General features: G+C 62.1%; 104 protein-coding genes and 1 rRNA gene (1 of these 105 running past the window's edge). 47 read left to right on the top strand and 58 right to left on the bottom strand.

What is annotated here, in order from left to right:
* The 3 genes from hemF to dprA form a co-directional block, all read right to left on the bottom strand.
* On the bottom strand, positions 1-810 hold the 5' portion of the coding sequence (gene hemF / locus KUV45_RS07470; RefSeq protein WP_222162588.1) for an oxygen-dependent coproporphyrinogen oxidase. It extends 132 nt beyond the left edge of the window; the window shows 810 of its 942 coding nt (coding positions 1-810); it begins with the start codon at positions 808-810; the stop codon falls past the left edge of the window.
* Positions 811-897: 87 nt separating this feature from the next.
* A complete protein-coding gene (locus tag KUV45_RS07465) occupies positions 898-1,458 on the bottom strand; it encodes an L-threonylcarbamoyladenylate synthase (RefSeq protein ID WP_222162587.1) in 561 nt (186 codons plus the stop codon).
* A 114-nt stretch (positions 1,459-1,572) separates the two neighbouring features.
* Positions 1,573-2,685 (bottom strand): DNA-processing protein DprA, encoded by a 1,113-nt coding sequence (gene dprA / locus KUV45_RS07460; RefSeq protein ID WP_222162586.1) that lies wholly within the window; start codon positions 2,683-2,685, stop codon positions 1,573-1,575.
* Between the two features lie 401 nt (positions 2,686-3,086).
* Between dprA and def the strand changes: the two genes are divergently transcribed.
* From def to KUV45_RS07430, 6 genes are all read left to right on the top strand, one after another.
* Entirely contained in the window at positions 3,087-3,599 is a 513-nt protein-coding gene (gene def, locus KUV45_RS07455; RefSeq protein WP_206941611.1) for a peptide deformylase, read from the top strand.
* A gap of 121 nt (positions 3,600-3,720) precedes the next feature.
* On the top strand, positions 3,721-4,698 hold the full coding sequence (gene fmt, locus KUV45_RS07450; RefSeq protein WP_206941613.1) for a methionyl-tRNA formyltransferase: 978 nt from the start codon (positions 3,721-3,723) through the stop codon (positions 4,696-4,698).
* Between the two features lie 92 nt (positions 4,699-4,790).
* On the top strand, positions 4,791-6,095 hold the full coding sequence (rsmB, locus tag KUV45_RS07445; protein WP_222162890.1) for a 16S rRNA (cytosine(967)-C(5))-methyltransferase RsmB: 1,305 nt from the start codon (positions 4,791-4,793) through the stop codon (positions 6,093-6,095).
* Positions 6,096-6,185: 90 nt separating this feature from the next.
* The gene (locus KUV45_RS07440) at positions 6,186-6,392 is read left to right on the top strand and encodes a dodecin (RefSeq protein ID WP_206941615.1); all 207 of its coding nucleotides are present in this window, start codon (positions 6,186-6,188) and stop codon (positions 6,390-6,392) included.
* Between the two features lie 175 nt (positions 6,393-6,567).
* The gene (gene trkA / locus KUV45_RS07435) at positions 6,568-7,941 is read left to right on the top strand and encodes a Trk system potassium transporter TrkA (protein ID WP_222162585.1); all 1,374 of its coding nucleotides are present in this window, start codon (positions 6,568-6,570) and stop codon (positions 7,939-7,941) included.
* Between the two features lie 143 nt (positions 7,942-8,084).
* Positions 8,085-9,533, top strand: coding sequence for a TrkH family potassium uptake protein (locus KUV45_RS07430; RefSeq protein WP_206941618.1), 1,449 nt, complete (start codon positions 8,085-8,087; stop codon positions 9,531-9,533).
* 26 nt (positions 9,534-9,559) lie between these two features.
* Here the strand turns inward: KUV45_RS07430 and KUV45_RS07425 are convergent, their stop codons facing one another.
* Positions 9,560-10,471: a LysR family transcriptional regulator gene (locus KUV45_RS07425; RefSeq protein WP_308126701.1), complete on the bottom strand. Its 912-nt coding sequence runs from the start codon at positions 10,469-10,471 to the stop codon at positions 9,560-9,562.
* A gap of 93 nt (positions 10,472-10,564) precedes the next feature.
* Here KUV45_RS07425 and KUV45_RS07420 point away from each other — a divergent pair, with 93 nt between their 5' ends.
* Together KUV45_RS07420 and KUV45_RS07415 are read left to right on the top strand one after the other, a co-directional pair.
* Positions 10,565-11,101, top strand: a complete 537-nt coding sequence (locus KUV45_RS07420; RefSeq protein ID WP_206941620.1) for a lactoylglutathione lyase family protein — start codon at positions 10,565-10,567, stop codon at positions 11,099-11,101.
* A 161-nt stretch (positions 11,102-11,262) separates the two neighbouring features.
* Positions 11,263-12,495, top strand: coding sequence for a TraB/GumN family protein (locus KUV45_RS07415; RefSeq protein ID WP_222162584.1), 1,233 nt, complete (start codon positions 11,263-11,265; stop codon positions 12,493-12,495).
* Between the two features lie 128 nt (positions 12,496-12,623).
* Here KUV45_RS07415 and KUV45_RS07410 read toward each other — a convergent pair whose 3' ends face one another.
* The 5 genes from KUV45_RS07410 to KUV45_RS07390 all read right to left on the bottom strand — a co-directional run bounded on the left by KUV45_RS07410 (position 12,624) and on the right by KUV45_RS07390 (position 19,502).
* The gene (locus KUV45_RS07410) at positions 12,624-14,207 is read right to left on the bottom strand and encodes a hypothetical protein (RefSeq protein WP_222162583.1); all 1,584 of its coding nucleotides are present in this window, start codon (positions 14,205-14,207) and stop codon (positions 12,624-12,626) included.
* 183 nt (positions 14,208-14,390) lie between these two features.
* A complete protein-coding gene (locus tag KUV45_RS07405) occupies positions 14,391-15,164 on the bottom strand; it encodes a tRNA-uridine aminocarboxypropyltransferase (RefSeq protein ID WP_222162888.1) in 774 nt (257 codons plus the stop codon).
* A gap of 172 nt (positions 15,165-15,336) precedes the next feature.
* Positions 15,337-16,065, bottom strand: a complete 729-nt coding sequence (locus KUV45_RS07400; protein WP_206941625.1) for an NAD-dependent deacylase — start codon at positions 16,063-16,065, stop codon at positions 15,337-15,339.
* 49 nt (positions 16,066-16,114) lie between these two features.
* Positions 16,115-17,857, bottom strand: coding sequence for a bifunctional isocitrate dehydrogenase kinase/phosphatase (gene aceK / locus KUV45_RS07395; RefSeq protein WP_222162582.1), 1,743 nt, complete (start codon positions 17,855-17,857; stop codon positions 16,115-16,117).
* A gap of 166 nt (positions 17,858-18,023) precedes the next feature.
* On the bottom strand, positions 18,024-19,502 hold the full coding sequence (locus KUV45_RS07390) for a TrkH family potassium uptake protein (RefSeq protein WP_222162581.1): 1,479 nt from the start codon (positions 19,500-19,502) through the stop codon (positions 18,024-18,026).
* Between the two features lie 161 nt (positions 19,503-19,663).
* Between KUV45_RS07390 and KUV45_RS07385 the strand changes: the two genes are divergently transcribed.
* From KUV45_RS07385 to KUV45_RS07375, 3 genes are all read left to right on the top strand, one after another.
* Positions 19,664-20,434: a pseudouridine synthase gene (locus KUV45_RS07385; protein WP_222162580.1), complete on the top strand. Its 771-nt coding sequence runs from the start codon at positions 19,664-19,666 to the stop codon at positions 20,432-20,434.
* A complete protein-coding gene (gene tcdA / locus KUV45_RS07380; protein ID WP_222162579.1) occupies positions 20,431-21,234 on the top strand; it encodes a tRNA cyclic N6-threonylcarbamoyladenosine(37) synthase TcdA in 804 nt (267 codons plus the stop codon). The genes KUV45_RS07385 and tcdA overlap by 4 nt, the downstream gene beginning before the upstream one ends.
* A gap of 113 nt (positions 21,235-21,347) precedes the next feature.
* Positions 21,348-21,578: a DUF1653 domain-containing protein gene (locus tag KUV45_RS07375; RefSeq protein ID WP_222162578.1), complete on the top strand. Its 231-nt coding sequence runs from the start codon at positions 21,348-21,350 to the stop codon at positions 21,576-21,578.
* A gap of 161 nt (positions 21,579-21,739) precedes the next feature.
* Here KUV45_RS07375 and KUV45_RS07370 read toward each other — a convergent pair whose 3' ends face one another.
* The 6 genes from KUV45_RS07370 to lptF form a co-directional block, all read right to left on the bottom strand.
* On the bottom strand, positions 21,740-22,489 hold the full coding sequence (locus tag KUV45_RS07370) for an SDR family NAD(P)-dependent oxidoreductase (RefSeq protein WP_206941636.1): 750 nt from the start codon (positions 22,487-22,489) through the stop codon (positions 21,740-21,742).
* Positions 22,490-23,139: 650 nt separating this feature from the next.
* Positions 23,140-23,625: a bacterioferritin gene (gene bfr / locus KUV45_RS07365; RefSeq protein WP_206941638.1), complete on the bottom strand. Its 486-nt coding sequence runs from the start codon at positions 23,623-23,625 to the stop codon at positions 23,140-23,142.
* A gap of 351 nt (positions 23,626-23,976) precedes the next feature.
* Positions 23,977-24,183 (bottom strand): bacterioferritin-associated ferredoxin, encoded by a 207-nt coding sequence (locus KUV45_RS07360; protein WP_206941640.1) that lies wholly within the window; start codon positions 24,181-24,183, stop codon positions 23,977-23,979.
* A 297-nt stretch (positions 24,184-24,480) separates the two neighbouring features.
* Positions 24,481-24,954 (bottom strand): RDD family protein, encoded by a 474-nt coding sequence (locus KUV45_RS07355; protein ID WP_222162577.1) that lies wholly within the window; start codon positions 24,952-24,954, stop codon positions 24,481-24,483.
* A 92-nt stretch (positions 24,955-25,046) separates the two neighbouring features.
* Entirely contained in the window at positions 25,047-26,111 is a 1,065-nt protein-coding gene (gene lptG / locus KUV45_RS07350; protein WP_222162576.1) for an LPS export ABC transporter permease LptG, read from the bottom strand.
* The gene (lptF, locus tag KUV45_RS07345) at positions 26,108-27,190 is read right to left on the bottom strand and encodes an LPS export ABC transporter permease LptF (protein WP_206941647.1); all 1,083 of its coding nucleotides are present in this window, start codon (positions 27,188-27,190) and stop codon (positions 26,108-26,110) included. The genes lptG and lptF overlap by 4 nt, the downstream gene beginning before the upstream one ends.
* A gap of 205 nt (positions 27,191-27,395) precedes the next feature.
* On the opposite strand from lptF, the gene KUV45_RS07340 reads away from it, so the two are divergent.
* From KUV45_RS07340 to KUV45_RS07315, 6 genes are all read left to right on the top strand, one after another.
* Entirely contained in the window at positions 27,396-28,910 is a 1,515-nt protein-coding gene (locus KUV45_RS07340) for a leucyl aminopeptidase (RefSeq protein ID WP_206941649.1), read from the top strand.
* A gap of 236 nt (positions 28,911-29,146) precedes the next feature.
* The gene (locus KUV45_RS07335) at positions 29,147-30,241 is read left to right on the top strand and encodes a branched-chain amino acid aminotransferase (RefSeq protein WP_206941651.1); all 1,095 of its coding nucleotides are present in this window, start codon (positions 29,147-29,149) and stop codon (positions 30,239-30,241) included.
* An 87-nt stretch (positions 30,242-30,328) separates the two neighbouring features.
* A complete protein-coding gene (locus tag KUV45_RS07330) occupies positions 30,329-30,790 on the top strand; it encodes a DNA polymerase III subunit chi (RefSeq protein ID WP_206941653.1) in 462 nt (153 codons plus the stop codon).
* Between the two features lie 219 nt (positions 30,791-31,009).
* Positions 31,010-31,300 (top strand): nucleotidyltransferase family protein, encoded by a 291-nt coding sequence (locus tag KUV45_RS07325; protein WP_222484440.1) that lies wholly within the window; start codon positions 31,010-31,012, stop codon positions 31,298-31,300.
* Positions 31,293-31,661: a DUF86 domain-containing protein gene (locus KUV45_RS07320; protein WP_222162574.1), complete on the top strand. Its 369-nt coding sequence runs from the start codon at positions 31,293-31,295 to the stop codon at positions 31,659-31,661. Before KUV45_RS07325 ends, KUV45_RS07320 begins: the two co-directional genes overlap by 8 nt.
* Before the next feature lie 238 nt (positions 31,662-31,899).
* The gene (locus KUV45_RS07315; RefSeq protein ID WP_222162573.1) at positions 31,900-34,746 is read left to right on the top strand and encodes a valine--tRNA ligase; all 2,847 of its coding nucleotides are present in this window, start codon (positions 31,900-31,902) and stop codon (positions 34,744-34,746) included.
* A 133-nt stretch (positions 34,747-34,879) separates the two neighbouring features.
* On the opposite strand, the gene KUV45_RS07310 is transcribed toward KUV45_RS07315, so the two are convergent.
* Both KUV45_RS07310 and KUV45_RS07305 read right to left on the bottom strand, forming a co-directional pair.
* Positions 34,880-35,134 (bottom strand): helix-hairpin-helix domain-containing protein, encoded by a 255-nt coding sequence (locus KUV45_RS07310; RefSeq protein WP_222162572.1) that lies wholly within the window; start codon positions 35,132-35,134, stop codon positions 34,880-34,882.
* Positions 35,135-35,253: 119 nt separating this feature from the next.
* Positions 35,254-35,730, bottom strand: coding sequence for an META domain-containing protein (locus KUV45_RS07305; protein ID WP_224851964.1), 477 nt, complete (start codon positions 35,728-35,730; stop codon positions 35,254-35,256).
* Between the two features lie 154 nt (positions 35,731-35,884).
* On the opposite strand from KUV45_RS07305, the gene KUV45_RS07300 reads away from it, so the two are divergent.
* The 4 genes from KUV45_RS07300 to KUV45_RS07285 all read left to right on the top strand — a co-directional run bounded on the left by KUV45_RS07300 (position 35,885) and on the right by KUV45_RS07285 (position 39,898).
* Positions 35,885-36,289, top strand: coding sequence for a DoxX family protein (locus KUV45_RS07300; protein ID WP_206941666.1), 405 nt, complete (start codon positions 35,885-35,887; stop codon positions 36,287-36,289).
* Between the two features lie 265 nt (positions 36,290-36,554).
* Positions 36,555-38,018 (top strand): DASS family sodium-coupled anion symporter, encoded by a 1,464-nt coding sequence (locus KUV45_RS07295; RefSeq protein WP_222162571.1) that lies wholly within the window; start codon positions 36,555-36,557, stop codon positions 38,016-38,018.
* Positions 38,019-38,169: 151 nt separating this feature from the next.
* On the top strand, positions 38,170-38,634 hold the full coding sequence (locus tag KUV45_RS07290) for an NfeD family protein (protein WP_206941670.1): 465 nt from the start codon (positions 38,170-38,172) through the stop codon (positions 38,632-38,634).
* A gap of 226 nt (positions 38,635-38,860) precedes the next feature.
* The gene (locus KUV45_RS07285) at positions 38,861-39,898 is read left to right on the top strand and encodes an SPFH domain-containing protein (RefSeq protein ID WP_374107022.1); all 1,038 of its coding nucleotides are present in this window, start codon (positions 38,861-38,863) and stop codon (positions 39,896-39,898) included.
* Between the two features lie 219 nt (positions 39,899-40,117).
* On the opposite strand, the gene KUV45_RS07280 is transcribed toward KUV45_RS07285, so the two are convergent.
* A complete protein-coding gene (locus tag KUV45_RS07280; RefSeq protein ID WP_206941671.1) occupies positions 40,118-40,558 on the bottom strand; it encodes a VOC family protein in 441 nt (146 codons plus the stop codon).
* A 57-nt stretch (positions 40,559-40,615) separates the two neighbouring features.
* Positions 40,616-41,068: a DUF411 domain-containing protein gene (locus tag KUV45_RS07275; RefSeq protein WP_222162570.1), complete on the bottom strand. Its 453-nt coding sequence runs from the start codon at positions 41,066-41,068 to the stop codon at positions 40,616-40,618.
* Between the two features lie 227 nt (positions 41,069-41,295).
* On the opposite strand from KUV45_RS07275, the gene KUV45_RS07270 reads away from it, so the two are divergent.
* Positions 41,296-41,856, top strand: a complete 561-nt coding sequence (locus tag KUV45_RS07270; RefSeq protein ID WP_222162569.1) for a DNA-3-methyladenine glycosylase I — start codon at positions 41,296-41,298, stop codon at positions 41,854-41,856.
* Positions 41,857-41,875: 19 nt separating this feature from the next.
* Positions 41,876-42,988 (top strand): metal-dependent hydrolase, encoded by a 1,113-nt coding sequence (locus KUV45_RS07265; protein WP_222162568.1) that lies wholly within the window; start codon positions 41,876-41,878, stop codon positions 42,986-42,988.
* Between the two features lie 148 nt (positions 42,989-43,136).
* Here the strand turns inward: KUV45_RS07265 and KUV45_RS07260 are convergent, their stop codons facing one another.
* Both KUV45_RS07260 and KUV45_RS07255 read right to left on the bottom strand, forming a co-directional pair.
* Positions 43,137-43,742: an FMN-dependent NADH-azoreductase gene (locus KUV45_RS07260; RefSeq protein WP_222162567.1), complete on the bottom strand. Its 606-nt coding sequence runs from the start codon at positions 43,740-43,742 to the stop codon at positions 43,137-43,139.
* Between the two features lie 178 nt (positions 43,743-43,920).
* Positions 43,921-44,676 carry a C-type lysozyme, inhibitor gene (locus KUV45_RS07255; protein WP_222162566.1) on the bottom strand — a complete coding sequence of 252 codons (756 nt, stop codon included), beginning with the start codon at positions 44,674-44,676 and terminating at the stop codon, positions 43,921-43,923.
* A gap of 374 nt (positions 44,677-45,050) precedes the next feature.
* On the opposite strand from KUV45_RS07255, the gene KUV45_RS07250 reads away from it, so the two are divergent.
* Positions 45,051-45,965, top strand: a complete 915-nt coding sequence (locus KUV45_RS07250; RefSeq protein WP_206941678.1) for a LysR family transcriptional regulator — start codon at positions 45,051-45,053, stop codon at positions 45,963-45,965.
* A gap of 20 nt (positions 45,966-45,985) precedes the next feature.
* Here the strand turns inward: KUV45_RS07250 and KUV45_RS07245 are convergent, their stop codons facing one another.
* Together KUV45_RS07245 and KUV45_RS07240 are read right to left on the bottom strand one after the other, a co-directional pair.
* Positions 45,986-47,590 carry an ATP-binding protein gene (locus KUV45_RS07245; RefSeq protein WP_206941679.1) on the bottom strand — a complete coding sequence of 535 codons (1,605 nt, stop codon included), beginning with the start codon at positions 47,588-47,590 and terminating at the stop codon, positions 45,986-45,988.
* A 4-nt stretch (positions 47,591-47,594) separates the two neighbouring features.
* Positions 47,595-48,308 (bottom strand): winged helix-turn-helix domain-containing protein, encoded by a 714-nt coding sequence (locus tag KUV45_RS07240; protein WP_206941680.1) that lies wholly within the window; start codon positions 48,306-48,308, stop codon positions 47,595-47,597.
* Between the two features lie 399 nt (positions 48,309-48,707).
* Here KUV45_RS07240 and KUV45_RS07235 point away from each other — a divergent pair, with 399 nt between their 5' ends.
* The 3 genes from KUV45_RS07235 to KUV45_RS07225 all read left to right on the top strand — a co-directional run bounded on the left by KUV45_RS07235 (position 48,708) and on the right by KUV45_RS07225 (position 53,439).
* Positions 48,708-51,611 (top strand): ribonucleoside-diphosphate reductase subunit alpha, encoded by a 2,904-nt coding sequence (locus KUV45_RS07235; protein ID WP_222162565.1) that lies wholly within the window; start codon positions 48,708-48,710, stop codon positions 51,609-51,611.
* Positions 51,612-51,727: 116 nt separating this feature from the next.
* Positions 51,728-53,002 carry a ribonucleotide-diphosphate reductase subunit beta gene (locus KUV45_RS07230; protein ID WP_222162564.1) on the top strand — a complete coding sequence of 425 codons (1,275 nt, stop codon included), beginning with the start codon at positions 51,728-51,730 and terminating at the stop codon, positions 53,000-53,002.
* A 122-nt stretch (positions 53,003-53,124) separates the two neighbouring features.
* Positions 53,125-53,439 (top strand): hypothetical protein, encoded by a 315-nt coding sequence (locus tag KUV45_RS07225; RefSeq protein ID WP_222162563.1) that lies wholly within the window; start codon positions 53,125-53,127, stop codon positions 53,437-53,439.
* Positions 53,440-53,531: 92 nt separating this feature from the next.
* Here the strand turns inward: KUV45_RS07225 and KUV45_RS07220 are convergent, their stop codons facing one another.
* The 4 genes from KUV45_RS07220 to KUV45_RS07205 all read right to left on the bottom strand — a co-directional run bounded on the left by KUV45_RS07220 (position 53,532) and on the right by KUV45_RS07205 (position 58,183).
* Positions 53,532-54,446: a DMT family transporter gene (locus KUV45_RS07220; RefSeq protein ID WP_222162562.1), complete on the bottom strand. Its 915-nt coding sequence runs from the start codon at positions 54,444-54,446 to the stop codon at positions 53,532-53,534.
* A 47-nt stretch (positions 54,447-54,493) separates the two neighbouring features.
* Positions 54,494-55,300, bottom strand: coding sequence for an AraC family transcriptional regulator (locus KUV45_RS07215; RefSeq protein WP_224851963.1), 807 nt, complete (start codon positions 55,298-55,300; stop codon positions 54,494-54,496).
* Positions 55,301-55,743: 443 nt separating this feature from the next.
* The gene (locus KUV45_RS07210; protein WP_222162561.1) at positions 55,744-55,998 is read right to left on the bottom strand and encodes a hypothetical protein; all 255 of its coding nucleotides are present in this window, start codon (positions 55,996-55,998) and stop codon (positions 55,744-55,746) included.
* Between the two features lie 103 nt (positions 55,999-56,101).
* Positions 56,102-58,183 carry a PQQ-binding-like beta-propeller repeat protein gene (locus tag KUV45_RS07205; RefSeq protein WP_222162560.1) on the bottom strand — a complete coding sequence of 694 codons (2,082 nt, stop codon included), beginning with the start codon at positions 58,181-58,183 and terminating at the stop codon, positions 56,102-56,104.
* A 201-nt stretch (positions 58,184-58,384) separates the two neighbouring features.
* Here KUV45_RS07205 and KUV45_RS07200 point away from each other — a divergent pair, with 201 nt between their 5' ends.
* Entirely contained in the window at positions 58,385-58,999 is a 615-nt protein-coding gene (locus KUV45_RS07200; protein ID WP_206941687.1) for a glutathione S-transferase family protein, read from the top strand.
* 109 nt (positions 59,000-59,108) lie between these two features.
* Positions 59,109-60,959, top strand: coding sequence for a monovalent cation:proton antiporter-2 (CPA2) family protein (locus tag KUV45_RS07195; protein WP_206941689.1), 1,851 nt, complete (start codon positions 59,109-59,111; stop codon positions 60,957-60,959).
* On the opposite strand, the gene KUV45_RS07190 is transcribed toward KUV45_RS07195, so the two are convergent.
* Complete coding sequence (locus KUV45_RS07190) at positions 60,956-63,238, bottom strand: ATP-dependent DNA helicase (protein ID WP_222162885.1); 2,283 nt, start codon at positions 63,236-63,238, stop codon at positions 60,956-60,958. The two genes, KUV45_RS07195 and KUV45_RS07190, sit on opposite strands and share 4 nt — an antisense overlap.
* Positions 63,239-63,326: 88 nt before the next feature.
* A complete protein-coding gene (locus KUV45_RS07185) occupies positions 63,327-65,117 on the bottom strand; it encodes a VRR-NUC domain-containing protein (RefSeq protein ID WP_222162559.1) in 1,791 nt (596 codons plus the stop codon).
* A 375-nt stretch (positions 65,118-65,492) separates the two neighbouring features.
* Between KUV45_RS07185 and KUV45_RS07180 the strand changes: the two genes are divergently transcribed.
* From KUV45_RS07180 to KUV45_RS07165, 4 genes are all read left to right on the top strand, one after another.
* The gene (locus KUV45_RS07180) at positions 65,493-66,272 is read left to right on the top strand and encodes a 3-hydroxybutyrate dehydrogenase (protein WP_222162558.1); all 780 of its coding nucleotides are present in this window, start codon (positions 65,493-65,495) and stop codon (positions 66,270-66,272) included.
* A gap of 162 nt (positions 66,273-66,434) precedes the next feature.
* Entirely contained in the window at positions 66,435-67,463 is a 1,029-nt protein-coding gene (locus KUV45_RS07175; protein ID WP_222162557.1) for a patatin-like phospholipase family protein, read from the top strand.
* Positions 67,464-67,861: 398 nt separating this feature from the next.
* Positions 67,862-68,242 (top strand): carboxymuconolactone decarboxylase family protein, encoded by a 381-nt coding sequence (locus KUV45_RS07170; protein ID WP_222162556.1) that lies wholly within the window; start codon positions 67,862-67,864, stop codon positions 68,240-68,242.
* A 55-nt stretch (positions 68,243-68,297) separates the two neighbouring features.
* On the top strand, positions 68,298-68,687 hold the full coding sequence (locus KUV45_RS07165; protein ID WP_206941700.1) for a cupin domain-containing protein: 390 nt from the start codon (positions 68,298-68,300) through the stop codon (positions 68,685-68,687).
* Positions 68,688-68,867: 180 nt separating this feature from the next.
* On the opposite strand, the gene KUV45_RS07160 is transcribed toward KUV45_RS07165, so the two are convergent.
* Together KUV45_RS07160 and KUV45_RS07155 are read right to left on the bottom strand one after the other, a co-directional pair.
* Positions 68,868-69,902, bottom strand: a complete 1,035-nt coding sequence (locus KUV45_RS07160; RefSeq protein ID WP_206941702.1) for a nitronate monooxygenase family protein — start codon at positions 69,900-69,902, stop codon at positions 68,868-68,870.
* Complete coding sequence (locus KUV45_RS07155) at positions 69,899-70,459, bottom strand: TIGR02281 family clan AA aspartic protease (RefSeq protein ID WP_224851962.1); 561 nt, start codon at positions 70,457-70,459, stop codon at positions 69,899-69,901. Before KUV45_RS07155 ends, KUV45_RS07160 begins: the two co-directional genes overlap by 4 nt.
* 186 nt (positions 70,460-70,645) lie before the next feature.
* Between KUV45_RS07155 and KUV45_RS07150 the strand changes: the two genes are divergently transcribed.
* Positions 70,646-71,929: a homoserine O-acetyltransferase gene (locus tag KUV45_RS07150; protein WP_224851961.1), complete on the top strand. Its 1,284-nt coding sequence runs from the start codon at positions 70,646-70,648 to the stop codon at positions 71,927-71,929.
* A 210-nt stretch (positions 71,930-72,139) separates the two neighbouring features.
* Positions 72,140-72,757 (top strand): flavin reductase family protein, encoded by a 618-nt coding sequence (locus tag KUV45_RS07145; protein ID WP_224851960.1) that lies wholly within the window; start codon positions 72,140-72,142, stop codon positions 72,755-72,757.
* 48 nt (positions 72,758-72,805) lie between these two features.
* Here the strand turns inward: KUV45_RS07145 and KUV45_RS07140 are convergent, their stop codons facing one another.
* A complete protein-coding gene (locus KUV45_RS07140; RefSeq protein WP_222162554.1) occupies positions 72,806-73,555 on the bottom strand; it encodes a sulfite exporter TauE/SafE family protein in 750 nt (249 codons plus the stop codon).
* Between the two features lie 7 nt (positions 73,556-73,562).
* A complete protein-coding gene (locus KUV45_RS07135) occupies positions 73,563-74,924 on the bottom strand; it encodes an MFS transporter (RefSeq protein ID WP_224851959.1) in 1,362 nt (453 codons plus the stop codon).
* A gap of 232 nt (positions 74,925-75,156) precedes the next feature.
* Between KUV45_RS07135 and KUV45_RS07130 the strand changes: the two genes are divergently transcribed.
* The 6 genes from KUV45_RS07130 (at position 75,157) to KUV45_RS07105 (ending at position 81,078) form a co-directional block, all read left to right on the top strand.
* The gene (locus tag KUV45_RS07130) at positions 75,157-75,981 is read left to right on the top strand and encodes a helix-turn-helix transcriptional regulator (protein ID WP_206941708.1); all 825 of its coding nucleotides are present in this window, start codon (positions 75,157-75,159) and stop codon (positions 75,979-75,981) included.
* Positions 75,982-76,151: 170 nt separating this feature from the next.
* Positions 76,152-77,573, top strand: coding sequence for an aminotransferase (locus KUV45_RS07125; protein WP_222162553.1), 1,422 nt, complete (start codon positions 76,152-76,154; stop codon positions 77,571-77,573).
* 149 nt (positions 77,574-77,722) lie between these two features.
* On the top strand, positions 77,723-79,072 hold the full coding sequence (locus tag KUV45_RS07120) for a Na+/H+ antiporter NhaC family protein (protein ID WP_206941716.1): 1,350 nt from the start codon (positions 77,723-77,725) through the stop codon (positions 79,070-79,072).
* An 8-nt stretch (positions 79,073-79,080) separates the two neighbouring features.
* Positions 79,081-80,199 (top strand): agmatine deiminase, encoded by a 1,119-nt coding sequence (aguA, locus tag KUV45_RS07115; protein ID WP_222162552.1) that lies wholly within the window; start codon positions 79,081-79,083, stop codon positions 80,197-80,199.
* Between the two features lie 122 nt (positions 80,200-80,321).
* On the top strand, positions 80,322-80,570 hold the full coding sequence (locus KUV45_RS07110; RefSeq protein WP_206941721.1) for a hypothetical protein: 249 nt from the start codon (positions 80,322-80,324) through the stop codon (positions 80,568-80,570).
* Positions 80,571-80,841: 271 nt separating this feature from the next.
* Entirely contained in the window at positions 80,842-81,078 is a 237-nt protein-coding gene (locus KUV45_RS07105; protein WP_206941722.1) for a hypothetical protein, read from the top strand.
* Positions 81,079-81,120: 42 nt separating this feature from the next.
* Here KUV45_RS07105 and KUV45_RS07100 read toward each other — a convergent pair whose 3' ends face one another.
* The 4 genes from KUV45_RS07100 to KUV45_RS07085 all read right to left on the bottom strand — a co-directional run bounded on the left by KUV45_RS07100 (position 81,121) and on the right by KUV45_RS07085 (position 85,729).
* Positions 81,121-81,795, bottom strand: a complete 675-nt coding sequence (locus tag KUV45_RS07100; RefSeq protein WP_222162551.1) for an extensin family protein — start codon at positions 81,793-81,795, stop codon at positions 81,121-81,123.
* 48 nt (positions 81,796-81,843) lie between these two features.
* A complete protein-coding gene (locus KUV45_RS07095) occupies positions 81,844-82,023 on the bottom strand; it encodes a hypothetical protein (RefSeq protein WP_222162918.1) in 180 nt (59 codons plus the stop codon).
* A 193-nt stretch (positions 82,024-82,216) separates the two neighbouring features.
* A complete protein-coding gene (locus KUV45_RS07090; RefSeq protein ID WP_222162550.1) occupies positions 82,217-83,866 on the bottom strand; it encodes a BCCT family transporter in 1,650 nt (549 codons plus the stop codon).
* A gap of 192 nt (positions 83,867-84,058) precedes the next feature.
* The gene (locus KUV45_RS07085; protein WP_222162549.1) at positions 84,059-85,729 is read right to left on the bottom strand and encodes a BCCT family transporter; all 1,671 of its coding nucleotides are present in this window, start codon (positions 85,727-85,729) and stop codon (positions 84,059-84,061) included.
* Positions 85,730-86,141: 412 nt separating this feature from the next.
* Between KUV45_RS07085 and KUV45_RS07080 the strand changes: the two genes are divergently transcribed.
* Entirely contained in the window at positions 86,142-87,140 is a 999-nt protein-coding gene (locus KUV45_RS07080) for an LLM class flavin-dependent oxidoreductase (RefSeq protein ID WP_222162548.1), read from the top strand.
* 24 nt (positions 87,141-87,164) lie between these two features.
* On the opposite strand, the gene KUV45_RS07075 is transcribed toward KUV45_RS07080, so the two are convergent.
* From KUV45_RS07075 to KUV45_RS07005, 15 genes are all read right to left on the bottom strand, one after another.
* A complete protein-coding gene (locus KUV45_RS07075; protein WP_222162547.1) occupies positions 87,165-88,643 on the bottom strand; it encodes an amidase in 1,479 nt (492 codons plus the stop codon).
* Positions 88,644-88,748: 105 nt separating this feature from the next.
* Entirely contained in the window at positions 88,749-90,149 is a 1,401-nt protein-coding gene (locus tag KUV45_RS07070) for a short-chain fatty acid transporter (RefSeq protein WP_222162546.1), read from the bottom strand.
* Between the two features lie 294 nt (positions 90,150-90,443).
* On the bottom strand, positions 90,444-91,922 hold the full coding sequence (gene xylB / locus KUV45_RS07065) for a xylulokinase (RefSeq protein WP_222162545.1): 1,479 nt from the start codon (positions 91,920-91,922) through the stop codon (positions 90,444-90,446).
* Between the two features lie 40 nt (positions 91,923-91,962).
* Positions 91,963-93,456: a mannitol dehydrogenase family protein gene (locus KUV45_RS07060; protein ID WP_206941738.1), complete on the bottom strand. Its 1,494-nt coding sequence runs from the start codon at positions 93,454-93,456 to the stop codon at positions 91,963-91,965.
* 121 nt (positions 93,457-93,577) lie between these two features.
* Positions 93,578-94,201, bottom strand: a complete 624-nt coding sequence (locus tag KUV45_RS07055; protein ID WP_222162544.1) for a nucleoside triphosphate hydrolase — start codon at positions 94,199-94,201, stop codon at positions 93,578-93,580.
* A gap of 25 nt (positions 94,202-94,226) precedes the next feature.
* Entirely contained in the window at positions 94,227-95,009 is a 783-nt protein-coding gene (locus KUV45_RS07050) for an L-iditol 2-dehydrogenase (RefSeq protein WP_308126700.1), read from the bottom strand.
* On the bottom strand, positions 95,006-95,683 hold the full coding sequence (locus KUV45_RS07045) for an HAD family phosphatase (protein ID WP_222162543.1): 678 nt from the start codon (positions 95,681-95,683) through the stop codon (positions 95,006-95,008). Before KUV45_RS07045 ends, KUV45_RS07050 begins: the two co-directional genes overlap by 4 nt.
* Positions 95,684-95,694: 11 nt before the next feature.
* Complete coding sequence (locus KUV45_RS07040) at positions 95,695-96,837, bottom strand: ABC transporter ATP-binding protein (RefSeq protein WP_222162542.1); 1,143 nt, start codon at positions 96,835-96,837, stop codon at positions 95,695-95,697.
* Positions 96,838-96,919: 82 nt separating this feature from the next.
* Positions 96,920-97,810, bottom strand: a complete 891-nt coding sequence (locus KUV45_RS07035) for a carbohydrate ABC transporter permease (protein ID WP_206941745.1) — start codon at positions 97,808-97,810, stop codon at positions 96,920-96,922.
* Positions 97,811-97,857: 47 nt separating this feature from the next.
* On the bottom strand, positions 97,858-98,748 hold the full coding sequence (locus KUV45_RS07030) for a carbohydrate ABC transporter permease (protein WP_206941746.1): 891 nt from the start codon (positions 98,746-98,748) through the stop codon (positions 97,858-97,860).
* An 85-nt stretch (positions 98,749-98,833) separates the two neighbouring features.
* Complete coding sequence (locus KUV45_RS07025) at positions 98,834-100,216, bottom strand: sugar ABC transporter substrate-binding protein (RefSeq protein ID WP_222162541.1); 1,383 nt, start codon at positions 100,214-100,216, stop codon at positions 98,834-98,836.
* 492 nt (positions 100,217-100,708) lie between these two features.
* A complete protein-coding gene (locus KUV45_RS07020; RefSeq protein ID WP_222162540.1) occupies positions 100,709-101,662 on the bottom strand; it encodes a sugar-binding transcriptional regulator in 954 nt (317 codons plus the stop codon).
* A gap of 68 nt (positions 101,663-101,730) precedes the next feature.
* Complete coding sequence (locus KUV45_RS07015; protein ID WP_222162539.1) at positions 101,731-103,080, bottom strand: sensor histidine kinase; 1,350 nt, start codon at positions 103,078-103,080, stop codon at positions 101,731-101,733.
* Positions 103,077-103,754 carry a response regulator transcription factor gene (locus KUV45_RS07010; RefSeq protein WP_206941750.1) on the bottom strand — a complete coding sequence of 226 codons (678 nt, stop codon included), beginning with the start codon at positions 103,752-103,754 and terminating at the stop codon, positions 103,077-103,079. Before KUV45_RS07010 ends, KUV45_RS07015 begins: the two co-directional genes overlap by 4 nt.
* Before the next feature lie 144 nt (positions 103,755-103,898).
* The gene (locus tag KUV45_RS07005) at positions 103,899-104,300 is read right to left on the bottom strand and encodes a PepSY domain-containing protein (RefSeq protein ID WP_224851958.1); all 402 of its coding nucleotides are present in this window, start codon (positions 104,298-104,300) and stop codon (positions 103,899-103,901) included.
* A 143-nt stretch (positions 104,301-104,443) separates the two neighbouring features.
* Between KUV45_RS07005 and KUV45_RS07000 the strand changes: the two genes are divergently transcribed.
* Together KUV45_RS07000 and KUV45_RS06995 are read left to right on the top strand one after the other, a co-directional pair.
* Positions 104,444-104,923: a hypothetical protein gene (locus KUV45_RS07000; RefSeq protein ID WP_206941751.1), complete on the top strand. Its 480-nt coding sequence runs from the start codon at positions 104,444-104,446 to the stop codon at positions 104,921-104,923.
* Positions 104,913-105,272 (top strand): hypothetical protein, encoded by a 360-nt coding sequence (locus KUV45_RS06995; protein WP_206941753.1) that lies wholly within the window; start codon positions 104,913-104,915, stop codon positions 105,270-105,272. The genes KUV45_RS07000 and KUV45_RS06995 overlap by 11 nt, the downstream gene beginning before the upstream one ends.
* 24 nt (positions 105,273-105,296) lie before the next feature.
* Here KUV45_RS06995 and KUV45_RS06990 read toward each other — a convergent pair whose 3' ends face one another.
* Both KUV45_RS06990 and pobA read right to left on the bottom strand, forming a co-directional pair.
* Entirely contained in the window at positions 105,297-106,088 is a 792-nt protein-coding gene (locus tag KUV45_RS06990; protein WP_206941755.1) for an ion transporter, read from the bottom strand.
* A 100-nt stretch (positions 106,089-106,188) separates the two neighbouring features.
* Positions 106,189-107,373: a 4-hydroxybenzoate 3-monooxygenase gene (gene pobA, locus KUV45_RS06985; protein WP_222162879.1), complete on the bottom strand. Its 1,185-nt coding sequence runs from the start codon at positions 107,371-107,373 to the stop codon at positions 106,189-106,191.
* Positions 107,374-107,615: 242 nt separating this feature from the next.
* Here pobA and KUV45_RS06980 point away from each other — a divergent pair, with 242 nt between their 5' ends.
* Positions 107,616-108,536: a helix-turn-helix domain-containing protein gene (locus KUV45_RS06980; protein WP_206941757.1), complete on the top strand. Its 921-nt coding sequence runs from the start codon at positions 107,616-107,618 to the stop codon at positions 108,534-108,536.
* A 64-nt stretch (positions 108,537-108,600) separates the two neighbouring features.
* On the opposite strand, the gene KUV45_RS06975 is transcribed toward KUV45_RS06980, so the two are convergent.
* The 3 genes from KUV45_RS06975 to KUV45_RS06965 are packed head-to-tail and all read right to left on the bottom strand — an operon-like array spanning position 108,601 to position 111,437.
* On the bottom strand, positions 108,601-109,890 hold the full coding sequence (locus tag KUV45_RS06975; RefSeq protein WP_222162538.1) for a TRAP transporter large permease: 1,290 nt from the start codon (positions 109,888-109,890) through the stop codon (positions 108,601-108,603).
* Complete coding sequence (locus KUV45_RS06970) at positions 109,880-110,407, bottom strand: TRAP transporter small permease (RefSeq protein WP_222162537.1); 528 nt, start codon at positions 110,405-110,407, stop codon at positions 109,880-109,882. The genes KUV45_RS06975 and KUV45_RS06970 overlap by 11 nt, the downstream gene beginning before the upstream one ends.
* 4 nt (positions 110,408-110,411) lie before the next feature.
* On the bottom strand, positions 110,412-111,437 hold the full coding sequence (locus tag KUV45_RS06965) for a TRAP transporter substrate-binding protein (RefSeq protein ID WP_206941763.1): 1,026 nt from the start codon (positions 111,435-111,437) through the stop codon (positions 110,412-110,414).
* Between the two features lie 454 nt (positions 111,438-111,891).
* Between KUV45_RS06965 and KUV45_RS06960 the strand changes: the two genes are divergently transcribed.
* Together KUV45_RS06960 and KUV45_RS06955 are read left to right on the top strand one after the other, a co-directional pair.
* Positions 111,892-113,991, top strand: coding sequence for a TonB-dependent receptor family protein (locus KUV45_RS06960; protein ID WP_374107021.1), 2,100 nt, complete (start codon positions 111,892-111,894; stop codon positions 113,989-113,991).
* A 167-nt stretch (positions 113,992-114,158) separates the two neighbouring features.
* Entirely contained in the window at positions 114,159-114,716 is a 558-nt protein-coding gene (locus KUV45_RS06955) for a HutD family protein (RefSeq protein WP_222162536.1), read from the top strand.
* Positions 114,717-115,229: 513 nt separating this feature from the next.
* Here the strand turns inward: KUV45_RS06955 and rrf are convergent.
* Positions 115,230-115,343 (bottom strand): 5S ribosomal RNA (gene rrf / locus KUV45_RS06950); the annotation flags it as partial.

Raw genomic sequence — 115,343 nt, 5'->3', positions numbered from 1 at the left:
CATCGACATCAGAATCGACTCGGTGCGACCTCCGCTTTGCAAGCCAAACAGCGTGCCCCGATCCCATACCAGATTGAACTCGACATAGCGTCCGCGCCGATACAGCTGAAAGTCTCGCTGTTGCTGGCCCCAGGGCGTGTCGCGACGGCGTCCGACGATCGGCAGATAGGCCTCGAGAAAGCCATCTCCCACGGCTTGTTGAAACGCAAAACAGCGATCAAAGCCACCTTCATTGAGGTCATCGAAAAACAGACCGCCCACCCCTCGCGTCTCATCCCGATGCTTGAGGAAGAAGTAGTCGTCACACCAGCGCTTGTAGCGCGGATAGACATCCTCACCGAAAGGCTCGCAAAGGTCTCTGGCAACCCGGTGCCAATGGCAGGCGTCTTCGTGTTGGGGGTAGAACGGGGTCAGATCGAAGCCACCACCGAACCACCACACCGGCGCTTCGCCCTCGGCGGTGGCAATGAAGAAGCGCACGTTACCGTGGCTGGTCGGCACATGGGGGTTATGCGGGTGCAACACCCAGGATACGCCGATGGCCTGAAAGCCCCTACCCGCAAGTTCCGGCCTGGCGGCGGTGGCTGAGGGAGGCAGGGTTGTGCCGTGCACATGGGAAAAGTTGACGCCGCCCTTCTCGAATAGCGCACCGTCTTCGATAACCCTCGAGCGACCGCCGCCGCCTGCCTCGCGAACCCAGTCGTCCTCACGAAAGTGCGCTTGCCCATCGGCATGCTCCAGCGCCTCGCACAGGCGATCCTGAAGCTCCAGCAGATAGCGTTTGACCACGTCGAGATTTGGCTGTGTCACATCGACTCCGTCGTTGCTTGTCGAATGGGCGTTGTCGCGTCACGCCCCACCCCGGTCTTGTGCAAATACAAGGCTGCCGCGCCATCGTCAGTGGCGCAGCACCTCACCACTGACCAGGTCGCGAATGATACTGGGGCGCGGATTTCCCCCCAGGTCACCGGGCACCACTGCGTCGAGTTCATCGCCGAAGATCCGATGGATATCGGCTTCGCTCATGGCCGGAGGCTCTCCAGCGCGATTGGCAGAGGTCGATACCAGCGGCCCCCCGAAGGCGCGACACAGAGCCTGAACCCCAGGATGATCGCTGACCCGTAGCGCCACCTTGTCATGGCTTCCGCGCACCAGCGCCGGGGTGCGCCCGTTGTCGGGCACGAGCCAGGTGTTGGGCCCTGGCCAGGTGTCCAGCAACAGGGCTCGCTGTTCTGCGGATACGGCGGTCAGCCAGGCATCGAACTGAGCAATATCTGCCGCTACCAGGATGACACCCTTGGCGGGGTCCCGCTGCTTGAGCGCGAGCAAACGCTTTAGCGCCTCCTCGTTGTCAGGATCGCAGCCCAGCCCCCACACGGCCTCGGTGGGGTAGGCAATCACACCACCACGGCGAAGCACGGCGGTGGCTGAGGTCAGAATGGAATCAGGGTCACTCATGGCATCGAAGTCCGAATCGGCACATCGTGATAAACGGGTTGGAGCCGCATACTAGCATGAGGCACCGGACGCGTCGCACTGCGCCCTGCTTCGCGAGCGGGCGATACTTGGCCTCTAGCTGCCTCCGCCCAGCCTGACCCACCCACCGGCCACCAAGCCAGCGTGTCCCTCTATCTCGAGCAAGGTCAACTCGCGCTGACAGGTGGCGACATCACATCCCGCCAGCCCCATCAGCACATCCACCGGCAATGGCCTGGCACTCAGCAGATCGAGCAGCGAGCGGGCAGCGGCGCCGGATGGCGCCTCACTCCCAGTCGAGGACACTGCCCCCTGACGCGGCCCCCAACTGGCCAGCTCCTCGAACAAGTCATCGGGGTGACGTATCAGGGCGGCTCCCTCACGAATCAGTCGCAGGCAGCCTCTTGCCTGAGGGGAGTGGATAGAGCCAGGTACCGCCAGCACTTCCCGCCCTTGCTCCCCGGCCAGGCGGGCACTGACCAGAGAGCCACTGTGCTCTGCGGCCTCGACCACCAGCACGCCACAGGACACCCCCGTCACAATCCGATTGCGCCGGGGAAAATCCCCGGAATGAGGCCTGCGTCCAGGGGCAGACTCGGCCAGCAACAGGCCACCGTCATCCCGCAGGCGCCGGTACAGTGAGCCATGTTGGCCGGGATAGACGACATCGACACCACCGGCCAGCACGGCAACGCTGCGCCCACCCACATCCAGAGCCGCGGCCTGAGCCGCGCCATCAATTCCCAGCGCCATACCACTGACCAGGCACCATCCCGCTTCCGCCAGGCTGATGGCGAAACTGCGTGCATTGACAAGCCCTTCCCGGGTAGGGCGCCGCGAGCCCACCAGGGCCAGCCGCGGTGAGGTCAGCGCATCCAGATCCCCCAGCGCCCAGAGCACCACAGGGGGATCGGCAATCTGATCGAGCAAGGCCGGCCAGCGTGGATGCCCCGGATGCAGTAAATGACGCTGTTGCCCATGTGCCGCCCCCTGGGCCTGCCATTCCAGGGCCTCTTCGACAGGCGCCGTCAGTGGGCTGCGGCGTGGGTGCTCCAGCCACAGTCGCAGTGCCGCAGCAGCCATGGGGGGCAAGCCGGGCAACCAGCCTTCCGGCCAGGCAGGATTCAGGGAGCGTAACCGTGCCAGGCGCTTCGGTCCTACCTGAGGAAGCGCTTGCAATACCATCCAACGCTCGAAGTCGGAGTCCATGTCTACCCTCCCTGGGAAACATCGACGCATAGTCAGTGACGCTGTCGCGCCGGTTATTGTTATCGCTGTCGTTCTTGTTGATGTGCTTGCTGATGTTCTTGCTTTGCCGTTGTCGCCCACGCCGCCACTTCCGTCATGGCCGAAGGTGTGGCTGTCAGCGTGGACGTCGCTGGCGCTAACGGCGCTACTTTCGTCGTTGCTTATGTTTAGCCAGTGTAGAAGGCCCGCCACGCCGCAAAGCGATGGGCTTCGCCGCAACGCCACGCGGTATCAGGCGATGACGTTTTGAGCATGGTATAGTGGTCGCCTATCAAGCCCATAGACGACAGCGGCTACTGCAACTTGCAGCGCCCCCCTAAAATGGGCATCACGAACTGTACGAACAACGGTGGAACCACAGCATGGCCAGACTCCCCATTCTCGAGTTTCCAGACGAGCGGCTGCGCACCAAGGCGGTTGTCGTGGAGCACGTCGATGACGAAGTCCGCCAGCTGGTCGATGACATGCTGGAAACCATGTACGCAGCCCCTGGTATTGGTCTTGCCGCCACGCAGGTGGATGTGCACCGCAGGGTCATCGTGATCGATGTCAGCGAAGACCAGTCAACGCCGGTCGTACTGATCAATCCCGAGGTCACGCCGCTGGGCGACGAGCGCGAGCCGATGCAGGAAGGTTGCCTGTCCATCCCTGAGTACTACGCTGAAGTCCCGCGCGCCCTGCGCGTGCACTTGAAGGCGCTGGACCGTGATGGCAATCCCTACGAGCTCGAAGCCGACGGACTGCTGGCCCACTGCATCCAGCACGAACTCGACCATCTCGAGGGCGTACTCTTCGTCGATTACCTGTCGCCGCTCAAGCGCGACCGCGTGATGAAGAAGATGCAGAAGCGCCACCGTCAAATGCAAGGCGCCTGACCCCTACCTCTCCATCGCCATCAAGATGCAAGGCCGATAGCACTCCAAGTGCTATCGGCCTTCGTCGTTGCTCGCGTCTCCGTTACTATTGACTCCGCATTCTTCGGCCAAGGCCCTGAACATGACCCAAGCGCTGCGCGTGATCTTCGCTGGCACGCCTGACTTCGCTGCCGAGAGCCTCTCGGCGGTACTCGACAGTCACCATCAGGTGATTGCCGTCTACACTCAACCAGATCGACCTGCAGGACGCGGTCGCAAACTGACACCTAGCCCGGTGAAGTCACTGGCGTTGTCTCATGACATACCGGTATACCAGCCGGAGCGGCTCAAGGATGCTGAGGAGCAGCAAGCGCTGGCAGCCTTGGAGGCAGATGTCATGGTGGTGGTGGCCTACGGCTTGATCCTGCCGCTTCCCGTGCTCGAAGCCCCCCGCCTTGGATGTCTCAACGTGCATGCCTCACTACTGCCACGTTGGCGCGGCGCTGCACCGATCCAGCGAGCCATTGAAGCCGGCGACAGCGAAAGCGGTGTGACCATCATGCAGATGGACGAAGGCCTGGATACCGGCGACATGCTGATGATCCGCCGCACCGAGATCAGCAATACCACGACGGGTGGCGAGCTTCACGACCGTCTGGCCAGCCTGGGGGGCAAAGCCATTGTCGATGCCCTTGATCAGCTTGCCGCAGGCGAGCTGACGTCGACGCCCCAGCCGGATAGCGGCGTGACCTACGCCGCCAAGCTGAGCAAGGCCGAGGCAGAACTGGACTTTCGCCAGGATGCACAAACGCTCGCCGCGCGAGTGCGGGCGTTCAATCCGTGGCCTGTCACCTGGTGTGCCCTGGGCGATGACCGCCTGCGCATTCATCTGGCAGACGCCGTGGACAGCGCTGACGCGGCTACACCAGGCACCATCGTCAAGGCGGAAGGAGAGCTGCTGGTCGCCTGTGGTCAAGATGGCCGCGAGCGCCTGCGCATCACCCATGCCCAGCTGCCCGGTGGCAAGGCGCTGCCGATCAATGAGCTGCTACGTGCCCGAGCAGAGCGTTTCGCCGTAGGCGCCTGCCTGGGCCAGCCGCAAACGGAGGCCAGCGAATGAGCGATTCCCGCCCACGCCAGCACGGCCAGCGCAACGCTCGCCAGCGCAAGCCCGATCAGCAAAGCCGTGCCCACACCAATGCGCGCAGAGACATGGGTGACTGTGTTCGAGCTGCAGCAGCGAAGGCGCTGGTTCCGGTCATTACCGGCAAGGGCTCGCTGTCTTCTCTGGATGATCATCAGGTCGTGGCTCGCGACAGGGCGTTGTTCAAGGCGATGTGCTTTGGTGTCTGCCGGACGCTGCCCAGACTGGAAGCACTGGCGGACCAATTACTGGAAAAGCCCTTCAAGACTCGCGACGCCGACATTCAGGCGCTGCTGCTGCTCGGCATCTTCCAACTGCTGTACCTGCGCATTCCCGCCCATGCGGCGGTAGGCGAGACCGCTGGGGCCGCTCGCCTGCAGGGCAAGGCCTGGGCAACCCGCGTTCTCAACGGCTGCCTGCGCCGTCTGCAGCGCGAATCCTCAACACTGGAAGCAGAAGTCGACCGTGACCCTGCAGTGGCCTTGCTGCATCCGCGCTGGTGGCTCAAGGCGCTGCGCCAGGCGTGGCCTGACGACTGGCGCGATATCTGTGAGGCCAATAACCAGCCAGGCCCAATGACCCTGCGCGTCAACCGTCGCCACAACGACCGAGAGCAGTATCTGGACATCCTCGACGGTGCCGGGATCAGCGCACGTCTGTGTTCACACGCGCCTGACGGCTTGATCCTGGATGCCCCTCGCGATGTGGACAGTCTGCCAGGCTTCGCCGAGGGCCATGTCAGCGTTCAGGATGAAGCCGCCCAGCTGGCCGCTGTGCTGCTGGGCCCTGTCATCGCCCCTCGCCCCGGCGCAAGAGTCCTGGATGCCTGCTGTGCACCTGGCGGCAAGACCGCTCACCTGCTTGAGCTGTTCGACATTGATCTGCATGCCATCGACTCCGACGCTGCACGTCTTGCCCGTGTGGAAGACACCCTGACTCGCCTCGGACTCTCGGCCACCCTGGCCCAGGGCGATGGTACCCAGCGGGACTGGTGGGATGGCACGCTGTTCGATGCCATCTTGCTTGACGCTCCCTGCTCGGGCAGCGGAGTCATCCGCCGTCATCCCGACATCAAGCGCTTGCGCCGTGCCAGCGACATCCGCCAGTTGGCCGAGTTGCAGCAGGCCTTGCTCGATAACCTGTGGCCGCTGCTCAAGCCCGGCGGCACCTTGTTGTACGCCACCTGCTCGGTCCTGCCGGAAGAGAATCGCGACCAGATTCGCGCCTTTCTTGAGCGCACTGAGGATGCCAGCGCCAACATGCCTTCCGACATTGCCTGGGGCCAGACATCAGGAGCCGGACGCCAACTGTTACCGAAGATCGACAGTCACGACGGTTTCTTCTATGCCAGACTGGTCAAGGCAACCCACTGAGCCACACGGAAGCAGGGTTGCTTGCCCGCCACCAGGCCGCTGTTGCCCAGGCGGGCGGTCCCACGACGTCTACCGCTACAGGGAGTATGTATGAGCCAACACGTGTACAAGCAGATCGAGTTGACCGGTTCGTCCGAGACAAGTATCGAAGACGCGGTCCAGCGCGCCATCACCAAGGCGTCTGAGACGGTGCATGACCTGCGCTGGTTCGAGGTGACCGAAACACGCGGGCACATCGAAAACGGCCGGGTCGCCCACTGGCAGGTGACGTTGAAGGTCGGCTTTACCCTGGACTGATCCAGCGATCAGCTCTCCCCCGGAGATGCCTGGGCTTGCATACTGACAGGCCTTCGGTGTTTCCTTTCGGCACAGGGCGGGAGACATCCCGCCCTGTTGGTCTGTTCAGGGCTCAGGTATGCTGGCCCTATGTTGCAGCGCACCATGCGCTCTCGACCTCTCTTCGGACACGACGATGAAGATCATCATTCTCGGCGCCGGCCAGGTTGGCGGCACCCTGGCGGAGCATCTGGCCCGCGAGGAGAACGACATCACGGTGGTAGACACCGACGGTGAGCGTCTGCGCGAGCTGCATACGCGGCTGGATATTCGCACGGTTTCCGGGGCGGCCTCCTACCCCATGGTGCTGCGTCAGGCAGGCTGTGAAGATGCCGACATGCTGATCGCCGTGACCAACTCCGATGAAGTCAACATGATCGCCTGTCAGGTGGCCCATACCCTGTTTCGCACACCGACCAAGATCGCCCGTGTGCGCGCCACGGCCTACCTCGCCCGCAAGGGCCTGTTTGCCCATGAGGCCGTCCCTATCGACGTGCTGATCAGTCCCGAGCAAGTCGTAACCGATCACATCCGGCGCCTGATCGAGCATCCTGGTGCCTTGCAGGTGCTGGAATTCGCCGGGGGTCTGGTCCAGCTGGTGGCGGTCAAGGCCTTCTACGGTGGCCCGCTGGTCGGCCAGGAGCTCGGCTTCCTGCGACGTCACATGCCCAGCGTCGACACACGCGTTGCCGCCATCTATCGCCGCAATCGCCCGATCATTCCCCGCGGCGACACGATCATCGAAGCCGACGACGAGGTCTTCTTTATCGCCGCACGCCGTGATATCCGCGCCGTGATGAGTGAGTTGCGACGGCTCGACCGGGATTTCCGCCGCGTCGTGATCGCCGGTGGCGGCAACATCGGCGAGCGCCTGGCCGAACATCTCGAGCACAGCCATCAGGTCAAGATGATTGAACACAGCCTGGACCGCTGCACCCAGCTGTCGGAACGCCTTGACCGCACCGTGGTGCTGCACGGCAGTGCCACCAGCAAGCGGCTGCTGGAAGAAGAGAACATCGAAGACTGCGATATCTTCTGTGCGCTGACCAACGACGACGAGGTCAACATCATGTCGTCGATGCTGGCCAAGCGGATGGGGGCCAAGAAGGTTCTCACCCTGATCAACAACGCGGCCTATGTCGACCTGGTCCAGGGTGGCGAAATCGATATCGCCATCTCGCCTCAGCAGGCGACGATTGGCAGCCTCCTCACCCACGTTCGCCGCGGCGACATCGTCAACGTGCACTCGCTGCGCCGGGGTGCCGCGGAGGCCATCGAGGCGATTGCCCATGGCGACAGCCAGTCATCGCGAGTGGTGGGACGCGCCATCGGCGACATCGATCTCCCCGGGGGCTCGACCATCGGCGCCATCGTGCGCGGCAAGGAGGTCTTGATCGCCCATGACGACGTGGTAGTGGAAAGCGGCGACCATGTCATCCTGTTCGTGGTCGATAAACGCAAGATTCGTGACGTCGAGCGCCTGTTCCAGGTCGGGCTGACGTTCTTCTGATGCGCATGGCGTTACCTCGAGAGACGACCATCGAGTTACCACAAGGAGAGCCGCCGCATGAGTCCGTTCCCGACCGGGCTTGAGACGACGACCCGTTCACTGACATCTTCCCCTTGCGCTACTTTGCACAGGAGCCGGATGGCATGAGCCTGAGAATGATTCTGCGTATTCTCGGGCTGCTGCTGATGATGTTCAGCCTGACCATGGTGCCGCCCATCGCTATTTCGCTGCTGTTCGGCGATGGCACCTGGGACGCCTTTCTGATCGCCATTGCCATCACCGTGTTCACCGGTGCTGCGATGTTTCTGCCGAATCGACATGCTCGGCGGGAGCTGCGGACCCGTGACGGCTTCCTGATCGCCGCCATGTTCTGGACGGTACTGGGGCTGTTCGGTTCCCTGCCACTGATGCTGACGGGAAGCACGGCGCTGTCTTTTACCGATGCCGTTTTCGAATCCTTCTCTGGGCTGACGACCACGGGTGCGACGGTCATTACCGGCATCGACTTCCTGCCGGAGGCCATCCTCTACTATCGTCAGCAGCTGCAGTGGCTAGGCGGCATGGGCATCGTGGTGCTGGCGGTCGCCATTCTGCCGACCCTCGGCGTCGGCGGCATGGCGCTGTATCGCACGGAGATTCCGGGACCGCTCAAGGACTCCAAGCTGACCCCTCGGATCACCGAGACCGCCAAGGCACTGTGGTACATCTATGCCACCCTGACGCTAGCCTGCATGCTCGCCTACATGGCGGCGGGCATGGATTGGTTCGATGCGCTGGGCCATAGTTTTTCCACGGTCGCCATCGGTGGCTTCTCGACCCATGACGCCAGCATTGGCTACTTCGACAGCGCCTTGATCGAAGCGATCTGTGTGGTATTCATGCTGATCTCGGCGCTCAGCTTCAGCCTGCACTTCCTGGCCTGGCGCGAGCGCCGCATCAGCCACTACTGGGAAGACTCCGAGGCACGGTTTTTGCTGCTGTACCTGACCGGCCTGGCGGCTATCACCGTCATCGTGCTGTGGCTGACCGGCACCGAGGAGACCACCGTCGGCCTGCGCCACGGCATCTTTGAGGTGGTCTCGGTCGCGACCACGGCCGGATTCTCGGTGGCCGACTTTTCTGCCTGGCCAGGCGCCTTGCCGCTACTCCTGTTCATCGCCGCCTTTGTCGGCGCAAGCTCAGGCTCTACCGGTGGCGGCATGAAGGTCATTCGCATCATCCTGATCATCAAGCAGGGAATGCGCGAGATCATGCGCTTGATTCACCCCAACGCCGTGATCGCCGTCAAGATTGGCAAGGTCAGCGTGCCTGACGGCATCGCACAGGCAGTCTGGGGGTTCTTCTCGGCCTACGTCCTGCTGTTCTTCCTGATGCTGGTCGGGGTCATGGCCACCGGCGTTGACCAGGTAACGGCCTGGTCCACTGTGGGCTCCGCGCTCAACAACCTGGGCCCGGCGCTGGGTGAAGCCAGCCTGCACTACGGCGATATGCCGGCGATGGCCAAATGGATCCTGGTCATGGCCATGCTGATGGGACGCCTGGAGATCTTTACCGTACTGGTACTGTTCACACCCGCTTTCTGGCGCAAATAGTGCAGACTCCTGGGCTGCGTTGACGCTCAAGCGTGTCCGCCTGCCGCCGACCTGCCCGCTTCAGCGTCGGCAGCCGTCCCCATCACCAGCAGGGCACGCTCGGCTCTGGACGATAGCGGCCATTCAGCCCGATGTATCAGGTAGAGGGTATCCGCCACCTCGGGCTGTCCCGTCACCACCCGAAGGGAGGCCTGCTGCTCAAACGCCTGACGGGCGAAGCGCGGCAGCACGGTAAAGCCCAGCCCCTCCGCTACCGGTGCCAGAATCAAGCCGATCTGATTGGTGAAGCCGCTGATTGGCCAGTGGGCATAGCCGGGGGAGCCCGGAAAGCGTCGGCTCAATAGTCGAGACGCCAGCGCCTTGCCATCCGGATGGTCGATGAACCCCAGCGACATCAGGTCATCCCAGCGCTCTACCTTAGCGGCGGCAGGCACGATCAGCTCCAGCGGTTCTGTCGCAAACTCGCTGACGGTCAGCCTCGGGTCATCGGGACACTCGATGACCAGCCCCATTTCTACCCGCGCCGCCAACACCGCGTCGATAATGTCCTGGGTCGGCCCGAAGCGATGGCGAATGCACAGGCCAGGCGAGCGCTTCTGCAGCTCCAGCAGCCGGGGATACAGCGCCAGGCCGATGCTGCCCGGCGTCATCAGACTTATCTCGCCATGATCATCGCGATCCCCGGCCAGACGCAGCTTAAGCCGCTGGTCCACCTCCGCACGCTCCCCCAGATAGTTGACCAGGGCGTGCCCCGCCGGGGTCAGTTCGAGCTGCCGCGGCCGTCGGATGAACAGCGCCCCTAGCTCGGCTTCAAGTTTCTGTACATGCTGACTGACGGCCGCCTGGGTGAGCTCCAGTTGATCGGCAGCCCTGGTGAAGCTTCCCTGTTCGACCAGGGCATGAAAAGAACGTAGCCAGAGCGGATTAAGCATAAGCATCTATTATCACTACCATAAGCGGCACACTATTTTCATTATAGCCATCACCGCCCAGACTGTGTGCATTCACTCCACAGCAAGAGGCAACGAGACATGAGCTCATCCCATCAGGACCGCCCCAACTATCCACGCAGCTTCTCCCATATCGGCATCTCGGTACCGGACGTCGAGGCGGCCGTGGCGTTCTACACCGAGGTCCTGGGCTGGTACCAGATCATGGCCCCCACCACCATCGAGGAAGACGACTCTGCCATTGGCGAGATGTGCACCGATGTCTTCGGGCCTGGCTGGGGCAGCTTCCGCATCGCGCACCTGTCCACGGGTGATCGCGTCGGTGTCGAACTCTTCGAGTTTGCCAACCATGAAGATCCCGAGAACAATTTCGAATACTGGAAAACCGGCGTCTTCCATTTCTGCGTGCAAGATCCGGACGTGGAAGGGCTGGCGGAGCGCATCGTCGCCGCCGGCGGCAAGAAGCGCATGCCCAAGGTCCGTGAATACTATCCCGGGGAAAAGCCCTACCGGATGATCTACATGGAAGACCCCTTCGGCAACATCCTCGAGATCTACTCCCACAGCTATGAATTGACCTACTCGGCCGGCGCCTATCAGGACGAGAGCAACGCGTGACATGGTGATCGACAGGCCTGGGATGGGCACCCTCAAGCCCCTCCTTGCGTCACGAATCATGACAATAGCGTGATTTGCCGACGGACAGGGCAGGCCATGTTTGGCCTGCCCTGCTGGTTCATGGATAATCGATCCTTCACATTCTTCAGGCCTCGAGGCCCATGAGCGAGATCGACGACACCGTACTGGCCGAGCGGCCGGAGACCCAAGGCGGCCCACGCCGCGATATCACCGTTGGCGAGACCACCTTCACCTTGCTCGGTACCGCCCACGTCAGCGCCGAAAGCGCCGACGAGGTTCGCTCGCTGATCGATTCAGGCGACTTCGATGCCGTGGCTATCGAACTCTGCGATGCCAGACACAGCAACCTGGCCAACCCTGACGCCCTGGCGGAACAGGATCTGTTCCAGATCTTTCGCCAGGGCAAGGCCGGGATGGTAGCGGCGAACCTGGCGCTCGGGGCATTCCAGCAACGTATCGCAGAACAGTCAGGCATCGAGCCGGGGGCCGAGATGCGTGCCGCCCTGGAGGCCAGCCAGCGCCACCAGCTCCCGCTGTTGCTGATCGATCGCGACGTGGGCCTGACGCTGAAAAGGATCTACCAGAATGTTCCCTGGTGGCAGCGTTTTAGCTTGATGTCCGGGCTACTGGGCAGCGTGCTGTCCCGCCAGGAAGTGTCGGCAGAGGAAGTGGAGCGCCTCAAGCAGGGTGACGTGCTGGAGTCGACCTTCAGTGAGTTTGCCGCTGAATCCGAAACCCTGTTCACCCCGCTGATCAGCGAGCGTGATCGTTACATGGTCATGCGCCTGGCCCAGCAATGCCCGCCAGGCAAGTTCCGGCGAGTGCTGGTGGTGATAGGCGCGGGCCACCTCAAGGGCATGGCGGAGCACCTCGAAGGCCCTCCCTCTCAGGCTCCAGACGAGGAAATCGCCGCGCTGGAGGCCACGCGTCCCGCCTCCAAGGTGTGGAAGATGGTGCCCTGGATCATCACCGCACTGGTCCTCACGGGCTTCGCCATCGGCTTCTCGCGCAACACCGAGCTTGGCTGGCAGCTGGTGGCAGAGTGGTTCATCATCAACGGTGCGCTGTCGGGCATCGCCACCCTGTTCGCCCTGGCGCATCCCGTCACGGTCGTCGCCACCGTCTTTGCCGCGCCGCTGACCTCGCTTAACCCGACCATCGGCGCAGGCTTCGTCGCTGCAGGCGTGGAGCTGGCCATGCGCAAGCCCAAGGTGCGTGATTTCTCCACGCTGCGCCACGATGTGACCGAGGTGAAGGGCTGGTGGAGGAACCGTGTGTCCCGCACGCTACTGGTCTTCCTGACCGCCACGCTCGGGTCCGCTGCGGGCACCTGGATCGCCGGTTTCCGGATCGCCGGCAGCCTGTTCGGCTAAGCGGACCATCGATCGCATCCACCTCGCCGTCGCTGACCCGGCGGGGTGGAAGGCGCCTGTCACCCGCTAAGCGTTCCTCTGGACCATCCTGCGTTCGCGCTCCCTCCACTGCCCCACCGCGGCAAACGTCAGCTCTGCTGCCGCCCGCTCACTCGTAATCTCATGTTTTCCTCCAGCGCCGATGTCTCGGTGCGGCTGCAGATCCAGTCATGCACCAAACGACCTCGATGGTAGGTTTCCTGCACCGCGCCACTCATGCCTTCTGCAGGAGCCGAGATCGCCTGGCGATAGGCTCTGACGACGCCTGCAGGCAAGCCAGCCGCCCATGCGCCAAGTACTGGCGACGACGCCTCCTGGCGATCCAGCAACTGATGAAACTCCTGCACAGGCAGACGCAATGCCGGCAGGGCAGCGTCCAGCAGGCCGCATATCGTCCGAAAGCCATCTAGCTCCTGGCGCTCTCTGTCGGGGTCAAGGTATTCCAGCCGAGTCGCCAGATCCTCGAGAGACTCCATCAAGATGCGACACCCGGGGTCCACGGCCAGCAAATTGACCCGGGGCGTCCCCTCTCTGACCTCCGCCAACCGCTGCAAGAACGCATCGGCGCCGTGGTTGACCAGGATCCTGCCCAGGGCCAGGCGCAGGTAGTGGAAGAACTGGCCCGGCCCCTCAGAGCGGTCCCGCTGATAGCGCGCCAGAGCCCAGTCCAGCATGCCGCCTAGACTCCAGCGTCGCACTACCCCATGGCGGCAGAAGCAGCGCTCGTTGAGCGCAGTGGGTCGCTGGCCTTGGCGCCGCTGAAAGGTATCTTTCAGTTGGGTCATCAAACCTGCGGGATCTATCAAACCTCGTTCCACGATGGCCTCGAGCCGGGCCAGGGTCTGCGCGATGGCATCGGCGGCATCGACCAGGTAGGCGGCCGGGTGACGGCTTCGACGGGTCAGTCGCAGCGCCCCACGCATGGCCGTTTCGATAGCGGCCTCACTACGGTAGCTGTTGCCCGTAAAAGGCCCAGACAGGGCCTGTTCGGGCCATGGTTCATGCCGTCCTAGCAATGTTGCGCTCTGCGCATGGGTCAGGCTGATGCCTTCCAGGGTCACAATGCTGCGCAAGGCCTGGGCACGTGCATCAAAGCGGCATAGCTCCGCCAGCACCGCGTGCCCCTCCTTCTTGTCGACGGACAGCCCCCCTGCCGTCATTCCCCCAAACTCCGGCAGGTGGCTGTCGAACCAGCCACACACGGCAAGCTCTCCCGCCTGACCGAAGGGAGGACGACCGACATCGCAAAGCAGGCAGCCAACGTCGACCAGACAGCCGAGCGCAGTGTCGAGTCCTGTCAGTTCGTGCCTGGCGGGCTCCTGCTCAGTCAGCTCTTTTTCTGCCAGTTCGTGTCTGGCCAGTTCGTGCTTAGCCAGGTTGCCGTGGAGCTTGCGATAAATCAGGTGGACGATACGGCGACCCACTTGCTGACGTTCAAGCGCCAGCGACAGCAACCGTCGATCGCTGTCCTGGGCCAGGATTCCCCCCTGCTGCGGGAGCAACTGCAGTCGACGAACGCTGGGGCTATGAATGACCCGAGAACGATCCTTGTCGAGACGACGCTCGAGCAAAGGAAGCGACAGGTCGACCTCCTGTGCATCATAGGGCCAGCCACCTAGCCGTTGATCCTCGGGCTGTGGCCGACAGGAAAGAAAACGCTGGTGTAGGTGCATGGGGCTCCCCGCGCGTCATCGCGCTCATTATCGTAGTTGTGTCAAAAAGAGAGCCTGTCGCAGAAAAAGTGCAGGCGAACTAAGACATTTACGACAATGAGTGCCCGATTTGCGGGAATAATGATGTAGCTGATCAGCGATTCATCTGCCTAAAACTTCGCATCAGCACATAACGACCGAGTGCTAGCGCCCCTCAGTTGATGAGGATGGTGCCTGCTGAGCTCTCCTCAGCGCTGCCAGCCTTGTCATCGAGGGGGTGGGCGTCTCGATCTTGGTGTAGTGGCGACTGGCCGCATAGCTGTCATTGAACACATCAAAGTAGTCGTCGAGCACCTGAGCCGCCGCCACTTCACCGCTTTGCCGCAGCAACTCGGCTGCCACTTCTGCCGTGCACAGGTGTGCCTGGGAGGCAGGCTTGCGCAGCTGATAGCGGGTCAGGCGATCGGTGCGAAGGGGTAACACGGGAAGGTGTTCCAGGTAGGGGCTCTTGCGAAAGATCCGACGTGCCTGGCGCCAGGTGCCGTCCAGTAGAATCAGTACGGGAATGCGTGCGTCTTCCACCTGGGTGACGGCCTCTACCTCTACCACGCGATCCGCGTAGTCAGGCTGGTCGTCAGGAAAGACCACGAAGGGCGCGTAGCGCGGATCAGCGAGCAGGGCCAGCAGGGTGTCATCTGGCGCCGTGCGATACCAGGTAAAGACGCGAGTCGTGGCCAGCACGTCTGCGATCAGCCGTCCGGTGTTGGTGGGCTTGTGATGTTCCAGCGGATGCGTCATCAACCACACCTGCACCCGGCTGTCGGCCTTGGCTTGATAGGGACAGAGGCAGTTGAGTTCCGGCAGATTGCAGCCTTCACAGCGGGTCACGAAGCTGCCGCGCGCCTTGAATTCCCGACGCGGAGGGCGGGGGTGGCCAGTGGCAGGATCGACCGCGGCAGACTCGGCGCCATCGCTCATGGGCGCAGCATCACGTTCGGCGTCGAGCGAGGCGGCAGGGAAAGCATCACAACGGGAATCACACATGGCAAGGAGGGTGCTGAGGCAAAGGGCGCCCAATCTACCACGCCAGACGGAACACGTCAGTCACGCTGCCAGCACCGCGTACCCGCCACGACCGTCGACGTCGCTATCAGGCGTTACCTGACGGCGGCACGAACAGGCGCCCCTCACGCTGCCAGTGGCGGGTAAGCGCAGGCACCCCTTCCCCGGCAGGCATCACCCAGCGGGTCACCCCGGCGGGCACCTGCAGTCCAGGGTCTGGGTCCACCAGCACGCACTGTGCGTCCAGCGGCAGCTCATGGATCAGGGCAGCGGCAGGCATCACCGCCAACGAGGTCCCTACCACCAGTAGCAGATCCGCGTCGGCCACTAGCTCGCAAGCCTCCTGATAGGCGGGAACCGCCTCACCAAACCAGACCACATCCGGTCGCAGCTGGCTGCCTCGATCGCAGACGTCCCCCATGGCGATGTTGCGCCGTCCAAGGGGGTAGCGCATGCGCTCATCGACGGAGGAACGTGCGACCATGATCTCACCGTGCAAGTGCAGCACCTGGCGCGAACCGGCCCGCTCATGCAGATCATCGATGTTCTGGGTCACGATGCTGACATCGAATCCCAGGGCCTCAAGATTGGCCAACGCACGATGGGCCGCGTTGGGGCGTGCATCCCGCACCTGCTCACGCCGAGCATCGTAGAAGCTGAGCACCCGCTGAGGATTTTTCGCCCATCCTTCAGGCGTCGCCACGTCCTCGATCGGATGATTGGCCCACAGGCCATCTGCTGCCCGAAAGGTCTCGATGCCGCTCTCGGCACTGATGCCAGCGCCGGTCAGCACTACCAGGTGAGGAGATTTGGCCATGCAGGCGCTCCGTGACAGATTGCAGTGATCTTCGCGCCGCCGTTCGCGATCAGTAGGTCAAGCCCCCGGGGTCCGAGGCGAAGCGCTGCTTGTTGCGATAGGGATAGACATCGATCACGTGTCCATCGGTGATCGCACGCTGCAGGCTTTTCCAATAATCGGCGTCGAACAACTCCGGGTGCAGCTCGTAGAACAGCTTGCGCAAGTGAACGTTGGCGAACAGGAAGGGCCCGAATTCCTCGGGGAAAATATCATTGGGGCCAACCGAGTACCAGGGTTCATCAGCCAGCTCCTGCTCAGGGTACAAGGGCTCCGGAATATGCCGGAAGTTGCACTCGGTGAGGTAGCTCACCTCATCGTAGTCATAGAAGATGACCCGACCATGCCGGGTGACGCCGAAGTTCTTGAGCAGCATATCGCCTGGAAAGATGTTGGCCGCCGCCATCTGCTTGATGGCATTGCCGTAATCTTTCAGTACCGCGCGGGTTTCCGCCTCATCACACTGCTCCAGATAGAGATTGAGCGGGGTCATCATGCGCTCGGTGTAACAGTGCTTGATGATGACCTTGTCATCCTTGAGATACACCGTGGAGGGTGCCACTTCCAGCAGGTGTTCCAGGCACTCCGGGTCAAAGTGATCCTTGCGCGACACCAGATAGGAAAATTCCTGGGTATCGGCCATGCGCCCTACCCGATCATGGCGTTTGACCAGCCCATACTTGTCGCGCACGTTGTCCCGACTCATCGCCTTGGACGGATCGAAGCGGTCCTTGATGATCTTGAACACGGTGCGATGGGACGGCAGCACGAACACCGCCATGACCATGCCACGCACCCCTGGCGCGATGATGAACTTGTCCTCGCGGCGAGCAATCTGCTGATTCAGCGCGCGGAAGAACTCCGTCTTGCCATGCTTGAAGAAGCCAATCGCAGCGTACAGTTCACTGATGGGCTTGTCCGGCATCAGCATGTGCAAATAGGCGACGAACTCTCTGGGTACCGTCGCATCGACCTGAAAATAGACGCGGGTGAAGGAAAAGATGATCGAGACCTCGTCCGGCTCGATCAACACCGTGTCCAGATGCAGCCCCTTGCCCTCTTCATGCAACACGGGCAACACCAGCGGCACCTGCTGATCTCCGCGATGCAGGCGTCCAACCAGATACGCTCCCTTGTTGCGGTAGAACACGCTCTTGAGCAGTTCGATCTCGACTCCGTGGCCGTCACGCAACCCCTCGGACAGGTGATCGACCAGGAAATCCCGAGCCAGATGCCCGCAATGATCGAGATCGATAAACGGAAGCCCCAGCTGCGCGCCCGCCAACGCCTGGTGGATGGCCTGCGCCCAGTTGCCGTCGACGGCGATGCGTCGACACAGATCGATGCCTGAGTGATGACTGGCGGCGTCCCGGGAGGAATTCACGAACATCCAGTCGTCGCGAATATGACGATGATGGAAGATCGAGCAGAACTGGGAATTGAAGTAGGTTTCCGCCAGCTCGTAATCGAGGCGCTGACTGATCAGCTCGATGTAGTGCCCCTTGGCTTCTCGCCAGCACTCGCAGTGGCTCAGGGTATCTTCATCAAAGGTCCGCCTCAGACGCTCCAGGGTCTCGTCGACCTTGGCCTGATACAGGTTGATCCGCTCGGCGGAGGCTTGCTGCGCCTCGCGCCAGGCAGCGTCGCAAAAGCGCCGATTGGCGTCCAGGGTGATCTGCTTGAAGCGCGAACGGTACTCATCGAAGCCATGCAGGATGGTGGCAGCGATGCGATAGGCAGGGGACAGTTTCATCTCGGCACTCCCGGCGGACGTCGACTCAGAATGACGGTCCCCGCCGGTCTCGGCGAGACGACCAATGTCGACTGTCATGTTGCCCCGCAACATGACCAGCGCCAACCCCACTGTCCTAACCAGCACATTGATGACGTCAACGCTTGGCGCGGGCGTCCCACATCGCCTATTTGCGCCAGAACATCGGGGTCAACAACACCAGCACCGTCAGAATTTCCAGGCGCCCCATCAGCATGCCCACACATAACAGCCACTTGGCCGCATCGGGCAGGGTCGAGAAATTTCCGGCAGGGCCAATGATGTCGCCAAGCCCCGGCCCCACATTGGTGACCGCCGTGGCTGCCCCGGTCAGCGCCGTCACCAGGTCCAGCCCCAAAAGGCCCAGCGCCAGTGCCAGGCCGGCAATGGTCAGGAAGAAGAAGAACGAGAAGGCGACGACGCCTCGACTGATCTCGTCCGATAGCGGGACGCCGTTATAGCGCGATACGAACACGCCATGGGTATGGATCAGAAAACGCAGCTGGCTCAGCAACATCTTGATAGCCACCTGAAAGCGGAAGATCTTCATGCCACCGCTGGTAGACCCACTGCAGCCGCCCACGAAGGTCAGATAGAAGAACGCCATCGCCGCAAAGGGGCCCCACTGACTGTAGTCATCGCTGGCATAGCCCGTGGTGGTCACCACTGACACCACATTGAAAGCGGTGTGCGTCAGCGCCATGAATCCCGGCTCGCCACGCCATACCCGGTAGAGGGTGAGCGCCACGATGACGACCACTAACAGCCACAGCAGACCGCGTACCTGCTCGTCACGCCACAGCGCCAACGGTGCGCCTCTCAGGCAGCGGATATACAGCACGAACGGCAAGGCGCCGAGCAGCATGAACAGCGTACCCAGCCACAATAGATGAGGCTGATCGGCATAGGCCCCGAAAGAGGCATCCGAGTTGGCAAAACCGCCGGTCGACGCTGAGGTCATGGCATGGACCACCGCGTCCAGTGGGGTCATGCCACCGATGGCATAGGCCAGCGTTGCCGCCAGGGTACCGAAGACGTAGATGCCAAGGGTGGCCTTGGCGATTCCGCCGGTACGCGGCATCACCTTGTCCGACCAGTCAGACGACTCCGTCTGGAACAGGCGCATCCCGCCGACCTTGAGGAAAGGAAGGATAGCGATACCCATGACGATGATGCCGATGCCCCCTAGCCACTGCATCAGGCCACGCCATAGCTTGAGGCCATCGGATAGCCCATCGATATCCGTGAGGATGGTCGAGCCGGTGGTCGTGATCGCGGACACCGACTCGAACACCGCATTGGTCAGCGTCAGGTGGGGCGCCCCCAGCACCAGTGGAAGACTGGCGAAGCCACTGATACTGAGCCAGCTCAGGGTGGTCAGCACGAACATCTGCCGGGTCTTGAGCTCCACCGGGATGCGCCAGGTCAACCACCAGCACACCAGCACCGTTGCCAGTACCGTCAACAGCGAGCGGGCGAAGGCAGGAGCATCACTGTCGCCCTCCCATAGCAGTACCCCCCATGGCAGCAGCATGAACAGCGCCAATACCAGCCACAGCACCGACAGCACCTTGAGCACAGGAGCCCAATCCAGCCACCAGCGCAGCATCCCAGTCCCTCGGGCCATAGTGGTTCTCTCACTGATTGTCGGCGCTCATCATAGACCAACGGCGCACCCGGAAAAGCCCCTTCTGCTCACACCCTGATGTGATCACGGATGACAGAACGGCACGACATGGCGACAATAGCGCGCCTTGAGTTCGCATTCACGCCATAGGTACCCCCACGATGTCTCTGCCCCTGCCCATTCTTTACCAGGACAACGACCTTGTGGCGGTGCACAAGCCTTCAGGGCTGCTGGTTCATCGCAGCCCCCTGGCCCGAGGAGAAACCGAGTTCCTGCTGCAACGGCTGCGCGATCAGCTGGGGCAACGGGTCTACCCGGTGCATCGACTCGACAGACCGACCTCAGGGGTGATGGTGTTTGCCCTGTCACCTGAGATGGCCGCGCCGTTGAGCCAAGCCTTCAGCGAGCGCCACGTCGACAAGCGTTATCTGGCAGTGGTGAGAGGCATCGGGCCCGATCATGAGCGCATTGATCGAGCGCTGCGGGAAGAAGATGGAACACGCCCAAAGGCCGACATGCCGGCCATGCCCGCCATCACCGAGGTACGACGGCTCGACAGCGTGGAGCTGCCGGTGCGTATCGATCGCTACCCCCAGGCCCGCTATTCATTGATGGAAGCCACACCAATGAGCGGCCGACGCCACCAGATCCGCCGACACCTCTCTGGCATCGGCTACCCCATCATTGGCGACGCCAAGCACGGCAAGGGCAACCATAACCGCTTCTTTCGTGACCAACTGGACTGCGATCGCCTGCTGCTGGCCGCCGTGAGCCTGGCATTCGAGCATCCCCGTGAACGCCACCGGCTTCAGCTCTGCTGCCCACTGGATGACACCATGACTCGTCTATTCGATCGCTTTGGCTGGCGCGCTCACCTTCCTCGGCCCGGCGCTGACTTGACGCCACCAACGACCCACCGAGATCGCTCATGAGTAACGATATATCCCACCAGGACAACGACTACGACTTGCGCTTCGGGGGCATTCGCCGCCTGTATGGAGCGACCGCCGCCCAACGCCTCGCCCGCGCCCACGTGGTGGTGGTCGGAGTGGGTGGCGTCGGCAGCTGGGCGGTGGAGGCGCTGGCGCGAAGTGGTATCGGCAAGTTGACCTTGATCGACCTCGATGACGTCTGCGTGTCCAACATCAATCGTCAACTGCACGCGCTGGACGGCACCATCGGTCGTCCCAAGGTGGAGGTACTGGCCGAGCGCTGCCGAGCCATTCACCCCGGTATCGAGGTAGTGACCGATGTGGCCTTCGCCACGCCCACCAATCTCGCCGAGCGCATTCCTGCCGATGCCGATCACCTGATCGACGCCATCGACAGCGTGGTGGCCAAGGCCGCGTTGATCGCATGGTGCAAGCGCCGCAAGCTGCCCCTGACGGTGACCGGCGCCGCCGGTGGCCAGACCGATCCTACGCGAATCAAAGTCGCCGACCTGACCCGCACGGAACACGACCCGCTGCTGGCCAAGGTTCGCTCACGCTTGCGCCGAGACCATGGGTTCTCGCGCAACCCCAAGCGACGCTTCAGCGTCGAGTGCGTCTACTCCGACGAACAGCTGGTCTATCCCGGACAGGATGGCGAGGTCTGTCACACCAAACCTGGTGCCGGTGAGGCCACTCGACTGGATTGTGAAGGCGGTTTCGGCGCCGCCACCTTTGTCACCGGCAGCTTCGGCTTTGTCGCCGCTTCACGTGCGCTGGCCAGACTCACCCGGATCAACTGAGCAAGCGCCTTGCCACACCGCTAGACACCTTACGGGCCAGACACGCCACGGGCCGCACGACAGAAGAGCCCAGCCCGAAGGAAGTCCGGCGTCCATCATGTCAGGAGACGAGCATGACATCCCTTTCCCATCCTCCGGTACCCGGCATCTATCGCCACTACAAGGGCGCGCTTTACGAGGTCTTCGGCGTCGCCCAGCACAGCGAGAACGAGGAGGCGCTGGTGGTCTACCGCGCGCTGTATGGCGACTACGGCCTGTGGGTACGTCCGCTGGCAATGTTCTGCGAAACCGTTCAGGTCGACGGGGAGAACCGACCGCGATTTGCGCTCGAAAAGGCATTTTGAACGACGACAAGGCGATTACTGGGCTTTGTCCGAAAAGTCGACAAGCGAAGGTGAGACAAGGCAAAAATCGGTGAGAAAGCGCAGTTTACGAGGTGTAAATGAGCATTTTAAGCCGATTTTTAACGCCGTATCACCAAGCGCAGGCACTTTTCGTACAAGCCCTAGGCGGTAAAGCCGCCATCGACGGTATATTGCGATCCCGTCACAAAGGCGGCCTCATCGGAAAGCAGGAACGCCACGACATTGGCCACTTCCTCCGACGTTCCGATACGCCCGATGGGATGCAGCGCAGCAAGCGAGTGATATTCTTCACGGCTCAACGCATCAAGCAGCGGCGTGTCGATGTAGCCGGGATGCACGGAGTTGATGCGAACGCCCTGGGCGGAATACTGAAGTGCTGCACTTTTGGTCAACCCCGATACCGCATGCTTTGCCGCGGCATACGGCACATAGTTAGGCGTACCCAAGAGGCCCAGGACGGACGCTGTATTCACGATAGCCCCACCACCACCCGCAACAATGGCGGGGATCTGGAATTTCAGGCCATAGAAAACCGCATCAAGGTTGATGTCGATGAGTTGCTTGTACGCCTCGATATCGACGTCGTGCAATGGCCCTTGCGGGCCGATAATGCCGGCATTGTTGAACGCTAGCTGCAAAGCTCCGAATTCTTCGACGGCAAACGCCACCGCGGCCTCATTCACGGCGGGTAACGTGAAGTCTCCGCCGAATGCGACCGCCTTGCCACCCGCTGCAGCAATCTCGTCCACTACCGCCAGAGCAGCTTGCTCGTGCAGATCTGCGACGATCACCGCCGCGCCTTCAGCGGCTAACTTGACGGCTGTCGCCTTCCCGATCCCGGAGGCCGCGCCAGTGAGCAGTGCTGTCTTTCCCTCGAACCGAATCGACATGAGTCTTCTCCCTTCTGCACGGGACATGCGTGCGTACGCAGCAGGCGTACATCGCACAGCGTCGTAGCCTCTCAGTGCTCGGGTTGCTGCGCATCAAGCAGATTAGCAGACGGCCAGCCGCGCGCTGGCCTCAAGGTATCGCTCCGGCAGGCCGATAACCGGCTTGATCATGGCCAAACTCGGGACGCGGCTCGCCGCATGGGCCCTCGCGCAGTGGCATCGCGCTTCACCGCCACCTTGACGGCCTCCCGATAGAGCACAGTTATCTCCATCAGGCGCACGTGTGCGGCAGTGCCTTCGAAGAGTAAGACTGAGAGTTCCCGCGTCCACTGGCTCACCAGAAAAGGCCGATCCCAGTGCGCGCCAAGCGCGACCTAGGTGCTACGCCCTGGGCCCTGGACTCACCGCTGTGTGGGTGACCTGTCCTACTCGTGATCAGGGATCTTCTGATCAGCCTGATCGAGGGCGAGCGACTGCTCCCATGTCCGGGTCGACGTCACAAGCAAAAGGGGAGGCCAGTGGCCTCCCCTTTTTTGACATTCTGCATTTAGACATTCTGCGCTTAGACATCCAATGCCTGGCCATCCAACGTTTGGCCATCCAACGCCTGGACATTCAGCACCGCATCAGGCGCTGGACAATGTCACAGGTTACTCTTCGCCGCCAGCTTCCTGCATTTGCTTGTGCAAGTAGTTCTGCAGGCCGACCTTGTCGATCAGGCCAAGCTCGGTCTCGATGATATCGATGTGCTCTTCCTCGTCGTCGAGGATCTTCTGGAACAGATCACGGCTGACGTAGTCCCTGACCTGCTCGCAGTAGGTGATGGCTTCGATCAGATCATTGCGACCCGTGTGCTCTGCCGCCAGGTCGGCCTCGAGCATTTCGCGAGTATCTTCGCCGATGTGCAGCTTGCCCAGGTCCTGCAGGTTGGGAATCCCTTCGAGGAACAAAATGCGCTCGATCAGGGTATCAGCGTGGCGCATTTCCTCGATGGACTCGTCGTACTCCCACTTCGCCAGGCGCGCCAGGCCCCAATCCTTGTACATCTTGGCATGGAGAAAGTACTGGTTGATGGCCACCAGCTCGTTGCCCAGCACGGTGTTCAAATGCTGAATGACCTTGGGATCGCCTTTCATGGGAAGCTCCTCATTGCTTGTCGGTGGTGACCGACCATGCGTTGCCAGTCGACTTGCTATCAATGAACGAGGCTCTGCTACCGCCCCGTTTGCGTATCGTTATTGGACTGCTATCCGCCGGGGGCATCGCCTCCCGCCTCAAGCATGACCAACACACTGGCACGACAAAAGTAGCCCTACCAGCTCCTGTTAAGAAGCAGTATAGGCTACGAATGAGAAAATTCAATCAAATCAATAACTTGATAAAAAGAACTACAACGATATTGATTGCCAATTCAGGCGAGAGAGGCCCTCGACAAGACTGCTGGCGGCCGCCGTAACCGTTTCAGGATCAACCGCTTACACCGCCGCTTACACCGCATAGGCGAGCGATTCCAGCTCGACGCTCGTCGCTTCCTGGATGGCATCACGGGTGATTTGTTTGCCTACACAGGCACACTTGCCGCACTGAGTGCCACAACCAGTCTCGCGTTGCACCTGGCGCCAGCTGCGCGCACCGTCGTCGACGCTCTGACGAATCTGGCGGTCACTGACCCCTTTGCACAGGCATACGTACATTGCCATCTCTCCTGAATCACTATAGGCAATGTAAATGATTCCCATAGCGGTACGCAACCTTTTCGAGAGTTATTCGTATTCGCTTTCGCTAAAGATATGAATTTCCATGATTCCGCTCAACTTCTGACGCCGCCGTTCAGGCAAGACGTCAGCGTGCGAGGCCCATAACGGACGTAAAAAGAAGAAAGGCCAGACAGGAGAAAGCAGGTGAAGGACTCACCAGGAAGAGGATGGGCGTGCACAAGGCAGGCCTAGACCACGAACGCTGCGACGCCCGCGCGAGCCATCACGCGTCCATCAAGACCGTTTAGGCAGCACCACGACTTGGGTACTGGAGGCCAGGTCCGCCCAGCTGCGTCGCTCGCCGTCAAACACTACCCAGAGGTGCCCAAGCCCCAAAGGCAGAAAGGACACCGCCCCTACCGCAAATCGCACCATGGTCTGACGCAAGCTGATAGGCGCCCCGTCAAGCGTCTGCACCCGCAAGCGCCACGCCTGCATGCCCAGAGTCATGCCTCCGCGGCGCCAGAAGAAAGCGAAGAAGGCAAACGCCGCGGCCACCAGCAGCAGCCTGAGACTGAACACTTGCCACACACCAGCGCCGACCTCTGCCGGTGCCAGCCCCAGTACCTTGCGCACCACCAGCACGTGCAGCGTGGTGATGGCGATCCAGATGGCGAGCAGCAGAAAACCGTCGTAAAGCATGGCACCGAGGCGGCGCCCGAGCCCCGCCGGCCAGACATCATCAAGATCGGTAAAGCGTCGATTCATGGCAATTGCTCGACCACATCAGCGCACGCCGGCAGAGTGCCCGCGCGCATAGCCTAACCACAGACACCGGCCATGCCGGTATCCCCCACGCATCAACCGGATCGTCTCAGCAGGTGCAGGCCCAGCAGGGCGCACACCAATGTAGGTGCAAGCACCGCCCAGGCAGGAGAGAAACCGAACACGGTAGACGCAGGCGCCAGCAGGTCCTGCAGGTACTTGAACACCAGTCCGGTAATCACGCCGTAGAACACCCGTGTGCCAGCGGCTACTGTCCGCAATGGACCAAACACAAAGGACGCTGCCACCAGGACCAGTGACGCCATGGTCAAGGGCATCAGCATCTTCTGCCAGAAGTACAAAAGCGGCTGGGTAGCATCCAGGCCCTGGTCATCCAGGTAACTGGCATACGCCCACAGCTCACTGGGCGCCTGGGTTTCCACATCCCGCAGCAGCCGCGAAAGCTGGGTCGGCGACAGACTGGTTTCCCAACGCTGGTCCGGCACCTTGATGACCTCGGTGCGATCATCAGTGAAGCGAGTGACTTCTACCTGTTGCAGCTGCCAGTGCTGCCCCTGCCAGACCGCTCGATGGGCCGTCGTCACCGACTCAAGGCGATGGCCATCAAACTCATAGCGAGTCAGATCCAGCACGGTATCGTCGGCGCGTATGGCACCAAATCGATAGAAATCGTCGCCTTCGCGCTGCCAGCCGCCACGCTCGGTGACCACGGCGCCCTCGCCTTGCATCTGCTGTACCTTCCAGGCGTGGGCAAACTGCTCCGTGCGTGGGCTGACGAACTCGGCCACCGTCAATACGATCACCACCACCAGAATGATGGGCTTCATGACGCCCCAGACGATCCGCGCCAACGAACGGCCCGCTGCGCGCATGACGGTCAGCTCGTTGTTGGAGGCCATGCTGCCAAGTCCGATCAACGCACCGATCAGTACGCCTACCGGCGCATATTGGTAGAAGCGCCAGGGCAGCCTCAAACACAGAAACAGGAACACCTCGAAGGCGCCATAGCCTCCCTCGATGTCTCCCAGATCGTCGATGTAGGTGATGATGAGGTCGAGACCCAGCAACACCACCTGTACCACCAGAATGGCACCCAGCACATTGCGGGCGATGTAGCCGTCCAGCCGATCGAGAATCATCCGCTCATTCCCTTGCGTTGGGCGTTGAATGCCAGGCCCAGGCCAAGCAACAGAAAGCCTGCGTGAATAGGCCACATGCCGATGATGGCCGGCAGCGTCCCACCACCGATGGCATCCATGGCGGCCAGCAGCATGCTGAGATAGGCCACATAGAGAAAGATCGCCGGCAACAGCTTGGCGAAGCGCCCCTGACGTGGATTGACCCGCGACAGGGGTTGGGCAAGTAACGTCAGCACAAACACCATCAACGGCGCCCCCAGGCGCCACTGCAGCTGCGCCTTGGCTTCCGGGGTGGGGTCCGCGAGCAGCGCTGGGGTAGTGGCAAACTCGGCCGAGTCCGTTTCTACGGCCTCGACCGCCCGGGCCAGGCGGACGGCATAGGTGCCGAACTCAAGCCGCTCGGCATCGGCACGCCCTGCTTCCGCGCTGTAGCGCTCACCATCTTCTAGCACCAGATAGCGGCTACCGGTATCCGGGTCCACCGTCTGGTATCCCTGGGTCGCCCGGGTCACCACGCTTTCGGGAGACCCGTCGCTGCGTTTCTGGCGCTCGCTGATAAACACCTCCTGCATGCGCTCGCCGTCTGCCGAGACGTCGCTGGCATAGGCAATGCGGCCACTGCCGAACTCCTGGAAGCGTCCGGGCGCCAGCGCCGAGAAATCAAGCTTGCTGCGCTGCTCTTCCAGTACCAGCTCGTTGTGCAGCGCACCGGCCGGCGTCAACCACAGACTGAACATCCCCACCAGCACCGCCACCAGAGTGGCCGGGACCAGGCTGACCGTCAGCAGCCGATTGGGACTGGTGCCGCAGGCCACCAGTACCGTGATTTCGCTGTTCAAGTAGAGCTGGCCATAGGCCAACAGGATGCCCAGGAAAAATGCCAGTGGAAGAATCAGCTCAAGAAAGCCGGGCATGTGGTAGAGCATCAGAGAGCCAAGAATGCTCGCGGGTATCTCGCCCTCAGCCGCATTGGCAAAGTAACGGATGAAACGGCTACCCATGATGACCAGCAACAGCACGCCAGCCACTGCCGACATGGTCAGCAGGATTTCACGGGTAAGATAACGAAAAATGATCAATGCACACTCCTGGCCATGGGCATTCCCAGCTGTCTTCCTTGCTCCAGTGTAACCCCGGGGCGAGTCGCCTTGCCTGAGGCGTTGCCTGATCCCGCCAACGCTAACGGCGGCCATGCAATCCACAGGGTGCTTGGGTACACTGGGTGGACTCGGCATCGTGCCGGCATTATCCAGAATCCCCCTACGCTTGTCTTGTGGAGTCAGCATGGAATTCCCTGTAAAGACGGCCAATCCGGTCAAGATCGAGACTGCCTGCCTGGTTATCCCGGTGTTCAAGGACGGCCAGCTCACCCCTGCCGCAGCCAAGCTCGATGACGCCAGCGAGCGCCTGATTGGACAGCTGATCGAGCGCGGCGACTTCAACGCCAAGCTGGGCAACGTTCAGCTGGTGCCCTTCGCACCGGGTCTGTCTGCCGACCGCCTGCTGCTGGTCGGCTTCGGCGATCGCGCAAAGTGTCAGGAAGGTGCCTTCTGCAAGGCCGTCGATGCCGCCTTCGCGGCGCTGTCCCAGCTCACCATCGATGAAGTCTCGGTCGCTCTCACCGATGTGCCTGTCGATGACCGCGACGTCGACTGGAAGGCCCACAAGATTGCCGAAAGCGCACTCCGTGCCAGCTACCGCTTCACCGACTTCAAGAAGGACGCCGGTCCTGCCCCGAGCCTCAAGAGCGTGTCGATTCTGCTCAGCGAGGGCGATGACCGCGCCTCTGCCGAGGAAGGCGCTCGTCAAGGCGCCGCTGTCGGCACCGGCATCAACCTGGCGCGTCAACTCGGCAATCTGCCCGGCAATGTGTGTACGCCGCGCTATCTGGCCAGCGAGGCCGAGCGCCTGGCGGCAGAGTCCGCGGGTGCCCTGTCCACCGAGATCCTCGATGAAGAGGCATTGGAAGCGCTTGGCGCTCACTCGCTGTTGTCGGTTGGCCATGGCAGCGATGAACCCTCGCGGTTGATCGTAATGCGTTACCAGGGGGCTGACGACGAGAACGAAGCCCCCCACGTCCTGGTCGGCAAGGGCATCACTTTCGACACTGGTGGTATCTCGTTGAAGCCTGGCGCGGGCATGGACGAGATGAAGTTCGACATGTGCGGTGCCGCAAGCGTGTTCGGCACCGTGGCCTCCGTGCTGGCCATCAAGCCCAGGATCAACCTGGTGGCCATCGTCGCAGCGGCAGAAAACATGCCCAGCGGACGCGCGACCAAGCCCGGCGATATCATCAAGACGCTGAAGGGCCTGTCGGTGGAGGTGCTCAACACCGACGCCGAAGGCCGCCTGGTCCTGTGCGACGCCCTGACCTATGCCGAGCGCTTTGAACCCGCCAGTGTCGTCGATATTGCCACCCTGACAGGCGCCGCCATCATCGCCCTGGGTCATCACGCCACCGGCCTGATGTCCAACGATGACGATCTGGCCCTGGACCTGCTCGATGCCGGCGAGACCGCCTGGGATCGCGCCTGGCACCTGCCGCTGTGGGACGAGTACCAGGAGCAGCTGGACTCCAACTTCGCCGACCTCGCCAACATTGGCGGGCGTCCGGCGGGGACCATCACCGCCGGCTGCTTCCTGTCACGCTTTGCCACCGACTTCCCCTGGGCACACCTGGATATCGCCGGCACCGCCTGGAACAGCGGCGCCGCCAAGGGTGCCACCGGTCGTCCGGTAGGCCTGTTGACCCGCTACCTGCTCGACCGCGAGTCAGAGGTCGTCGCCAGCGACGACTGAAACAGCGTCTGTCAGGCCAGGCGGTCTGCACTGACAACCCAGCAGCGCCAGCCCCACGACAGTGATGCTGCCTTGTGACCATGACCAGGCTTCCCCGACAGGGGGAGCCTGTGTCATTCTGGCTCTATCGGCAGGAGCGCATTCTGCCCGCCCCATCCTGGTCGAGCCCCTGACTCGACCCCGATCCGCTGTCGCCGCTTGCCATTGCGGCGCGATACGATTCTGGAGAACGACCCGTGTCCATCCAAGGCTTCTCGCTCGAGCCCAACGCCAACGCTACCGATGCGAGCATCCGCAACACTATTCTCGAGAACCCGGGCTTCGGTCGTCACTTTACCGACCACATGGCTCACATCCGTTGGACCGAAGACGCCGGCTTCCACGGTCATCAGGTACGCCCTTACGGCCCGCTATCGCTGGATCCGGCGGCATCCGTGCTGCATTACGCCCAGGAAATCTTCGAGGGCATGAAGGCCTACCGCCATGCCGATGGCAGCGTCTGGACCTTCCGCCCCGAGAAAAATGCCGCACGCTTCCGTGCCAGCGCTCGTCGCCTGGCCTTGCCGGAACTCTCCGACGAGGACTTTATCGGAGCCATCAAGGCGCTGGTTGCCCAGGACGTCGAGTGGGTGCCGACGCCGGCAAGCGAGGCTGAAGAGTCCAGCCTTTATCTGCGTCCCTTCATGATTGCCTCCGAGGCCTTCCTGGGTGTGCGTCCCTCCAAGGAAGTGGATTTCTACGTTATCGCTGCACCGGCCTCGGCCTACTTCAAGGGCGGCATCAAGCCGGTGTCCATCTGGCTGTCCTCCAACTACAACCGTGCGGCCCCCGGGGGCACCGGTTCTGCCAAGTGCGGCGGCAACTACGCGGCGTCACTGCTGGCTCAAAAAGAAGCCTTCGACCACGGCTGCGACCAGGTTGCCTTCCTCGACGCTGTCGAGAACACCTGGGTCGAGGAACTCGGTGGCATGAACCTGTTCTTTGTCACCCGTGACGGGCGCCTGGTCACGCCCCGCCTGACGGGCACCATTCTCGAGGGCGTCACCCGAGACTCCATGCTGCAGCTGGCCCGTGACGAAGGCCTGACCCCGGAAGAGCGTCCCATCAGCATTGATGAATGGCGCGACGGCGTCGCGTCCGGCGAGATCACCGAGGTGTTCGCCTGCGGTACCGCGGCGGTGATCACGTCCATTGGTCGACTGGTCAGTGAAGACGGCGTCATCGAGCACTCAGGCAGCAATGAAGTGGCCAGTCGTCTGCGCAAACGCCTGCTGGACATCCAGTATGGTCGTGTCGAGGACACCCACGGCTGGTTGACGCGACTGGTCTAGTACCCGCCGTTCCCCCAACCGCCTCAAGCCACTTCAGACAACAGGCCGCCTGCGGGCGGCCTTTGCCGAGTTTTCAGGTCAGATTGCATGACCAAGATCGACTTCTACATCCTTCCCGACACCACGCTGGAGGCGCGTATCGCCTTCGCCTGCCGGCTGACCGAAACCATCGCACGCAAGGGCTACCGTCTTTACCTTTACGCCGAGGACGAAGCCATGGCCCGCGAGCTGGATGAACGCCTGTGGGACTTCCGCCCAGACGCCTTCGTCCCGCACGTCCTTGAAGGCAGCGACGACGCCAGCATCGAAGCGGCCAAGCGTGTGGCTGTGACCATCGGCTGGGAAGGCCCGCCGGCAAGCCTGGACCCGCCTCCCCAGGCCATGCTCAACCTGTCGCCGGAGATTCCCGAGTGGTTCTCCCGCTTCGAGCGGGTGGCAGAAATCATCAACCAGCATCAGGACGTGCTGACGGCCAAGCGCGAGTGCTGGAAGACCTACAAGCAGCGCGGTTATCCCGTCACCCCGCACCAGCTCAAGGGTCAGGGTTAATCGATCAACGCTTGGCTGGCATCTCATCGTCATCCGCGCCGTCTGCGTGGATGACGCGGCAGCATATATCTTGTGAGACGACGAGGTTGGTGCTGCCTTGAACGGTGGTACCCCAAGCCGGATCTACTATGCTAGGGAAGAACGTCAGCGTCCCTCCCTTGTGTTAGCGACGTTTCACGGCAGCCCCCGTCTGACATGTTGGCGCACTGGAGTCATGTAGTGGACAAGCAATCACTGTTGACACTACTCCGAGAGCATCTACCCACCCTGACTGCCACATTTGGGGTCAAGCATCTTGCTGTGTTTGGCTCGGTAGCGAGGGGGCAAGAGACCTCAAGCAGTGACATAGACGTACTGGTCAGCTTTGACGGCCCTGCTACGTCTCAACGCTACTTTGGCCTTCTCTTCTATCTCGAGGACCTGACCGGAGCACCTGTGGACCTGGTCACCGATACGGCCCTGCGGGACGAGTTGCGCCCTTTCATCGAGAGCGAGGCTGTCCATGTCTAAGGGAGCGCGCCCTCGTGAATGGCGCTTCTACCTTGAGGATATGGCGGCTTTCACACGCAAGGTGCTGAAATATACCGCCGGTGTGAGCGAAGCGGAGTTCGTCAATGACGAACTTCTGTTTGACGCCACCCTCAGAAACCTGGAATTGATTGGCGAAGCCGCCACTCATGTCCCTCCAGATATCCGTCTGCGCTTTCCTGATATCCCATGGCGCATGGTCATTGCCACGCGCAATCGCCTGATTCATGCCTATCTAGGGATTGATACACACACCGTCTGGAGCATCATCTCCACCGACCTGCCAGCACTCTTGCGCGCTATTGAGGCCATGCAGCGCCACTTGGACGAAAAGAAGCCCTGAATGAACTCCATCTCAAGTGTGCTTACCACCGGTTGCCCCTGACGCCCTGCTTCAGTTCAGGGTATAATCGACGCCATTTTTCGCAGGCCTCGCTCTCGCCAGCGCTCCGTCGGGACGCGTCACGCACGCTCTTGTAAGGCGCGCTGACTCGAGCCGAAGGCCAGCCATCGAACGTCCCGCCCACCCTCGCCATGGCAAGGCCATGATGTCGTCAGGGCGCCGCCAGCAAGAGCATTCCATGGAAAAGACCTACCAACCCGAAAGCATCGAAACCCGCTGGTACCAACGCTGGGAAGAAGACGGCCGTTTTACCCCGTCGGGTGAGGGTGATCCCTTCGCCATCATGATTCCGCCGCCCAACGTGACCGGCAGCCTGCACATGGGCCACGCTTTCCAGGACACCATCATGGATACCCTGATCCGCTGGCGGCGGATGCAGGGCCGCAACACCCTGTGGCAGGTGGGTACCGACCATGCAGGCATCGCCACGCAGATGCTGGTAGAGCGCAAGATCGCCGCAGAGGAAGGCAAGACCCGCCATGACCTGGGCCGCGACGCCTTCATCGACAAGGTGTGGGAGTGGAAACACGAATCCGGCGGGCATATCACTCGTCAGCTCCGCCGCATGGGCGCCAGCCTCGACTGGAGCCGCGAGCGCTTCACCATGGACGACGGCTTCTACAAGGCCGTACAGGAAGTCTTCGTGCGCCTCTACGAAGAGGACCTGGTCTACCGTGGCAAGCGCCTGGTCAACTGGGACCCGACCCTGAACACCGCGATCTCGGACCTTGAGGTAGAGAACCGCGACCAGCAGGGCCAGTTCTGGCACTTCCGTTACCCTCTGGCCGATGGCGTCACCACCGATGCGGGCCTTGACCACCTGGTGGTCGCCACCACTCGTCCCGAGACGCTGCTCGGCGATAGCGCCGTCGCCGTCAATCCAAAGGATGAGCGCTACGCCTCGCTGGTCGGCAAGTTTGTCGAACTGCCGCTGGTCGGTCGCCGCATTCCCATCGTCGCCGATGAACATGCCGACATGGACAAGGGCTCTGGCTGCGTCAAGATCACCCCGGCCCACGACTTCAATGACTATGAGGTCGGCAAGCGTGCTGGCCTGCCGCTGATCAACGTCTTCTCCAAGACCGCCCATATTCTCGAGTCTGCCGAAGCCTTTGATATTCAGGGCCGCCCCCTTGGCGATATCGACACCGCGCTGCCCGCGGCCTACGCCGGACTCGACCGCTTCGCCGCACGCAAGGCGGTGGTGGCCGACATGGACGCCCAGGGCCTGCTGGAGAAGACCGAAACCGTCAACAATACCCTGCCCTACGGCGATCGTTCCGGTGACGTGATCGAACCGCTGTTGACCGACCAATGGTTCGTGGCGGTGGAGACCCTGGCCAAGCCCGCCATCGAGGCGGTCGAGAACGGCGACATCCAGTTCGTGCCCAAGAACTACGAGAACATGTACTTCTCGTGGATGCGCGACCTGCAGGACTGGTGCATCTCACGCCAGCTGTGGTGGGGCCACCGCATTCCCGCCTGGTACGACGACGAAGGCAACGTCTATGTAGCGCGCACCGAGGCCGAGGCCCGCGACAAGCATGGCATCGCAGCCGACGTCGCCCTGACCCAGGACGAGGACGTGCTCGACACCTGGTTCAGCTCCGGCTTGTGGACCTTCGGCACCCTCGGCTGGCCCGAACAGACCGACGAGCTCAAGACCTTCCACCCCAGCAGCGTGCTGGTGACCGGCTTCGACATCATCTTCTTCTGGGTCGCGCGGATGATCATGCTGACCCTCAAGTTCACTGACGAAGTGCCGTTCAAGACGGTCTATGTCCATGGTCTGGTGCGTGATGGCCAGGGCCAGAAGATGTCCAAGTCCAAGGGCAATGTGCTCGACCCGATCGACCTGATCGACGGCATCGATCTGGAAGCGCTGGTGGAAAAGCGCACCGGCAACATGATGCAACCGCAGAAGGCCAAGGCCATCGCCAAGGCGACCCGCTCGGAATTCCCCGATGGCATTGAAGCCCATGGCACCGATGCCTTGCGCTACACCTTCCTGTCCCAGGCCACCACCGGTCGTGATATCAAGTTCGACATGGGGCGTCTGGACGGTTATCGCAACTTCTGCAACAAGTTGTGGAACGCCTCACGCTACGTGTTGATGAATACCGAAGGCGAAGACTGTGGCCGCCATGGGGAAGACGTCGAACTGTCCCTGGCCGACCGCTGGATCGAGGCCCGCCTGACCCAGACCATCACCCAGGTGACCCGGGCGATGGAAGAGTTTCGCTTTGACCATGCGTCGCAGGCGCTCTACGACTTCGTCTGGAACGAGTACTGCGACTGGTACGTCGAGCTCTCCAAGCCGGTGCTGTGGGACGAAAGTGCCAGCGAAGCCGCCAAGCGCGGCACTCGCCGCACCCTGGTGCGGGTGCTGGAGTCCATCCTGCGTCTGGCGCATCCCATGATGCCGTACATCTCCGAGGAGATCTGGCAGCGCGTGGCGCCGTTGGCCGGTACTCTCGAGGGCGACAACGACTCGCTGATGGCCAAGGCCTGGCCGCTGGCCGACGACGCCCTGATCGACCAGGACGCCATTCGCGATATCGAATGGCTGAAGGGCGTGATCGTGGCGGTACGTAACATTCGCGCCGAGATGAACATCGCCCCAGGCAAACCGCTTGATGCGGTACTGACCAAGGGCAGCGAGGCCGATCGTACACGCTTGTCCGACAACCGTCTGTTCCTGTCGAAGCTGGCCAAGCTCGCGTCCATCGAATGGCTGGAGGACGCAAGCCAAGCCCCGCTGTCCGCCACTCAGCTGGTGGGTGAGATGGAAGTGCTGGTGCCGATGGCTGACCTGATCGACAAGGATGCCGAACTGGCACGTCTGGGCAAGGAGATCGACAAACAGGACAAGCTGATCATGGGCGTCGAGAAGAAACTTGCCAACGAAGGCTTCGTGGCCAAGGCGCCGGCGGCGGTCATCGACAAGGAGCGCGGCAAGCTCGAGGAGTATCAGGCCGCTCGTCGTGTGCTGGTCGAGCAGCGCGAGAAAATCGCCGCGCTTTAATAAGCGCCCGCCCCCGCGCTGTAATAGACGCCTTCATCAGCGCCCGCCCAAGCGCCGTAAGCAACACCCGCCCATCGGCCTGACATCGACCCCGCCCCTCGCACTGGCGGGGTCGATGTGTTGGGGCCAGCGCTCAGCCGGCAGCCTGGCTGGCCAGCGAGCGTCGTGCCAACTCCACGGCCGACGCCACCGCCGTCCTGGCCTGGGGGCTGTTCTTCCAACAGGTACTGCCAAGCATCGACGCCACCTGTTCAACGATGTCTTGCATCTCGTACTCGGCCAACGCCTCGAAAGAGTCGATGCCGATCTCCTCGAAACGCTGCACGACGCTCGGTCCTACCCCGCGTAGCTCAAGCAGCGCCGCCCGTTCCTGGTCAGTGAATGCCATGCTGTCTCTCCGTGTGTTGTCGGCTTCCCCGTCGACACCATCAGCATAGTCGTTGCGCACTAGTGGCCGGCTGCCACATGCCACTGACGCACAGGCGCGGCGTCTTGCCCCCTCATGCATCAGCTGGCGTCGCGGAACCCACCCAGCACCAGCGAGTTGGGGCCAAAGAACACCAGGCGGTCATGATCGATCAGATAGCGGTAGGCGTTGTCGAGCATATCGCGAACCTGCTGGGCCCCCTGGGGGTTGGCACAGGCCATGCGGGTAGCCGTCAGCTCGCTGAAGTCGATCCGCTGACTGTCGCCAAAGCGCACGCTACCGGTAAATCGATTGCAGCCGTCACTGCCACTGACGCTGCCGTCACGGGCGACTTCAAAATAGGGCTTGTTGGGCATGCTGAGCCGATCACTGGTACCGACCAGCAGCAGGTTCCAGCGCTTGCCGACCACCGGGCTGGATACGCTGCCTGGTGCTGCGGTGCCGCCGCCGTCGACAGTGGACGAAGGCTGACTGGAACAGGCTCCCAGGGCCAGGGCGCAAACGCTGAGAGCGGTGATACGACGAAGTCGTGGCAGAACCATTCGTAGCAGAACCATGCTATCTTCCTTGCAGCTTTATCATCAGGATGCCGCCTAATATGCCAGAAAACCGCGCCATCTCGCCCGGTTTTGTCCAAATCTCTTGGGCACTGCGCTATCGGCACGGTGTTCTGTCATGGCCACTCAAGCCCATCGTGAAAAGGACCTCACCATGCTCAAAGCCCTCGACAACGACGACCTGGGAAAGCTGATCCTGCGCCTGGCGCTGGGCATCATGATCCTGCTCCACGGCATCAACAAACTGATCAATCCCGGCAGCCTTTCCTGGATCGGCGACACTCTGGCCTCCCATGGATTACCGACGGTGCTGGCCTACGGCGTTCTGCTGGGCGAGGTCGTCGCTCCGTTGATGGCGATTCTGGGCTGGAACACCCGCATCGCGGGCCTTTTGATCGCAGGCAACATGGTCGTGGCCATCTACCTGGCTCATATGGGCGAATTGTTCAGTCTGGCCAGCAGCGGCGGCTGGGCCCTGGAGCTGCAGGGCATGTTCCTGTTTGGCGCCTTGGCCATGATGTTCCTCGGTAGCGGCCGCACCGCGCTCAAGCCCGACTGAGCGCTGCAGCGCCTTCTCGCTTTCAAGCGACGCCACATCCTCGCCAACCCGCGTTCCCCGACACCGCCCACCTCCCAGGCGGTGTCCTGTTGCCGTCGCCCGTCCAGCACCAGCACGTCCGGGCCGAGTTCAACTAACGTCGAACGTCTCCTTGATGAGTGTCATCTAGCCCTTGGCTTAACTGTGCGTAAATAAGCAGGACACGTTCAGGTTTGCTCTCTCGCGAGAGAAGACGTTTTGCCCTAGCCGACACACGGAGCCCATCATGCTCGCGTTCAAGCCCATCCCCGCCCTGGTCGCCATTGCCCTGGGCCTGGCGATCTGGTTTGCCGTCCCTATTCCAGACGGCGTCACCCCCGAAGCCTGGCACCTGCTGGCGATCTTTGTCGCCACCATCGCTGCCATCATTGGCAAGACCATGCGCATCGGCGCCCTGGCCATCATCGCCATCACCCTGGTGGCTCTGACCGGCGTCACCAATCCGGACAACTCCAAGGCCGCGGTAGCGGATGCCCTGTCGGGGTTTTCCAACCCGCTGATCTGGCTGATCGGCCTGGCCATCATGATCTCGCGGGGGCTGGCCAAGACAGGGCTTGGCAACCGCATTGGCTACGCCTTTATTGCCGCCTTCGGCAAGCGCACCCTGGGCATCGGCTACGCCCTTTCCCTGGCCGAGCTGACCATCGCGCCGATTACCCCCAGCAACACGGCACGGGGCGGGGGCATCATGCACCCGATCATGCGTTCCATTGCTGACAGCTTCGGCTCGTCACCTGACGCAGGTACCAGCAAGAAGATCGGTGAGTATCTGGCGCTGGTGAACTATCACGCCAACCCGATCACCTCGGCCATGTTCATCACCGCCACTGCCCCCAACCCCTTGATCGTCGACCTGATCGCCAAGGCCACGGGCTCCGCCCTCTCGATCACCTGGACCCAATGGGCACTGGCGGCACTCCTTCCTGGCCTGGTCGCCATCGCCCTGATGCCAGCGGTGCTCTACGTACTGTATCCCCCGGAGCTCAAGCGTACTCCCGACGCTACCTCCTTCGCCCGCAAGCAGCTGGATGACATGGGCGCCCTGACTCGCGCCGAGAAAATCATGATTGGTGTGTTCGGTCTGCTGCTGACGCTTTGGGCAGGCATCCCGGCCATGCTGTTTGGCCCCGAGTTCAAGGTCAACTCGACCACCGTGGCGCTGCTCGGTCTGTCCATCCTGCTGGTGACGGACGTGCTGACCTGGGATGACATCCTGGGCGAAAAATCCGCCTGGGACACCATCGTGTGGTTCGCCGCCCTGGTCATGATGGCAAGCTTTCTGGGCAAGCTGGGACTGATAGGATGGTTCTCTGGCGTCATCGAAGAAGGCATCGGTAGCCTCCAGATGGGCTGGTTCGGCATGGCGCTGGCGCTGACCGCTGTGTACTTCTATGCCCACTACTTCTTTGCCAGTACCACCGCCCATATCACCGCCATGTACGCCGCCTTCCTGGCTGCCGGCATGGCGCTCGGCATCCCTACCCTTTACATCGCCCTGCTGCTGGCCGGCGCATCATCCTTGATGATGTCGCTGACCCACTACGCCACCGGCACCGCGCCGATCATCTTCGGCTCAGGCTATGTGGAACTCGGCACCTGGTGGAAGGCCGGCTTCATCATGAGCATCGTCAACCTCACCATCTGGATCGGGGTCGGCAGCCTGTGGTGGAAGGTGCTTGGCTACTGGTAAGCCCATCTTGTGATCCGTGATCCGAGCTCGAGACGCCACCGCCTTGCGGTGGCGTTGTCGCCTGGCCTGTCGGTTGGCTTGCCTGACGTCCCTTCCCGGCGCAGAATCGACAGCGACAGGATGTCGTTTCTGTATCGTCTGGAGGTTGGCCATGGATTTCCTCTCCCCCGCGCTATGGTGGCTGCTCGCAGGGCTCGCGGCCCTGATCCTCGAGCTGCTCAGTGGCTCCTACGTATTGCTTGCCTTGGCAGCGGCATTGATCGTGGGATCCCTGGTCGCCTGGTCGGGTGGCGACATCATCATGCAGCTGATCGCCTTTGCGGTGGCCTGCGGTGTGCTCGTTCCCCTGGCCATCTGGCGCCTGCGCAAGCGTCGCTACGGCCCCCATCCAACGTTTGGCGTGGCCGGTGGCGGCACCCGCCAGGGTGAGCGCTTCGTGCTGGTCAGCCGGGATTTTGACGACGCTCCTTGCATCAAGCTGGACGGAGACCTGTTTCGTGCCTGTTTGGCACAAACCGATGCCGAGGCCCCTGCCCTGCGTCCAGGTGACGAGGTCATCCTGTTACGGTTTGAAGGAACTCAGGCCATCGTGCGCCCAGCCGGAGAAGGCTCCTGAGAGATCCGCTTGCCGTGACTCCTGTTCACGCATCCGGTCAGCGCTGTCGTCTCCTTCTATCGCATGCCCTGGCGCCAGCTCTAGCGCTTACCTATACGCTTCCCTATCCGTTTCCCTATCCCGTGCAACCAACGAGCACGGATTCCCACGGCGGCACATCGCCGCTCCCGACGGGCAGCCAGGCCGGCTTGACGGATGATGCCCTTGCTACCAAGGAGGTGTTTGCATGTTGTTGAATGTCGTTAGCCCAGGCCTGTTGCTGGCCATCGTGGTGGTCGTCATTGCTCTGATCATGCTGATCAAGGGACTGGTGATCGTGCAGGAGTCCGAAGTGATCGTTATCGAGCGCCTCGGGGCTTACAACCGCACGTTGCAGAAAGGGGTGAATTTCATCATTCCCTTCTTCGACAAGCCCAGGCCCATGAAGATGGTGCGCTACATTCGTCAGGGCCAGGAATTCACCCCGGTACTGAGTCAGGAAACCCGCATCGATCTGCGCGAATCGGTCATGGACTTTCCGTCCCAGCCGGTGGTGACAACCGATAACGTGACGGTACGTATCGATGGCGCCATCTATTTCCAGATCATCGATCCCGCCAATGCGGTCTACAAGATCGAGAACATGAGTCAGGCGGTCGAGGTGCTGGCCAAGACCACCTTGCGTTCCGTGGTGGGCCAGATGGAACTGGACAAGATCTTCGAGTCCCGTGCCGAGGTCAACGCCAAGATCAAGGAACAGATGGAAGAACCGGCCTCCAAGTGGGGGGTGGCGATCAACCGCATCGAGGTGCAGGACATCGAGATGCCAGCGGAAGTGAAGGAGGCCATGCATCTGCAGATGTCAGCCGAGCGTCGCCGCCGGGCCACCGTGACCGAGGCCGAAGGCGACAAGGCAGCGGCGATTGCCAAGGCTCAGGGCCAGAAGGAATCCGCCATCCTCAATGCCCAGGGCGACAAGGAGTCCGCCATTCTTCGCGCCCAGGGGGAAAGTCGCTCGATCGAGCTGGTACTGAATGCCATGGGCGAGGGCGAAAAAAGCTCCAAGGCCGTCATCGGCTATCTGCTGGGTCAGTCTTACATCGCCATGCTGCCAGAGATGGCCAAGCAGGGTGAGCGGGTCTTCGTTCCCTACGAAAGCTCGGCCCTGCTAGGCGCCATGGGGGCCTTCCGTGATCTCAACGCCACCGACGAGGCACTGGGCGACATCGCGCGCCGGGCAGCATCCGCCGGCGGACTGACTGGCGCGGCCAGCGCCCACGGCTGATGCCTTTCCCTCGCTGACAGCCCTTGCCGACAGCCCTTGCCGACAGCCCTTGCCGACAGCAACCGCTGAACAACGCCAACCCTACCGCCACGCGGCAGGGTTGGCGGCAGGGTTGGCGGCAAGGATGAGCGCTGCGCAGACAGCAGGGTCTGTCCATGGAAAGCACGCCCGAGAACGGACGGCAGCGCAGTTGGCACGCCCTGCCGCCACGCTTTGCCCCTACCAGCTCCCCGTGTTCTCCATGGATGCCCACGGCTCCTGGGGCGCAAGGGCATCGCCTTTTTGCAGCAGTTCCACCGAAATACCATCGGGGCTTCGCACAAAGGCCATATGACCGTCACGGGGAGGACGATTGATGGTCACACCGTTGTCCTGGAGCTTCTGGCAAAGCCCATAGATATCATCGACACGGTAGGCCAGGTGGCCAAAATTCCGTCCGCCCTGATACTCCTCCGGATCCCAGTTCCAGGTCAGCTCAAGCTCAGGTGCCTGCAGCTCGCTGGAGCGCGACTCATCTTCTGGCGCCGCCAGAAAGACCAGGGTAAAGCGCCCCTTGTCGTTCTCCTTGCGCCGGACCTCCTTGAGGCCCAGCAGGTCGCAGTAGAAATGCAGCGACGCGTCGAGGTCGCTGACACGCACCATGGTGTGTAGAAATTGCATGGCCTGTATCTCCAAGTCAGGGGCTCTTCCTCACCGGCAGCGCAGACACCACTGCCGTTACGGATAGCGGGCCACTACCTTGGCGCGATCCTCCCCCGCTGTAAAGCTCAGCACGGCATAGTCATCCACGCGTCCGGTTTCCATGCCTGGGGAACCATGGGGCATACCGGGAACCGCCAACCCATCGATGTCTGGCGACGCTTGCTGAAGCCAAGTGAGCTGTTCGGCAGGTACGTGCCCTTCGATCAGGTAGTGTTGACCGGCGTCCGTGGTCAGCACAGCGGTATGGCAGGATGCCAGTGCCCTGGGAACGCCAAGCTCGCGCTTCACTGCGCCCATGTCGGCTTCTTCGAGCACTGACACCTCAAACCCTGCCGCTCTGACATGGTCGGCCCAGGCGCTACAGCAGCCGCAGTGGGGATCCTTGTGCATGTCCAGTCCCGCCGCCATGACCAGTGGACTGACAAAGCCGAGCAACGCTGCGCCCAGGGCGCGCAAAGAGTGAGCCATCGCGTATGATCTCCTGAACAACGTAATGTCTGTGAGTCGACACAGCATCGCAGAAGGTCGTCAGAAGGGAAATGCCAGAACTCAACCATGAGGCACAGGCCCACCAACCTCCATCAAGACAATGCCGGCCAGAACGACAGGAGAAGACGGCATATACCGGGCCCCTTTACATCGCCTCCTTTAAGACGAACTCTTTGACGGTGGCCGCTTACCGAGGAATCCAGCGAATGAGTGAGTACTGCAACGTGGCACCGGGGCACCCCCTGCATGGGCCCTACCACGATACGGAATACGGGTTCCCCATCACCAGCGAGGCCGACTTGTTCGAACGACTGGTGCTGGAGATCAACCAGGCTGGGCTCTCCTGGCTGACGGTACTGAAGAAACGCGACGCCTTCCGCCATGCCTTCGACCACTTCGAGGTTGACCGGGTGGCCGCCTATGGCGATGAGGAGCGGGCGCGACTGCTCAATGATGCGGGCATCATCCGACATCGGCAGAAGATCGACGCGGTGATTCACAACGCCCAGGTGATCCAGCAACTACGCGTGTCTCACGGCGGTTTCGAGGCCTGGCTGAATGCCCATCACCCTCTTCCCCACGCACAGTGGGTCAAACTCTTCAGGCGACACTTCCGCTTCACCGGCCCCGAGATCGTCAAGGAATTTCTGATGAGTACCGGCTATCTCCCCGGGGCCCATCATGATCAGTGCCCGGTGCAGCAGCAGGTCTTGGCCGCCTCCCCGGCATGGACGCAAACCGCCTCCGACACCAACCCGCCCGGCTAAGCGGCGCCAGGAAGAGATAGTGGATTCACTGACACAAGCGGCACTGGGCGCAGCCCTCGGCGGCGCGACACTAGGACGTCAACTCGGGCGAAAATCGCTTTTGGCCGGTGCCGTGGTCGGCAGCCTGCCGGACCTGGATGTGCTGATCGACTATGGCGACGCGGTCGCCAACGTCACCTATCATCGCGGCTTCAGCCACTCGCTGTTTGTGCTTACCGCTGTGTCACTGGCGCTCGCTTTTGCCGCCACGCGGCTTGGCAAGCGATGGGCGGTCACCGCGACGATACCCGCGTTGCGCTGGTGGCTGTTCTTCTGGCTATGTCTCGTCACCCACCCCTTGCTGGATTCGCTGACGACCTATGGCACCCAGCTATGGTGGCCGCTTGAGGTGGTAGCACCCAGCGCCACGCCGCTAGTGTTCATCATTGATCCCGTGTACACCCTGGTACTGCTGGGTGCGCTCGGCGTGGCCCTGTGGCCGAGCACCACGCGCTCTGCACTCCAGCGTGCCGCCAGCGCGGGGCTGATCATCTCGAGCCTGTATCTGCTGGCTGCGATGGGCGCCAAGAGCTGGGTGGAGCTGCGAGCACAAGCCGCGCTGGAGCGAATCGACATGGCCTCGGCGCAGGTGCTGGTCCAGCCGGCACCGTTCTCGACCCTGCTATGGCGAGTAACGGCCATCAAAGGTGATCGTCATGCCGAGATGCTGATCGGCCTGCTGGATGGTGACACCCAGCCTCAGGTAGAGCTGTTCCAGCGCGGTGCAGCCCTGGAGAAAGCCGCCACATCACTGGCCAGCGGCCAACGCCTGGAATGGTTTGCCGGGCCCTTTCTCCGCTACGAGACGCTGACCACCGAGGATGACACCCTGCTGATCGCCACTGACTTGCGTCTAGGCTTTCCCGGATTTCATCCTTTTCGCTTTGCGCTCGCCCGATGGCAGGGGGATCGCTGGGTCGCCCTGTCGCCCAGCCGGCAGTTGCCGATGTCTGCTCAGCAGCGTCCTCTCGGGCGTTTACTGGCACGCATCATCTCGCCACAGCCCAGACTTTGCATGGGTGACTACGTGGCACCACGTTGGCACCTGGCGACCGATACGGGTGTCTGTGCGGTCCATCACTCAGGGCAATGACGCAACAATGCCGCGACGAAAGCATCCGTCGCGGCATGGCCTCTAGCCTGGGGAATGGCTGGAGGGGTATAGCTAAAGGGATGTTGCTAGGGGGACATTGCCAGGCAGCCTGGCGGGTTATTGCCAGCCGGCCTGGCATCGGCCGGCGTTACAGCGCCTCGACCAGCGCCGCGATCTCTGCGTGGGCCTGGGTGAGCGCGGCTTCCTTGATCTCATCGCCCATGTTCAGGCCCTCGGCATAGACCGCCTCGAACTCGCTGATGCCGATCAGCCCCAACAGGTGGCGAATATGCGGCGTCTGGGTGTCCAGCTCGCTACCTGCATACTGCCCGCCACGGGCTCCCAGCAGTATCGCACGCTTGCCTTCGATCAAGCCCACCGGACCATTTTCCGTGTACTTGAAGCTCTTGCCGGCGCGCAAGATGCGGTCAAACCAGGCCTTCAGCTGGGACGGCATGCCCAGGTTGTACATTGGCACCGCAAGCACCACCACGTCGTGGGCCAGCAGTTCGTCGAGCCGCTCGTCGGAGCGCAATGCCAGCTCACGCTGCTGCTCGCTGCGCTCCTCTGGTGCGACCTGCCAACTGGACAGCTCTGGCAGAGTCAAGTGCGGCAGATCGTCGGCAACGACATCGCGGTGTGTCAGCTGAATATCGCTGCGCTGACGCACCTGGCGCTCAAACTGTCGGGCCAGGTCGTTGGACTGACCATGCTCACCCAGAATCGAAGACGTCACTAGCAATACGCGGGTCATGGCAAACTCCCTAAGAAAAGGTATCTGCCGATCAGTTTACCGCCTAAAAAGTTGACGAAAAGCGAAAAAATACGGGCCTATCTTTCTATAAAAGCGAAAGAAAACGCCTGCTACATCACGACAGGAGCGCCCTGTCGGGCGCTCCTGACATCGTCCTCGACGCCGGGTAACGACTGGTTCAGGGCGCGATGCCCTGGCCACATCCCTGCAACTGCTGGCCATTGACCGTCAGCGTCACCTGAGCAGGCCAGGGCGTGCCGGCCATGTCGTCGAAACAGGCACCAGATTCGATACGCAGCTCAAAGGGGGCGTCCGCACGCCCACTCTGCAAGATTACTCGGCCCGCCTCATTATCCAGCGTGGTGACCCGATACGGCAGGCTCGCCTCGCGCTCGCCGTAGTCCAGCGACATGTCGATGCGCGGCACGTCGTTGGCCAAGGAAAGATGCCACCCGGGCTCATTGCCACGGGCATAGAACATGACACCCGGTTTATCCGTGCGCCGAAGCGAATCGCGCCGGGCAGTCGCCTCACACTGCAGCCGTCCACGGCCGCTCTTGATCACCGCACGATCACCGATCACGTGGGCACTGAGCTCGCCCTGCTGATAGCGCTCGCCCTGGTCCACTACCGCCTGGGGCAGCTGCTCGGCGCCATGGGTCGTCCAGAGCCGCAGGGAGTCTCCCTGAGTGGCGGTGACCACATCCTGGCGTGGTGTGCAGTGCCAGCCCACAAAGGTGGTGCCGTCGCCAACGAAGTACGCCGATGGCAATAGCGGTGCCTGCTGCTCGACAGGAGCGTCAGTGAAGGATCCGCGCCTCTCCACCGCGGGAGCCTGATCCGATCCGGCGTCCTGACCTGACTGGGAGGCACATCCCGCCAGGCCAGCCAGCGCGGCGGTAAAAAGAGTCGAAGCGATAACGGATCGGCGCATGGAAAGCTCCTTCGATAACAGCGGCAAAACGGTCCTTTGACGCCACACGATACCACCGCCTGGCCCATCGTGACCCATTTTCCCCGGACAATCCCTCCCGATTCAGCACGCTATGTAAGCAAGGTGTTGTCACCCAAGCCCTCGCCACGGTCTGTGATCGACGCAGGCAGAGAGCTATCCACGTTCCGCCGCCAAGCGTCAGTCCTGAATGCCCCTATCAAGACCCCGAACCGCGCCTTTTATCACGCCATCAGAATGAACCAGGCTCATGCTCTATCTCACGGAACATGAGCGATTCCACAGATTTGGACTAGCCCCGCAAGGGTGAGTCAAACTAAACTTCTTAATCTTTATTATGAACAAAGCTCACGATAATGCTTGAACTCCGTCATCTGCGTACATTGATCGCCCTGCGCGACGCTGGTTCTCTGGTGGAAGCCGCCGAGCGAGTGCACCTGACACAATCGGCCCTTTCTCATCAGCTCAAGGACCTGGAGGAGCGACTCGGGAGTCCGCTGTTCCTGCGCAAGACGCGACCGGTCGAGTTCACCCGCGCGGGGCTTCGTCTGCTCGGGCTGGCTGAGCAGATTCTGCCCCAGGTGCGCATGGCGGAGCGGGACCTGGCGAGACTGGCCGGCAACGAGCACGGCCGCCTGCACATGGCCATCGAGTGCCACAGCTGCTTCCAGTGGCTGATGCCCACCGTGGACCATTTCCGCGACCATTGGCCCGAGGTCGAGATCGACATCCCCGGGGGACATCATTTCGATCCCTTGCCCGCGCTGGCCCGGGAACAGCTCGACCTGGTCATCACCGCCGACCCCCAACCTCTCCCGGGGGTGCACTACGAGCCGCTGTTCCGCTACGAAGGCCTGCTGGCCGTCGCTCGTCAGCATGCCCTGGCAGGCAACAGCCACGTCACCCCGGCAGATCTCGCCGACCAGGTGCTGATCACCTATCCGGTAGAGCGCTCGCGCCTGGATATCTTCACGCAGTTCCTTGACCCAGCGGGAGTCACGCCGCGTGAGGTACGCACCGCCGAGCTGACCATCATGATGATGCAGCTGGTCGCCAGCGGCCGTGGGGTCTGCTCACTGCCTAACTGGGCCATGACAGAGTATCTGGAGCGGGACTATGTGAAGGCCGTGACGCTGGGCGAGACCGGCGTCTGGAGCACGCTCTTTGCGGCAATTCGTGAAGACACCAGGGAGGCCCCCTGGATGGTAGACTTTCTGCGCACGGCTCGTGAAACCTCGTTCGCGGTGCTCGAAGGTATCAAGCCCGCCTGACGCAGCGAGACGTTCAAGGGTCAGAAACGCCGGGGAATGATCAGGGTAAAGCGGGCGCCCTGCAGGGTCGGGCTTTCATCGACGGTGACACTGCCCCCGTGCCAGGCCATGACCTTCTGCACGATGGACAGACCCAGGCCATATCCCCCCGAACGGCGGGTGCGGCTATCGTCGAGACGCGCAAAGGGCTTGAAGATATCCTGGCGGGCCTCGGGGGGAACCCCCTCGCCGTCATCTTCCACGTCGACACGCACCAGACGGCTTTCATCGTACAGGCTGACCTTGACGCGGGAGCGGGCATGGCGACAGGCGTTGGCCACCAGGTTCTGGATGGCACGCTGCAGATAGCGCAAATCCGCGTGTATCTCCACTTCCGGTCCCGCCGCCAGCTGCACGTCGAGATTGCCGTGCAACGGCATCAAGGCATCGATCACTCGCTCGCAGGTATCGCGCAGCTCCACCGGTTCCGGTGTGGCATCCACCCCGTGGATGGTCTCGCTGTCCAGGCGAGCGTAGGTCAGAATCTCGTCGATCAGATCATCAAGCTCATCGATATCACTATCGACCCCCTGCAGCTGACGCCGAACCAGGGCGTCCTCGGACATGTCCTCGACCATCTGCACCGCAAAACGTATCCGCGCCACCGGCGTCCTGAGCTCATGCGACACCGCACGAATCATGTCCTGCTGGGCGCGTAACAGCGATTGCACCTGGGACGCCATACCGTTGAAGGCCATGCCGACACGTCCAAGGAAGTCGCCACTCTCGACCTTAACTCGGGTATCTAGACGACCACTGGCGAGTCGTGTCGCAGCCATTTCCAGACGCGCCATGCGCGCCTCGATGCCGCGTACGATCAAGTAGATGACGATGGCCAGAGCGCCCATCAGCAAGACCAGCATGGAAGCCAGCAACGCAGGCGGCAGCGCCTCGTAACTTGCCATGGGGCCGACGGTCAGCCAGAACGGCGCCTCTCCCGGTGGCGAGACCTGCATGAACAGCACCACCGACCAGTGCTCGGGCAGCAGCTGCATCATCACTTCGCCCCCGGCCAGACGCGACAGGTGACGCTCATCCAGCATGGTCGGCGGCGACTGACTGATCGACACCGCCAGATCCCCTGAGCTCAAACCATCGAGGCTGGACTGACGATCCTTGGCCGGGAGGCTCGCCAACCACTCACCGCTGAGCTGGGTCAGGCCCCGCAACTGGCGTTCCGACAGCCCTGACAGCGCCACCTGCAGCACCGCCCCGCCTCCCGGCATCAACCGCCAGAAGCGCCAGTCATGGGGACTGTCGCGATCCACCAATACGCCGCCGCGCTGTAACCGCAGGCGAGTAAAGTAGCTCGGCGACAAGGACGAAAGGGACACGATCGACATCGATATATCGAGCGCCTCGGAGCGCTCTTCCATCCACTGGCGACGCTCCGATCGAGGCAAACGATCGATCATCGTCGCCATCAGATTCATCGGAGCCTCAGCCAGCGTCTCGCGATAGTGCTCGATACGGATCTTGTCGATCAACGTCATGCCCGACATGGCCACGCCAAGCGCCAGCACCAGAGTCGCCGCCAGCATGACGTAGACCCGCAGGAAGGTACTGTCGGCAAGGGCGCGACGCATGCGCTCAGCTATCCTTCACAAACAGATAGCCCTTGCTTCTGACGGTCTTGATGCGATGCGGATGGTGGGGGTCATCACCGATCTTGGGGCGGATCCGCGATACCCGCACATCGATAGACCGATCCTGTCCGTCGTAGCGAATACCGCGAAGCTGAGAAAAGATCTCTTCCCGGGTCAACACGCGTCCGGCATGGCTCGCCAACAGCCACAGCAGATCGAATTCTGCACTGGTCAGGTCGATACGCTCACCCTTCAACCAGGCTTCCCGGGTCGCATTGTCGATGTCCAGATCCTGGAACGACAGCCGGCTTTCGCCCCCGGCCTCTGCGCCGTCGAGTCGGCGCAGCAACGCGCGCATGCGTGCCAGCAGCACACGCGGCTGCACCGGCTTGGGCACGTAGTCGTCGGCGCCCATCTCGAGCCCCAGCACCTGATCCATGTCATCCGTGCGGGCGGTAAGCATCAGGATCGGACCTGAATAGTCGCTGCGCACACGGCGACAGATGGACAGGCCATCTTCCCCAGGCAGCATCAGGTCAAGGATCACCAGATCCGGCTGCAGCGACAGGATGCGATCGACTCCCTTACCGCCGTCCTCTTCCAGGCTCACGCGAAAGCCGTTGGCTTCCAGGTAGTCCCGTGTCAGACCAGCGAGACGCTCATCATCCTCGATGATGAGTACGTGATCCTGTTCTCGTTGCTCTGAGCGATCTTCCATAGGGTTTCTCATTCCTTGTGGCGAGTACCGGGCATGAAGCATGCCGGACAGACGACTGATACTAAGCAATGTCACACGCGATAACACAAGGATACCCGAAATTTTCGCCGTCGCCTGCCCTCTCTTCGGTCCCGTCTTGACGCTGCCTTACGCCTGCCAGCGGCACCAACACTGGCCTTGCTGGACTCCCCGGGATGCCCCTCTCCCAAGCGCTGCGACCGGCGTGACATTACTCACTTGATGAAGGCAAAAATGCACACTATCTTGTGTTCGGGACCCGACTAGGCACTACATAGTGTGCCTTTAGCAAGTCCACCGAAGGCTGTCAATCAGCACGGAACGACGCCTTCTCATGCCCATTTCCACGACTCTTCTCGCCTTACAGGGAGCCTCGGCGCCATGGAAACCATCGCAAGCCCGGATCGACCGTCTGTCTCTGTCACTGCGCCCAACACATTGCGCGTGATCAAGCGCACCGGTGATGTGGTGCCCTTCGATGCCGGCAAGATCGCGGTGGCCATCAGCAAGGCCTTCATCGCCGTCGAGGGAGACAACGCCGCCACCTCGAGTCGGGTACGCGACTTCGTCAAGCACTCCGCAGAGGCCATCGAACACACCTTCGCCCGGCGCCTGGCGGATGGAGGCACCGTACATATCGAGGATATTCAGGATCAGGTCGAGCTAGTGCTGATGCGCAGTGGCGAGCAAAAGGTTGCCCGCGCCTACGTGCTCTATCGTGAAGAGCATGCCCGAGCCCGCCAGGACAGCGGCATCGCCAAGCCTCACCCCACGCTCAACGTTACCGCCGCCGACGGCAGCCGCCGCCCCCTCGACCTGGGACGCATAGAAACCCTGGTCTTCGACGCCTGCGAAGGGCTCGAGAACGTCGACCCGAACAAGATTGTTCAAGACTCCCTGAAGAACCTTTACGACGGCGTGACCATCGACGGCGTGTCGCAAGCGCTGATGATGACCGCCCGCACCCTGGTCGAGAAAGACCCCAACTACACCTACGTCACTGCTCGCCTGCTGCAGGACAACCTGCGCCGCGAGGCACTGTCGTTCCTCGAGGTGGCAGAAGACGCCACCTACGGTGACATGGCCAGGCTCTACACACCGGCCTTCGTGCGCTATGTCGAGCGCGGGATCGAGTTCGAACAGCTCGACCCGGAGCTTGCCAACTTCGATCTGGAGCGTCTCGGCGAAGCCCTGGATCACCGCCGCGACAATCAGTTCACCTACCTCGGCCTGCAGACCCTCTACGATCGCTACTTCCTGCATCGTGACAACGTGCGCTACGAGCTGCCCCAGGTGATGTTCATGCGTGTCGCCATGGGCCTGGCATTGAAGGAAACTGAGCGTGAGGCCCGCGCGATTGAGTTCTACGAGCTGCTGTCGAGCTTTGACTACATGGCGTCGACGCCCACCCTGTTCAATGCAGGCACCGTGCGCAGCCAACTCTCCAGCTGCTACCTCACTACCGTGTCCGACGACCTCGAGAGCATCTACGGCGCTATCCGTGACAACGCCATGCTGTCCAAGTGGGCCGGTGGTCTCGGCAATGACTGGACTCCTGTGCGCGCCTTGGGCTCCTACATCAAGGGCACCAACGGCAAGTCCCAGGGAGTAGTGCCGTTTCTCAAGGTCGTCAACGACACCGCCGTGGCGGTCAATCAGGGCGGCAAGCGCAAGGGCGCGGTCTGCGCCTACCTGGAGACCTGGCATCTGGATGTCGAGGAGTTTCTCGAACTGCGCAAGAACACCGGCGACGACCGGCGCCGCACCCACGACATGAATACCGCCAACTGGGTGCCGGACCTGTTCATGAAGCGGGTGTTCGACGACGAGCAGTGGACCCTGTTCTCGCCGTCCAGCTGCCCGGACCTGCATGACCTGTACGGCGTTGCCTTCGAGAAGCGCTACACCGAGTACGAGGAAATGACCCGCAACGGTCAGATCACCCTGTACAAGCGGGTCAAGGCCAAGGACCTGTGGCGCAAGATGCTGTCGATGCTGTTCGAGACCGGCCATCCCTGGATCACCTTCAAGGATGCCTGCAATCTCCGCAGCCCGCAGAGCCATGCTGGCGTTGTGCACAGCTCCAACCTGTGTACCGAGATCACCCTCAATACCTCAGCTGACGAAATTGCGGTGTGCAATCTGGGGTCGATAAACCTGGCCAATCACATCGTCGACGGCCAGCTGGAGGCCAGCAAGCTGAGAAAGACCGTGCGTACCGCCGTGCGCATGCTCGACAACGTTATCGACATCAACTACTACGCGGTGCCCCAGGCGCGACAGTCAAACCTCAAGCACCGTCCCGTGGGTCTTGGCCTGATGGGCTTCCAGGATGCGCTGTATGCCCAGGGCATCGCCTACGCCAGCGAGCAGGCAATCACCTTTGCTGATCGCTCCATGGAGCTGATCAGCTATCACGCCATCGAAGCGTCCAGTGACCTGGCTGCCGAGCGCGGGCGCTATGCCAGCTTCGAGGGGTCGCTGTGGAGTCAGGGGATTCTGCCGATCGACTCGATCGACAGGCTCAAGGCCGAGCGAGGCGAGCGCTTCATTGAGGTCGACACCAGCCAGACCCAGGACTGGGAACGCCTGCGCAGCAAGGTGCAGCAGCAGGGCATGCGCAACTCCAACGTCATGGCCATCGCCCCCACCGCCACCATCTCGAACATCTGCGGCGTCACCCAGTCCATCGAGCCGACTTACCAGAACCTGTTCGTCAAATCGAACCTGTCGGGCGAATTCACCGTGGTCAACGCCTACATGGTCAGCGACCTCAAGCAGCGCGGCCTGTGGGACGAGGTGATGATCAACGACCTCAAGTACTACGACGGCAGCGTCCAGCCTATCGATCGTATCCCGGACGACCTCAAGGCCAAGTACGCCACTGCCTTCGAAGTCGAGCCAAAGTGGCTGGTCGAGGCGGCCGCGCGACGTCAGAAATGGATCGATCAGGCCCAGTCGCTGAACCTCTACATCCAAGGGGTATCCGGCAAGAAACTGGACGTGACCTATCGCATGGCCTGGTTTCGAGGACTCAAGACCACCTACTACCTGCGGGCGCTGGGCGCCACTTCGGTGGAGAAATCCACGGTCAACCGCGGCAAGTTGAATGCCGTCGCCAACGGCGCTTCCGCTGACGCGCCCACCGCGGCTCCCTCGCCCAGTGTCGACACCGCGGTCGAGGGAGAGCCCCGGGGCATCGAGGATTTCCTCAAGGGCAAGGGCGGCCAACGTCCTCCCTCCGCCGGCGATATCGATGAACTAGGCTGCGAGGCCTGCCAGTAATCCGGACCACCACGCTCGGTCCTGTGGGCAAGCCCCCGCAGGCCAGGCCGAGGCGACCAGACACCCCTGCCGACGCCCTGCGCGTCGGCCGATCAGACGATCGGGAGAGAGCCACAATGCTGAACTGGGACGAGTTTCACGAGGACGACACCGCCACCGCCGAAGTTCCGGAACCGCAAAAGGTACCGGAACCGCAAAAGGCACCACAGCCGGCAACGGCCCCGGTCACCGAACCAGCGGTCGAGGCGAAAGAGGCGGTGCGCGAAAGCACTGGCCACTATGGCGTCGCCGATCAGAATCGCCTGGCCCGCGCACGCCAGGCCCTTGAGGAGCTCGACGTGGCGGCAGGTCTCGAAGAGCTCGAGATGGGCGCGGCGCGTATCCAGGTCGATGACAAGCAGATGATCAACGCCCGCGCCGACCTCAATCAGCTGGTGCCGTTCAAGTACGAGTGGGCCTGGCAGAAGTACCTGGACGGCAGCGCCAACCACTGGATGCCCCAGGAAGTGAACATGAACGCGGACATCGCGCTATGGAAGAGCAACGACGGCTTGACCGCCGACGAGCGCCGTATTGTCGAACGTTCGCTGGGCTACTTCTCCACCGCCGACTCCCTGGTCGCCAACAATCTGGTGCTGGCCCTGTATCGCCTGATCACCAACCCGGAATGCCGCCAGTACCTGCTGCGCCAGGCTTTTGAGGAAGCGATCCACACCCACGCCTACCAGTACTGCGTGGAGTCGCTTGGCATGGACGAAGGCGAAGTCTTCAACATGTATCGCGAAGTGCCTTCCGTGGCCTCCAAGTCCGCCTGGAGCCTGAAACATACCCAGTCCCTGGCGCGCCCGGACTTCCACACCGGCACCGTAGAGACCGATCAGGAACTGCTGCGCAACCTGATCGCCTTCTACTGCGTCACCGAAGGGATCTTCTTCTACTGCGGCTTCAGCCAGATCCTGTCCATGGGTCGTCGCAACAAGATGACCGGCGTGGCCGAGCAGTTTCAGTACATCCTGCGTGACGAGTCGATGCACCTGAACTTCGGCGTCGACATGATCAACCAGATCAAGATCGAAAACCCGCATCTGTGGACACCCGAGTTTCAGGATGAGGTCACGCAGATGATCCTCGAGGGCACCGAGCTCGAGATCAGCTACGCGCGTGACACCATGCCTCGAGGGGTGCTGGGCATGAACGCGGCCATCATGGAAGAGTACCTGCACTTCATCTGCAACCGCCGCCTGGCCCAGATTGGCCTGAAAGAGCAGTTCCCCGGCGCCCAGAACCCCTTCCCGTGGATGAGCGAGATCATCGACCTGCGCAAGGAAAAGAACTTCTTCGAGACCCGCGTCACCGAGTATCAGGTCGGCGGCGCACTGAGCTGGGATTGACACCGTGGGACGCCCAGGCCGCATGCCACGGGCGTCTTCATCTTGAGCTGTGAACGGCATCCGCTTGCGAGCGGGTGATGGCGAGACCCCAAGATCTAGCCACCTAGTGAGAGGGTAATACCATGACAGTGTCCAACGCAACACCACAGCAGCACCAGCACGACACTCGCGCCTGGCAGACCGCACTGGACCAGGCCCTGGCTGCCCATGGCGGCGAGCGCGCCCTGGCTCGCTACGACCACCTGGCCCATGCCTTCCCCGCCCCTGAGTATGACCCCCACGATGATCACCACCCCCACCTGAACCTGGACGCCTTGAAGCGCTGGGCGCTGTATCGTGGCTGGCGCGCTCAGCCGGACACCGATCGCGTGGGGCTGGCCAGCACGCCACCGATTCGCTTTACCCGGCTATCACGACATCGCATTACCAGCCATTAAGGCTTCGAGAGACGTGACAGCGCTCACTGACGGTCATCACCGCGAGGGAGCGCTGTCGCATGGCGTTTCATCCAGCCTGTGACACGCCAACCTCAGCGGCTGCGCCGACGCCCGATCCAGCCGCTACCGACCAGCATGCCCAGGGTAATCAGCCCCGCGGCACCGGCCAGCCACAGACTGGGGGCGGCATAGCCAGTGACCACCAGCACCAGCGTCGACAGCAGCGGCGTAAAGTAGGCGAGGAAGCCCAGCAGGCGTAGATCGCCCTGCTTGACCCCGATATCCCAGGTAAAGAACGCGCTGCCTACCGGGCCCAGACCCAGGGCAATGACACCGAGCCAAGCGCTGCCCTCGGGCCAACGAGTCGTCTCGAAGGCCAGGTGACAGATCGCTGCCAGTATCGCCGTGGCCAGACAGAAGCCGCCCACGGCGGCGGTCGGCACCTTGCTGGTGGCCCGGGACAGTACCGAGTAACCGCTCCACACAAAGGCACTGGCAAAGGCGGCAACGTAGCCAAGCAGGCTGCCACCGGCATTGACATCACCGCCGATCAACAACACCGCACCACAGAAGCCCAGCACACTGCCGATGACGTGATAGCCGCGCAGGCGCTCGCCGGGTAACAACGCTACCATCAGCACGATCAGCAGCGGCCACAGGTAGCTGATCAAGCCAGCGTTGGCAGGCGGAGCATTCTGCTGAGCGACGAAATACAGGGCGTGATAGCCAAACAACCCACCGACACCCAGCGCCCAGATCTGTGGCGGCTGGCGCATCGGCGCGATGACCGCCTCTCCCCGCAGGCGCTGATAGACTACGAAGCAGACGAAGGCCACCGCAAACGCCAAGGCGGTCAATAGAAATGGCGGCACCGGACCGGCCAGCTGGGTGAACAGCGACAGCATGGCCCAATTGAGCACGGTGGTAGCGCCAATCAAGGTGGCCCGGCGCCGCAGATCAGGTCGCACTGCGATGTCACTGCTGGATGAGGATGAAGAAACAGACATGAGGACCTCCACACAGACGAGGACTCGAGTGTGTGCGGCGCACGCCATCATGTCTTGTACGATTCTGACCTTTGCAAGACCTGCTGGGCGGTCTGTTGTCGCCAGCGCCCCGGCGGCATCCCGTGGGCCTCACCAAAGACCCGGGTAAAATGTGCTGCATCGTGAAAACCACAGGCCAGGGCAATCTCGCTGAGGGAGACGGGCATGGCCCTCCCCTGGGCGCCAGTGCCCATCAGCAGCTGACGGGCCAGGATCAGACGCTCGCGGCGTAGCCAGGCCGCCGGTGCCATGCCCATCAGGACGCGAAATTGACGCGCAAAGACGGCCTCGGACAGGTGACAGAGGCTGGCCATGTCGCTGACCCGCCATGGCTGCTCCAGACGACGACGGACCTCTGGCAACAGTCTGAGCAGACTTAGCCGCTGGGACGGCAACGGCTTGCCTCCACCTGCGTCAAGCGCTGTCGCCAAGGTCAGCAGCCACTGAGCCAGCCGAGGTACATCCGCAGGGCCCGTAGGCGCGGCGGTCGCCAGTGCTGTGGGGACCTTGATCCCCGACAGGCGGCGGCTCGCCCCTCGACCGGATTCAAACAAGGATTCGATACCCAGGGCATGGCACCACTCCACCGGGAGATCGAGCACCAGGACGTCGTTGTCCGCGGGGGCGAGATAATGATGCAGGTCACCGCTGGGGACTGGTGCCAGCACGCCTTCGCTTACCCGCAGACACCGACCGGCCACCTCCAGCTCGACCATGCCACCTTGCCCCAGCAGCAGTTGCTGGTAGTCATGCCGGTCACTGAGCACCCTATCCGGGTAGCTACGCCGTTCGATTACTGGAGCGTCAAGCATCATTGCAAGGTCATGTCCCAAAGCCAGACCTTCAGTCTAGCCCTCGCGCCGTCGCCCTGGAAACCTGGGCGCCAGCTGATCCAGGTCAAACGTACTTCCTTGGCAGAAGCGATACCCTCTCATTTACAACCCCGCCAGGCTCTGATAGAGATGTCTGTCGGAGGTCCTCTCCATGGAACGTGCAGGAGGTCCGTCATGGCGACATCCAAGAGTGTCATCAAGCGCGTTTACGTTCCCACCCACGTCAAGACCCTGCCCAACGGTGAACGGGTAAAGGTCCCGGGCCACTACAAGAAGGTCCCGACGGCACACTAGTTCGCGTTTGCCACGCCCTGGAGCCGTCGATCGCTGACCGCTGTCACGCGTTGCTGATTCTGTCACTCAAGATCCAGCCACCCTCGACCCCGTCACACTGATCCAGTCACCCAGACTCCGTCATCCAAGGATCAGGCGGAAGACGGCTCCCGACACACCCGCCACCAGCCAAGTCCTGCCGGCACGCCGAAGAGTAGCGCATGCACCAGCAGCTCCTCCCCCAGGGCATAGCCGTGTGACAACCCGACGCTTAAGTTCCAGGCACAGACTCCCAGCCATGCCAGGCTAAAGACCCACATCGCGGTATGCTGACGAGGCTTTGGACAGGTCCAGAGCAACAGCAAGACCAGTGCCACGCCAATGATGATCATGATCAGCAGACGCATCTCCCCCTCCTCCTGCCAGTCGAGCGAAGCGCACCGACGGCGCTTTGCCATGGATGTTGACGCAGCCAGTCATCGCCATGACCGCGCGAGACACAACGACTCGCTATTCAGGCATCGAGTTCGGCGTCATCACGATCAACTGTGACGCCCCTTGCCGATGCTTCAGCGCCACGACGAGATACGACGTCCCTGGTGCTTCGGTGAACGTCCACAGCCCCTCTACGGCACCGCCAGCAAGGGACTGTGTGCCCAAGGCTTGGCCAGTGTCGGGCTGCAGGAAAAACAGCCTCGAGGCACTGCTGGCACCGACGACAACGGTGTTGTCGATCGTGACAGGCGCGGTCAAGCCAGTCGCCCCCATCAAACGTCGCGGTGAGAACCGCGACGGCTTCAGGTGGTGAACGTCCAGGCCCGACACCGTGGACACCCACTCCCCCGTTGTCGAAGGCCCGAGGCTGACACGCGCCACCGCCCCCCAAGGGGGCGTTTGGCACCATGGCCACGCAAGCCTGCCCCCGTCGCGGCTGACCAGGCCAGTGCTGGCAAGCAGGTAGGCGCCTTCGTCCGGCGAGCCGAAGATCGTTTGTCGTGACCAGGGCGGTGCCATGGGCGGATGCACGAGCAGGTCCGCGAGCAGGTCTGTCAGCGGAGCCGGCAGCGCACTGGGAAGGCCGTGATCCCGAGTGCGCTGGCGCAGTCGACACCAGAGTTGATCAACGGGGGTGAGCCCCCAGGCATCTCGCTCAGCCGCGCCAGCCGTTGTCAGCGCTGTGTTGCGCCAAGGCTCCTCGGCCAAGGGCGGTGAAGCGGCCAGCACTTCGTGGGACAGTATCTCCCCGGTCAACCGGTCGAATAGCGTCAACCCGGCGGCGGTGTCAGCCACCATCACCAGCGCTGTCGCGTCAGGCTGTTCCTCTCTGCCGCCGGCATCTTCCCCAGCACCGGCGAGACCTGCCTCTTCTGCCGTCAGTGTCATCAAGGCAGCCGTGCCAGACGCGGTGATACCGCCCAGCATCTCGGTCTGCCACAGGACGGTGCCATCGCTGATATCCACTGCCTGTATCAGGCTTCCTGCGTCGCCGGTAGGCACCCTGGCGGCGGACGACACGATCAGGCGATTCAGTGCCTGATCGACCGCCAGCAGTCTGTCGCCACCTGCCGCGTCTCCCCAGCTCCACAGGCTCTCTCCCGAGCCGCTGTCGAGCAGTTGGAGGGCGGGGCCATCCTCCATGGCAGATGCCACTATCGCGCCATCGGTCACCTGCAACGCCGCCAGCGACGTCGCTTCGACGGTGGTCATCCCGGCCGCGGCAAAGCTCTCGCAGGGCCTGCCGGTGTCGGCGTCCAGCGCCAGCAAAGTGCCGGATGAGGAGGCGACAAACAGCCGCTGCGGACACATCAAGTCGGTCTCGCTGATACCGCTCTCACCGGCGCCTTCATGGGTGGATGCCAATTCCAGGGGATCCCCTTCTTGCTCTCCTGGGATGGGTACAAACACCCCCGCCGCGCCCTCGACGGGGCCTTGCCAGGCATCATGAAAGGCCAGATACGCGCAGCGTTCCCCGGCGACATCGCCTTGCCACTGGTAGGCCCATAGCGGCTCTCCCGTGGTGGCTCGGCGTGCCATCACTCCCTGCTGGGTGCAGACAAACAGCTGCTGCTGATCATCCGACAGTGCCAGGGACGACACCCCTGCCGTCAGCTCGGTGTGCCAGACGTCGGTCAGTGCGAACGGCGCATGAGCACGATCACCTTGCTGCCACGCCTCGACGATATGCGGTGCCGCCGCCAGCAGCGGTAGCGCCAGACCAACGATCGACGTCAGCCCGGTTCCCTGACGACCGAGGCCAGTGGCGCCGCGAGACCACCATGGCAGGAGCAACACCAGTCCCAGCAAGGCCGGGGCCCAGAGCCGAGGTATCAAGCGCCAGGCATCTAGCCCCACCTCCCACAGCGCCCAACCAAGCGTGCCGGCGAGCAACGCCGCATACACCGTCAAGGTGCCGCGCCAGCGCCCCATCAACCCTGCGGCCACGGCCACCAGCCCCGCGGCAGATACCACGTAATAGACACTGCCGCCCTGAGCCAGCAGCAGCGCTCCCGCCAGTAGCTGCACCAATGCCACTACAGCCAGCACCAGTCCCAGCATGATGGAAGGCCCCTTGGCAGCCCGACGGTTGTCCATTGAGTGCATCTCCTTTCGTCCCTGACGGCCACGAGGCAAGTCGTCGCCTCAGCTCTCGCGACGTGCAGCTTCAGAATAGAAGCTGCCGGTGATCACTGCGACCCACGTGGCGTACCGTGCAGAGGCACGCCAAATGCCTGGCGTGAGGCGACGAACATGGCATGATGTGCCATCCATCCGTTGCTCCAGAGGAACACGCCGATGAATCTGTACGGCGATACCCGTTCGGGAAACTGCTACAAGATCAAGCTGCTGGCCTCGCTGCTCGACATCCGAATGGTGTGGATCGGCATCGATATCCTGGCCGGTGACACCCGTGAAGAGGATTTTCTCGGGCGTAATCCCAACGGCAAGATTCCCCTTCTTGAGCTGGATGACGGACGCTTTCTGGCAGAGTCCAACGCGATTCTCCACTACCTGGCCGGCGGCAGTGATTGGCTACCGCAGGACCGCTTTGAACATGCCAAGGTGCTGCAGTGGCAATACTTCGAACAGTACAGCCATGAACCCTATATCGCCGTTGCCCGCTTCATCTCGCTGTATCTTGGCCTGCCTGATGAACGCAAGGCCGAGTACGAAGCCAAGAAAGAGGGCGGCTACAAGGCGCTGAAGGTCATGGAGCGTCAGCTGGAAGCGACGCCTTATCTGGTCGGCGACCGCCCGACCATTGCGGATATTTCGCTGTATGCCTATACCCACGTTGCCCATGAAGGCGGCTTCTCGCTGTCGACGTTTCCCGGCATACGGGCCTGGCTCGAGCGCATTCAAGCGCTGCCGGGGTATGTCTCCCTCGGTGACGAGGCGCTCCCTGCCTGAGCCGTTGAGGTGGCCATGGTCAATGACCGGCCGGCCCGGTCGGTCATCTCTCATTGTCGGATATCAGGTATGCTGGTGGCTTCTTGCAACGCCGTAACGGAGTCACGACTTGGCCACCGCCCTCCTTTTTAACGTCTTGATTTTTCTTGCTGCAGCCGTGGTGGTGGTGCCCGTCATCAAGCGCCTGGGGCTGGGAGAGGTGCTGGGCTACCTGATCGCCGGGGTACTGATTGGCCCGTCTGCCCTCGGCCTGGTGCCTGACGCGGAAGGCGTGCTGCAGTTTTCCCAGGTTGGCATCGTCTTCCTGCTGTTTGTCATCGGCCTGGAACTCAAGCCGGCGCGTCTCAAGCTGATGCGTAAACCGGTGTTCGGCTTCGGTTCGCTGCAGGTCGCCATCACCACCCTCGTGCTCGGCGTCACGGCTCTCGCGCTAGGCCTGTCTCCGGTCGCGGCGGCCGTCGTCGGCTTCAGCCTCGGACTGTGCTCCACCCCGCTGGTCCTGCATCTGCTCGGTGAGCGCCAGGAGCTCAACAGTCGCCACGGGCGCAAGGCGTTCTCCCTGTTGCTGTTTCAGGACATGGCCGCCATCCCGGTGCTGGCCGTGATCCCGATCCTCGGCGCGGATAGCCTGGCCGCCGGAGGAGTGATGTCAGCGCTCAAGGAGGTGGCGATTGCGGTCGCCGCCTTCGCCGGCCTTATCTTCGGGGGACGCAAGCTGTTGCCGCCGCTGTTTCGCAGAGCGGCCGCCACCGAAAGCCGCGAGGTGTTTGCCGGCATGTCGCTGCTGGTCTTGATTGGTGCCGCCTTGCTGATGGAGCTGGCAGGCCTGTCGATGGCCCTGGGGGCATTTATTGCCGGCATTCTGCTGGCCGACTCTGAATACCGCCACAGTATCGAGGCAGATATCGAGCCCTTCAGAGGCCTCTTGCTAGGTCTGTTTTTCATGGCCGTGGGCATGACCGCCCAGATCGGGCTGCTGGCCGAGACCCCGGGGCTGGTCCTGGGGCTGACCGCACTGCTGCTGGTGGCCAAGGGCGCCAGTCTGATGCTGGCGGCACGCGCCTATGGCTGTGGCTGGCGCGAGACCACCACCCTGGGGGTGCTGCTATCTCAAGGTGGCGAGTTTGCTTTCGTGGTCCTGACCGCGGCCGGCAGCGCAGCGCTGCTGGAGACCAGTCTCGTCAGCCTGCTGGTGCTGGTCGTGTCGCTGTCCATGGCCACCACGCCGGTACTGTTTCTCGGCTATGAGCGGTGGATCCGCCCGCTGTTCAAGAAACCTCGTCCGAAGCGCCAGTTCGACGCCATGGACGACGACTCACCCAGGATCATCCTGGCGGGATTCGGTCGCTTTGGTCAGGTGATGGGACGCGCGCTCCAGGGACTCGAGATTCCCTACACGATTCTCGACATCAACGCCGACCACGTGGATTTCGTGCGACGCTACGGCAACAAGGTCTACTTTGGCGACGCCACCCGTCTCGACCTGCTGGAGGCCGCAGGGGCTCGCCAGGCCCAGGTACTGGTGGTGGCGGTGGGTGATCCCGAGATTTCCATGCGTATCATCCAGCGTGCCAGCAAGCGCTTTCCCCACCTCAAGATCTACGCTCGCGCGCGGGATCGTCAGCATGCCCAGCGGCTGATGCGAGCCAAGGTGGATTACGTGCTGCGCGAGCTGCTGCCAGCCAGTCTCGAGATGACCCGAGAAGTGCTGATCGGGCTGGGCATTCCGCGGGACAAGGCCCAACAGACCATCGATACCTTCCGCCCCCATGATGAAGATACCCTGCGGCGACAGCTCGAAGTCTTCGGCAATGAGAAGAAGCAGATGCAGACCATCCGACAGGCAGCCAAGGAACTCGAGACGTTGTACGAAGCGGATGAAGACATCCTGCGCAGGGTCGATGAAATTCCGTCGAGGGCCAGCACCGAGCCCCCCGCCTCACATCCCCCTGAACGCTAAGGGTCGGGCGAACTCACCTGACGCGGCTGCCACCAGGACGGCAGCCTTTCGCGCACCTCCGGCCAGGCGAAGCGGTCATCCAGCAACACCAGCGTGCCGCTGTCCTCTGGCCCGCGGATCACACGTCCGGCGGCCTGAATCACCTTGATCAGCCCAGGAATTCGATAGGCGTAGTTGTCCCCCTGGCCAAAGCGCGCCTCGAGGCGTGACTTCAAGGCCTCCTGGCGAGCGTCGCTGGGAGGCAAGCCCAGGGTCGCCACGAAGGCACCGATCAGCCGATCTCCCGGCAGGTCCACGCCCTCCGAGAAGACACTGCCCAACACCGCAAACGCAATACCAAAGCCTCCCGGTGCGAAATCGGCCAGAAACGCTTCCCGCTCGGCTTCGTCCATACCGCGACGCTGCACCCGTCGGGGAATCTCCGGGTAGGCATCGGCCATGGCGGCGACCACTCTATCCAGATAGGCAAAGCTCGAGAAAAACGCCAGGTAGTGGCCGGGTCGCCGCTGATACTGGGCTGCCATCATCTCGATGATACCCGGCAGCGACTGTTCCCGGTGGCGGTAGCGGGTCGACAGATGGGTGCAGATCCTGACGTCGAGCTGCTCGGCAGTGAAGGGAGATTCGACCTCGGCCCACACGCTGTGGGCCGGTAGTCCCAGCAAGTCTTGCTGGTAGCGTGGCGGAGCCAGCGTCGCCGAGAACAACACGCTGGCATGGGCGGCTGCAAAGCGCGGAGCGAGAAAGTCGCCAGGCACCTGATTGACGATGGCAAGTCGGGCGCGACCTCGCCCCCGGCGGGTCAACTCGCACATGGAGTGGTCGCCGAATCGCTCGGCCAGGCGAGTGAATGCCAAGGCCTCGAACAACGCATCGGTCAGCGCGGGCCGGGTATCTTCAGGATGCTCTCCCAGATGATCGCCGATGGCACCGCTCAATCCTTGCAGGGCCTGCAGAAACTCTGCCGGAATCGTCCCCAGGGTCATCCAGCGCGGTGCATCCCGAGAGCCGGGCTGGTCGCCGCCATGTTCCCGCACCACCGCCTGCCACTGCCGCACAACCCGCGCCAGAGGCTGTTTCAGCGCGGCGGGCGCCTCCTTGCTCAGGCGTGCCAGACTGCGCTGATCGATACTGGCCGAATACATGCCCCGCGCTCTATCGATCAGATTGTGCGCCTCGTCCACCAGCAGCGCCAGGCGCCATTGGCGCGCCTGAGCCAGGCCATGCAGCAGAGCGCTAGAGTCGAAGTAGTGATTGACGTCTCCCACCACCAGGTCGCACCAGCGTGCCATTTCCTGGCCCAGATAGTAGGGGCACAGACGATGCGCCAGCGCCACCTCTCGCAGCCCGGCGCGATCCAGCCTGGCGTGGGCTACGGCGGCCTGGCGCGCTTGGGGCAGTCGATCATAGAAGCCCTGCGCCAACGGACAGCTATCACCGTGACAGGCCAGATCAGGATGTTCGCAGGCCTTGTCTCGCGCGACCAGCTCCAGCACACGAAGCCGCCACTCGGGGCCTGGATCCAGCTGATTGACGGCTGACAGCGCCAGCTGCCGCCCGGTGGTCTTCATGGTCAGGAAAGCCACGCGATCGAGGCCATGCCGTGGCATGGCCTTCAACGCCGGAAACAGGCTGCCCAGGGTCTTGCCGATCCCGGTCGGCGCCTCGACCAGCAAGGCCTTGCCGGTGGCCACCGCCTTGTAGGTGGCTTCCGCCATCTGGCGTTGCCCGGGACGAAAGTCGAGATACGGAAAGCGCAGGCCCTGCAGGGCACTGTCGCGGCGGCGTCGATGGCGCGCCTCGCTCTTGGCCCAGTGCAGATAGTCGTGACAGGCCGCAGCGAGCTCCTGCCACAGCTCCGAGGCGGATGCCTCACAGCTGAGAAGAGTTTCACGACCTGTCACCAGATCGAGGTAGACCAAGGCCAGGGTGATGCGCTCACGCCGCTGCTGGCGACACCACAGCGCGCCGTAGGCGCGCACCTGCGCCCAGTGCAGCGCCCGCTGGTTGTCGGCCATGCGATCCAGGCGCCCGCGGTGGGTCTTGATTTCCTCGAGCCGTGAACCGTCGTCGGCCACACCATCGATGCGCCCTCTCAGGTGTAGCCCTGCCAGCGTCCCTTCGACGGCCACTTCACTGCGGTAGCCCTCACCGCGGCGGGCCACCACCTGGGCATGACCGTCGATGCCCTCGCGGGAGCTGGGGGCTGGCGTAAAGCGATGGTCAAGGTCTCCGCGACGTGCCGTGAAGTCGCACAGCTCACGCACCGCCACCGACATCACCAGGCTATCATCAGCGACACTGCCGGATAGCCCTTCTTGTTCTGCCTCAGGCAAAGCGTCTGGGTCGTCCGGGCAGCGCGAGTCGTCACTCATCATGCCACCGCACATGACACACCGACACCGCAATCCCGTGGCGATGAAAATGCTCAAGCCAGCGTTTCTGGTTGTCCTGCAGACGGTCTCCTGGCGCCTTGATCTCGATCAGGCGATAGCGGGGCTCGCCCTCAGCTGCCGCTGGAAAGAACTGGATCAGGTCTGGCCAGCCGGCCCGATTGGCCTTTAGATCCTCCAGCATGCGGGTGAAAAAGACCCGAAGATCTGCGCCATCGATGCACTCGAGCGCCACATCCAGCAGCGTGGCATCCAGCACCTCCCAGTGTACAAACGGATTGGCGATGCCCCGCTTCTGTTCCCAGCGCCGACGTATCTGGGAGACGTGGGCCTGGTCGTCCAGCGCAGACAGGCAGGCATCGAACCGCTCTCGGCGACGGCTCACGAAGTCCGCGCGATAAAGGTCTGCTGGCCCACGATGAAACGGATGAAAGAAGGCCCCCGGCAAGGGGGTGAAAATGACATCCCAGCACAACAGGCCAAACAGTCCGGCGATCAAGTGATTCTCGACGTAGAACACCGGCGCGCCATCCTCGCTGAGATGATCTCGCACAGCGCGCTCGACGCAACCGCTGTCATTCAGCGCACGGGACGGCAGCGATAGCTGCCACAGCGTGATATCCGCGAGCGCTGCGCGCTCCTGCCGGGGCAGCCCGAGCCGGCGTCTCAGCCGCGGCACCAGGCGCTCCAACGCCTGGTGCTCAGCCTCATCCTGCGGCGACTCGAGCGCCTGTTCCGCCAGTTCCATGGCCTGCTGGTCATGACCAAGACGCTCCAGCAGGCGCAGCCGCTTGACCCTGGCCTCACCGGGACCCGCCAGGGCATACGCCTCCAAGGCCAGGGCGTCGTGGCCAGCACGCTGGGCCTGCTGACCCAGTCTCAGCAGCAGGCGTGCCCGTCGCGATCTCAGCCACGCATTGTCATCAGGCAGCTCAGGCACATCGGCCCATACCGACGCCACGTCCTCGCCTTGCTCGAGGCGCTCGCGCAGGTGGTGCAGCTGAAGATAGGTGTCGACTTCCTGTCGCTGTTGAAAGCCGCGAGAAGCGGGATCGAGTGCCACCTGTTCGTAGCGCATGTGCCCGAGCTCCGCCATGACGAAGTCCGACCAGCTTTGCCGCAGGTTGCCGAAGAACATCAGGCGCAGGCGATCACAGACCTCCATCACGGTCAGTCTCCACAGGCCATCGTCGCTGTCCGGCCACCACTGACTCCAGCGCTGGGGACCCAGCAAGGACGGCTCCTCATCCGCCGTTCTATCCGAGGCATCCGCCGACCTATCCAAGGCATCCGCAGACCTATCCTGGGAATCCGCCGATTGATCCTGGGCATCCGCCAGCGCCTGAGCCAAGCGGGTCTTCGATACCGAGGCCGGGAGCTGATGATCCGGCAAACGTGGCACCAGGACCCGTCGCGCCTCAGCAAGACGCAATTGCGTCATCAGCTCGACATGGCTCACTACCGGGTCCGCCGCGATCAGTTCGGCGGCGGCCAGTTCTTCCAGGGCGAGGCCAAGATCCCCCACTTCCACGTAGTCGAGCCGAGACGTACGAAACAGCTCTCCCTTGCGCGACACCATGCGCACCAACAGGGCTTGAGCAGGTTCGGGGAGACCACCGAACTGCGCGATGAAATCACGTTCAGGAGCGGCCAGCAGATCGCCGTGTCGGCTACTCACCCACGCCAGCACATACTGAAAATGGCGCAGGTAATAGAAGGGGTCGTCGCGCAGGTCTGAAGGTAGCTGCGGCAGGTCAGGAGTCATGGCGGCATCTTATCAAGGATGCCCTATCACGCCCAAGCGCCCACTGACGGGCAATGTCCTTGCCGCCTAGCTGACCACCTGGAGAGAGGGTGGGCGACGTCCGCTACCGCCATGGACATTTACTTTTGCTGCTAAGCATTGATGAGCAGTTGCTGGAGAAAGCCATTTCAGCAAAAGCCGAGTCTGTAATGCCAGTCTATGCTGGTGACACTGAAAACGGCGGAACATGCGGCAGGTAGCGCGAGCGAGTTAGATAGCGGCAGGTAGCGCAAGCGCCTTAGATAGATAGTAGATAGATACCAAGGCGCCGATACCCCGTACTGATGACAACATATCGACAACCACGTACTGATCGAGAGACAGAGGAAGCGACTCATGCCCCAACAGAAGACCGCCATCATCACCGGATCGACCAGCGGTATCGGACTTGGCATCGCCGAGGGGTTCGCCAAGGCAGGCATCAACCTGGTCATCAACGGTATCGAAGCGGCGTCAGACGTGGAGACCACCCGGTTGGAGCTTGAGAAACACGGCGTCAAGGTGGTCTATGACAACGCCAACATGATGGAGCCGAGCGAGATCAGCGCCATGCACAAGCGCGCCGAAGCCACGTTCGGCGCCGTCGACATCATCGTCAACAACGCTGGCATACAGCATGTGGCACCGGTGGACGAATTTCCTGAAGACAAGTGGAACGCCATCATCGCCATCAATATGAATTCGGCCTTTCACCTCACCAAGGCCGCTTTGCCTGGCATGAAGGCCCGAGGCTGGGGGCGAGTGATCAACATTGCCTCGGCTCATGCCCTCGTTGCCTCTCCCTACAAGTCGGCCTACGTGGCCGCCAAGCATGGGGTATTGGGTCTGACCAAGACGGTAGCGCTGGAAGTTGCCGAACAGGGCATTACCGTCAACGCCATCTGTCCTGGCTATGTGCTGACGCCGCTGGTCGAGAAGCAGATCCCCGATACCGCCAAGGCACGCGGCATCTCCGAGGATTCGGTCATTCGCGACGTGCTGCTGGCCAACCAGCCCACCCGTGAGTTCGTCACCACAGAGCAATTGGCGGCCACCGCCCTGTTCCTGTGTTCTGACGGCGCCGCCTCCATGACCGGCATCGCCTTGCCGGTGGATGGCGGTTGGACAGCACATTGACCCTCCTTGTGCTGGACTGATGATGCGTAGACAGCACATCGACCGTAACGGCAGCGTTAAGCGGTCAGCTGAAAGGGCCTTACGAAAGGCCTTATAGGAAGGTCTGGTAAGAAGGTCTCAAGGACGGTCTTGTGCAAGACCGCTGCACCACAGGAGAAGGTGATGGCCAAGCCACCCAAGAAGATCAATCTGGCATTACAAGGCGGAGGCGCCCATGGCGCCTTCACCTGGGGGGTTCTGGACGCCCTGCTCGACGACCCCTGCATCGAGATCGAAGCCATTTCAGGCACCTCCGCTGGTGCCATGAACGCCGTTGTTCTGGCCGATGGCCTGGTTCAGGGCGGGCGCGAAGCCGCCAGGGAAAAGCTGGAAACCTTCTGGAGAGCGGTCTCCAAGGCAGCACGATTCAGCATTCTGCAGCGCACCCCTTGGGACCGACTCAGTGGCAACTGGAGTCTCGACTACTCACCGGGCCACGTCTACTTCGACCTGATGACGCGCTTTTTCTCGCCGAGTCAGTTCAACCCGATGAAGTACAACCCCCTTCGGGACATCATCATCGACCAGGTGGACTTCGATAACGTCTGCGGCTGTGACCAGATGAAGGTCTTCGTCGCCGCCACCAATGCCGAAACAGGACGGGTCAAGATCTTCAACCGCCAGGAACTGACACCGGACATGGTGATGGCGTCTGCCTGTTTGCCGTTTCTGTTCGAGGCTGTGGAAGTCGATGGCGTGCCTTACTGGGATGGCGGGTATTCAGGTAACCCTCCGCTGTTCCCGTTCTACCAGACAACAGAGTCTCGCGACATTCTGATCGTGCAGATCAATCCGGTAGAGCGCGAAGGATCACCCATCAGCGCGCAGGAGATCCTCAATCGGACCAACGAGATCACCTTCAATGCCAGCCTGCTGAAAGAGCTGCGAGCCTTGGCCTTCGTCAAGCGCTTGATCCACGAAGGCCATCTTGACCCAGACACCTACCGCGACATGCTGGTCCACATCATCGACAGCCAGGACCTGCTGAAGCCGCTGGGCGCTTCATCCAAGCTCAATGCGGAGTGGGAGTTCCTGTGTCTGCTTCGTGACAGAGGTCGCCAACGTGCCCAGGCCTGGATCGAGCAACACTACGACGATATCGGTAAGCGAGATAGCGTCGACCTGAGAGAGATGTTTGACGGTATTCACTGACCCAAGGCGACCGGAACGGCAGGCCTGTTGGCATGGGGCGAGTGAGCAGAGCGCGCCCTTTCTCGGAAAAGCGAAAGAGCATAGCAGCGCCAGTAAGGCATGGCCTCTGGCGCTGACAAAGCCGGGCCATTGTGGAGCGCTGCCTCAACCAGCCAATGGCCATCGAGAGTCCTGATATCACGCTTGCCGAGGTGCACCCAAGACAAGAAGAGTGCGGCGCAGAACAGCAAAGAAAGACACGAAGATCAGTTGAAGTGTGCCGGATGAAAGATAGGCCATCACGGGCACGACAGATGCAACGATATGAAACGGTCGTATGTTTTAAACAGACCTCAACTACCGGTAGATGTGGATGCGCGTCATCCCATGCACACATGCACAACGAGGACGCAGGAATCATGAGCTCACACCCAACATCACCCAATATGGAAAAAGGCCTAGCCTTCTTCAGGCAACACAATCCTGCCGCCGCCCAGGCGCTGGAAGAAAAGCTCGGTGACTTTGCGCCGGACCTGATGCGCCTGGTGGCCGAATTTCCGTTTGGCGAAATGTACGGTCGTGACGGGCTGGAGCCCAAGGTGCGCCAAGCCGCCACGCTGTCGGCCCTGGCCTGCGGCGGCCATGACACCCAGTTGCGCATTCATATCGGTATTGCGCGTTCCCTAGGATTCAGCCGTGACGAATTGGTCGAGCTTTTTATGCAGCTTGCGCCTTACGCCGGCTTCCCCGTGACGATCAATGCCGTACTCGCCGTCAAAGACATCTACCCCGAGTCATGACATCACCCCGGTGATACACGACCCACCCCAACGTAGCGTAAAAAGGAGTCACGCCATGTTTGACCATCAGCAAAATCCGCCCATGGAGCCGGTTGACGAAACCGATACTACCCTGGCATTCATCGACCTGGCCGACGTCAAGCTGCCCGCTGGCGCCGCACCGCTGGAGCAGCGTCATCTGCGCTTCCGTCGTGTCGATGTTGGTCCCGGCGGCATCGTGCCCTACCACTCCCACGAAAACCGCCCGGCCATTCTGTTCGTGTTCCAGGGTGAAATCGTCGAGTACAACTCAAAGCACGAGGAGCCGCGTGTGCACAGGGCTCCGTCCATCATCGCCGAGTTCAACGAGATCTGGCACTGGTGGAAGAACGAGTCAGATGGCGACGTCATCATCTATGCCGCCGACTTGGCCGAAACCGAGAAGTGCGCCGAAGGCGAGTGTTAAGACTCGCGGGTGGGGCTAGCTGACAAAGCCCCCATCCACAAAGCCGCAGCGATGTGCTGCGGCTTTGTCGTATTCCCACTATCGGTCTTCGGCGCTCGCCTGTTGGGATTCACCTATTGCCCCTCGCCACGGCGACAGACGTCCAGGCGTCACTGACATGGCCGAGTCGGAAAGCCCAGCTCAGTCTGCCAGGCCTCCGGCCAACCACTCTAGCTGTTCCGCGACAGGAATCTCACGGCAGTGCTGACGATTTTCTCCTGCCCAGAGCGGTGAGAAATCACCGCTGCAGCGGGATTCGTGGGCCGCGCGCAGTTCACAGAGTGCGCTGGCCGCCAGGGGAAAGTCCGGTACCTCTCGGGAAATGGGGCCCAGCTCTCGCATGGCCCGGTTGACGATTCCCCGGGCCGGTCGGCCAGAAAAGACGTTGGTGATCTCGGTCGTTGAAGCAGGATCCAGCAGCGCCTTGCGATGAACGGCACGCACAGCGGCCTCCGGACAGCACAGTAGCGCTGTGCCAATCTGTACGGCGGCAGCCCCCTGATCAAGCGCCCATCGAACCCCCTGAGGGTCGGCGATTCCCCCTGCCGCCACCACCGGCACCGCTACCGCTTCCACAATACTCGGCAACAGCTTGGCCAAGGGTTGCTGCAGGCTGAGATCATCGCTCAGGAAATGCCCTCGATGGCCGCCGGCCTCGGTGCCCTGCGCAATAATGACGTCGGCGCCATTGGCCTCGAGCCAGCGGGCCTCGTCCAGGGTGGTGGCACTGGACATGACCAGGGCACCACAGCGCTTGACCCGCTCGACGAGCTCGGCGCTCGGCAAGCCGAAGTGAAAGCTGACCACTGCGGGCTTGTGCTTTTCGACAATGGCACAGGAGGCCTCATCGAAAGGACGTCGGGTCGGGCTGTCGCTAGGAGGGGGAGGAGCAATACCGAGCTCCTGATGATAGGGCTCCAGACGTTCTCGCCAACGCTCCAGGCGCTCTGGTTGCGCCTCAGGAGTGGTGTGGCAGAAGAAGTTGACGTTGACGGGGCCATGCCCCTCGATCGCCGCCAGCGCGTGCTCCAGCGCCTCCGGTGACAGCATGCCTGCGGGCAGTCCGCCCAGGCCACCTGCAGCCGTCACCGCGATCGCCAGCGTCTCGTCCTGAGCCCCTGCCATGGGCGCCTGAAAAATGGGGCGCTTCAAGCGAAGTCGCGCAAGGCTGGTCATGGTTGAATCTCCTTATGTGGAGCGGCGGCCTCGTTGTTCAACGACGCCTCACGGGGTCGCAGCTCCAGAATATCGCCACGAATGGCCAAATCGAAACGGCCAAGAAAGCTCATGCCCAGCAATACCGTCTCACCCTCCATGCCAGGACTGATGGAACCATCGACGCGAGACGCGGACAAGCCCCCCAACGTCACAGATTCCAGCGTGGTCAGGGTGCCGCGGGCACGCCCGTTGGCGGTGTGAAACCAAGCGCTGCCATGATCCGGCAACGACAGTTGTCGAGCAAGACTCCCGGGAAGAGCGACCCGCGTCGCACCAGTATCCACCAGGAACGTCACAGGTATGCCATTGATGCTGCCCGGCGCTACAAAGTGTCCACCAGGGCCTCTTTTGAGCTGCAGCGGCTGTCCTTCTGCCACCGCTTCAAGCTGGGCATTGGGGTGCATTTTCTGCGTCAGCCAGACAGACATCCACCAGCCACCCAGTGCCATGAACACCACCCAGAATAACAGCATCATGGCGAGACCTGGGCCACGGGTCCCATGTCGACGGGTCATGCCATTCTCCTTGCTGACGAACACACCACGTCGCCAGAAGCGACGAAGGCAGCATGGCGCAGCCGAGCGGCGACCGCTGTACTGATGCCAGTCGCTACGCGACAAGCGGCAGATCACGGCACAAGTGCCAGGCGTAGCCTCTTATACGGCAGGCGCATCCCATCGGAATGACACCAAGGAGGGTTCATGATGACAGCTTCTACTGACGTACTCCACGACCGCCCCTCTCAACACTTTCATCACTTTCATCCTTTCCGGCAGGTTCTGGGCACGACCCTGGCCGTGCTGCTCACGGCGATGTTCAGCCCAGGTAGCAGCGCAGACGCTAGCCTTCCGCCCACGACCTCCATGGATGCGGTCGACAAGCATGTCTTCGAGATGTCCCACTACACCACGCAGGGAGGCGACACTATCGCGCCGGTCAGAGTGGGTTGGGAAGCCTATGGCGAGCTCAATGACGCCGCTGACAATGCCATCTTGATCACGCACTTCTTCTCGGGCACTAGCCATGCCGCAGGTCGCTATTCCGGAGAAGACGTTGCCGGCTATTGGGACGCCATCATTGGTCCGGGGAAGCCACTCGATACCAACCGTTACTTCGTGGTGTCCTCGGACACCCTGGTCAACCTCAATGCTGGCGACCCCAGGGTCACCACCACCGGCCCCGCCAGCCTCAACCCCGCCACCGGCGAGCCCTGGGGTACGACATTCCCCCTGGTCGGTATTGGTGACTTCGTGAACGTACAGAAGGCGCTGATGGATGAGTTGGGCATCCAACGACTGCACGCCGTGATGGGGGCCTCGATGGGGGCTTTGCAAGCGTATGAGTGGGCCAGCGCGTACCCTGGTCGGGTCGACCGTCTCATCGCAGTGATTGGCGCTGGCGTTGCCGATCCCTGGCTGATCGCCAGCCTCGACGCCTGGGCCGCTCCGATTCGCCTCGATCCCAACTGGCGCGACGGTGACTACTACGATGATGACCGCCCGCCCATCGACGGCCTGAGAGAATCGCTCAAGCTGATCACCCTGCAGGCTAACCACTGGCGTTGGGCTGATGCCACCTTCGATCGCGACTGGGCGGACCCACTGGCGTCGCCTGAAGACGATCTCGCGGCCGACTTTGAGGTGGTGGCCACACTCGATGAGATTGCCGCCGCCCGCGCCAGCAAGGCAGACGCCAACCACCTGCTGTATCTGGTTCGGGCCAACCAGAATTTCGTGACCGGAACCGAGGGTGACGCCGAGTCTGGCCTGGCCGCCATAAAGGCCCCCACCCTGCTGCTCTACAGCGCAGATGACCTGGTGTTTCCAGCAGAGAACGTGCTCGACACGGCCCGCATGATTCAGGCTGACGGCACCCCGGTTACCTTGCACACGCTGAAGGGAGATCGCGGGCACCTTGATGGCGTGGTCAGTATCGAGCAAGCCGCCGATCAACTGCGCGGTTTTCTCGAAGCGCCAGTGCGCTGATGGTCGCGCCGACGGCTGCAGCGCCATCGACGCCCACCACCCGTCAGCGTCAGCTCAGGCACCCTCGCTAATGGCCATGGCATCAGCGGGCAAGGTGCCCATGACTGGACCTTAGCAGGCAGCCATGCTGGGATGGTCGGGGGTCTGAGGTTACTGATCCTGGGAGCACCGTTTCAGGGTACTCCCAGGCATATCGACAAGGAGTTCACCGTGAGTCATGACGCTACTCTCCAGGTTGCCGACCTGGATGCAGGTCTGATCTATCGTCTGTTTTCCGGCGCTATCGCACCGCGCCCGATTGCGTGGGTATCAACGCTGAGTAGCGAAGGGCATGCCAACCTGGCGCCTTTCTCGTTTTTCAATGTGGCCAGTGTTGCCCCTCCCATACTGGCGTTCTCACCGCTGCTCAATGGCGAGGGTGGCACCAAGGACACCGTTGCCAATTTGCGAGAGGTGGGCGAATGCATCGTGCACATCGGCGGGGAAGTCCTGGCGGAGGCGCTCAACACCACCAGCGCCAGCCTGCCGCGAGACGGCGATGAGTTCGAACACGCGGGGCTCACCAAGGCGCCCCTTGGCGATCTTCGGGTTCCCCGGATCAGCGAAGCGCCGATCGCCTTCGGCTGTCGTCTCCACGACATCCTTACCTTTGGCGATCAGCCGCTTTCAGGCAACCTGGTGCTGGCCGAAGTGACCGTGATTCACGCCGATCCCAAGGTGTGGGACGGACGCCACGTAGGCCGCGAGGCGCTTGCCCCCATCGGCCGCATGGCCGGCAGTGACTATATTCGCTGCACGGATCTGTTCGCGCTGGAACGTCCCAAGTAACCAGCATTCGGCGCCGGCTCGATTGTCCAGGGGGAACCCGGCAGTGCATCAGCCCCCAAGCAGGGAGCGAATCACCAGGTATCCGCCCATGGCCAGCAATCCCATCAGGAACACCTGACGAAAACGTGCCTCGGAGAGTCGTCGCCGGAGCTCGGCACCCAGCCACATCCCAAGCCCTGCCGGCAGCAAGGCCAGGCAGGAGGCCTGCAACTGATCAATGGACAAGAGCTCTCGCTCCCCCAGCGCCAGCGCCAGACTGAGCGTGGACAGGCTGAACAGCATGCCCATGGCCTGCACCAGGGCGTCTCTGGGCAGGCCGATGGACTGCAGGAAAGGGACGCCAGGAAAGACGCTGGAGCCGGTCAGGCCGGTCAACAGGCCGTTAGCCGTACCCAGCCACCCCGCCTGGGTATGACTGCCGCGAAAGCGCAGCTGCCGGCCGCTCAAGTTCAGCACGGCGTAAAGGATCAGCAGACCGCCCAGCAGCAGCGATAGCCAGCGCGCATCGACACGGGAAAGGACCCATACCCCGGGCCAGACGCCAACGCAGGCCATCAGCAGGAACCCCCACAGGCGACGACACAGCGACAGCAGCTGCCCTCCCACCAATGCCTGCCACACATTGGTGATCACTGTCGGCACCAGCATCAGCGCCATGGCGTCAGGCAGCCCCAGCGTTACCGTCAGCAGCGCCAGCAACACCGTCGGCATGCCCATGCCGAGCACTCCCTTCACCAGCCCTGCCAGCACGAAGATCAGCGCCAGCAGGGCCAGCGACATGACGCCACTGCTCAGCATGAGGGTGTCATGCTTCAGCTTCCCGCTTGGCTTCCCACTCACCGGCCACTTGCTGCCCACGGCGCTGATCGACCCCGGCACACAGTATGATCGCGATGATAAAGAAGGCGGCACACAGCAGGATCGAGGCCTTGAGACCGACTGCAGCTTGCAGCAAGCCCAGGCCAACGATACCGACGATACCCGCCAACTTGTTGGCCAGGCCCCAGAAACCGAAGAACTCCGCCGCCTTCTGGCGTGGCGAGAACAATCCCACCATCACGCGACTGGCCGACTGGCTTGAACCCAGGCTGAGCCCGGCCAGGCAGCCGACGAACAGAAACAGCTGCTCCGCCTGCCAGTCGAGCCCCCAGGTGGCGTTCAGCCAGGCGGTCACCTCCGGGGTCGCCCAGATGGCCAGAATGGCCAGGACCCACAGCACCAGCGTCAGCAGGTACGTCACCAAGGTGCCGATACGGTCTTGGATGAAGCCAAACCCCAGCGCTCCGGCGGCAGCCGTGATCTGCACAATGATGAACATCAGATTACGCGTGCTTTCCTGCCAACCGATCACCTGGGCGCCATAGATGAAGGCAAAGGCAATGATGATGTAGACCCCGGCCATGGAAAACAGTACCGATATCAGGAACAGTCCCAGATCACGAAAACTCTTGAGCTCATGGAAGGTCAGTGAGATGCGCTGCCAGGCAATCTGGCTGAACCGCTGACGCAGAGGTTGCGGCTCGGCCCGCTCCTTTAGCCACAGGAAAGTGGGAATGGCTGCCACCAGGAAGAACCCGGCGGCAAACGGGCCCACCCAGCGAATCCGCTCGAAGTTGTCCGCCGTCGCCTCGCCCAGTACCGCCAGGGTAAAGCCGGCCGCTACCAGTCCGCCGACATAGCCCAGTGCCCAGCCAAACCCTGAAATCGCCCCTAGCTTGTCCGGCGGTCCAAGCCCGGGCAAGAACGCGGCGATAAAGGACTCCCCCATGGAATAGGCATAGTTGGACAGGATGATCAGCACGAAGCCCATCACCACATAGCCCGGTTCGACAAAGTAGAGCATCGCCGTCGTCGCTATGGTGGCCACGTAGCTGGCAAACAGAAAACGCTTTTTCTCGGCCCGGTAGTCCATCACCGCGCCACATAACGGCCCGGTCACGACGACCAGCACAAAGCTGAGCGCCAGTGCCAGGCTCCACAGCAGGTTGGCCAGTCGATAGCCATCCCCCCGATCACCGACGATCACCGTGGTAAAAAGCTCGCCGAAGACCACCGTGATGATCAGCAGGGTGTAAGCCTGGTTGGCGAAATCGAACATCGCCCAGCCGAAGATCTCTCGCCGACGCACTCGGTCAGTGGCGGCAGGAATAATGCTGCTCACGCTCATCGCGCCTTCCTGTTGGCAAAGGGGTTCAAGATAGCAGTCGGACACTGCCCGGTGCCACGGCGTTCATGCGCCTTGGGCAGCATGGCCTTCCACGGGAGCACGCACCTGGCGCGACGCCGGTCAGCCCTCGGCCTGACAACGATCACTGAGCAGAGGGTTGACAACGACCGAGGGTGACAGAGCCTGAGAATGGTAGAGTATGGCGCACGACGTTGACACTCATGTGAGCTGAATGACTTCCATCGATCATCTGGCCAGTGCCGCCGCCCAGGGCTGGCATCAGCGGCTGGCTGGCCTGATTCAAGGCGCCGATCGCAGCGACCTGCCCCAGCAGCTGGATGCCACTCTTACCGAACTGGTGGCCATGGACGCGCTCATTCTGCATGCCTACCAGGGACGTGGCAGGCCACAGGTAATTCACGACAACTACCCACCAGAGCGGCGCGAGCGGGACATCGAGCCCTACTTGAGCCGCATCTATCTGCTAGACCCGATGTTTCAGGCGATCGAGGCTGGCGTGGAAAGTGGCGCTCATCGACTGCGCGACCTGGCACCGGATCGTTTCGAAAGCAGCGAGTACTACCATCACTACTATCGCGGCCTGGGGCTGAGAGATGAAGTTGGCCTGTTTGCCCGGGTCAGTGACGACACCGTCATGGTGCTGTCGCTCGGTTTTCGCCTTCAGGCCCCGACACTGACACGCCGCATGCTCCAGGCACTGCGCCACCTCACCCCGGTCATTGAAGCGCTGCTGCGCCACTACTGGACCTGGCAGCGCTCCGCCGTCGAGTCGACCGCACCGGACGACGAGCCGGTCGACCTGGCGTTCTCGAGCTTTGGTCAGGGCGTACTCACCCGGCGCGAGCAGGATATCGTGCGACTGCTGCTGGCGGGACACTCGGCCAAGTCTGCTGCGCGTCAACTCGGCATCAGTGACGGTACCGTCAAGGTCCACCGCAAGCACATCTATCAGCGACTGTCGGTGACCAGCCAGGCAGAGCTGTTCCGCGCCTTTCTCGATCACGTTGCCCTGATCTCCCGGCGCCAGCGGGAATGAGGAGGATTCCTCAGCATCGGCAGCCCCAAGCCAGCGGCCGCTTTCGCGACCGCACCATGGAAAGGAGCCATGACCGTCACGCCCTCTGTTCATCCCATCTACCCTCATGGGGATATGTCACCGACAGGGCGAGACTGGAGAGACTGTTGGCCTGAACAAGGAGGCCACCAATGACAACAGCCCACTCCCCCCTTTCCTCGCCAACGACTGCCCCTCTGGATGCAGCAACACTATGGCAACAGGACAAGGATCACTTCATCCATCCGTTCACCGACTTCAGCGTCTTCCACGAGAAGGGCTGTGAGCTGATCACGGACGCCGAGGGTATCTACGTCCAGGATGTTCATGGCAATCGTTTCATCGACGGCATCGCCGGACTGTGGTGCGTCAACGTTGGCCATGGACGTGCCGAGATCGGCCAGGCGATGGCGGACCAGGCCACACGCATGGCCTATTTCTCGACCTTCAACAACCTGTCCAACGCGCCGGCTGCGCAACTGGCGGCGAAGCTGGCCGACCTGGCCCCCGACCATCTCAACCATGTGTTCTATACCTGCGGTGGGTCTACCGCCAATGACGCGACCATTCGCTTGGTTCACTACTATTTCAACCGTCTGGGCAAACCCTCTAAAAAGCGCATTCTTTCGCGGCGCAATGCCTACCATGGCACCACCTACCTGGCCGCAAGCCTGACCGGCATCGAGAGCAACAACTGGGAGTTCGACACCCTCGACCAACTTGTCACCCACCTCAGCGAAGCCAACATGTATCGCCGTCCCGAAGGGATGAGTGAAGAAGCCTACTGCGATCATCTGGTGAACGAGCTGACCGCCACCATCGATGAGATCGGTGCCGATCATATTGCCGCCTTCATCGCCGAGCCGATCATGGGGGCAGGCGGCGTGCTGGTCGCTCCTCGCGGCTACCACGCGCGAATGCAGCAGGTCTGTCGCGACCACGACATCCTCTACATCGCCGATGAGGTAGTGACGGGGTTTGGACGCCTCGGCCACGTCTTCGCCTCCGGCGAGGTCTTCGCTACCCAGCCCGATATCATCAACCTGGCCAAGGGACTGTCGTCCGGCTACGCACCACTCGGCGCCACCTTGATCTCCGACCGCCTCTACGAAGTGCTCGGCACTCCTCAGGGCAAGGGCGGCGTCCTGAGCACAGGTTTCACCTATTCCGGTCACCCGGTGAGCTGTGCCGCAGCACTGAAGAACATCGAGATTCTCGAGCGCGAAGATCTCTGCGCCAACGTGCGTGAAGTCGGCCCCTACCTGGAACAGGCCCTGGCCTCCCTGGCCCACCACGATACCGTCGGTGATGTACGCGGCAGTCACTTCATGATGTGCATCGAGAACGTCGCCGACAAAGCCACCAAGGCCCTGTTCCCCGTCGAGGCGCGAGTGGGCGATCGCGTGGCCCACGAGGCCCAGAAGCGTGGCCTGATCATTCGCCCCGTGGGCCATCTGAACGTCATCTCCCCCCCCTTGATCTGGACCCGCGACACCGTCGACACCGCCGTGGAGAGACTCGATCAAGCGCTGGCAGCCACCAGCGCATCGCTCAGGCAAGACGGCTACCTGTAGCCGAGGTGTTCCCTGCCAATGACTGGCAGGGAACAGCACATCACCTGAGTAGGCCGCCTCAGCGACACACCCTGTCGAGGACTCCCCTTGGTGGCGGCCACCGCTCCCTTCAATAACAACGCTCGCCTAAGGCGAAACAAGGAGCTTGCATGGACACCTACGGCGCATGGAGCCTGGTTCCGACCCTGGTGGTGCTGGTGACCGCCATCATCACCCGACGTACCATCGAATCCCTGCTGACTGGCTGCCTCGTCGGCCTGTTGATGATCGCCCCCAGCGAAGTCATTACGCGGGGCTCCGATATTCTGCTCGACGTGCTCGGTAACGACACCGTCACCTGGATCATTCTGGTCTGCGGGCTGTTTGGCAGCTTGATCGCCCTGCTGGTCAAGACCGGCGGCGTGCTCAGCTTCGGCGACGCCATGACCCGCCGCCTGCATAGCCGCCGGCAAAGTCTCCTCACCACCTGGGTGCTGGGCCTGGTGATCTTCGTCGACGACTATCTCAACGCACTGACCATCAGCGCCTCGATGAAGAAGATCACCGATCGCTTCGGCGTATCCCGTGAGAAGCTGGCCTACATCGTCGACTCCACCGCGGCGCCGGTGTGCATCCTGGTGCCTTTCTCGACCTGGGCGGTGTTCTTCGCGGGACTGCTGGAGGACAACGACGTGGCCAGCAACGGCATGTCGCTGTACATCTCTTCCATTCCGTACATGGCCTATGCCTGGGTCGCCGCCGCTATCGTGCCGCTGGTAGCACTTGGCTGGCTGCCCGATATTGGTCCCATGAAGAAGGCCGAAGCACGTGCCCGAGGCGGACAGCCCGTCCCCGATGGCGGGGAAGAACATGCTCTGCAGATCGACACCAAGTACGATGGCAAGAGCCCTCATCTGCTTAACTTCCTGCTGCCGATCGCCAGCCTGATCGTCGCCACCTGGTACTTCGATATCGATATCCTGCGCGGCGTCATCGTGGCCCTGGCGGTCACCCTGGTGCTGATCGCCGTTCAGCGACTGCTGAGCTTCAACGACACCTTCGATACGGCGCTGGAGGGTTTCAAGGCGATGATCATGCCGCTGGGCACCCTGGTGGCAGGCTTCGCCCTGAAGGAAGTCAACGATGTGCTCGGCCTGACCGAGGTCGTCATCGCTGCCGTCGAACCGCTGATGACCGCCGGTCTGCTGCCTGCCGTGGTGTTCGTCACCATGGCCTTCCTGGCCTTTGCCACAGGCTCGTTCTGGGGACTGTTTGCGGTCGCGATGCCCATCGTCCTGCCGCTCGCCATGAGCATGGACGCCAACATGCCGCTGGTGGTGGGCGCACTGATCTCGGCCAGCGCCTTCGGCAGCCACGCCTGCTTCTATGGCGATTCCACCGTCCTCTCGGCCCAGGGTAGCGGCTGCAGCCCGATGGCCCACGCCCTGACCCAAATTCCCTATGTCCTGATCGCGGCGGCACTCGCCACCGGCGTCTTTCTGATCCTTGGTCTGCTGTGAGTCCTGCCATGCACCCTACACACTGCCCTTCGTCTGTCGCACCGTCCGCCGCTACGCCCGCCGCACAGGGCTATGTCATGCCGGCGGAATTCGCCCCCCACGATGCGTGCTGGATGCTCTGGCCCCAGCGTCCCGACACCTGGCGTCTTGGCGCGAAACCCGCCCAGCAAGCCTTCGTCGCTGTCGCCAGTGCCATTGCCGAAAGCGAGACCGTCTACGTCGGGGTCAACGACGATCAGTATGAAAATGCCAGGCACCAGTTGCCGGCCCAGGTCCGTGTTGTCGAACTTTCCAGCAACGATGCCTGGATGCGAGACGTCGGTCCGACCTTCCTGGTGCATCCGGACAAGGGCCTAGCTCTGGTCGACTGGGAATTCAACGCCTGGGGCGGCCTCAAGGATGGGCTCTACTTCCCCTGGGACAAGGACCGCAGGATTCGGCCCAAGATCGCGGAGATGCTGGGCATTCCCTGCTTTGATGTGGAGGTAGTGCTGGAAGGCGGCGCCATTCATGTCGACGGCGAAGGCACCTTGATCACCACCGAAGAGTGCCTGCTGAACCCCAATCGCAACCCCGGCATGGATCGCGCCACCATGGAGCGCCGGCTCCAGGATAGCCTGGGTATCCAGAAGGTCATCTGGCTGCCCAGGGGCTGCTATCTCGATGAAACCGATGGCCACGTCGACAACCTGTGCTGCTTTGTTGGCCCGGCCGAAGTTGCCTTGACCTGGTGTGACGACGACACCGATCCCGAGTACGCCATCTGCCGGGAAGCCCGAGCGGTGCTCGAGGCCAGTACCGATGCCAAGGGCAGAGCCATCACTGTGCACCCCTTGCCACAGCCTGGCCCGCTGACCATCGCAGAGGATGAGGCCAGCGGCATTGATCGACTGGCCAGCTCCCACCCACGTCGCCCCGGCGACAGGATGGCGGCGTCCTACGTCAACTTCTACATTGGCAACCGTGTCGTGGTCATGCCCCAGCTCGATCCGCGCCATGACGCCACCGTCATGGACATCCTGGCGCGCCTGTTCCCGGACCGCCGTGTGGTTGGCGTGCCCGCTCGCGAGATATTGCTGGGCGGCGGAAACATTCACTGCATCACCCAGCAACAGCCACGGCCCTGAGTGTCTCGCTCACCACGGAAAGCGTCTCCTTTAGGAGACAGCCAGCGCTGAATCAAGGGCTTGTGCTCCAACGCCAAGATCCATAGGCTCGAAAAGGCACATAACAGCAAAGGAGAAACATCATGAGGAAGGGGTCCATCAAGACACTCTCCAGCCTGCTGCTGGCTGCTTTCATGACCCTGGGCCTGGCCGCCTGCGGCACCGGCACTGGCGAGCGTGCCGCTAGCGGTGCCGGTGTTGGCGCTGCCGTGGGCGCTGGCGCTGCCGCCGCCACCGGCGGAGACGTGGCCGAGGGCGCTGTCATTGGCGGCGGCGTTGGCGCTGCTGCGGGTGCTGCCACCGACGAGGACGATATCGACCTCGACAACTGATCCCGATGGATCAGACAGCGTCCGAGCCGTTGTCGGACGCTAGCACCAAGACGCCGTCGCGCTTAACCGCCGACGGCGTCTTGCTGTGTCTGGCATGTCGATCCGTCGTGTCGCCGGGGCATGTCAACCTGACCCGTTCGACACGACGCTCCCGTCTCGCCGATCACTTTGGCGCAATTTGGAGACATTTCGTTCAAATTTGTTCCACTTGCGCACAGTTAACCCACCGGCCTAAGGTATGAGCAACTCCGATACCAATGAGGAACTCGGCATGAAACGACTGACACTGAGCTGTCTGATGGCTGCCACACTGGCGCTGGGTCTAGCGGCGTGCGGAACCGGCACGGGTGAGCGAGCCCTGAGCGGCGCTGGCGTTGGCGCCGCGGTCGGCGCAGGTGCTGCCGCCATCACCGGTGGCGATGTCGGCAAGGGCGCGGTTATCGGGGGCGGCGTTGGCGCTGCCACCGGAGCGGCGACCGACTCGAATGACATCGACCTGAGCCGCTGATCAGACCGCCGCCGCAACACCGGCGGATGCTCTGAAACGCCACTAGCGACACACCCTGCCGCCCACGCCGAGATGAAAATGATCGGCGTGGGCGGCATTGTAATCAGGCCCCAGAACGGTACCGAACACCGTGCAAGCGTGCTCTCCTGCCTCCTCGAGGAATCGCCCCGGAGCCCCCTCACCCCAGTCGTTGAGCAGACTTATCCTGCGACCATCCGTGGTGATGAAGGCCCCGACATCCAACGCCTCTGCGGTAGCGTGCTGGCTACGCCGGCCTGTCGCCCGTCCGTAGATATTGCGGCAGGCGAAGCTGCCCATATGCTCGATGCGGGCGATGCCGGTGCCCAACTGGCGGCTCGCGGCCTCGCTTAGCCCACGTTCATACATCGCCCACGCAACCGCCAGCGGGCAACGGGTCATGACCGGCGGCTGAACGGCGACATCACCGCCTTGCATGCGCACCAGGTTGGTAAGCGAACAGTCGCCGACGGTGGCATCTTCCATCGCAGAGAAGCGCTGAGCGGGGTCACTGGCCAACACGCTGCGACACGCCTCGGGATCATCGCCCAGGCGGGACAGCTTGTAGCGAAACCAGGGGCCAGGAGAAGCGTCCAAGGAAATGGGAGCCCAGGGTTTGTAGCGGTCAGGGATGACGATAATGCCCTTGTCCAGCGCAATGCCAAGCACCAGCAGCATCACCAGCAGCCATTGGATCATTCCCCCTCCCTGGCGCTTGAGCTCATTGGCGGCGGTCTGAAGTGCCGCCTACGGCTCCACCAACAACGACATTGCCAACGCCACGAGTCCCACAGCCACTGCCGTCAGCACGGCTACGGTGACGATACGATCCAGCCAGCGATCAAAACTGGTCCAGGTGAACGACAGGCGTCTGCGACGAGACGATGCCCTGCGGCGGGTGGCGCCGCGGGCAGGTGGAGAATTCATGGCCGAGATCCTTCCGACGATACCTTGAGCTTACGTGCTGGCGGCCTCCCTGACCACCAAAGCATCCAGAATACCTCAATTACCCAACGAGGAGGCGGCCGGCGCTAGGCGCCGCCGCCATGGCACCGTCGGAGGACGGCCTGTGGACAGTCGGGGGCGCATCAAAGTGGCCCCCGCTGCCGGCGGGTCTAGGCTAGTGATTGATGCGCCGGTTGACGACGTTGGGGGCCCGGCGCAAGCGCTCCTCTTCCGCCATGTTGCCGGCTTCGAAGGGATCGGCGCCGACGGGTGTCTCGCCATGCTGGCGATAGAGTTGGGACAGCATATTGCGACGATCCGTCTGCAATTCCTTGACCAGCACGAACATCATGCCGAAGAGAATGAACGAAAACGGCAGCGCCGCCAGTACCGAGGCGGACTGCAGCCCTTTGAGGCCCCCCGCCACAATCAGGGTGAGGCATATGGCAGCGATCAGCAGCCCCCAGCACACTCGCTTGTAGAGCGGAGGGGCGATGGAACCGTTATCGGTCATCTGAGCCACGATGAATGACGCAGAATCCGCAGAGGTGACGAGAAAGATAAAGATCAGCAGCATCGCCACCACCGACAGCAGCGTCGAGAAGGGCATCAGGTCGAACATCTCGAACAGGGCCACGGTGATATTGCTCTGTGTCGCCGCTGCCAGTCCGGCATCTCCCCCCAACTCCATATGCAGGGCGGCGCCACCGAAGACGCCGATCCACAGACAGGCCAGCAACGGCGGAACGACGAGCACGCCAAGCACATACTCGCGAATGGTTCGTCCGCGCGAGACACGAGCGACAAAGGTGCCGACAAAGGGCGACCAGGCAATGACCCAGGCCCAGTAGAAGATGGTCCACTGCGACGCCCAGGGATCGTCATTGTAGGGCGACATGGTCAGGCTCATGCCAATGAAGTTCTGAAGATAGTCGCCCAGCCCCAGCGTAATGGTCTCGAGAATCTTCACCGTCGGGCCGGTGAAGAGCACGTACAGCATCATGGCGATGCACAAGGCCATGTTGAGATTGGACAAGCGCTTGATGCCCTTGTCGAGGCCGGACCAGGTCGATGCCATGTACGCCAGGAACATGACCGACAGGATGATCGCCTGCCACCAACCGTTCTCCGGCAGACCGAACACAGCGTTGAGACCGCCATTCATCTGCAGCACGCCCAGGCCCAGCGACGTCGCGACCCCCATCACGGTGGCCACGACCGCAAAGATATCCAGCCAGTCGGTGTAGGGGCGGATGGCAGGTCGCTTGGCCGTCATCGAGGACAGCACCGACGACACCAGCCCGGCCTGATCCTTGCGGAACTGGAAGTAGGCGATGATCAACCCCACCAGCGAAAAGGCCGCCCACTGGTGAACCCCCCAGTTGAAGTAGCTCATCTGAATGGCATAGCGCGCGGCCTCCACGCTTTCCGCCTCGACCGCACCATAGGGGGGTACGGCAAAGTGGGTCATGGGCTCGGCCATGCCATAGAACACCAGCCCGACACCAAAGCCCGCCGCCAGCAGCATGCTGATCCACGAGAAGGTGTCATAGGTCGGCGTACTGTCCTGAGGACCCAGGCGTACCTTGCCGTACTTGCTCACCGCCAGGCCGATCAGAAAGATCACAAAGGCGAACACTGCCAGCAGATAAAACCAGCCAAAGTAGTGGGTCACCTTGCCAAGCGCGGCACTGGCGGCGTCGCCAAAGGCCTCGGGGAAGCTGGCGCCAACGGCCACCAGGGCGATGATGATGAGGGCAGACAGACGGAAGACGCGATCCTTGCCAGCGAGCGGTAGACGCTCCTGTATCGTTCGACCGTTCATGGACACTCCTTGCCAAACGGCGGTCATGAGAATCAGGGCGTAGCACCCTAACAAAAGTCGGACTGTCCATCACGGTAGGTGAATATTCGTTTGAGCACAAAAAAGCCGGTGCCCCAAGGCACCGGCATGGCTATCGATAGCGGCATCAATAGCGAACGTCACCGCGGCTACCCGCTCGCTGGCGTAATGGCGTCACGGTTGAGGCTTCGGCGCCACCAGCGTTGCTGTGTCGTTCTCGGCCGTTTCATCATCTTCCTTGAGGGCCTCCTCGGGAGGCGGCATGCCATCACTCTTGGCCTGATCACGTGCCTCGAAGGCATCTGCCCCCACCGGCATCTCACGGTAGTGCTGCCGCAGGCCCTCGAGCATCAGCTTACGATCCTTGCGCAACTCGCGGACCATGACGACCACCATCATGTACAGAATAAAGGTGAAGGGCAGCGCCGCCAGCACCGAGGCTGATTGCAGCCCCTTGAGGCCGCCGGCGGCAATCAGCGTCAGACAGATGGCGGCGATCAGCACCCCCCACAACACCCGCTTGTACAGCGGCGGATCGATGGAGCCGTTGTCCGTCATCTGGGCCACGATGTACGAGGCCGAATCTGCCGAGGTGACCAGGAAGATAAAGATCAACAGCATGGCCATGACGGACAGCAGTCCCGAGAACGGCATCAGGTCGAACATTTCGAATAGCGCCACGGTGATGTTCTGCTGTGTCGCCTGGGCCAGCCCCAGCCCTTCCGTCGCCAATTCCATATGGATGGCGGTGCCGCCAAACACGCCCAGCCACAGGCATGCCAGCAGCGGTGGCACGAACAGCACCCCAAAGACATATTCCTTGATGGTACGCCCCCGCGAAATCCGCGCGACGAAGGTGCCGACAAAGGGTGCCCAGGCGATGACCCAGACCCAGTAGAAGATGGTCCAGTTCTGCGCCCAGGGATCATTGTTGTAAGGCGACATGCGCAGACTCATGACGAAAAAGTTCTGCACGTAGTCGCCAAGGCCCAGGGTGATGGTTTCCAGGATCTTGATGGTCGGCCCGGTGAACAGCACATACAGCATCATGGCGATGCACATGATCATGTTGAGATTCGACAGGCGCTTGATGCCCTTGTCCAGTCCGGACCAGGTCGAGGCCATGTACGCCAGAAACATGCAGAACAGGATAAGGAACTGCCACAGCCCGCTCTCAGGCACCCCGAACACCGCGTGCAATCCACCATTGGTCTGCAGTACTCCCAGTCCCAATGAGGTCGCCACCCCCATCACCGTGGCCACGACCGCAAACACATCCAGCGCACCATTGAAACGACGCAACCCCGGACGCTTGGCCGTCAGTGGTCGCAGCACCACCGAGACGAGTCCCGCCTGATCCTTGCGAAACTGGTAGTACGCAATGATCAACCCCACCAGCGCGAAGGACGCCCACTGATGGATGCCCCAGTTGAAGAAGCTGTACTGAATGGCATAGCGAGCTGACGCCGCGGATTCCGGTGCGACGTCACCATAGGGCGGTGCGATGTAATGCGTCATGGGTTCCGCCATGCCGTAAAACACCAACCCGACGCCGAAACCCGCGGCCAGCAGCATGCTGATCCAGGAGAAGAAGCCATACTCCGGCTTGCTGTCCTGGGGCCCTAGCCGAATCTTGCCGTACCGCCCCATGGCCAGCGCCAGCAGAAACACCACAATGCCGGTCACCGACAGCAGATAGAACCAGCCAAAATAGTGGGACACCCCGCCGAGGGCACGACTGGCGACTTCTCCAAAGCCCTCGGGGAACAGCGCTCCCAGCGCCACCAGGATCAGTATGATGACGGCGGAGGCATAAAAGACCCGCTGTCCTTCATCACGTTGCATATCGCCTTCCTTTTGTTCGACTGCTTGTTGGAAGGCCTGTGCAGCGCCGCTCCGGCGAGAACTTCGCGCGGACGCTCACGAGAGAACGTTTCTGCCCGGAGACTCACCGAGCAGCCTTTGCAGACCTATGCTTTGATAACAGTTAGTTTGTTATCTATCATCCCCACCTAGCCATCGCCGTCTCGAAGGTGCTGACGTCATGGCAAGGCGTTTGCTCACACCGCGCCGTGGATGCCACGGTGAAGGACGACAAGGCGCGCTTCACGCACCCCAGTGTCATCATAATGAACTGGGTGCGATTGCCAGCATCTTCTCCTAGACATAAGCCGGGACGGCAAAAAATCAGCCGGTATCGACATTCAGGATGTCTCTTTATCCTGACGAAACATGCCGGATCGCGGAGGAACGCTTCATGACTCGCCTCAGCACTACCCCTCTTTCTGTTCTCGACCTGGCCCCCATCCGTGACGGCGGCACCATCGCCGATAGCTTCAGCGATAGCGTGGCGCTGGCCCGCTTGACCGAGTCGCTGGGTTTCACTCGCTACTGGCTGGCGGAGCACCACAGCCTGGAAGGCATTGCCAGTGCCGCCACCTCGGTACTGATGGGCCACATTGCCGGGAAAACGTCGCGCATTCGTATCGGTAGCGGCGGCATCATGCTGCCCAATCACCCTCCTCTGGTGATTGCCGAGCAGTTCGGGACACTGGAGACGCTATATCCTGGGCGAATTGATCTCGGCCTGGGCCGCGCCCCCGGCTCGGATGCTGCCACCATGGCAGCCATGCGTCGCGACCCCCACGCGGGGGTGGACGACTTTCCGCAGCGTCTGGAAGAACTGGAAGGTTATCTGGATGAGGCGCGTCCGGGACAGCGGGTTCAGGCCGTGCCGGGCCAGGGAACCCGGGTGCCGATCTGGCTGCTGGGCTCAAGCCTCTACAGCGCCCAGCTGGCCGCTCACAAGGGTCTGCCGTTTGCCTTTGCCGCTCAATTCGCCCCGGCGCAGCTGGATGATGCCCTAGCGGTCTATCGGCGCAACTTCCAGCCCTCTGCCGTGCTGGAGGCGCCTTACGCCATGGTCGGACTGCCGGTACTGGCGGCGGACAGCGACGAACATGCGCACTTTCTCTCCACCACCGCACAGCAGAAGTTTCTGGGCCTGATTCGCGGCCAGCGGGGACGCGCCAAGCCACCGGTCCGCTCGCTCGACTGGAACCCCATGGAGCGCGCCCAGGTCGAGAGCTTTCTCGGCGCGGCGGTCATCGGCAGCCCAAGCACGGTGCGCGACGGCCTGGAGCGCATGCTCGAGCGCACCCAGGCCGATGAGTTGATGCTCAACACGGATACCTATGCCCTGGAGGATCGCCTCAACAGCTACCAGCTGGTGAGTGACGTATGGCGGCAGGCATGAGAATCCCTCGCTGAGTCCCCTGTCTCAGTTAGCCAGGTGACGCCAGTTGGGCTCCCGCGTCAGCCAGTCGGGCCCGGCCTGTTCAAAGGCATGGGCCCAACGCAGCAGCGCCAGATCCTGGCGATGCGGGGCGATCACCTGGATGCCCATGGCACGTCCTCGAGCATCAAAACCTGCAGGCAGGTTGATCACCGGACAACCCGACAGTGACCCAGCGATGACCACTTCCATCCAGCGGTGATAGGTGTCCATGGTGCGTCCTGCGATTTTGGGTGGCCATGGGGTCTCCACATCAAACGCAAAGACCTGAGCACTTGGCAGAACCAGGGCGTCATACTGCTGGAAGAGTTCAAGCAGACGAGCGTGCCAGGCACTTCGCGCCACATTGGCACGGTGAACATCCAGCGCCGACCGCTGCATACCCTGTTCGATTTCCCACTGCGCCTCTGGCTTCAATGCGTCTCGGCGCGACACGTCCTGCCACACTTCGGAAAGGCTGCCGGCGATGGCCCATTGGCGCAATACCAGCCAGCTTTGCCACAGTCGCGCAGGGTCGAAGCCCGGGTCCAGCGCCTCGACCCGGGCACCCAGATCCTCGAATACCGCCAATGCCCCCTGGCACACCTCCAGCACCCCCTGTTCCATCGCCAGATGTCCCTGCCAGTCGCCCAGCCAGCCGATTCTCAGACCCTTGATCGCATCTTCTTGGGCGAGTGGGCCTGCCAGTGACGCCGGATCATCTTGCAATGACAAAGGCGCACTGGGGTGTGCCCCCGCCTGGGTCGCCAGCAAGCGGGCCACATCCTCGACGGTTCTTCCCATCGGGCCCTCGGTCGCCAACTGGTGGCCGAATATCTCTGGACCCGGTCCATGGGGCACCCGCCCAAAGGAAGGGCGCAAGCCAAACAGGTTGTGATAGGCCGCAGGGTTGCGCAGCGATCCCATCATGTCGCTGCCGTCCGCCACCGGCAGCATTCGCATGGCCAGCGCCGCCGCGGCACCGCCACTGGATCCCCCCGCACACAAGCGAGGATCATAGGCGTTTCGCGTGGCGCCAAAGACCTGGTTGTAGGTGTGGGAGCCAAGGCCGAATTCCGGCGTATTGGTCTTGCCGATAAAGATGGCCCCGGCTCGACGCGTGCGCTCGACCATGATGCCGTCCTGTTCGGGCACCTGACCGGCAAACAAGGGGGATCCCATCGAGGTCGGCATATCCCGGGTGGCCGAGAGGTCCTTGATCGCCTGGGGGATGCCATGCAACCAACCGCGAGAACGCCCTGCCGCCAGCTCACGATCGCACTCGCCGGCTTCGTCCATCAGCAGGTCAGGATCGCGCCGGGACACGATGGCATTGACCACCGGATTGGCGGCATCTATGTGCGCCAGATATGCGGCCATGACGTCTTTACAGCTCAGCTCCTTGGCGTGCAGTTGCCGCGAAAGCTCGCTGGCGGACAGTGACAGCAGTGCATCCTGGTGCATGGACCCTTGATCGCTTGGCATGCCTTCATCCTTGTCTTGTTGGGCCTTGTGCAGGACCTTGTGTTGGACGTCTGGTGGAAAGCCATGGGACTGTGACATGGCTTTCCGAGCCTACCCGAACCGGCCCTACACCAGCCACAGCAAACACGCCGCGTTGATGATGAAGACCACGAACATCAGCAGAATGGTATAGCCCATCACCTGACCGGCCTTGAGCCCTGTCACCCCCAGAATGGGCAGCAGCCAGAAGGGCTGTGCAAGATTGGTCAGCTGATCCCCCATCATCACCGACATGACGGCAAGATGGGCCGGCAGGCCAAGTTGCAGCGCCGCCGCTGTAGCGATCGGCCCCTGAACTGCCCACTGCCCGCCACCGGAGGGCACGGCAAAGTTGACCAGTGCAGCGCTGATCATGCTGTACAGCGGAAAGGTGTCTGGCGTCGAGATGCTGACAAACCAGTCTGCAATCATGCTGAACAGGCCGCTACCGGCCATCAGCCCCAGGATGCCGGCGTAGAAGGGGAACTGCAGGATGATGCCACCTGCGGCAGACGATGCCCGCATGATGGCTCGGGAGTAGTTGCCCAGCGAGCCGTGCATCAGCAGGCCCAGCATCAGAAAGCCAAAGTTCAGCACATTGAGATCCAGCCCCAGCAGACCTTCCGCCAAGATGTAGCGCACCACGAAGAACAGACCGCCCAAGGCGATGGCCCAGCACAGTACGCGGCTGCGGTTTACCCGGTTGGCGGGCAGGCGCCGCTCCTCGTCGGAGAGCGGCTCTTCCACGCTGTCTTCATCGTCCTGGCCCGCGTAGACCACGGTCGTGGTGGGCGATGGATGCAACAGTGCCAGCAGCAGCGGCGTGACCACCACCGTCAGCAGCACAAAGATCAGGTTGTAGGGCTGGAAGATCGTCTCGGAGAGGGGGATCAGGCCGATGCTGGATTCCAGAAAGTGTCCTGGCGTATTGACCAGCAGGGCGCCCGAACTTGTCAGCCCAGTCTGGGAAATGACCCCACCTCCGTAGGCAGCCGCAGCGAGCAGAGGAAAGTGCACCGCCAGACCATTGTCGCGGGCGTAGCGCGCCACCTCTCTGGCAAGAAAGGCACTGACGATCAGACCTACCCCCCAGTGCAGGAAAGACAAAATGCTGCCCGCCAGGGCGGTCACCACAATTGCGCCCGTGCGCGAGCGGGGCAGCGAGGCCACCCAGCGTAGCGCCCGCTGCATTGACGGTGCGGTGGCCAGGCCAAAGCCGGTGACCACGATCAAGACCATTTGCATGGCAAAGGTCAGCAGGCGCCAGAAACCGCCGTACCACTGGTCGATCAGCTCCACAGGACCATGCGGAGTGAACGCCAGCGCAGCGCCGAACACCATCAGCGTGAGGATTACCGCCAGGGCGAAGGGATCGGGAATCCAGCGGATACCGAAGGAAGCAGCGCCATCACCCAGGCGCTGCATAAATGACGAGAAGGATCGGCCAGAGCCAGAGGGTTTTGCCACGGACCGCTGTGGAGTCGACATGTTGGTAGCCTCTTGAATGCCACACTTGTTGTTGTGACGGCGACCAGCATGGCCCGGAGCCCGGGCCCGACCTACCAGGCCAGGACACGTGATGACACACAGGGCCATGCAGACGCCGAGGAAAGATCCGCCAGCGCCTTCCGACCCGTGAAATACCAGAAGCCCCTGCGTTATATACATCAGTAGGGCAGCGCATGATTCCAGGTCAACGTGTCATGACCGATAGCGCAGATAACGTAAGCTTTAGATTAGAATTCTTCCATACAACGCCAGACACGGCACAGCCCCTGCGCCTCAGTGTCCTCCGTGCAGGGTGGCTAGCGCCTGTCGCCAACCGGGGTACACGTCACGATAGCGCCTCACACCCTCCGGGTCCGGCACGCAGCGCGTGGTCTCATCCAACTGAATCAGCGACTGGCAGAGGCTGTCGAGTTCGCCCTCGCCGTTGCACCAAGCCGCCTGTATGGCACCACCTAGCGCCGCGGCGTCAGTGACGCTTGGACACACCACTTCTGCCTGGGTGACGTCCGCTACCATCTGACGCCAGGCGGGGCTGTGGGCGCCGCCCCCGATCAGGCGAATCTGACTGGCCTGATCGGCCAATGGGCCCAGCAGGTCAAGCCCGTAGCGCAAACAGAAGGTCGCGCCCTCGACCACCGCACGACATAGATGCGCAGGCGAGGTATTGCGGCTGTTCAATCCCAGAAAGGAAGCGCTCGCCTCTGGCAGCGCGGGTACCCGCTCGCCGTTGAAGAACGGCAACACCGTCACTCCATCGGCGCCTATCGGTGCCGACTGGATCGCCTGATTGAAGCCGGCGAGGTCGAGGCCGAATAGCTCCCGTACACGATTGGTCGCCGAGGTGGTATTCATGGTGCACACCAGCGGCAGCCAGCCATCGTGGCTGGCGCAGAAGTTGGCAACCATGGCGGATTCGGCCTTTACCGGCTGCGCAGAATGGGCACATACCGTGCCCGAGGTGCCGAGACTCATGGTGACCATGCCGGGCGCAATGTTGCCGGTACCGATGGCCCCCAGCATGTTGTCCCCGCCACCGCTGGCAACGATGACGCCTTCGCGTAAGCCCAGCTCTCGCGCCAGGGCGGGCCGCACCTGCCCGGCGACCTCGCGGGAGTCGAGCAACCGCGGCAGCACCCGCTCAGGGTCGAGCTCCGGTGCGATCAGCGACCATACATCGGGGCGCCAGTGTCGCGCGCGAGTATCGAAGTAGCCGGTGCCCGAGGCGTCCCCTGCCTCGGCCACCCGCTCTCCGGTCAGCCAATAGTTGAGATAGTCGTGGGGCAACAGCACGCTGGCGACCCGAGCATACACCTCGGGATGCTGGCGGCGCAGCCAGGCGATCTTGGAGGCGGTATAGCCGGTCTGCAGCACCAGTCCCAGACGCTCGAGACAGCCTTGTTCCCCCCCCAGGGCATGGATCAGCGCGTCATTTTCCCTGTGGGTTTCGGTATCACACCAGAGCTTGGCGGGATACAGCACCTGGCCCCTTTCATCCAGCGCCACCATGCCATGCTGCTGACCGGAAATCCCGATCGCCCGCACCGAGGCAGCCGTCACGCCAGCGCGATCAAGCGCCTGGTGAAACGCCCCTCGAAACGCTTCCGTCCAATCTTCTGGCCACTGCTCACGCCGCCCATTGGCCCCTTCGTCGAGTCGGTGAGGTCGGCTGGCTTCACCAAGGCATGCTCCCCTTTCCAGGTCCACCACCACCACTTTGGTGCTCTGCGTGCCGCAATCCACACCGAGATACATGGGCTGTCTCCTTATCTCGTCGCTTGTCTCGTCGCTTGTCTCATACCTGGCTCCGGGCCTCGTCAGCGGCCAATGCCTCAAGGGTGGCGCGTGCCCCCTGCTGCTGCAAGCGCTTGAGCGCTTCGACATAGGCGTCGACGAAGCGTGGGGCCTCCGCCAGACTGCCAAACAGCTCTCTGTTCTCGATAAAGGCCGTGGGCCGCGCGTGTTGAGAGGCGGCAATCGGTGTCAGCTGGTCCTTGAGACGATCGACAACGGCAATAGGCTGTCCCTGTTCGTCCACACCCTCGGCATAGCGCGCCCAGCTTGCCACCACCGTGGCCGAGCGCTTCAGCGCGCCGCCCTGTTCCAACTGGCGGCGTATCACCGGCACCAGCCACTTGGGAATACGGTCAGAGCTTTCGGCACACAGCCGTGCCAAGGTGTCCTTGATCTCGGGATTGGCAAAGCGCTCGATCAAGGTATGTCGGTACTGGTCCAGGTCGACGCCAGGCACTTCCGGCAGCGTCGGGCTGCCTTCGTCTTCCATGTAGCCCAGCAGGAACTCGACGAACAGCGGGTCCTGGCACACCTCGTGGGCATACCGATAACCCGCCAGGTAGCCCAGATAGCACATGGCCTGATGACTGGCGTTGAGCAGCCGTAGCTTCATTAGCTCATAAGGCTCCACATCCTCGACCACCTGCACCCCCACGTCATCCAGGGCCGGGCGCCCCATCGCGAAATGATCTTCCAGCACCCACTGGGTGAACGGCTCGCAGATGACGGGCCAGGCATCCTCGAGATCAAAGCGCTGATGCAGTTCCTCGATATCCGCCGGGGTGGTCACGGGCGTGATCCGGTCCACCATCGAGTTGGGAAACGGCACCTGCGCTTCAAGGTACTGTCCCAGCTGCGGATCCCGCGCGTGGGCGAAGGCGCCGAACATCCGCCTGGCCACATCGCCATTGCCGGGAATATTGTCACAGGACATCACCGTAAAGGGGGCAAGGCCGCGATCCCGGCGCCGCTCGATCGCTGCGACCACCAGGCCAAAGCTGCTGCGAGGCGCCATCGGATGTTCCAGGTCATGGAGCACATCGGCCGTTTCCAGATCAAACTCTCCGGTGATCGGATGAACGTTGTAGCCTCCCTCTGTGACCGTCAGCGACACAATGCGGATAGCAGGGTCTGCCAGCATCTCGATAACGCCTTCGGGGTCATCCGGCGCGTATCGGTAGTCGATGATCGAGCCAATGACACGCGGTTCGAGCACCCCGTTCGGGTGCTTTACCACCAGGGTGTACAGGTAGTCCTGGCTGGCCAGCGCCTCCTGCATGCGACGGTCACCCGGCATCACGCCAATGCCGACAATGCCCCAGTCGTGGGCCTGCCCTGCTTCCATCAAGCGATCCAGATACATGGCCTGGTGGGCGCGATGAAAGCCCCCTACCCCGATGTGCGCCATCCCGGGAGTCAGCGCCGTGCGCCGGTACGATGGCACCGACACGTGCGGATCGAGATGAGCCAGTGTCGCATTGGAAAGTCGAGTCATGATGGCTCTCCGCCAGTGTTGCAGTAAGAAAACGTTGCGCCACGCCAATCTGATCAGACGTGCAGGCGATGGATGCAGATGTGTCCCGGGAAAGGCCCACGCCGCCGTCGACGACGGGGGGTCAGTGCCAGTAAAGATCGGCGCGCCGCGATCGGGTCTTGATCAAACGCGCGTTGAGCATGTCCTTGTCTCGCGCCTTGGCAATGGCGCCGGAGGGATCCTGGCCCATGCCGATCCAGCGTTCGATCAGGCGCCTCTCCAGCTCGCTGTCATCGACTTCAAGAAACAGGCTGAAGTCGAAGAAGTCCTGCAATGCCTGCCATGGACCATGATCCAGCAGCAGATAGTTGCCTTCGACAATCAGTAGACGGTGATGGGGCGTGATGACCCTTGCGCCAGCACGCGCCAGATCGAGAGGACGATCGAACACGGGCACCGCCACCGGGCGGTCGGCTCGCTTCAGCCGCGTCAGGTCATGACGCAATCCCTCCACGTCAAAGGTCTCTGGTGCTCCCTTCAACGCCAGCAACCCCATGGGCTCGAGCACGGCGTTGTCGTAGTGGTAGCCATCCATGGGCACCACTTCGGCGATGCCCGGCAGACGCTCATTGAGCTGTCGGGCCAGCCAGGCGGATCGAAAGGACTTGCCCGCGCCGGGAGGGCCTGCCAACGCCACGATGAAACGGTCCTTGCCGTCACTGCGCGCCAGCAGTTCGTCCGCGATGGACGCTATGGTAGGGGTCATCGTTTACTTCCCGAGAGCCAGCGGCTCAACTCATCCAATTGCCGCCGTCGACATTGAGTGTCTGGGCGACGATGTAGTCACTCTCACGACTGGCGAGGAACACCGCCGCGCCCACGTGATCCTCCGGGCGTCCCATCCTGCCGTAGGGTACCGACTCCCCCACCAGTCGCTTCTTCTCTCCTTGAGGCCGTCCTTCGTAGCGCGCAAACAGCGCGTCTACCTCATCCCACATGGGGGTATCCACCACTCCCGGCGCGATGCCATTGACGCGAATCCCGTGACGGATCAGGTCGAGCGCGCAGGACTGGGTCAGACTGATGACGGCTGCCTTGGTCGCGCAATAGGTGCTCACCAGCGGCTCACCGCGACGACCCGCCTGGGACGCCATATTGATGATGGCACCTCGGCGTTCGTCCTCCACCATCGCACGCGCCACCGCCTGCAGGGTGAAGAAGAGCCCTTTCACGTTGACGGCAAATTGACGGTCAAAGTCAGCCTCGGTGACATCCAACACCGGCGCCATGCCAAATACCGCCGCGTTATTGACCAGCACATCAATGCCGCCGAAGCGCTGCCGCACACCCTGCACCATGGCGTCGATCGAAGCCCGGTCACGCACATCCAGCACCACCCCCATTCCCCGCTCGGGGGCAACGCCTTCCAGCGCCTGGTCGATCGCCCGCTGGTCGATATCGGCAATGACCACTGTGGCGCCTTCCTCAGCGTAGCGCTGTGCGATCGCCAGACCGATGCCACGTGCACCGCCGGTGATGACCGCTACCTTGTCCTTGAGCTGGCCGTTCATCATGCTCGTTGCTCCTGCTGTTGGCGCCAGATGCCCCACAAGCCAGGCAGCTGGTCCATGTGGGTCATCACCTTCCAGACTCCCAGGTGCTCCAGGCGCTCGGCATGGCCTGGCGCGAGGTGGCTGGCGCCGACGAAACCAATGACCGTCATCCCCGCCGCGCGTGCGGCGGTTGCCCCCGCCAGGGAGTCCTCGACCACCAGGCAGGCCTCAGGGGCCACGCCCAGGGTCGCCGCGGCGAGCTGATAAACGGCAGGATCTGGCTTGGGCCGTGCGACCTGTTCCGCACAGAAGATCGGGGCCTGAGCCAACAGTTGATCCAGCCCGGTGTGGGCCAGCGAGGCTTCTACCCGCTGGCGCCGACTGTTGGAGACCACGGCCTTGGCCTGTGGGATGACCGCCAGGGCCTGGGCTACGCCATCCACTGCCTGAAGCTGCTCGGCCAGCCGCGCTTCGATCTCATCATCCAGCCGCTCGAGCGCCCTTGAGGGCAATTGGTGAGTGCTGAGTGACTCCAGGGACGCCAATATCGCCTCGGTGGTCTGCCCCAAGGCCGCATTCAGGGCGGCCTCGATATCCAGATCCGGCAGCCAGCTGCTCAGCCGCTCGGCCAGGGTCGCCTCGGCGATGACTTCGCTATCCACCAGCACTCCATCACAATCGAATATCAGCATCATGCAGCGGCTCCTCACGCGTCAGCGGTACTGGCAGCGCGGTTATCCTGACGGGTCAGCGAGGCCAGCGGGTGGCGTTCCAGGCCGGCAAGCGCCAGCCCCTGCTCATCGAACAGGTGGGCTCGGGACGGTGCGAAACCGAAGCGAATCCGATCACCCACGCGGTGGCCGACATCGCCGTCCACCATCAGCGTCAGCAGTTCGCCATCCATCTCCACGTACAGCGACGTCTGGCCGCCCAGGCGTTCGATGACGCTGACCCTGGCCGCCAGCGGACCCTGGTCATCCAGCATCAGGTGCTCAGGGCGGATGCCCAGCTCGAGTGCCTGCCCCGCGGTGATGGCGTCGCCTTCCACGGGTACCTTGACGCTCTCGCCCCCCGGTACTGTGACCGTCACTCCCTGGGCATCCGAGGAGCGAGCCTCGACCTTGAGGAAATTCATCTTGGGCGAACCGATGAAACCCGCCACAAAGCGATTGCGCGGATGGTGATACAGCTCCATCGGGGATCCCACCTGTTCGACCTCGCCGCCTTGCAGGACCACAATCTTGTCGGCCATGGTCATGGCCTCGATCTGGTCATGGGTCACGTAGATCATGGTCGCCTTGAGCTCTTCGTGAAGGCGCGCCAGCTCAATACGCATCTGCACACGCAGCGCCGCATCCAGATTGGACAGCGGCTCGTCGAACAGAAAGATGCTGGGATTGCGGACGATGGCGCGGCCGATGGCGACCCGCTGGCGCTGGCCGCCGGACAGTGCCTTGGGCTTGCGCTCCAGCAGCGGCTCAAGCTGCAGAATCTTTGCCGCCTCAAGGACTTTCTGGCGACGCTCCTGCTGAGAAACGCCAGCCAGCTTGAGGCTGAAGCCCATATTGTCTTCCACCGTCATATGGGGGTAGAGCGCATAACTCTGGAACACCATGGCCAGCCCACGCTCTGCCGGGCCAAGCTCGTTGACCCGCTGGTCATCGATCACGATGTCGCCGCCGCTGGTGCTCTCGAGTCCCGCGATCATGCGCAACAGCGTCGACTTGCCACAGCCCGAAGGGCCGACAAAAACCACAAATTCCTGATCCTTGACCACCAGGTCGACGCCCTTGATGACGTGGGTATCGCCGAAGCTCTTGGTGACCTGATGGAGGTTGAGTGTCGCCATCTTGTTATCCTCGTTGTTCCGTTCGGGGCGTCACAACGCCACCGCAAAAAACTGATATCGCATCGAGTCGTTGCCACCGCGACTACTTGACCGCACCAAAGGTGAGGCCGCGCACCATCTGCTTTTGCGTCAACCACCCAAAGATCAGAATCGGCGCGATGGCCATGGTCGAGGCCGCCGACAGCTTGGCCCAGAACAGGCCCTCGGGACTGGAGAACGACGCGATGTAGGCGGTCAGCGGCGCCGCCTGGGAGGTGGTGAGATTGAGGCTCCAGAACGCTTCGTTCCAGCTCAGGATGACCGACAGCAGGCCGGTGGAAGCGATTCCCGGCAGCGTCAGCGGCAGCAGCAGATACCAGACCTCCTGAAGGGTGCCTGCGCCGTCCATGCGGCCTGCCTCGAGAATGTCCTTGGGCAGATCCTTGAAGAAGGTGTAAAGCATCCACACCACGATCGGCAGATTCATCAAGGTGTAGACGATGGTCAGGCCAAGGCGGGTATCCAGCAGGCCGATATCACGAAACAGCAGGTAGATAGGCACCAGCACACCGACCGACGGCAGCATCTTGGTCGACAGCATCCAGAGCAGCGTGCCCTTGGTTCGCTTGGTCGGCAGAAACGCCATGGCGTAGGCAGAAGGAATCGCGATCAGCAGTGCCAGCAAGGTCGAACCGAACGACACCACCACGCTGTTCCAGGCAAACTTGATGTAGTCGGCACGCTCCTGAACCTCGACGTAGCTGTCCAGGGTCGGCGTGAAGATCAGACTGGGGTCGGCAATTGCCTCGGCCTCGGTCTTGAAGCCGGTAAGGATCATCCAGAAGATCGGAAAGAAGATCGTCAGGGCCACACCCCAGCCCAGCAGGGTAATACCCAGCTTGCGCCAGCGCTGGGCGCGTTGCGCGGCGGCGCCCCGCTCGGCAGCGGCCGGGGCCGAGCGAATGGCCGAGGCAGTGGAGGGAGACGTGGTCATGGCAGGCACCTCATGAACGTAGGGTGGTCGGACAGGCGCAGAAGGCGCTACTGTTCGAGATTCTTGGCGACCATTCGCACCAGAAAGATGGCAACGATATTGGCCAGAATGATGGCGATAACCCCACCGGCTGACGCGGTCCCCACATCGAAGTCGAGCAGCGCCCGGATATAGATGAGATACGCCAGGTTGGTGGTCGCCAGCCCCGGTCCCCCGGATGTGGTCACAAAGATCTCGGCGAAGATGGTCAGCAGGAAGATCATCTCGATCATCACGACCACGCTGATCGCGCGCTTCAGGTGAGGCAGGGTGATGTAGAAGAAGATGGCCAGGGGCCCCGCGCCGTCCATGCGCGCCGCCTCGACCTGATCGTCATCCAGTGATTGCATGGCGGTCAGCAGTATCAGCAGGGCGAAGGGCAGCCACTGCCACGACACAATGATGATGATGGAGGTCAGCGGCAGGCTGGAAAACCAGTCCAGGGCCGGCAGTCCCAGGCTTTCCGCCAACCAGGCCAGCACGCCGTTGGCGGGGTGCATCATCATGTTCTTCCACACCAGCGCGCTGACCGTCGGCATCACGAAGAACGGCGAGATGGCCAGCACCCGGGCAATGCCTCGTCCTAAAAACTCCTGCTGGAACAGCACCGCCAGCAAGGTGCCGCCGACCACGGTGATGACCAGCACCCATCCCACCAGCAGCAGCGTCGTTCCCATCGCCGACCAAAGCGCCGGATCTGTCAGCAGGTATTCGTAGTTTTCGACGCCGGCAAAGCCGGTCATGCCGGGCATCAGCAGGTTATAGCGCTGAAACGAGAACCAGATGGTCATCGCCAGCGGCACTATCATCCACAGCAACAGCAGAGTGACAGCCGGGGCCTGCAGCGACAGGGTTCTCAAGCCCCCGACGGTACGTCCGGAAGTTCGATTCTTGTTCATAAGGGTCATGCCTGCTCGAGCCCCGGGACGGCGTCCCGGGTGGAAAGGCCTAGGGCCAGCCGAACGGCCGGCCCGCGTGCATGTATCAGTCGGTGTAACCCGCTCGTGCCATGGTGCGCTCCGTTGCACGCTGCGCTGCCGCCAGCGCCTGTTCGACGCTGGTATCGCCGGTCAACGCAGAGGCCACCATCTGGCCGACCTGTGTGCCAATGGCCTGGAACTCAGGGATGCCGACAAACTGGACCCCGACATAGGGATTGGGCTCGAGGCTCGAGTCCAAGGGGTCGGCATTGCGGATCGCGTCGACCACGAAGCTGGCGAAAGGTGCGGCCTCGACATAGCTGGGATGGTCGTAGGTAGACTGACGGGTGCCAGGAGGCACGCTGGTCCAGCCTTCACGCTCGCCAACCAGTGCCACGTACTCCTGGGAGGTCGCCCAGGTCACGAAAGTGCGTGCCGCTTCCTTGGCATCGGAGGAGGTAGGAATCGCCAGCGCCCAGGACCACAGCCAGTGGGATCCCTTGGGCGTTTCGGCCACTGGCGCCGGGGCGAAGCCGAGCTCACCGGCCACCTCGGACTCCTCTGGGTTGAACAGCTTGCCCGCGGCCGACGTGGCATCGACCCACATGGCGCAGTTGCCGCGCGAAAACAGGGCCAGATTCTCGTTGAATCCATTCGAGCTGGCTCCAGCAGGGCCGTAGTTGTCGAGCAGGTCCACGTAGAACGACACAGCCTCCTGCCAGGCCGGGCTATCGATCTGTGCCTGCCAGTCCATATCGAACCAGCGACCGCCAAAGGTATTGATCATGGTCGAGACGAACGCCATGTTCTCACCCCAGCCAGGCTTGCCACGCAGGCAGATGCCCGCGACATCGTTGTCTGGGTCGTGGAGCTGCTCGGCCCAGTCCCGCACTTGCGTCCAGGTGGGCTGCTCGACCATGTCGATACCTGCCTCGGCAAACAGATCCTTGCGGAAGTACAGCATCGAACTCTCTGCATAGAACGGCACCGCGTACAGCGTGCCGTCATGGCTCAGGCCATCACGCACCGGTCCCAGCAGGTCATCGACCTGGTAGTCGGCGGGCAGGTCGTTCAGTGGCTCGAGCCAGCCACGCTCGGCCCATATCGGAGCTTCATAACTGCCAATGGTCATGACATCGAACTGACCACCCTGGGTCGCAATATCCGTGGTCATGCGCTGGCGTAGCACGTTCTCTTCCAGCACCACCCAATCGAGGGTGATATCAGGATGTGCCTTTTCAAATTCTTCGGTCAGGCTCTGCATGATCACCATGTCGTTATTGTTGACGGTGGCAACGGTGATGGTATCGGCCTGGGCGGCACCGACGCTGACGGCGAGGACGCTGCCCGACAGGCATGCCAGCGCGGACAGATAGCGGACGGGAGAGTGAAGGGAATAACGGATGGGATAGCGGCTAGCGTAGGGCTGAGAATGACGCTGCTTCATGACGTACTCCTGTTATTGGCCCCTGCGGGGCTTGTTGTTGTGTGACCAGAGCCACCAGGGGTTAGCGGCGGAAGCGCGGCAGCCATTGGCTCAGTACCGCAGGTAACGCGCATCGGGTTCGCTGCTGCGCTGCACGTGCCCGTTCTGATGAAACACATCCACTTCTGACCAACTCACCTGCTTCCGATCAACCAATAGGCTTGTGATCAACCCTTCAGCGTGTGGTCCATGGAACCCGCGTGGAATCCTTACGCTGAATTCTGATCAATCAAATCAAGCAATGATCAAATGATCGAACAGGACACCAGAAAACGCAAAGCGCAGACCCTTAGACTTTAGCGGTAGGCCTGATCGCTTTGCGCTGTTTGCCGGGCAAACCCCGTGGCAGCGTCCACAGAATAATGCGCCCTACTCAAAGGTTTACGGTGCAACGGCGGGAAGCCCCATCAGGGCGATGACAGCGGGGACATGACTGGGGTGACCAAGAGAGGGTCAGGAGGCTAACCGATCCACGATATAGCGAGCGGCCTGGTCGTCGGTAATCAGACTCGACAACCAGCCTCCTCGCAGAGCCGCCAGGATGGCCGCCCCCTTGTCGCGTCCGCCAGCCACCGCCACCAGTGACTGATGCTGCAATGTCTGCAGGGGCAGGCTGGTGACCCGCCTGCTGGTGGAGCAGTCGATCAGGACACCATTGGCGTCCATCGGCCAGCCAACCAGCTCACCCACCGCATCGAGCGCCAGCAGCTCCTCGAGCTCGATTTCGCTGATGAAGTGGTCCTGAAACAGCGTGGCCTGGCGGTCAATGCGCCCTACCCCGACAAACGCCACACAGGCTTGGCTTGCCACCTCACCGATGGCGCGAAACAGCGGCTGAGCGGCCAGAGCACGCTTTTCTTCGACGCTGCTGGCCACCACCGGGGTCGGTAGCAGAAAACGTTCGCCGCCGGTCTTGTCCGCCGCCACCATCACGCCGTCATAGCGGTTGGAGGAACCATCGCGAGCCACGTTGCCAACCAGCGAGACAAAGCGATGCTGAGGACGCTCGATGCGGCTCAATGCTTCCACCATGGCGCGAATCGAGCGCCCTGAGCCTAGTGACAGCGTCTGCGGCTCGCTTCGCTCGATAATGCGGGAGAGACGCTCGGCGCCGGCTACCGCGAGATAGGGGGCACTGTCAGTCGTACCTGTAGCCACCGGCACGACGTCACAATAGGCGAGCGCAAAGCGCTCGCGGATCGCCTGGGACAGGGCTGTGCAATGGGCGACCGGATGATCGATGTGGACCTTGACCAGGCCTTCCTGCCGGGCCAACGCCAGCAGACGCTGAACCCCAGGACGAGATACGCCAAGCTGCGCCGCAATTTCATCTTGGGTCTGACCACCGACATACGACAACCAGGCGGCCCTGGCAGCCTGATCCAGCTTGACCTCAAACTTGTCCACACGCCATCTCTCTCGCTGATCCACTAGCGCATCATCGCAAGCCAACCGCACTGGCACAATGGACGCGCCTAGCGCTGCGCCGACGAAGCGCCAGCCGGCAGCTTGACCGTCACGCGCAAGCCCCCCAGCGGCGCGGCTTCAAGCGCGAGTTCACCGCCATACAGTTCTACCAGCTCTTCCACGATGGCCAGTCCCAACCCATTGCCAGGCCGCTGCTCGTCCAGGCGCACGCCGCGACGCAGTACCGCGGCGCGCTCATCCTCGCTCATGCCAGGACCGTCATCATCGAGGCACAAGCATAGCGCTCGCGACTCACGCTGAATGCTGAGCGTCACTCGCGATGCTGCCCAGTCGATCGCGTTCTCCAGCAAGTTGCCGACCAGCTCCTGCAGGTCATTGGGATCGATACGCAGTGCCAGCTCGTCGGCCAGCACGATACTGACCCGAACGCCCCGCCGATCCGCCAGGCGGGTCAGTCCCTCCAGCACGGGCGCCAGTACCTGACCAACGTGTACCTCGGCGGCGAGCGCGCTGCTGCCCGCAGCACTGGCCCGCGCCAGGTGATGGCGAACCGCGGCATTGATGCGCTCAAGCTCTTGTCGCATCTTGTCCCGCTCTGCCGCAGGCAGCTTCTCGACACGCGTCATCAGCACGCTGACCGGGGTTTTCAAGGCATGCGCCAGATTGCCGGCGGTTGCCCTTCCTCGCTCGATCAAGCGCCGATCATGATCGAGCACGTCATTCATGGTGGCCGCAAGTTCGGCAAGTTCCGTTGGCAGTTGGGTGTCCAGGCGCTCACGCTGCCCCGCCTTGACCGCGGCCAGGTCCGCGTACAGCGAGCGAAGTGGCGCCAGCCCCCAACGAATCTGTGCTGCCAGGCCAGCCAGCAGCAGCGTTCCCAGCGCCAGCAAGGACAACCACAGCAGCCACTCGAAGCGAGCGACCTCGGTATCCAGTTCCTGTCGGCTGACCGCCAGGCTGATCACCACCGGATGGGGGTGGTGGGACAGCGTGAGGGTGCGCTCCACCAGTCGCAGCGGCTGGCCTCGCGGGCCTTCGATGTTGCGCCAGTGGGTACCCGCACGGCCGTCCGTCGGCAGGCGCTGATCCCAGAGGGAACGAGAGCCCCGGGACAGCCCCTGGCCATCGCTGATCTGCCAGTACCAGCCGGAAAACACCTGACCAAAGCGCGAGTCGCCGAGGCTGTCAGTGACGATCAGTTCACCACTGACCGGATCCCGCTCCAGGGCGGCCAGCAGCACTCGGTGCATGGATGACAGCCGTTCGTCGAAGGACGCCGAGGCCGATTCACGGAAGCTGTAGGAGAGTCCTGCTCCCACCAGCGGCACGATCACCAGCACCAGCACCAACGAGGCGACAATCAGGCGCCGCGCCAGCGAGCCTGTGGTGGCCTTCACGACGTAGACTCGTTATCTGGCGTGACCAGCCGATAACCCTCACCGCGACGGGTCACGATGCGCTCACTTCCCAGCTTTCGCCGCAACCGACTGATCTGCACGTCGATAACGTTGGAGTCAGGCTCGTGATCGCGATCGTAGACGTGCTCAGCCAGCTCCGTGCGACTGACCACACGGTCCCTGGCGTGCATCAGGTAAGACAGCAGGCGCGATTCGTGGGCCGTCAAGGATACCGGCCGTCCGGCCACGGACACGGCTCCGGTGTGGGTATCCAGACTCAAGGCACCGGCATTCAGTACCGGATGAGAGTGACCGTGGCTACGCCGTACCAAGGCGCGCAATCGGAACAGCACCTCGGCGGTCTCGAAGGGTTTGGTGACGTAATCGTCTGCCCCGGCTGAAAAGCCTGCCGCCTTGTCCGACCAGCGTTCGCGGGCGGTCAACACCAGGACGGGCAAGTCGATGCTATCGTCGCGCCACTGCGCCAGCCAGCGAGTACCGTCTCCGTCCGGCAGTCCCAGGTCCAGGATCACCGCGTCATAGCGTTCGGTTCGCAGCAGGAAGTCCGCATCACTGCCATTGGTCGCCGCTTCCACCAATAGCCCACCCTCGCCGAGAGATTCCGCTAGCGCCTCACTCAACGCCTGGTCGTCCTCGACCAGTAGAATTTTCATGACTACGTCTCCTGACATCCGTTTCGCTAGGGGCTTATTAGAAAGGGGCTTGCTAGAAAGGGGCTTGCTCGACAGGGGCTTGATCGACAGAGTCTCACTCGTCAGGGGTTCTCTAGAAAGGGGCTTGCTCGATAAAAGCGAGCGCTAAGGTGCCGAAGGCTGACGTCTCATGGCGTCGATGCCCACCCCTTCAATCGCCTTCAGCTCACCGTTGCGACCGTCGAATTCAAACTCGACCACCTGTCCCTGGGCGCCGACCATCTCGATCTCGTAGATCGCTACGCCATCTTCCCGCTCCAGCTCGACTTCCAGCACCTGTCCGTCGTAGCGCTCATCCAGCCAGTCCAGCAGTGTGGGCAGTGCGACCAGACGTCCTTCATGAACTTCCTGATGCAGGTTACGCCAGTCGTCATCGGCCATGGCGTCGCCCACGCCGAGCGACTGGCGGGCAAGATGCTGGAGGCCGTCGACCTGGGCCAGGTAAGGCAGCTGCAGGGCGCTGGCCACTAGCAGCGCGACGACTAAAGAGTGTTTTACATATTTCATGGCAGACAGTCTGAAGTAGCTGAGATGAACGAAACATGAACGACAACGTCAGGCTGGTGACAGGTTGCCCGTGACAGGATGGCCTCACTCACCGGACAGCAGCATGTGGTGAGCATACCTTCAACAGCGCAAGGAGTCCGCACATGAACAGAACAGTTACCCTCAGCCTGGCCGCCCTGACCCTCACCGGCGCTTTCGCCACCTCGGCGCTGGCCGATGACGGAGGCATCAGCCGCGAAGAGCTCGATCGGCTGCTGACCAGTACCGGCGAATACGGCTTCGCCAGCTACGACGAACTCGGCGTCGACGATGGCCATCGCTTTGAGGCAGAAGGCTGGCGTGACGACGGCTGGCGGCTTGATGTCGATATGTCGCTGGACGACGCCAGCATCCTGCGAGAGCAGCAGCGAGAGGGTCAGCTCCCAGAGTGGAGCCTGAGTGGCGACGAGGTCTCCCAGGCCCTGGACGCCGCACAGCAGGCGGGCCTGGAACTGTTCGGCTCATTGGATGTCGACCGTATGGGCGATATCGAGATCGAAGGCTACGACGCCCAACATCAGGAGATCGAGATTCGTCTTGATCGAGATACCTTCGATGTCACTGGAGTTCAGCATGACGACTGATCAATCGCGCTTTACCCACGAATACCAGCAAAACGCCGCCTGGAGGGCGGCGTCCCAATGGCAGCAGCGCGCTCGCCAAGCCCGAACCGCGCAGCGCCCCAGCGGCCTGCGACTCGTACTGGTCAGTCTGATCGGCATGGTCACACTGGTCTTCGCGACGCTGATGGCCCTGACCTTGAGTCTCGTCGGTCTGGCGCTGATGCCCTTCGTCCGCCACCGCATGAAAAAACGCATGGAAACCTACCGCGCAGACCATGCAGATGACATCACCCCCGGAATGACCAGCCGTGCCGCGCATCACGACTCAGCGCGAGTCTGGGAGGGGCAATGCGAGGTCAAGTCATCCTGATAGACGGCGCCCCTGGATGGACCGTCAGCGACTGACGTCATCCCGGGGCGTATCGCGCTGGTCGTCTCGTTGTGCCAGCTCTTGGCGCAACGCCACGACTTCCGTCTTCAGTTCGCGTACTTCCCGAGCGAGCTCTCGCAACATGTCCCGCTGCGCCCGATGCAATCGGCTGGTTTCGTCTTCCTGATCGCCGATAAACAGCGAACCGACATACGCCGCGAAACTACCGAACAGACTGACCCCCGCGACCATCAACAGGGCAGCCACCACACGACCCAGGGTCGTGACCGGATAGAAGTCGCCGTACCCTACCGTCGTCACCGTCACGAACGCCCACCACAGTGCTTCTTCAGCGGTATTGATCTGGCTATCGGGATTTGGCCCCTCGACGACCAGGATGACCACCGAGCCGAAGATCAGCAGCAGCACCGTCGCGGATGCCACCGAGGCAAAGATCCCCTTGGCCTTGTTGCGGAACAGCAAATTCCAGATCAGGCTAAGCGACTTGATCGCACGCAGCATCCGGATCACCTGTACCACCCGCACCAGTCGCCCTGCCATAAAGAAGCTGGCGGGTATGCTGGCAAGCAGGTCAATCCATCCCCAGCGCATGAAACGCCATTTGCTGTCTGCCTGGCTGAAACGGATCACAAAGTCCGCGAGAAAGAAGCCACAGACAACAAAGTCCAGCTTGGAAATCAGATCATCGACTTCCGGCGGCAGGTCATGCAGCTCCTGCACAGCCATGGCGCCAATAACATAAAAGGACAGGATCAGGATCAGGATCTGAAACGGAGATAGACGCTCTTGATTCATGGTGTTCGGGTCGATGGACGGGTCATCCTTGACCTTACGCGAAGCATGTCGGGCTGCCTAGCAGCAAGGCCGCCGGCAACACCTCGGCGTCAACGACAACTCACTCCAGCGCTTCGTAGGGCAACCCCACATAGTTTTCAGCCAGCGTGGTCAAGCCTGCCCGTGATCCTGTCAGGTAATCAAGTTCGGCCAGCTGCATGCGCTCCTCGAAAGTCTCCTCATCACTAAAGCGGTGCAGCATCGACGTCATCCACCAGGAAAAACGCTCGGCTTTCCAGATACGCCTGAGGCAAACCTCCGAGTAGCGCTCCAGCAGGTCTGTGCGGCCATCCTCGAACACCTTGACCATCAGGCGGTACAGGGTACTGACATCACTCGCCGCCAGATTAAGCCCCTTGGCTCCGGTAGGAGGAACGATGTGTGCCGCATCCCCCACCAGGAAAAGGCGGCCAAATTGCATCGGTTCGACCACAAAGCTGCGAAGCGGTGCAATGCTCTTCTCGATCGAGGGCCCCGTGACCAGCTGTCGAGCGACATCATTCGGCAAGCGTTGCTTCAACTCCTGCCAGAAGCGCGCATCGGACCAGTCATCGACCGTGTCATCCAGTGATACCTGGAGATAGTAGCGGCTGCGCTGGACCGAGCGCATGCTGCACAGCGCAAAGCCCCGCTCGTGGCGTGCATAGATCAACTCATGAGTCACCGGCGGAGTATCGGACAGCAGCCCAAGCCAGCCAAAGGGGTAGACCCGCTCGAAGGTCTTCAATCGCTCGTCAGGAATCGTGCGACGTGACACCCCATGGTATCCATCGCAGCCAGCCACATACTGGGCGTGCAGGTGGTAGCACTTACCCTGGTGGATGAAGGTCACGCTAGGAGCGTCGCTCTCCAGGTCGTGCAGCGCTACCTCGTCCGCCTCGTAGAAGGTCGTAGCGCCCGACGCCTCTCGCGCCGCCATCAAGTCTCGCGTCACCTCCGTCTGGCCATACACCATGACCCGCTGTCCCCCAGTCAACGCCGCCAGGTCCACCCGCGCACGGCGATTGTCGAAGGCCAGCTCAAAGCCCTCATGGGGCAGCCCTTCGGCCTCCATCCGCTCACTGACACCCGCCTCACGCAGCAGGTCGACCATACCCTGCTCCAGCACACCTGCACGGATACGTCCCAATACATAGTCGCCGCTCTTGCGCTCGAGAATGACGGTAGCGATGCCAGCACGCTCCAGCAATTGCCCGAGAAGCAAGCCCGAAGGACCCGCTCCGATGATCGCCACCTGGGTCGTCATCGTCTCGTCGATATCTTCGTGGGCGGATGCAGTCATCGAGTCAAGCATGGCAGTGGCCTCGTCAGCGGGGTTGGAAGACGTTATGGTTGTGATGATATTTTTCGCTCCAAAGCACCGCCAAATAAGGCATGAAAAGCCCTTTTACTTGGACTTATCGAAGATACTCATCTGACTTTTGTCGTACAGGTGCGCACTTCAGACCACTCTGGTCGATGGGCGCTGGCCCCGTCGCGAGGTGATCCATGCAGACGCCGTCAACCACCTCTGAGCTCCCCCTGCCGATTCCGACGTTTAGCCTTTATGGAGAGCATCAAGGCTGGCCAACACCTGACTTGATTCACTGCGAATCCATCGCTGAACGCAGCCGCCTGCATGATTGGCGCATCCATCCCCATCGCCACAGTGACCTGAGCCATCTGCTGCTGCTGACCTCAGGGGAGGTGGAGCTTGAACTCGAGGGCAAGCGCCTGTCCTGCCAGGCGCCGCTGATGATTCTGGTACCGGCCCTTAGCGTCCACGGTTTTACGTTCTCGCCAGGCATTCAGGGGCACATCCTGACGCTGGCCGCGCCATTGCTGGCCCACCTGCGCCGCGAACTCCCCGAGGCCAGCCGCGTGTGGACCCGGGCAGGGGCAACGCCCCTCGGCACAGGGGGGAAGCGTCTGGTGGGGTTGATGGGTCACATCGATGCGGAGTACCGCCGGCCGGCACGGGACCGCAGTGTCCTGCTCGATGCACTGACCAAGGCACTGACGGTGGAGGCGGCACGTGCTGCCACCCCACCTTCTCAGCGCATCTCAGGGGTAAAACCAGACCCGGGTCACGTTCATCTACAGCGCTACCAGGCGCTGGTCGAGCAGCGCTTTCGCCAGCAACCCAGGGTCTCCGAGCTGGCCACGGAAATCACCGTGAGTGCCGCCCATCTCAATGCACTATGTCGGCGCCTTACCGGTCGCGGAGCACAGGCGCTGATGCATGAGCGGGTACTACTGGAGGCCAAGCGGGAACTCACCTATACCAACCTGACCATTGCCCAGGTCGCTGATGGGCTGGGATTTTCAGAGCCGGCGTATTTCTCACGTTTTTTCAAACGCTTGACGGGCTGCTCGCCCAAGGATTTTCGTCAGCGACAGCAGCGGGCAGCGCCGCCGCCAGAAGTATGAGCGGGCCTCGTGACGGACAAGGGCCGCCTGCAGGCGGCCCTTGTCCGTCATGGGAAGGCAGCGGCTACATCAGAAAGAACGTCGTCAGCACGGGAAACAGCAACAGCAATGCCAGGCGCACCAGGTCAGACACGATAAAGGGCGACACGCCGCGGAAGATCTCGCCCAACCCGACATGCGGCGCCATGGCCTTGATCACGAAGACGTTCATGCCCACCGGAGGGGTGATCAAACCAAGCTCTACCGTCAGCACGGTGATGATGCCAAACCATACCGGGTCGATACCCAGCACCTGAATGATCGGGAACACCACAGGCACCGTGATGACCAGCATCGCGATGGAGTCCATGAACATGCCCAGCACGAAGTACATCAACAAGATGCACAGGACCACCCAGATGGGCGACAGCTCCAGGGCAAACAGCGCATCACTGATCGAAAACGAGATGCGTGACAGCGAAATGAAGTAACCCAGCGCCTCCGCCCCGACCAGCATGAAGAACACCACGGCGGACAGCGCCAGCGTTTCCTGAACCGCTGCCCACAGCTGGGCGCCACGCAGGCCCTTGACCAGTGCATACAGCAAGGTGGCAAATGCGCCCACGCTTGCGCCTTCTGTCGGCGTAAAGACGCCCAGGTAGATGCCGAGGATCATCACCAGAAAGACACCAAAGAAAGGAACCAGCCCTCCCAACGATGCCAGCTTGTCGGCCCAGCCAGTCGGCTCTCCCGCCACCGCCAGGCCAGGCTTTACGCGCATGACGACGCTGACGGTGAGCGCGTAGAGGACCAGGCCTAGTAGCCCTGGAATCAGGCCCGCCATGAACATGTCGCCCACCGACTGTTCCGTCAGAATGGCGTAGATCAGCAGGGCAATGCTGGGAGGGATCATGATGCCCAGGGTGCCCCCAGCCGCTAACGCACCGGTGGCCAGCCCTCGGTGGTAGCCGTAGCGCTCCATCTCTGGCAAGGCCACACGGGTCATGGTACTGGCCGTTGCCAGGGATGAGCCGGAGATGGCCGAAAACACTCCGCAGGAGCCCACTGCGGCGATGGCCAGGCCACCTTTCCAGCCGCCGCAGATGACCCGCGTCGACTGGAACAACTTGCCGGCCATGCCAGAGTGCGCCGCCAATACGCCCATCAGGATGAACATGGGGACCGCACTGAAGCTGTAGTTGGACAGCACCTCCACCGGCACTGACTTGAGCATGGAGACAGCGGCGCCTGCATCGATGATGACCGCGAAACCACCGACTCCCACCACCAGCATGGCCAGGGCCACCGGCACCCGCAGGATCATCAGCCCCAGCAGTACCGCCAAGCCCATCGCTCCGGTCCATTCAGTCGCCATGGGAAACCTCTCCTCCACGGCCAGTGATCATGGCCAACACTCCCTCCAGCAGGCTGCGCAGGCCCATCACGGCACTCAAGACGGCCGCTGTCAGATAGATCGGCCCCAGCGGTAGGCGCAGGTCCTGAGTGACTTCGCCATACTCTGTCGCGCTGTGGGCTGCGCCTACCAGCCCGCTGGCCAATACGGTGCCTAACAGCGCAAAGCCGAGCAGGTAGCCGCCATGCAGTCGCGCGGTAATTGACGCAGGCAGACGATGGGAAAATGCCTCCACCACCACCTGGCTTTTCTCGACGGCGGCCGCCATGGTCGCCAGCAGGGCAAACAACATCAGGTAGCTGACCATCTCGACACTGCCGAAGACCTGGAGTGACAGGGCTCCGTCCGACAGGCGCTGTGCATAGCGTGTGACCACATCCGCCACGGTGATGGCCAGCATCAGTACCAGACAAAGACCGCCAAGCCCACGGCACAGCAGCGCCAGCCAGTGGCTGGTACCAAGCATCAAACGCTGCATGATGTCACTCCACCGAGCCACAGCTGTCTCGTGCGGCAAGCGCCGCCTGATACACGTCCTGGGCCTGTGAGATGCCTCGCTCTTCCAACCCACTCAGATAGTCGTCGATGCCCTGCTCGAGGGGCGGCGCCCAAGCCGCATCCTCAAGAGGCGCGTCGATCACACGGATGGTGTGCCCCGCATCCACTGCCTCCTGATGGCCAACTTCATCAATGGCATGGAAGACCTGGCCCGCATTCGTCGCCCACTTCATGCCTGAGTTGTCATCGATGACCGCCTGCTGTTCCGGCGTCAGTCGCTCATAGGCGCGCTGACTCATCGTGGCAACAAAAATCAGGGAATAGAACGGTACCTGGGTGTGGTACTCCACCAGCTCATTGATACGAAACCCCTTCATGCCCTCCCAGGGAAAGCTGAGGCCGTCCAGCACGCCGCGCTGCATCGAGCTGTAGATGTCCGGGGCTGGCATCGCTACCGGACTGGCCCCCATGTTTTCCAGGATATCCCCCGCCACCGCGGTGGGACGACGAATGCGCAGCCCAGCGAGGTCCTGGGGCGCTTGCACGTCGGTGTCGACAGTGTGGATGTACCCCGGCCCCGTGGTGAACATGAACAGTACGTGAGTGTCGTCGTACTCGCTCGCGATCTGGCCGTCGTCATAGAGCGTCTGCAAGATGCACGACCCTTGTACAGCAGTGTCGGAGACACCGGGGAGCTCCACTACCTGAGACAGAGGAAAGCGCCCAGCCGTGTACCCTTGGGCCGTCGCGCCGATATCGGCGATACCATTGACCGTCGCCTCATAGATATCATCGGCCTTGGCGAGCGTGCCGGAAGGGAACAGCTGCACCTTCAGGTCTCCGCCAGAATCCTCCTCGACCGCCTTTGCCCACTGTTCGAAAATCTGCGTATTGATACCGGATGCCCCGGGCCAGAAGTGCGCCATGCGCAGTGTCGTCGCTGCCTGGGCCTGAGCACATGCCAAAGCGGTCAGCGACGCTGCCATCAAGCAGGCGAGCGGTGTCTTCATCGGGGTTCCTCCAGTCGTTGTCGTTATTGGCACTGCCTGACGTCAACAGGTGGCTCCCTGCACTGGCGTCAATGACGGCAATGTTCGCATAGAGAACATGCGTTCGTTATTTGAGTTGAAGAAGGTAAACCACCCGCAATGCGAACGAAAAGCGACTTTGGTATAGGACCCAGCGACTCCACGCTTCTCTCGCCCTTTTCGACACTCGGTATCGCGGGCAAGAGGTATTTCACGCTGTCCCTCTCGGCAGCGGTAGATGTCGACACATACATCAACACCGGCCGCCTACCCGGCGCCCAGGGCTTGGAATAAAAGCCCTGAGGTAAAAGCCCTGGAGCCAATGCCCCTGAGAAAAAGCCCCTGAGCAAAAGTCCTTGGGCGAAAGTGGTACTTAGATGCTTGCTTCACTAAAATTGTGTGCTGAAACGATACAGCCCTCCCCTCAAGGACGATCATGACTCCCCCTCGCCCGGGTATTGCCCTCCCCCTGATGTTGCTGCTGGCCTCTCCCGCCGTGGCAGAAACCGCTGTTCAAAGCGCGGCTCAAACCCTGCCACAGAACACGGCGCCTCCGGCTGATCACACTGACGGTTCCACGATGACCGTGACGGCCTCGCGTTTGTCACGCGAGCTGCTGACGACCCCCATGGCCATTTCAGTGGTCGATGAAGAGGAGATCCAGCGTGGACAGCAGCGCGTACGGATCGATGAGTCTCTGGTGCGGGTGCCCGGTGTGTTCATCCAGAACCGCGACAACTTTGCACAGGGCGCAAGGGTCTCCATTCGCGGTTTCGGCGCGCGCGCACCTTTTGGCGTGCGCGGCGTCACCGTCCTGGTGGATGGCATCCCCTACACCCTGCCCGATGGTCAGGCGCAGCTGGATGCCATTGATCTGGATAGCGCAGAACGCATTGAAGTCATTCGTGGCCCTTCTGCCGTGCAGTACGGCAATGCGTCGGGGGGTGTCATTGCGGTGACTACCCGCGATGGCAGATCCGATGACAGTACCCGCATCCGCGTCGGAGTTGGCAGCGACGGCTACAACAAGCAGTCCGTGTCGACGGGCGGCACGCATGACGAGTGGGCCTATCACATCAATGCATCGCGTCTTGAGCTGGCGGGCTACCGCGACCATAGCCGCGCTGAAAAGACCCTTCTCAACACCAAGGTTTCGCGGGAGCTGGACGATCAACGAAGGCTGACAGCGATCGTCAACCTGCTGGACAATCCGCGCGCCGAAGATCCCGGAGCCCTGACCGCGGAACAGGTGGATGCCGATCGCCGACAAGCGGGTCGCTTCACCGAGGAATATGACACCGGACAAGACGTGGATCAGCAGGTCCTCGGGCTGCTCTACCAAGACCTGGGGTTCGGTCCCGGTGAGCTGTATATAAAAGGGTTCAGCACCTGGCGCGACTTCGAGCAACAGCTGCCCTATCCCGGTGACAGCTTGATTGACTACCGTCGGCAGTACTTCGGCGGTAGCGCGGAGTACCATCAGCGCTTTCATGTTGGCGGCATGGCCCTGGACGGCATGGTCGGCGTTGATGCCGCGCGTCAGGAAGATGATCGACACCGGCAGGAGGTGGCCTTCAGCGGTGAGATTACCGGTGAGGTGGCGGATGAGACGCAGACTGCCGAAAGCCTGGGAATCTTTGCTCAGGGTGATCTTGCGCTCGACGAGCAATGGACCCTGTCGGCCGGCATTCGCCATGACCGCGTCGAGCTGGACATCGAGGACGATTTCACCAGCGATGGCGACCAGAGCGGTCAACGGACCTTTGAGGATACCAATGGCAGCCTCAGCATCAGCTATCGCTATCACCCGAATCACCAGCTGTATGCCAATACTTCGACGGCCTTCGAGACGCCTACCTTCTCAGAGTTTGCCAATCCAGCAGGTGGAGGCTTCAATCCAGACGTGGAGCCACAGCAGAGCTGGAGTCGCGAAGTGGGGGCGCGAGGCACCCTGACCAGTGGCCTGGACTACGACATCACCTTGTTCTCCATCGAGGTGAAAGATGAACTGGTGCCTTACGAGATCGAGGGAAGCGACCGCACCTTCTACAGCAATCTCGGCGATACCCGTCGCGAAGGCCTCGAGCTCGCCCTTGGCTGGGCGCCATCTGCTCAACTCGAGTTGTATACCGCGCTGACCCTCGCACGCTACGAATTTGATAGCGCGGGAGGGGCAGGTCTGAAGGGCAACCGACTTCCAGGTCTGCCCGAGACCACCTGGGTCAACCAGCTGACCTGGTATGGCTCCAGCGACCGTGACACCAGCCCCTTCGCGACCCTGGAAACCCAGTATGTAGGAGACATGGTGGCGGACAACGCCAATACCGTCGACGTCGACAGCTACTGGCTAGCCAATCTAAGGGCGGGCAAGGGATGGCGTCTGGGCAGTGAGCAGACACTGTCGACGTATCTCGGCATCCGCAATCTGTTTGATGAAGATCACTATGCCAACGTCCGCATCAATGCCAGCAACGACCGCTACTTCGAGCCTGCACCTGACCGTGCTGTCTATGCCGGTGTAGAACTGGCGTTCTAACCCTCCCGCGCATCTTCTGAAATCATGCCGATCCGCTCGTTTCCCCTTGGGAAGCGAGCGAATCCTCATGCTCTATTGAGCCAGATCAAGTACATCAACATGGGCCACTGAGACGATGAGTTGATACGTCGTCACAAGAGGTCCAGCTTGCGCTGGTTCCACCGCCCATGCTGATCCGACGCTCCACAGAAGTGACCATGCGGCTATGGTCTGGCGGCACAACAAGAGAACTGCTCATTGCTCCCGAGGGCAGTGACTACGCACGACGCGACTTTCACATACGCCTGAGCACGGCGACGGTCGAAAGTGAAGAAAGCATGTTCACCCCCTTGATTGGCTACGAGCGCCACCTGATGGTATTGGAGGGGCAAGCACACCTGGTGCACCAAGGGCAGCGTAGCGATCGACTGAGCCGCTTCCAGACAAGCACGTTTGACGGCGCTTGGCAGACCCAGAGCTTCGGCCTCTATCGGGATTTCAATCTGATCCTTCGCTACGGCAATCGCGGGTACATCAGCCATCAACATCTATCACCACGGGAAACGCTTCACCTATTGCGTGAGGAAGCCTTGGTTCGCGCTATCTATCTGGAACGGGGACGTCTCGAGCTGGTCAACGGTGACATCATCAACTGCCAGGACATGCTGATGGTAGAGCCAGGTGATCGACTCTTCTTGCGCGCCCTGGAAAGCTCCGACCTGATCCTTGCGACCTTCACCGCATAGGCCTTGCATAGAACTTTGCATAGAACCTTGCATAGAACCTTGTATAGACCTTCCCTGGATAGACCTTCCCGACATAGTCCTTCCTTCTCCGAGAAAACCTCAACATCGGGATTTCTCCTATCCTCCGAGCCCCGTCATCGACGTGTCATTGATGGAAAGGCTTAGGCCGGACCACGCCGAGGGGGTATTCGGCGTGGCCCCACAAATAAAGAGCGGCTGAACGTATCAAGAGCCCATGCATGCGGCTTTTTAAATAAAGAAACCCCGACCATCTCTCGATAATCGGGGTTCTTCTGAATAAATGCCTGACGCCTCTGCGGCCACTTCGTGGCCTTGAGCCTGGGCTCGGGGCGCCGCAAGCGGCTTTACATCCCTCGCCCGTTCGAGCCTGACAATGCGTTGCATTGTCCAGGCGGCTCTCACCCTACTCTCGCATGCGAGGAAGGGTCATCGGTCAGACATAAACAAAAACCCCCAACTCCTTCGGAGTCGGGGGTTTTTGCTTATGTAAATGCCTGACGATGACCTACTCTCGCATGGGGAGACCCCACACTACCATCGGCGCTGAGCGGTTTCACTTCTGAGTTCGGCAAGGGATCAGGTGGTTCCCACTCGCTATGGTCGTCA

The organism is Halomonas sp. DP3Y7-2 (assembly GCF_019800795.1).
GTDB classification, from domain to species: Bacteria; Pseudomonadota; Gammaproteobacteria; order Pseudomonadales; family Halomonadaceae; genus Halomonas; species Halomonas litopenaei_A.
Note: the sequence above shows the minus strand (reverse complement) of the source record. Positions and strands in the feature narration are given on the sequence as shown.

Coding starts and splice junctions, on each gene's coding strand:
- KUV45_RS07465 (WP_222162587.1), bottom strand. CDS start 1,458: ATGAGTGACCCTGATTCCATTCTGACCTCAGCCACCGCCGTGCTTCGC.
- dprA (WP_222162586.1), bottom strand. CDS start 2,685: ATGGACTCCGACTTCGAGCGTTGGATGGTATTGCAAGCGCTTCCTCAG.
- def (WP_206941611.1), top strand. CDS start 3,087: ATGGCCAGACTCCCCATTCTCGAGTTTCCAGACGAGCGGCTGCGCACC.
- fmt (WP_206941613.1), top strand. CDS start 3,721: ATGACCCAAGCGCTGCGCGTGATCTTCGCTGGCACGCCTGACTTCGCT.
- rsmB (WP_222162890.1), top strand. CDS start 4,791: ATGGGTGACTGTGTTCGAGCTGCAGCAGCGAAGGCGCTGGTTCCGGTC.
- KUV45_RS07440 (WP_206941615.1), top strand. CDS start 6,186: ATGAGCCAACACGTGTACAAGCAGATCGAGTTGACCGGTTCGTCCGAG.
- trkA (WP_222162585.1), top strand. CDS start 6,568: ATGAAGATCATCATTCTCGGCGCCGGCCAGGTTGGCGGCACCCTGGCG.
- KUV45_RS07430 (WP_206941618.1), top strand. CDS start 8,085: ATGAGCCTGAGAATGATTCTGCGTATTCTCGGGCTGCTGCTGATGATG.
- KUV45_RS07425 (WP_308126701.1), bottom strand. CDS start 10,471: ATGCTTATGCTTAATCCGCTCTGGCTACGTTCTTTTCATGCCCTGGTC.
- KUV45_RS07420 (WP_206941620.1), top strand. CDS start 10,565: ATGAGCTCATCCCATCAGGACCGCCCCAACTATCCACGCAGCTTCTCC.
- KUV45_RS07415 (WP_222162584.1), top strand. CDS start 11,263: ATGAGCGAGATCGACGACACCGTACTGGCCGAGCGGCCGGAGACCCAA.
- KUV45_RS07410 (WP_222162583.1), bottom strand. CDS start 14,207: ATGCACCTACACCAGCGTTTTCTTTCCTGTCGGCCACAGCCCGAGGAT.
- KUV45_RS07405 (WP_222162888.1), bottom strand. CDS start 15,164: ATGAGCGATGGCGCCGAGTCTGCCGCGGTCGATCCTGCCACTGGCCAC.
- KUV45_RS07400 (WP_206941625.1), bottom strand. CDS start 16,065: ATGGCCAAATCTCCTCACCTGGTAGTGCTGACCGGCGCTGGCATCAGT.
- aceK (WP_222162582.1), bottom strand. CDS start 17,857: ATGAAACTGTCCCCTGCCTATCGCATCGCTGCCACCATCCTGCATGGC.
- KUV45_RS07390 (WP_222162581.1), bottom strand. CDS start 19,502: ATGGCCCGAGGGACTGGGATGCTGCGCTGGTGGCTGGATTGGGCTCCT.
- KUV45_RS07385 (WP_222162580.1), top strand. CDS start 19,664: ATGTCTCTGCCCCTGCCCATTCTTTACCAGGACAACGACCTTGTGGCG.
- tcdA (WP_222162579.1), top strand. CDS start 20,431: ATGAGTAACGATATATCCCACCAGGACAACGACTACGACTTGCGCTTC.
- KUV45_RS07375 (WP_222162578.1), top strand. CDS start 21,348: ATGACATCCCTTTCCCATCCTCCGGTACCCGGCATCTATCGCCACTAC.
- KUV45_RS07370 (WP_206941636.1), bottom strand. CDS start 22,489: ATGTCGATTCGGTTCGAGGGAAAGACAGCACTGCTCACTGGCGCGGCC.
- bfr (WP_206941638.1), bottom strand. CDS start 23,625: ATGAAAGGCGATCCCAAGGTCATTCAGCATTTGAACACCGTGCTGGGC.
- KUV45_RS07360 (WP_206941640.1), bottom strand. CDS start 24,183: ATGTACGTATGCCTGTGCAAAGGGGTCAGTGACCGCCAGATTCGTCAG.
- KUV45_RS07355 (WP_222162577.1), bottom strand. CDS start 24,954: ATGAATCGACGCTTTACCGATCTTGATGATGTCTGGCCGGCGGGGCTC.
- lptG (WP_222162576.1), bottom strand. CDS start 26,111: ATGATTCTCGATCGGCTGGACGGCTACATCGCCCGCAATGTGCTGGGT.
- KUV45_RS07340 (WP_206941649.1), top strand. CDS start 27,396: ATGGAATTCCCTGTAAAGACGGCCAATCCGGTCAAGATCGAGACTGCC.
- KUV45_RS07330 (WP_206941653.1), top strand. CDS start 30,329: ATGACCAAGATCGACTTCTACATCCTTCCCGACACCACGCTGGAGGCG.
- KUV45_RS07320 (WP_222162574.1), top strand. CDS start 31,293: ATGTCTAAGGGAGCGCGCCCTCGTGAATGGCGCTTCTACCTTGAGGAT.
- KUV45_RS07315 (WP_222162573.1), top strand. CDS start 31,900: ATGGAAAAGACCTACCAACCCGAAAGCATCGAAACCCGCTGGTACCAA.
- KUV45_RS07310 (WP_222162572.1), bottom strand. CDS start 35,134: ATGGCATTCACTGACCAGGAACGGGCGGCGCTGCTTGAGCTACGCGGG.
- KUV45_RS07305 (WP_224851964.1), bottom strand. CDS start 35,730: ATGGTTCTGCTACGAATGGTTCTGCCACGACTTCGTCGTATCACCGCT.
- KUV45_RS07300 (WP_206941666.1), top strand. CDS start 35,885: ATGCTCAAAGCCCTCGACAACGACGACCTGGGAAAGCTGATCCTGCGC.
- KUV45_RS07295 (WP_222162571.1), top strand. CDS start 36,555: ATGCTCGCGTTCAAGCCCATCCCCGCCCTGGTCGCCATTGCCCTGGGC.
- KUV45_RS07290 (WP_206941670.1), top strand. CDS start 38,170: ATGGATTTCCTCTCCCCCGCGCTATGGTGGCTGCTCGCAGGGCTCGCG.
- KUV45_RS07285 (WP_374107022.1), top strand. CDS start 38,861: ATGTTGTTGAATGTCGTTAGCCCAGGCCTGTTGCTGGCCATCGTGGTG.
- KUV45_RS07280 (WP_206941671.1), bottom strand. CDS start 40,558: ATGCAATTTCTACACACCATGGTGCGTGTCAGCGACCTCGACGCGTCG.
- KUV45_RS07275 (WP_222162570.1), bottom strand. CDS start 41,068: ATGGCTCACTCTTTGCGCGCCCTGGGCGCAGCGTTGCTCGGCTTTGTC.
- KUV45_RS07270 (WP_222162569.1), top strand. CDS start 41,296: ATGAGTGAGTACTGCAACGTGGCACCGGGGCACCCCCTGCATGGGCCC.
- KUV45_RS07260 (WP_222162567.1), bottom strand. CDS start 43,742: ATGACCCGCGTATTGCTAGTGACGTCTTCGATTCTGGGTGAGCATGGT.
- KUV45_RS07255 (WP_222162566.1), bottom strand. CDS start 44,676: ATGCGCCGATCCGTTATCGCTTCGACTCTTTTTACCGCCGCGCTGGCT.
- KUV45_RS07250 (WP_206941678.1), top strand. CDS start 45,051: ATGCTTGAACTCCGTCATCTGCGTACATTGATCGCCCTGCGCGACGCT.
- KUV45_RS07245 (WP_206941679.1), bottom strand. CDS start 47,590: ATGCGTCGCGCCCTTGCCGACAGTACCTTCCTGCGGGTCTACGTCATG.
- KUV45_RS07240 (WP_206941680.1), bottom strand. CDS start 48,308: ATGGAAGATCGCTCAGAGCAACGAGAACAGGATCACGTACTCATCATC.
- KUV45_RS07235 (WP_222162565.1), top strand. CDS start 48,708: ATGGAAACCATCGCAAGCCCGGATCGACCGTCTGTCTCTGTCACTGCG.
- KUV45_RS07230 (WP_222162564.1), top strand. CDS start 51,728: ATGCTGAACTGGGACGAGTTTCACGAGGACGACACCGCCACCGCCGAA.
- KUV45_RS07225 (WP_222162563.1), top strand. CDS start 53,125: ATGACAGTGTCCAACGCAACACCACAGCAGCACCAGCACGACACTCGC.
- KUV45_RS07220 (WP_222162562.1), bottom strand. CDS start 54,446: ATGTCTGTTTCTTCATCCTCATCCAGCAGTGACATCGCAGTGCGACCT.
- KUV45_RS07215 (WP_224851963.1), bottom strand. CDS start 55,300: ATGATGCTTGACGCTCCAGTAATCGAACGGCGTAGCTACCCGGATAGG.
- KUV45_RS07210 (WP_222162561.1), bottom strand. CDS start 55,998: ATGCGTCTGCTGATCATGATCATCATTGGCGTGGCACTGGTCTTGCTG.
- KUV45_RS07205 (WP_222162560.1), bottom strand. CDS start 58,183: ATGGACAACCGTCGGGCTGCCAAGGGGCCTTCCATCATGCTGGGACTG.
- KUV45_RS07200 (WP_206941687.1), top strand. CDS start 58,385: ATGAATCTGTACGGCGATACCCGTTCGGGAAACTGCTACAAGATCAAG.
- KUV45_RS07190 (WP_222162885.1), bottom strand. CDS start 63,238: ATGTCGGTGGCGGTGCGTGAGCTGTGCGACTTCACGGCACGTCGCGGA.
- KUV45_RS07185 (WP_222162559.1), bottom strand. CDS start 65,117: ATGACTCCTGACCTGCCGCAGCTACCTTCAGACCTGCGCGACGACCCC.
- KUV45_RS07180 (WP_222162558.1), top strand. CDS start 65,493: ATGCCCCAACAGAAGACCGCCATCATCACCGGATCGACCAGCGGTATC.
- KUV45_RS07175 (WP_222162557.1), top strand. CDS start 66,435: ATGGCCAAGCCACCCAAGAAGATCAATCTGGCATTACAAGGCGGAGGC.
- KUV45_RS07170 (WP_222162556.1), top strand. CDS start 67,862: ATGAGCTCACACCCAACATCACCCAATATGGAAAAAGGCCTAGCCTTC.
- KUV45_RS07165 (WP_206941700.1), top strand. CDS start 68,298: ATGTTTGACCATCAGCAAAATCCGCCCATGGAGCCGGTTGACGAAACC.
- KUV45_RS07160 (WP_206941702.1), bottom strand. CDS start 69,902: ATGACCAGCCTTGCGCGACTTCGCTTGAAGCGCCCCATTTTTCAGGCG.
- KUV45_RS07155 (WP_224851962.1), bottom strand. CDS start 70,459: ATGACCCGTCGACATGGGACCCGTGGCCCAGGTCTCGCCATGATGCTG.
- KUV45_RS07150 (WP_224851961.1), top strand. CDS start 70,646: ATGATGACAGCTTCTACTGACGTACTCCACGACCGCCCCTCTCAACAC.
- KUV45_RS07140 (WP_222162554.1), bottom strand. CDS start 73,555: ATGCTGAGCAGTGGCGTCATGTCGCTGGCCCTGCTGGCGCTGATCTTC.
- KUV45_RS07135 (WP_224851959.1), bottom strand. CDS start 74,924: ATGAGCGTGAGCAGCATTATTCCTGCCGCCACTGACCGAGTGCGTCGG.
- KUV45_RS07130 (WP_206941708.1), top strand. CDS start 75,157: ATGACTTCCATCGATCATCTGGCCAGTGCCGCCGCCCAGGGCTGGCAT.
- KUV45_RS07125 (WP_222162553.1), top strand. CDS start 76,152: ATGACAACAGCCCACTCCCCCCTTTCCTCGCCAACGACTGCCCCTCTG.
- KUV45_RS07120 (WP_206941716.1), top strand. CDS start 77,723: ATGGACACCTACGGCGCATGGAGCCTGGTTCCGACCCTGGTGGTGCTG.
- aguA (WP_222162552.1), top strand. CDS start 79,081: ATGCACCCTACACACTGCCCTTCGTCTGTCGCACCGTCCGCCGCTACG.
- KUV45_RS07110 (WP_206941721.1), top strand. CDS start 80,322: ATGAGGAAGGGGTCCATCAAGACACTCTCCAGCCTGCTGCTGGCTGCT.
- KUV45_RS07105 (WP_206941722.1), top strand. CDS start 80,842: ATGAAACGACTGACACTGAGCTGTCTGATGGCTGCCACACTGGCGCTG.
- KUV45_RS07100 (WP_222162551.1), bottom strand. CDS start 81,795: ATGATCCAATGGCTGCTGGTGATGCTGCTGGTGCTTGGCATTGCGCTG.
- KUV45_RS07095 (WP_222162918.1), bottom strand. CDS start 82,023: ATGAATTCTCCACCTGCCCGCGGCGCCACCCGCCGCAGGGCATCGTCT.
- KUV45_RS07090 (WP_222162550.1), bottom strand. CDS start 83,866: ATGAACGGTCGAACGATACAGGAGCGTCTACCGCTCGCTGGCAAGGAT.
- KUV45_RS07085 (WP_222162549.1), bottom strand. CDS start 85,729: ATGCAACGTGATGAAGGACAGCGGGTCTTTTATGCCTCCGCCGTCATC.
- KUV45_RS07080 (WP_222162548.1), top strand. CDS start 86,142: ATGACTCGCCTCAGCACTACCCCTCTTTCTGTTCTCGACCTGGCCCCC.
- KUV45_RS07075 (WP_222162547.1), bottom strand. CDS start 88,643: ATGCCAAGCGATCAAGGGTCCATGCACCAGGATGCACTGCTGTCACTG.
- KUV45_RS07070 (WP_222162546.1), bottom strand. CDS start 90,149: ATGTCGACTCCACAGCGGTCCGTGGCAAAACCCTCTGGCTCTGGCCGA.
- xylB (WP_222162545.1), bottom strand. CDS start 91,922: ATGTATCTCGGTGTGGATTGCGGCACGCAGAGCACCAAAGTGGTGGTG.
- KUV45_RS07060 (WP_206941738.1), bottom strand. CDS start 93,456: ATGACTCGACTTTCCAATGCGACACTGGCTCATCTCGATCCGCACGTG.
- KUV45_RS07055 (WP_222162544.1), bottom strand. CDS start 94,201: ATGACCCCTACCATAGCGTCCATCGCGGACGAACTGCTGGCGCGCAGT.
- KUV45_RS07050 (WP_308126700.1), bottom strand. CDS start 95,009: ATGATGAACGGCCAGCTCAAGGACAAGGTAGCGGTCATCACCGGCGGT.
- KUV45_RS07045 (WP_222162543.1), bottom strand. CDS start 95,683: ATGATGCTGATATTCGATTGTGATGGAGTGCTGGTGGATAGCGAAGTC.
- KUV45_RS07040 (WP_222162542.1), bottom strand. CDS start 96,837: ATGGCGACACTCAACCTCCATCAGGTCACCAAGAGCTTCGGCGATACC.
- KUV45_RS07035 (WP_206941745.1), bottom strand. CDS start 97,810: ATGACCACGTCTCCCTCCACTGCCTCGGCCATTCGCTCGGCCCCGGCC.
- KUV45_RS07030 (WP_206941746.1), bottom strand. CDS start 98,748: ATGAACAAGAATCGAACTTCCGGACGTACCGTCGGGGGCTTGAGAACC.
- KUV45_RS07025 (WP_222162541.1), bottom strand. CDS start 100,216: ATGAAGCAGCGTCATTCTCAGCCCTACGCTAGCCGCTATCCCATCCGT.
- KUV45_RS07010 (WP_206941750.1), bottom strand. CDS start 103,754: ATGAAAATTCTACTGGTCGAGGACGACCAGGCGTTGAGTGAGGCGCTA.
- KUV45_RS07005 (WP_224851958.1), bottom strand. CDS start 104,300: ATGAAATATGTAAAACACTCTTTAGTCGTCGCGCTGCTAGTGGCCAGC.
- KUV45_RS07000 (WP_206941751.1), top strand. CDS start 104,444: ATGAACAGAACAGTTACCCTCAGCCTGGCCGCCCTGACCCTCACCGGC.
- KUV45_RS06995 (WP_206941753.1), top strand. CDS start 104,913: ATGACGACTGATCAATCGCGCTTTACCCACGAATACCAGCAAAACGCC.
- KUV45_RS06990 (WP_206941755.1), bottom strand. CDS start 106,088: ATGAATCAAGAGCGTCTATCTCCGTTTCAGATCCTGATCCTGATCCTG.
- pobA (WP_222162879.1), bottom strand. CDS start 107,373: ATGACGACCCAGGTGGCGATCATCGGAGCGGGTCCTTCGGGCTTGCTT.
- KUV45_RS06980 (WP_206941757.1), top strand. CDS start 107,616: ATGCAGACGCCGTCAACCACCTCTGAGCTCCCCCTGCCGATTCCGACG.
- KUV45_RS06975 (WP_222162538.1), bottom strand. CDS start 109,890: ATGGCGACTGAATGGACCGGAGCGATGGGCTTGGCGGTACTGCTGGGG.
- KUV45_RS06970 (WP_222162537.1), bottom strand. CDS start 110,407: ATGCAGCGTTTGATGCTTGGTACCAGCCACTGGCTGGCGCTGCTGTGC.
- KUV45_RS06965 (WP_206941763.1), bottom strand. CDS start 111,437: ATGAAGACACCGCTCGCCTGCTTGATGGCAGCGTCGCTGACCGCTTTG.
- KUV45_RS06960 (WP_374107021.1), top strand. CDS start 111,892: ATGACTCCCCCTCGCCCGGGTATTGCCCTCCCCCTGATGTTGCTGCTG.
- KUV45_RS06955 (WP_222162536.1), top strand. CDS start 114,159: ATGCTGATCCGACGCTCCACAGAAGTGACCATGCGGCTATGGTCTGGC.